The sequence below is a fragment of the Streptomyces sp. Y2F8-2 genome (assembly GCF_014905555.1).
Classification (GTDB): Bacteria; Actinomycetota; Actinomycetes; order Streptomycetales; family Streptomycetaceae; genus Streptomyces; species Streptomyces cynarae.
In genome coordinates, this window is the sequence record NZ_BNGS01000006.1 from 454624 (window position 1) to 561617 (window position 106994).

General features: G+C 70.3%; 107 protein-coding genes, 1 tRNA gene, 1 rRNA gene and 2 pseudogenes (1 of these 111 running past the window's edge). 51 read left to right on the forward strand and 60 right to left on the reverse strand.

Annotated elements, in window-relative coordinates; genetic code table 11:
• Both SY2F82_RS22660 and SY2F82_RS22665 read right to left on the reverse strand, forming a co-directional pair.
• Positions 1–11 carry the 5' portion of a cupin domain-containing protein gene (locus tag SY2F82_RS22660; protein WP_200420981.1) on the reverse strand. 451 nt of this gene lie to the left of the window's left edge, so 11 of the gene's 462 nt are visible here — the first part of the coding sequence; the start codon lies at positions 9–11; its stop codon lies off the left edge, out of view.
• A gap of 65 nt (positions 12–76) precedes the next feature.
• Positions 77–1231, reverse strand: a complete 1155-nt coding sequence (locus SY2F82_RS22665; RefSeq protein WP_200420982.1) for a SchA/CurD-like domain-containing protein — start codon at positions 1229–1231, stop codon at positions 77–79.
• Between the two features lie 224 nt (positions 1232–1455).
• Here SY2F82_RS22665 and SY2F82_RS22670 point away from each other — a divergent pair, with 224 nt between their 5' ends.
• Positions 1456–3111 carry an FAD-dependent monooxygenase gene (locus tag SY2F82_RS22670; RefSeq protein ID WP_200420983.1) on the forward strand — a complete coding sequence of 552 codons (1656 nt, stop codon included), beginning with the start codon at positions 1456–1458 and terminating at the stop codon, positions 3109–3111.
• Positions 3112–3192: 81 nt separating this feature from the next.
• Here the strand turns inward: SY2F82_RS22670 and SY2F82_RS22675 are convergent, their stop codons facing one another.
• Positions 3193–3642 carry a hypothetical protein gene (locus SY2F82_RS22675; protein WP_200420984.1) on the reverse strand — a complete coding sequence of 150 codons (450 nt, stop codon included), beginning with the start codon at positions 3640–3642 and terminating at the stop codon, positions 3193–3195.
• A gap of 53 nt (positions 3643–3695) precedes the next feature.
• Positions 3696–4982 carry a hypothetical protein gene (locus SY2F82_RS22680; protein WP_200420985.1) on the reverse strand — a complete coding sequence of 429 codons (1287 nt, stop codon included), beginning with the start codon at positions 4980–4982 and terminating at the stop codon, positions 3696–3698.
• 478 nt (positions 4983–5460) lie between these two features.
• On the opposite strand from SY2F82_RS22680, the gene SY2F82_RS22685 reads away from it, so the two are divergent.
• Positions 5461–6639, forward strand: a complete 1179-nt coding sequence (locus SY2F82_RS22685) for a PP2C family protein-serine/threonine phosphatase (RefSeq protein ID WP_200421100.1) — start codon at positions 5461–5463, stop codon at positions 6637–6639.
• A 117-nt stretch (positions 6640–6756) separates the two neighbouring features.
• Here SY2F82_RS22685 and SY2F82_RS22690 read toward each other — a convergent pair.
• Positions 6757–6830: transfer RNA gene (locus SY2F82_RS22690), tRNA-Thr, on the reverse strand.
• Between the two features lie 247 nt (positions 6831–7077).
• Between SY2F82_RS22690 and SY2F82_RS22695 the strand changes: the two genes are divergently transcribed.
• From SY2F82_RS22695 to SY2F82_RS22705, 3 genes are all read left to right on the forward strand, one after another.
• Positions 7078–8166 (forward strand): ABC transporter ATP-binding protein, encoded by a 1089-nt coding sequence (locus SY2F82_RS22695; protein WP_200420986.1) that lies wholly within the window; start codon positions 7078–7080, stop codon positions 8164–8166.
• A gap of 206 nt (positions 8167–8372) precedes the next feature.
• Entirely contained in the window at positions 8373–8816 is a 444-nt protein-coding gene (locus SY2F82_RS22700; RefSeq protein ID WP_200420987.1) for a hypothetical protein, read from the forward strand.
• Positions 8817–8859: 43 nt separating this feature from the next.
• Complete coding sequence (locus tag SY2F82_RS22705; RefSeq protein WP_200420988.1) at positions 8860–9591, forward strand: nucleotidyltransferase family protein; 732 nt, start codon at positions 8860–8862, stop codon at positions 9589–9591.
• A 156-nt stretch (positions 9592–9747) separates the two neighbouring features.
• Here SY2F82_RS22705 and SY2F82_RS22710 read toward each other — a convergent pair whose 3' ends face one another.
• The 7 genes from SY2F82_RS22710 to SY2F82_RS22740 all read right to left on the reverse strand — a co-directional run bounded on the left by SY2F82_RS22710 (position 9748) and on the right by SY2F82_RS22740 (position 17016).
• Positions 9748–11436: a DoxX family protein gene (locus SY2F82_RS22710; protein ID WP_200421101.1), complete on the reverse strand. Its 1689-nt coding sequence runs from the start codon at positions 11434–11436 to the stop codon at positions 9748–9750.
• A 146-nt stretch (positions 11437–11582) separates the two neighbouring features.
• On the reverse strand, positions 11583–12521 hold the full coding sequence (gene rlmB / locus SY2F82_RS22715) for a 23S rRNA (guanosine(2251)-2'-O)-methyltransferase RlmB (RefSeq protein WP_200420989.1): 939 nt from the start codon (positions 12519–12521) through the stop codon (positions 11583–11585).
• Between the two features lie 131 nt (positions 12522–12652).
• On the reverse strand, positions 12653–14053 hold the full coding sequence (gene cysS, locus SY2F82_RS22720) for a cysteine--tRNA ligase (RefSeq protein ID WP_200420990.1): 1401 nt from the start codon (positions 14051–14053) through the stop codon (positions 12653–12655).
• Between the two features lie 272 nt (positions 14054–14325).
• Complete coding sequence (locus tag SY2F82_RS22725) at positions 14326–14733, reverse strand: PPOX class F420-dependent oxidoreductase (protein ID WP_200420991.1); 408 nt, start codon at positions 14731–14733, stop codon at positions 14326–14328.
• A 172-nt stretch (positions 14734–14905) separates the two neighbouring features.
• On the reverse strand, positions 14906–15424 hold the full coding sequence (gene ispF / locus SY2F82_RS22730; RefSeq protein WP_200420992.1) for a 2-C-methyl-D-erythritol 2,4-cyclodiphosphate synthase: 519 nt from the start codon (positions 15422–15424) through the stop codon (positions 14906–14908).
• Positions 15414–16175, reverse strand: coding sequence for a 2-C-methyl-D-erythritol 4-phosphate cytidylyltransferase (gene ispD, locus SY2F82_RS22735; protein WP_200420993.1), 762 nt, complete (start codon positions 16173–16175; stop codon positions 15414–15416). The genes ispF and ispD overlap by 11 nt, the downstream gene beginning before the upstream one ends.
• A 358-nt stretch (positions 16176–16533) precedes the next feature.
• Positions 16534–17016, reverse strand: coding sequence for a CarD family transcriptional regulator (locus SY2F82_RS22740; RefSeq protein WP_003953493.1), 483 nt, complete (start codon positions 17014–17016; stop codon positions 16534–16536).
• 679 nt (positions 17017–17695) lie between these two features.
• Here SY2F82_RS22740 and SY2F82_RS22745 point away from each other — a divergent pair.
• Entirely contained in the window at positions 17696–18355 is a 660-nt protein-coding gene (locus SY2F82_RS22745; protein ID WP_200420994.1) for a DUF461 domain-containing protein, read from the forward strand.
• Positions 18356–18606: 251 nt separating this feature from the next.
• Here SY2F82_RS22745 and SY2F82_RS22750 read toward each other — a convergent pair whose 3' ends face one another.
• Both SY2F82_RS22750 and SY2F82_RS22755 read right to left on the reverse strand, forming a co-directional pair.
• A complete protein-coding gene (locus tag SY2F82_RS22750; RefSeq protein ID WP_200420995.1) occupies positions 18607–19287 on the reverse strand; it encodes a response regulator transcription factor in 681 nt (226 codons plus the stop codon).
• Positions 19284–20555 carry a cell wall metabolism sensor histidine kinase WalK gene (locus SY2F82_RS22755; RefSeq protein ID WP_200420996.1) on the reverse strand — a complete coding sequence of 424 codons (1272 nt, stop codon included), beginning with the start codon at positions 20553–20555 and terminating at the stop codon, positions 19284–19286. The genes SY2F82_RS22750 and SY2F82_RS22755 overlap by 4 nt, the downstream gene beginning before the upstream one ends.
• Positions 20556–20814: 259 nt before the next feature.
• Here SY2F82_RS22755 and phoU point away from each other — a divergent pair, with 259 nt between their 5' ends.
• From phoU to SY2F82_RS22775, 4 genes are all read left to right on the forward strand, one after another.
• The gene (phoU, locus tag SY2F82_RS22760) at positions 20815–21504 is read left to right on the forward strand and encodes a phosphate signaling complex protein PhoU (protein ID WP_200420997.1); all 690 of its coding nucleotides are present in this window, start codon (positions 20815–20817) and stop codon (positions 21502–21504) included.
• 484 nt (positions 21505–21988) lie between these two features.
• Positions 21989–22237 (forward strand): SCO4226 family nickel-binding protein, encoded by a 249-nt coding sequence (locus tag SY2F82_RS22765; RefSeq protein WP_200420998.1) that lies wholly within the window; start codon positions 21989–21991, stop codon positions 22235–22237.
• Positions 22238–22420: 183 nt separating this feature from the next.
• A complete protein-coding gene (gene mshA, locus SY2F82_RS22770; protein WP_200420999.1) occupies positions 22421–23761 on the forward strand; it encodes a D-inositol-3-phosphate glycosyltransferase in 1341 nt (446 codons plus the stop codon).
• A gap of 22 nt (positions 23762–23783) precedes the next feature.
• Positions 23784–24284, forward strand: coding sequence for a YbjN domain-containing protein (locus SY2F82_RS22775; RefSeq protein WP_200421000.1), 501 nt, complete (start codon positions 23784–23786; stop codon positions 24282–24284).
• A 198-nt stretch (positions 24285–24482) separates the two neighbouring features.
• Here SY2F82_RS22775 and SY2F82_RS22780 read toward each other — a convergent pair whose 3' ends face one another.
• A complete protein-coding gene (locus tag SY2F82_RS22780; RefSeq protein WP_200421001.1) occupies positions 24483–25739 on the reverse strand; it encodes an MFS transporter in 1257 nt (418 codons plus the stop codon).
• A 196-nt stretch (positions 25740–25935) separates the two neighbouring features.
• Here SY2F82_RS22780 and SY2F82_RS22785 point away from each other — a divergent pair, with 196 nt between their 5' ends.
• Complete coding sequence (locus SY2F82_RS22785; RefSeq protein WP_200421002.1) at positions 25936–26697, forward strand: phosphoglyceromutase; 762 nt, start codon at positions 25936–25938, stop codon at positions 26695–26697.
• Positions 26698–26783: 86 nt separating this feature from the next.
• Here the strand turns inward: SY2F82_RS22785 and SY2F82_RS22790 are convergent, their stop codons facing one another.
• From SY2F82_RS22790 to SY2F82_RS22800, 3 genes are all read right to left on the reverse strand, one after another.
• A complete protein-coding gene (locus tag SY2F82_RS22790; protein WP_200421003.1) occupies positions 26784–26972 on the reverse strand; it encodes a hypothetical protein in 189 nt (62 codons plus the stop codon).
• A gap of 634 nt (positions 26973–27606) precedes the next feature.
• Positions 27607–28770 carry a tyrosine-type recombinase/integrase gene (locus SY2F82_RS22795; RefSeq protein WP_236041734.1) on the reverse strand — a complete coding sequence of 388 codons (1164 nt, stop codon included), beginning with the start codon at positions 28768–28770 and terminating at the stop codon, positions 27607–27609.
• A gap of 39 nt (positions 28771–28809) precedes the next feature.
• Positions 28810–29388, reverse strand: a complete 579-nt coding sequence (locus SY2F82_RS22800; RefSeq protein ID WP_200421004.1) for a hypothetical protein — start codon at positions 29386–29388, stop codon at positions 28810–28812.
• Positions 29389–29533: 145 nt separating this feature from the next.
• Between SY2F82_RS22800 and SY2F82_RS39065 the strand changes: the two are divergent.
• Positions 29534–29680 (forward strand): annotated as a pseudogene (locus SY2F82_RS39065) (DUF6233 domain-containing protein); the annotation flags it as partial.
• A gap of 55 nt (positions 29681–29735) precedes the next feature.
• Positions 29736–29999: a hypothetical protein gene (locus tag SY2F82_RS22805; RefSeq protein WP_200421005.1), complete on the forward strand. Its 264-nt coding sequence runs from the start codon at positions 29736–29738 to the stop codon at positions 29997–29999.
• Positions 30000–30125: 126 nt separating this feature from the next.
• On the opposite strand, the gene SY2F82_RS22810 is transcribed toward SY2F82_RS22805, so the two are convergent.
• Together SY2F82_RS22810 and SY2F82_RS22815 are read right to left on the reverse strand one after the other, a co-directional pair.
• Positions 30126–30350, reverse strand: a complete 225-nt coding sequence (locus tag SY2F82_RS22810) for a hypothetical protein (RefSeq protein ID WP_200421006.1) — start codon at positions 30348–30350, stop codon at positions 30126–30128.
• A 726-nt stretch (positions 30351–31076) separates the two neighbouring features.
• Positions 31077–31274 carry a hypothetical protein gene (locus SY2F82_RS22815; RefSeq protein ID WP_200421007.1) on the reverse strand — a complete coding sequence of 66 codons (198 nt, stop codon included), beginning with the start codon at positions 31272–31274 and terminating at the stop codon, positions 31077–31079.
• A gap of 722 nt (positions 31275–31996) precedes the next feature.
• Here SY2F82_RS22815 and SY2F82_RS22820 point away from each other — a divergent pair.
• Positions 31997–32482 (forward strand): DUF4265 domain-containing protein, encoded by a 486-nt coding sequence (locus tag SY2F82_RS22820; protein ID WP_200421008.1) that lies wholly within the window; start codon positions 31997–31999, stop codon positions 32480–32482.
• 290 nt (positions 32483–32772) lie between these two features.
• Here SY2F82_RS22820 and SY2F82_RS22825 read toward each other — a convergent pair whose 3' ends face one another.
• Positions 32773–33348, reverse strand: a complete 576-nt coding sequence (locus SY2F82_RS22825; RefSeq protein ID WP_200421009.1) for an NADPH-dependent FMN reductase — start codon at positions 33346–33348, stop codon at positions 32773–32775.
• 63 nt (positions 33349–33411) lie between these two features.
• Positions 33412–33867 (reverse strand): nuclear transport factor 2 family protein, encoded by a 456-nt coding sequence (locus SY2F82_RS22830; RefSeq protein ID WP_200421010.1) that lies wholly within the window; start codon positions 33865–33867, stop codon positions 33412–33414.
• 165 nt (positions 33868–34032) lie between these two features.
• On the opposite strand from SY2F82_RS22830, the gene sigJ reads away from it, so the two are divergent.
• From sigJ to SY2F82_RS22845, 3 genes are all read left to right on the forward strand, one after another.
• Positions 34033–34947, forward strand: a complete 915-nt coding sequence (gene sigJ / locus SY2F82_RS22835) for an RNA polymerase sigma factor SigJ (protein WP_200421011.1) — start codon at positions 34033–34035, stop codon at positions 34945–34947.
• Positions 34948–35052: 105 nt separating this feature from the next.
• Positions 35053–35769 carry an ASCH domain-containing protein gene (locus tag SY2F82_RS22840; protein ID WP_200421012.1) on the forward strand — a complete coding sequence of 239 codons (717 nt, stop codon included), beginning with the start codon at positions 35053–35055 and terminating at the stop codon, positions 35767–35769.
• 140 nt (positions 35770–35909) lie between these two features.
• Positions 35910–36116: an SDR family oxidoreductase gene (locus SY2F82_RS22845; protein WP_200421013.1), complete on the forward strand. Its 207-nt coding sequence runs from the start codon at positions 35910–35912 to the stop codon at positions 36114–36116.
• Positions 36117–36324: 208 nt separating this feature from the next.
• Here the strand turns inward: SY2F82_RS22845 and SY2F82_RS22850 are convergent, their stop codons facing one another.
• Positions 36325–37698, reverse strand: a complete 1374-nt coding sequence (locus SY2F82_RS22850) for a S8 family serine peptidase (protein ID WP_200421014.1) — start codon at positions 37696–37698, stop codon at positions 36325–36327.
• Positions 37699–37885: 187 nt separating this feature from the next.
• Between SY2F82_RS22850 and SY2F82_RS22855 the strand changes: the two genes are divergently transcribed.
• From SY2F82_RS22855 to SY2F82_RS22865, 3 genes are all read left to right on the forward strand, one after another.
• Positions 37886–38704 (forward strand): class I SAM-dependent methyltransferase, encoded by an 819-nt coding sequence (locus tag SY2F82_RS22855; RefSeq protein ID WP_200421015.1) that lies wholly within the window; start codon positions 37886–37888, stop codon positions 38702–38704.
• A 229-nt stretch (positions 38705–38933) separates the two neighbouring features.
• Positions 38934–40037, forward strand: a complete 1104-nt coding sequence (locus SY2F82_RS22860; RefSeq protein ID WP_200421016.1) for a C40 family peptidase — start codon at positions 38934–38936, stop codon at positions 40035–40037.
• 298 nt (positions 40038–40335) lie between these two features.
• Positions 40336–41631 (forward strand): PP2C family protein-serine/threonine phosphatase, encoded by a 1296-nt coding sequence (locus SY2F82_RS22865; RefSeq protein ID WP_200421017.1) that lies wholly within the window; start codon positions 40336–40338, stop codon positions 41629–41631.
• A 192-nt stretch (positions 41632–41823) separates the two neighbouring features.
• On the opposite strand, the gene SY2F82_RS22870 is transcribed toward SY2F82_RS22865, so the two are convergent.
• The 3 genes from SY2F82_RS22870 to SY2F82_RS22880 all read right to left on the reverse strand — a co-directional run bounded on the left by SY2F82_RS22870 (position 41824) and on the right by SY2F82_RS22880 (position 43614).
• Positions 41824–42165: a DUF2516 family protein gene (locus tag SY2F82_RS22870; protein WP_200421102.1), complete on the reverse strand. Its 342-nt coding sequence runs from the start codon at positions 42163–42165 to the stop codon at positions 41824–41826.
• Positions 42166–42323: 158 nt separating this feature from the next.
• Positions 42324–42974: a hypothetical protein gene (locus tag SY2F82_RS22875; RefSeq protein WP_200421018.1), complete on the reverse strand. Its 651-nt coding sequence runs from the start codon at positions 42972–42974 to the stop codon at positions 42324–42326.
• A gap of 115 nt (positions 42975–43089) precedes the next feature.
• Positions 43090–43614 carry a helix-turn-helix domain-containing protein gene (locus SY2F82_RS22880; RefSeq protein WP_200421019.1) on the reverse strand — a complete coding sequence of 175 codons (525 nt, stop codon included), beginning with the start codon at positions 43612–43614 and terminating at the stop codon, positions 43090–43092.
• 396 nt (positions 43615–44010) lie between these two features.
• Between SY2F82_RS22880 and SY2F82_RS22885 the strand changes: the two genes are divergently transcribed.
• On the forward strand, positions 44011–44850 hold the full coding sequence (locus SY2F82_RS22885) for a nitroreductase/quinone reductase family protein (protein ID WP_200421020.1): 840 nt from the start codon (positions 44011–44013) through the stop codon (positions 44848–44850).
• A 264-nt stretch (positions 44851–45114) separates the two neighbouring features.
• Here the strand turns inward: SY2F82_RS22885 and SY2F82_RS22890 are convergent, their stop codons facing one another.
• Together SY2F82_RS22890 and SY2F82_RS22895 are read right to left on the reverse strand one after the other, a co-directional pair.
• Positions 45115–47211 (reverse strand): aminoglycoside phosphotransferase family protein, encoded by a 2097-nt coding sequence (locus tag SY2F82_RS22890; RefSeq protein ID WP_200421103.1) that lies wholly within the window; start codon positions 47209–47211, stop codon positions 45115–45117.
• Positions 47212–47517: 306 nt separating this feature from the next.
• Complete coding sequence (locus SY2F82_RS22895; protein WP_200421021.1) at positions 47518–48411, reverse strand: winged helix-turn-helix domain-containing protein; 894 nt, start codon at positions 48409–48411, stop codon at positions 47518–47520.
• A gap of 196 nt (positions 48412–48607) precedes the next feature.
• Here SY2F82_RS22895 and SY2F82_RS22900 point away from each other — a divergent pair, with 196 nt between their 5' ends.
• Positions 48608–48790, forward strand: a complete 183-nt coding sequence (locus tag SY2F82_RS22900; RefSeq protein ID WP_200421022.1) for a hypothetical protein — start codon at positions 48608–48610, stop codon at positions 48788–48790.
• Here SY2F82_RS22900 and SY2F82_RS22905 read toward each other — a convergent pair.
• Together SY2F82_RS22905 and SY2F82_RS22910 are read right to left on the reverse strand one after the other, a co-directional pair.
• Entirely contained in the window at positions 48781–49569 is a 789-nt protein-coding gene (locus SY2F82_RS22905) for an HAD family hydrolase (RefSeq protein ID WP_200421023.1), read from the reverse strand. The two genes, SY2F82_RS22900 and SY2F82_RS22905, sit on opposite strands and share 10 nt — an antisense overlap.
• Positions 49518–50399 carry a winged helix-turn-helix domain-containing protein gene (locus SY2F82_RS22910; protein WP_200421024.1) on the reverse strand — a complete coding sequence of 294 codons (882 nt, stop codon included), beginning with the start codon at positions 50397–50399 and terminating at the stop codon, positions 49518–49520. Before SY2F82_RS22910 ends, SY2F82_RS22905 begins: the two co-directional genes overlap by 52 nt.
• A 226-nt stretch (positions 50400–50625) precedes the next feature.
• Between SY2F82_RS22910 and SY2F82_RS22915 the strand changes: the two genes are divergently transcribed.
• Entirely contained in the window at positions 50626–50814 is a 189-nt protein-coding gene (locus SY2F82_RS22915; protein ID WP_200421025.1) for a hypothetical protein, read from the forward strand.
• Positions 50815–50819: 5 nt separating this feature from the next.
• Here the strand turns inward: SY2F82_RS22915 and SY2F82_RS22920 are convergent, their stop codons facing one another.
• The 4 genes from SY2F82_RS22920 to SY2F82_RS22935 form a co-directional block, all read right to left on the reverse strand.
• Positions 50820–51722, reverse strand: coding sequence for a winged helix-turn-helix domain-containing protein (locus tag SY2F82_RS22920; protein ID WP_236041740.1), 903 nt, complete (start codon positions 51720–51722; stop codon positions 50820–50822).
• Positions 51723–52007: 285 nt separating this feature from the next.
• Entirely contained in the window at positions 52008–53261 is a 1254-nt protein-coding gene (locus tag SY2F82_RS22925; RefSeq protein WP_200421026.1) for a GNAT family N-acetyltransferase, read from the reverse strand.
• Between the two features lie 321 nt (positions 53262–53582).
• Positions 53583–54563 carry an asparaginase gene (locus SY2F82_RS22930; RefSeq protein ID WP_200421027.1) on the reverse strand — a complete coding sequence of 327 codons (981 nt, stop codon included), beginning with the start codon at positions 54561–54563 and terminating at the stop codon, positions 53583–53585.
• Between the two features lie 104 nt (positions 54564–54667).
• On the reverse strand, positions 54668–55288 hold the full coding sequence (locus SY2F82_RS22935) for an AmfC protein (protein ID WP_200421028.1): 621 nt from the start codon (positions 55286–55288) through the stop codon (positions 54668–54670).
• 192 nt (positions 55289–55480) lie between these two features.
• Between SY2F82_RS22935 and dtd the strand changes: the two genes are divergently transcribed.
• A complete protein-coding gene (gene dtd, locus SY2F82_RS22940; protein WP_103844355.1) occupies positions 55481–55906 on the forward strand; it encodes a D-aminoacyl-tRNA deacylase in 426 nt (141 codons plus the stop codon).
• A 151-nt stretch (positions 55907–56057) separates the two neighbouring features.
• On the opposite strand, the gene SY2F82_RS22945 is transcribed toward dtd, so the two are convergent.
• From SY2F82_RS22945 to SY2F82_RS22970, 6 genes are all read right to left on the reverse strand, one after another.
• A complete protein-coding gene (locus tag SY2F82_RS22945) occupies positions 56058–57023 on the reverse strand; it encodes a folate-binding protein YgfZ (protein ID WP_200421029.1) in 966 nt (321 codons plus the stop codon).
• A 10-nt stretch (positions 57024–57033) separates the two neighbouring features.
• Positions 57034–57471 (reverse strand): Fur family transcriptional regulator, encoded by a 438-nt coding sequence (locus tag SY2F82_RS22950; RefSeq protein ID WP_200421030.1) that lies wholly within the window; start codon positions 57469–57471, stop codon positions 57034–57036.
• A 21-nt stretch (positions 57472–57492) separates the two neighbouring features.
• The gene (locus SY2F82_RS22955; RefSeq protein WP_200421031.1) at positions 57493–58143 is read right to left on the reverse strand and encodes a restriction endonuclease subunit S; all 651 of its coding nucleotides are present in this window, start codon (positions 58141–58143) and stop codon (positions 57493–57495) included.
• A complete protein-coding gene (locus tag SY2F82_RS22960) occupies positions 58140–59741 on the reverse strand; it encodes an N-6 DNA methylase (protein ID WP_200421032.1) in 1602 nt (533 codons plus the stop codon). Before SY2F82_RS22960 ends, SY2F82_RS22955 begins: the two co-directional genes overlap by 4 nt.
• On the reverse strand, positions 59734–60393 hold the full coding sequence (locus tag SY2F82_RS22965) for a hypothetical protein (protein ID WP_236041742.1): 660 nt from the start codon (positions 60391–60393) through the stop codon (positions 59734–59736). Before SY2F82_RS22965 ends, SY2F82_RS22960 begins: the two co-directional genes overlap by 8 nt.
• A gap of 321 nt (positions 60394–60714) precedes the next feature.
• Positions 60715–61290, reverse strand: a complete 576-nt coding sequence (locus tag SY2F82_RS22970) for an FABP family protein (RefSeq protein WP_200421034.1) — start codon at positions 61288–61290, stop codon at positions 60715–60717.
• A gap of 237 nt (positions 61291–61527) precedes the next feature.
• Here SY2F82_RS22970 and SY2F82_RS22975 point away from each other — a divergent pair, with 237 nt between their 5' ends.
• Together SY2F82_RS22975 and SY2F82_RS22980 are read left to right on the forward strand one after the other, a co-directional pair.
• Entirely contained in the window at positions 61528–61809 is a 282-nt protein-coding gene (locus SY2F82_RS22975) for a hypothetical protein (protein WP_308437785.1), read from the forward strand.
• A gap of 42 nt (positions 61810–61851) precedes the next feature.
• Positions 61852–62214, forward strand: a complete 363-nt coding sequence (locus SY2F82_RS22980) for a DsrE family protein (RefSeq protein WP_103844335.1) — start codon at positions 61852–61854, stop codon at positions 62212–62214.
• Positions 62215–62309: 95 nt separating this feature from the next.
• Here SY2F82_RS22980 and SY2F82_RS22985 read toward each other — a convergent pair whose 3' ends face one another.
• A complete protein-coding gene (locus SY2F82_RS22985) occupies positions 62310–62786 on the reverse strand; it encodes a MarR family winged helix-turn-helix transcriptional regulator (RefSeq protein ID WP_200421035.1) in 477 nt (158 codons plus the stop codon).
• Positions 62787–62853: 67 nt separating this feature from the next.
• Here SY2F82_RS22985 and SY2F82_RS22990 point away from each other — a divergent pair, with 67 nt between their 5' ends.
• Positions 62854–63777, forward strand: coding sequence for an alpha/beta hydrolase (locus tag SY2F82_RS22990; protein WP_200421036.1), 924 nt, complete (start codon positions 62854–62856; stop codon positions 63775–63777).
• A gap of 86 nt (positions 63778–63863) precedes the next feature.
• Here the strand turns inward: SY2F82_RS22990 and SY2F82_RS22995 are convergent, their stop codons facing one another.
• The 8 genes from SY2F82_RS22995 to SY2F82_RS23025 form a co-directional block, all read right to left on the reverse strand.
• A complete protein-coding gene (locus SY2F82_RS22995) occupies positions 63864–64121 on the reverse strand; it encodes a DUF3099 domain-containing protein (protein WP_103844332.1) in 258 nt (85 codons plus the stop codon).
• 89 nt (positions 64122–64210) lie between these two features.
• Positions 64211–64498 carry a DUF1416 domain-containing protein gene (locus SY2F82_RS23000; protein WP_103844331.1) on the reverse strand — a complete coding sequence of 96 codons (288 nt, stop codon included), beginning with the start codon at positions 64496–64498 and terminating at the stop codon, positions 64211–64213.
• A gap of 31 nt (positions 64499–64529) precedes the next feature.
• Entirely contained in the window at positions 64530–65375 is an 846-nt protein-coding gene (locus tag SY2F82_RS23005) for a sulfurtransferase (RefSeq protein WP_200421037.1), read from the reverse strand.
• A 143-nt stretch (positions 65376–65518) separates the two neighbouring features.
• Complete coding sequence (locus SY2F82_RS39940) at positions 65519–65599, reverse strand: putative leader peptide (protein ID WP_355139345.1); 81 nt, start codon at positions 65597–65599, stop codon at positions 65519–65521.
• Positions 65600–65873: 274 nt separating this feature from the next.
• Entirely contained in the window at positions 65874–66617 is a 744-nt protein-coding gene (locus SY2F82_RS23010; protein ID WP_200421038.1) for a DUF2993 domain-containing protein, read from the reverse strand.
• Between the two features lie 140 nt (positions 66618–66757).
• A complete protein-coding gene (locus SY2F82_RS23015) occupies positions 66758–67840 on the reverse strand; it encodes a hypothetical protein (protein WP_200421039.1) in 1083 nt (360 codons plus the stop codon).
• Positions 67841–67843: 3 nt separating this feature from the next.
• Entirely contained in the window at positions 67844–68098 is a 255-nt protein-coding gene (locus SY2F82_RS23020; RefSeq protein WP_200421040.1) for a MoaD/ThiS family protein, read from the reverse strand.
• A 38-nt stretch (positions 68099–68136) separates the two neighbouring features.
• Complete coding sequence (locus tag SY2F82_RS23025; RefSeq protein ID WP_200421041.1) at positions 68137–68991, reverse strand: alpha/beta hydrolase; 855 nt, start codon at positions 68989–68991, stop codon at positions 68137–68139.
• A gap of 172 nt (positions 68992–69163) precedes the next feature.
• Here SY2F82_RS23025 and SY2F82_RS23030 point away from each other — a divergent pair, with 172 nt between their 5' ends.
• The 7 genes and pseudogenes from SY2F82_RS23030 to SY2F82_RS23060 all read left to right on the forward strand — a co-directional run.
• A complete protein-coding gene (locus tag SY2F82_RS23030) occupies positions 69164–69943 on the forward strand; it encodes a response regulator transcription factor (RefSeq protein WP_200421042.1) in 780 nt (259 codons plus the stop codon).
• 106 nt (positions 69944–70049) lie between these two features.
• A complete protein-coding gene (locus tag SY2F82_RS23035) occupies positions 70050–71072 on the forward strand; it encodes a LacI family DNA-binding transcriptional regulator (RefSeq protein ID WP_200421043.1) in 1023 nt (340 codons plus the stop codon).
• A 155-nt stretch (positions 71073–71227) separates the two neighbouring features.
• A complete protein-coding gene (locus SY2F82_RS23040) occupies positions 71228–72325 on the forward strand; it encodes a S1C family serine protease (RefSeq protein WP_200421044.1) in 1098 nt (365 codons plus the stop codon).
• 37 nt (positions 72326–72362) lie between these two features.
• The gene (locus SY2F82_RS23045; RefSeq protein ID WP_200421045.1) at positions 72363–72638 is read left to right on the forward strand and encodes a hypothetical protein; all 276 of its coding nucleotides are present in this window, start codon (positions 72363–72365) and stop codon (positions 72636–72638) included.
• A 162-nt stretch (positions 72639–72800) separates the two neighbouring features.
• A complete protein-coding gene (locus tag SY2F82_RS23050) occupies positions 72801–73535 on the forward strand; it encodes a response regulator transcription factor (RefSeq protein WP_200421046.1) in 735 nt (244 codons plus the stop codon).
• The gene (locus SY2F82_RS23055; RefSeq protein WP_200421047.1) at positions 73532–74992 is read left to right on the forward strand and encodes a cell wall metabolism sensor histidine kinase WalK; all 1461 of its coding nucleotides are present in this window, start codon (positions 73532–73534) and stop codon (positions 74990–74992) included. Before SY2F82_RS23050 ends, SY2F82_RS23055 begins: the two co-directional genes overlap by 4 nt.
• Positions 74970–75507: pseudogene (locus SY2F82_RS23060) on the forward strand (pectinesterase family protein); the annotation flags it as partial. The gene SY2F82_RS23055 and the pseudogene SY2F82_RS23060, both read left to right, overlap by 23 nt.
• Before the next feature lie 74 nt (positions 75508–75581).
• Here the strand turns inward: SY2F82_RS23060 and SY2F82_RS23065 are convergent.
• On the reverse strand, positions 75582–77372 hold the full coding sequence (locus SY2F82_RS23065; protein ID WP_200421048.1) for a bifunctional UDP-sugar hydrolase/5'-nucleotidase: 1791 nt from the start codon (positions 77370–77372) through the stop codon (positions 75582–75584).
• A gap of 148 nt (positions 77373–77520) precedes the next feature.
• On the opposite strand from SY2F82_RS23065, the gene mshD reads away from it, so the two are divergent.
• From mshD to pstB, 8 genes are all read left to right on the forward strand, one after another.
• On the forward strand, positions 77521–78447 hold the full coding sequence (mshD, locus tag SY2F82_RS23070; protein ID WP_200421049.1) for a mycothiol synthase: 927 nt from the start codon (positions 77521–77523) through the stop codon (positions 78445–78447).
• A gap of 661 nt (positions 78448–79108) precedes the next feature.
• Entirely contained in the window at positions 79109–81514 is a 2406-nt protein-coding gene (locus SY2F82_RS23075) for an RNA degradosome polyphosphate kinase (protein ID WP_200421050.1), read from the forward strand.
• Positions 81495–82598 (forward strand): CHAD domain-containing protein, encoded by a 1104-nt coding sequence (locus tag SY2F82_RS23080; RefSeq protein ID WP_200421051.1) that lies wholly within the window; start codon positions 81495–81497, stop codon positions 82596–82598. The genes SY2F82_RS23075 and SY2F82_RS23080 overlap by 20 nt, the downstream gene beginning before the upstream one ends.
• 68 nt (positions 82599–82666) lie before the next feature.
• Positions 82667–83104 (forward strand): NUDIX hydrolase, encoded by a 438-nt coding sequence (locus tag SY2F82_RS23085; RefSeq protein ID WP_200421052.1) that lies wholly within the window; start codon positions 82667–82669, stop codon positions 83102–83104.
• Between the two features lie 295 nt (positions 83105–83399).
• On the forward strand, positions 83400–84542 hold the full coding sequence (gene pstS / locus SY2F82_RS23090) for a phosphate ABC transporter substrate-binding protein PstS (RefSeq protein WP_200421053.1): 1143 nt from the start codon (positions 83400–83402) through the stop codon (positions 84540–84542).
• 102 nt (positions 84543–84644) lie between these two features.
• Positions 84645–85652, forward strand: coding sequence for a phosphate ABC transporter permease subunit PstC (pstC, locus tag SY2F82_RS23095; protein WP_200421054.1), 1008 nt, complete (start codon positions 84645–84647; stop codon positions 85650–85652).
• Positions 85649–86701, forward strand: a complete 1053-nt coding sequence (pstA, locus tag SY2F82_RS23100) for a phosphate ABC transporter permease PstA (protein WP_200421055.1) — start codon at positions 85649–85651, stop codon at positions 86699–86701. Before pstC ends, pstA begins: the two co-directional genes overlap by 4 nt.
• A gap of 106 nt (positions 86702–86807) precedes the next feature.
• Positions 86808–87584 carry a phosphate ABC transporter ATP-binding protein PstB gene (gene pstB / locus SY2F82_RS23105; protein ID WP_200421056.1) on the forward strand — a complete coding sequence of 259 codons (777 nt, stop codon included), beginning with the start codon at positions 86808–86810 and terminating at the stop codon, positions 87582–87584.
• A gap of 111 nt (positions 87585–87695) precedes the next feature.
• On the opposite strand, the gene SY2F82_RS23110 is transcribed toward pstB, so the two are convergent.
• The 3 genes from SY2F82_RS23110 to SY2F82_RS23120 all read right to left on the reverse strand — a co-directional run bounded on the left by SY2F82_RS23110 (position 87696) and on the right by SY2F82_RS23120 (position 89608).
• Positions 87696–87896, reverse strand: coding sequence for a DUF5988 family protein (locus SY2F82_RS23110; protein ID WP_200421057.1), 201 nt, complete (start codon positions 87894–87896; stop codon positions 87696–87698).
• An 85-nt stretch (positions 87897–87981) separates the two neighbouring features.
• Positions 87982–88980 (reverse strand): inorganic phosphate transporter, encoded by a 999-nt coding sequence (locus SY2F82_RS23115; RefSeq protein WP_200421058.1) that lies wholly within the window; start codon positions 88978–88980, stop codon positions 87982–87984.
• Positions 88981–88987: 7 nt separating this feature from the next.
• The gene (locus SY2F82_RS23120) at positions 88988–89608 is read right to left on the reverse strand and encodes a DUF47 domain-containing protein (RefSeq protein WP_055490603.1); all 621 of its coding nucleotides are present in this window, start codon (positions 89606–89608) and stop codon (positions 88988–88990) included.
• Between the two features lie 223 nt (positions 89609–89831).
• Here SY2F82_RS23120 and SY2F82_RS23125 point away from each other — a divergent pair, with 223 nt between their 5' ends.
• Complete coding sequence (locus SY2F82_RS23125) at positions 89832–90188, forward strand: metal-sensitive transcriptional regulator (RefSeq protein ID WP_200421059.1); 357 nt, start codon at positions 89832–89834, stop codon at positions 90186–90188.
• A gap of 10 nt (positions 90189–90198) precedes the next feature.
• On the opposite strand, the gene SY2F82_RS23130 is transcribed toward SY2F82_RS23125, so the two are convergent.
• Both SY2F82_RS23130 and SY2F82_RS23135 read right to left on the reverse strand, forming a co-directional pair.
• Complete coding sequence (locus tag SY2F82_RS23130; RefSeq protein WP_200421060.1) at positions 90199–90375, reverse strand: hypothetical protein; 177 nt, start codon at positions 90373–90375, stop codon at positions 90199–90201.
• 156 nt (positions 90376–90531) lie between these two features.
• Positions 90532–91374, reverse strand: a complete 843-nt coding sequence (locus SY2F82_RS23135; protein ID WP_200421061.1) for a hypothetical protein — start codon at positions 91372–91374, stop codon at positions 90532–90534.
• Between the two features lie 423 nt (positions 91375–91797).
• Here SY2F82_RS23135 and SY2F82_RS23140 point away from each other — a divergent pair, with 423 nt between their 5' ends.
• Positions 91798–93330: an FAD-binding oxidoreductase gene (locus tag SY2F82_RS23140; protein WP_200421062.1), complete on the forward strand. Its 1533-nt coding sequence runs from the start codon at positions 91798–91800 to the stop codon at positions 93328–93330.
• 22 nt (positions 93331–93352) lie between these two features.
• Here the strand turns inward: SY2F82_RS23140 and SY2F82_RS23145 are convergent, their stop codons facing one another.
• The 3 genes from SY2F82_RS23145 to SY2F82_RS23155 form a co-directional block, all read right to left on the reverse strand.
• Positions 93353–94054, reverse strand: a complete 702-nt coding sequence (locus tag SY2F82_RS23145) for a phosphatase PAP2 family protein (RefSeq protein WP_200421063.1) — start codon at positions 94052–94054, stop codon at positions 93353–93355.
• Between the two features lie 281 nt (positions 94055–94335).
• Positions 94336–95343, reverse strand: a complete 1008-nt coding sequence (locus SY2F82_RS23150) for a bifunctional lytic transglycosylase/C40 family peptidase (protein ID WP_308437783.1) — start codon at positions 95341–95343, stop codon at positions 94336–94338.
• A 377-nt stretch (positions 95344–95720) separates the two neighbouring features.
• Positions 95721–96476, reverse strand: a complete 756-nt coding sequence (locus tag SY2F82_RS23155; RefSeq protein WP_200421064.1) for a serine protease — start codon at positions 96474–96476, stop codon at positions 95721–95723.
• A 462-nt stretch (positions 96477–96938) separates the two neighbouring features.
• Here SY2F82_RS23155 and SY2F82_RS23160 point away from each other — a divergent pair, with 462 nt between their 5' ends.
• The 7 genes from SY2F82_RS23160 (at position 96939) to SY2F82_RS23190 (ending at position 106188) form a co-directional block, all read left to right on the forward strand.
• Positions 96939–98294 (forward strand): S53 family peptidase, encoded by a 1356-nt coding sequence (locus SY2F82_RS23160; protein WP_200421065.1) that lies wholly within the window; start codon positions 96939–96941, stop codon positions 98292–98294.
• 559 nt (positions 98295–98853) lie between these two features.
• Complete coding sequence (locus SY2F82_RS23165; RefSeq protein ID WP_043441655.1) at positions 98854–99162, forward strand: hypothetical protein; 309 nt, start codon at positions 98854–98856, stop codon at positions 99160–99162.
• Positions 99163–99380: 218 nt separating this feature from the next.
• A complete protein-coding gene (locus SY2F82_RS23170) occupies positions 99381–100217 on the forward strand; it encodes a hypothetical protein (protein ID WP_200421106.1) in 837 nt (278 codons plus the stop codon).
• Positions 100207–101535 (forward strand): hypothetical protein, encoded by a 1329-nt coding sequence (locus SY2F82_RS23175; protein WP_200421066.1) that lies wholly within the window; start codon positions 100207–100209, stop codon positions 101533–101535. The genes SY2F82_RS23170 and SY2F82_RS23175 overlap by 11 nt, the downstream gene beginning before the upstream one ends.
• Positions 101532–103091: an SCO6880 family protein gene (locus SY2F82_RS23180; protein WP_200421067.1), complete on the forward strand. Its 1560-nt coding sequence runs from the start codon at positions 101532–101534 to the stop codon at positions 103089–103091. The genes SY2F82_RS23175 and SY2F82_RS23180 overlap by 4 nt, the downstream gene beginning before the upstream one ends.
• 7 nt (positions 103092–103098) lie before the next feature.
• On the forward strand, positions 103099–104523 hold the full coding sequence (locus tag SY2F82_RS23185) for an ATP-binding protein (RefSeq protein WP_200421068.1): 1425 nt from the start codon (positions 103099–103101) through the stop codon (positions 104521–104523).
• Between the two features lie 33 nt (positions 104524–104556).
• Positions 104557–106188, forward strand: a complete 1632-nt coding sequence (locus SY2F82_RS23190) for a type IV secretory system conjugative DNA transfer family protein (RefSeq protein WP_200421069.1) — start codon at positions 104557–104559, stop codon at positions 106186–106188.
• Between the two features lie 20 nt (positions 106189–106208).
• Here the strand turns inward: SY2F82_RS23190 and SY2F82_RS23195 are convergent, their stop codons facing one another.
• Entirely contained in the window at positions 106209–106778 is a 570-nt protein-coding gene (locus tag SY2F82_RS23195) for a GNAT family N-acetyltransferase (protein ID WP_200421070.1), read from the reverse strand.
• Between the two features lie 102 nt (positions 106779–106880).
• A 5S ribosomal RNA gene (gene rrf / locus SY2F82_RS23200) occupies positions 106881–106994 on the reverse strand; the annotation flags it as partial.

A 106994-nucleotide genomic window follows, 5' to 3' on the forward strand; every position in this document is an offset into this window, starting at 1 on the left:
GGTTTGGTCACGTCGTTCCTCCGATGGTGTGCTGCGTCGACAGGGGGGCGGGGCCACCACGGCCCGGTAGTGCCGGTCAGGCCTCGGCCGAACGGCGGTCGGTGATGAGGTCCATACGGGCGAGCGTCACGAAGCGCGCCAGGTCGCCGCCCTCGAGGGCAGCGCCGTCCGCACCGACGGCGGCGCCGTCGAGGAGGGTGGTCAGCTCGGCCGCCTGGGCGGGATCGGCCAGTCCGAAGGTCTGCACCGGGTCGGCGTCGGCACCGCCGCGGACATCGATCAGCCGTACGACGATCTCGTCACGCTGGAAGATCGTGCTGCCGCAGACCGGGCTGCGCGGATCGTCCGCCCGCGCCTCGTCCTGCTCCGCGAGCAGCCGGGCCAGCCGCATCCCGCACCCCGGCCGGGCGGGGTAGTACAGCGCGAGCCGCTTCGCCTCCGGGCACTCCTGATCCGACGTCACATGGTGGACCGCGGGCAGCGCCGCAAGGGTGAAGAAGACCCGCGCGGACTCCGGGTCGTTGAGGTCCCGGTCCTGCTCCAGATAGGGGTTGATGGCCTCCTCCACCGCCCGCACCTCCGGCTGCCGGGAGACGTGCCGCAGCGCCGCGAGCAGGTCGCCGCGCACCTCGATGGTCCGCACCACCCGGTTGCCGTGCATGAACAGCGAGGTCCGGCACAGCCGGGTGGTGTCGTTCACCCGCGGCTCGGGCGAGGCGTAGTCCGCGAGGATCTTCGCCACGGTCTGCTCGCTGCCCGGCTTGACCGTGAAGGTGAGCGCATGCCGGAGCCGTCCGTCACCGATCCGCGGGGACGCCTGCAGCCGCCGGTTCGCGGACCTGGCGGACGGTTCGCCACCGGTCTCCCGGACGATGTGGAAACGCAGCGACCGGGTGTCCCGGACACAGCTGTGCAGCGGCTGCACCATCCGCACGTGCTCCTCGCTGTTCACCCAGGCGAGGAACGGCGGGGCACTCTCCCACTCGCTGGTGATGAGCCACTGCGAGGGATTCTCGATCGACTGGCAGAGCTGGTCGCTGACGTGCCCGGGAACGGACGCGACCTGGTTGCACAGCTGCTCGTACGCCTCCAGGAACTGCTGCTGGGCTCCGTCGTAGACGTCCACCAACAGGACGACCCGGAGCGGGGAGCCGTCGAACACCGACTGCGATACCCGTTTCGACACCTGTCGCGTCACCGGTTCTGAAACACGTTCAGACATTGTGGTCATGCTGCGCTCTTCTCCTTCGGCGGGGCAGAAGCCGACATCGGCCGCGGGTGACACGACGTCAGCGTTCCTCGATCGTGTTCCGGCCGCCGGTGGTGCGCGACTCGTATGAACCACGTGGGTGATCACGCGGGTGATTGGCCGCGCCGACGCACGCGAAGCCGACCCGGAGAGGGCATGGAAACCACAACGCGCCCCAACCCCGCACCCCTGCCCTGGAGGCACCGATGCAGCAAGAAGCCGACCACCGGGTTCCGGTCCTCATCGTCGGCGGCTCCCTGGTGGGCCTGTCCATGTCCCTGTTCCTGGGCCGTCACGGCGTGCGGCACACCCTCGTCGAGCGGCACGCGGCCACCTCGATCCACCCGCGCGGACGCGGCAACAACGTGCGGACGATGGAACTCTTCCGGGTGGCCGGCATCGAACCGGACATCAAGACCGCGGCCTCGCTCCTCGCCGACAACCACGGCATCCTGCAGACCCCGGCACTCGTCGGCGACGCCGGCGAATGGCTGTTCCGGCAGATCGACCCGGGCGGCGGACTCGCCCGGTTCAGCCCCACCACCTGGTGCCTGTGCAGCCAGAACGACCTGGAACCCGTCCTGCTCGACAGCGCCCGGGAACTCGGCGGCGACCTGAGGTACTCCCACGAGATGGAGTCCTTCGAACAGGACCCCGAAGGAGTGACGGCCGTCATCCGCGACCGGGGCACCGACGAGCGGTACACCGTCCGCGCCGACTACCTCGTCGCGGCGGACGGCCCGCGCAGCCCCGTGCGGCGCCGGCTCGGCATCGGACAGACCGGACCCGGCGACCTCTTCGCCAACGTCAGCGTCACCTTCCGCTCCAAGCTCCTCGCCGACGTGGTCGGTGACCGCCGCTTCATCTGCTGCTACCTCACCGACCCCGAGGCCGACGGCGCCCTGCTGCCCGTCGACAACAAGGAACACTGGGTCTTCCACGCGCCCTGGCACCCCGAACGCGGCGAAACCCTCGAGGAGTTCACCGAGGACCGGCTCCAGCGGCACATCCGCCGCGCCGTCGGCGTGCCCGACCTCGACGTGGAGGTCACCGGCAAGGCGTCCTGGCGCGCCGCCGAGCGCGTCGCCGACCGGTACGCGGCCGGCCGCGTCTTCCTCGCCGGGGACTCCGCCCACGAGATGTCCCCGACCGGGGCGTTCGGCTCCAACACCGGCATCCAGGACGCCCACAACCTGGCCTGGAAACTCGCCGCCGTCCTCGGCGGCTGGGCCGGACCCGGCCTGCTGGACACCTACGACACCGAGCGCCGGCCGGTGGCCCTCGCCACCAGCGCCCGCGCCTCGGCCCGTTCGGTGGAGCACAGCCACCCGGGCTTCTCCCCCGCGCCCGGAATGCGCGGCGACGGCCCGAGGAGCGGCATCCTCAACGTCGTCCTCGGCTACCGCTACCCCGAGGGCGCCGTCGCCGGGGCCGACCCCGCACAACCGGTCGTGCCCGACGCCGTACGCCTCACCGGGGAGCCGGGCAGCCGCGCCCCCCACCTCTGGCTGCGCCGCTCCAGCGCCCGGCTGTCCACGCTCGACCTGTACGAACGCGCCATGGTCCTGCTCAGCGACGCCCGCTCCACGGCAGGGTGGCACGACGCGGCCCGGCGCATCGCGGTGACGGACGGCGTACGCCTCGAGACGTACCGCATCGGCACGGGACCGGACGCCGACCTGACGTACGACGAGGGGGAGGGAACCGGGCCAGGCGACTGGGCACGGGCGTACGGCACGACGACGGACGGAGCGGTCCTGGTACGACCGGACGGGTTCGTGGCCTGGCGGGCACCCGGAGCCGTACCGGACCCGGTGGGCGCGCTGCGGGAGGTGCTGGGAGCGGTGCTCAGGCCGGCCTGAGCCCGCTCACCCGACGGGGGTGTGCCGGGTGGTTCCGGACGGCTTCCGGCTTCCCGGCGTCCGGAACCACCGGCGGAACAGCTAGCGCCAGATCGTCTGGATCGAGTCGAACTGGACCCAGGTGATCGGATTGCCGCTGTTGGCGCCGTAGATGGTCACGGAGCCCGCGGTGTTCACCTCGAAGCGGCAGGCGTTGATGCCCTGGCTGTTGTTCCGGGGGGTCGTGGCGCGGACGTACCAGGTGGGCAGCCCGATGGACGCCGGGAGAGTGGCGATCTTGGTGTCGGCGGTGAGGCTGCAGGTGATCGCGCCGCGGGCCTGGAGGAAGGCGGTGCCGAGGATGGTGACGATGCGGACCTGCGGGGTCGCGCCGGTCTGCGCGGTGATGCCGGGCTCCAGCACCAGATCGGTCCACGCGGTGGCGTCGACGGCGGCGGCCGCCGCGGGGGTGGCGGTGGCGACGCTGCCGACGGCGACGGCGGCGGGCAGGCCGAGAGCGGCACCGAGGATGCTACGGCGGTTGTAGGACATGGTCGTTGGTCTCCTTGACGAGGCCGGGTGCGGAATGGCTGAGGGTGGCGACTTCAGCGCCAGACGGCGCTGAAGTTGTCGAGCTGCGCCCAGGTGATGGCGTTGGTGGAGGTCCCGCCGAACAGGCGCAGCTGGCGGTCGGTGCCGGCCTCGGCCCGGGCGACGCAGTAGCCGCCGCTGTTGTTGCGCGGGACGTTGCAACGGGTCTCCATGCTCGGGGAGAGCGTGTCGGGCAGTGTGCCGATGACCGCGTCGGCGTTGAACGTGCCCTTGATCCCGCCGCTGAGCTGGAGCGTCGTGACGCCGCTGACGCTGATGAGCCGTCCCTTGGGGGCGTTCTGGTCGACGCTGACACCGGAGGCGAGGGGAATCGTCTGCCAGTCGGTGAGCACCTTGACGCCGTCGACCTCGGCTGCCCCGGACAGCGACACGATGGTGCAGGTGCGCGGCCCGGGGTCCTCGCAGGCGAAACCGAAGTGAAGGTAGGGCACATCGCCCACCACTTCCACGGTCATGCCCTCCGGCTCGCGCCATTCGAGGTCCGGCGCGGCGGTGATGAACTGCCGGTCCAGGACGTTCCCGGTGGCCCACTCGACAGCGGTGATGTAGGTGTTGCCCGGCGGAGGGTTGTGCGGAGTGCCGGGCGGGTTGACGGTGCTGTCGTAGTGCTCGCCGTCGAGCAGGTACAGAACGCCGCTGTGGGACGCGTACCCCTGGAAGACGCCCAGACCGGTGGGCTGGGCCAGGCGCTGGAGCGGCGTGAAGACGCCCGCCGCCGCCTGGGCCAGGTCGTACCGCTCGAAGTACATCGTGCCGCCGGTGCTGAACCGGACGATGAGCTCATTGGCGCTGCGGTCGATGGTGGGGGTGACGCCGCGGGCGCCCGTCACGGGCGTGTACGGCGTGGTGTGCAGGGAGGACCCGTAGTCCAGGACCGTCCCGCTCCGGAACTCGAAGTTGGTGATGGCGGTGCCGAAGCCCTCGTTGCTGCTGTTGGGCACGGATGCCGTCTCGGTCCACAGGCGGATGACGCCGCTGCGGTTCTCGACGCCGAGGTTGACGCCGTGGCCGAATCCCCGCAGATACATGTAACCGACGATCGCGCCCGACCGGTTGAGGCGCGTCACGCACATGTCTCCATGGGCGACCCGGTCGGCGCCGGAGACCGGTCCGGACTCCCCGCTGAGGGTCAGACCGCCCTCCATCACCTGGAGCACGAAGATGTCGCCGGACACCGGGTCGATGCCGAACGACTGCATCACGGTGCTGTTCTTGAGCGGGCGCCGGTGGAGCAGCTTGCCCACCGGTCCCGCGATGTCTATCTGTCCTGCAACGGTCACGGACGCCGCTCCTTCTCGCACGTTCCTGTGCTGTCATGTTCAGGGCCGCGCAAGTGTCGCATGATCATCGCGTTGAGCACGGAACCCCTCGGTCCGCTCCCGCTCACGCACCGCACACACAAACGGCCCCGGACAAGGAGGCCGAGGCCGACCGAGCACCTCCCCGGCAAGAAACCCCAGGTCAGCGCGGCGTGCAGAGCCCCCTGTCGGATTCGAACCGACGACCTTCGCTTTACCAGTTCGTTCTCTGGATGGGGCGTCCTCGCGGAACGGGCCCTCGCGGCTGCCCGGTACTCCAGCGCAAGCCGTCGTTGTCCACCCTGGTTCGGCACCGTTGATGTCAGCCGGTGATGTCAGCCGGACGCCCTATGCGCTGATGGGCAGCGCTCTCGCCCGCTCCCGCGCTTTGCCGCGTGTCTTCCCCTCTCCGTTCCGTCCGACCGGGGCGCCGCACAGGCGAAAGGTGCACATTGGACATATGCATCTTGGCCAGCGGTTCGCCGTCACATGGCAGCGGTGGCACGCCACCCGGGCATTGGTGCTGCTCCCCATCGGGTTGATCGTCACGATCACAGTCGTGGACATCCAGACCCCAGAAACCGTCCACCTCGGTCCGCTGCTGGTCGTAGCCCCTGCCATCACTGTGGCGATGGGTGGGGTCTGGCTGACCGGGCTGATCGGCATACTGGCGGTGGTGGCTCAGGTGGTCATCGCCGTTTTCCACGGAGGACTGACCACGCCCAACCACATCTCCCAGATCATCGGGCTCGCAATCCTCTCGATGTTGGCCGTGATCGTCTGCCTGGTGCGTGACCGGCGCAGGGCTGAGCTCGCACAGGTACGGTCCGTTTCCGAGGCCGCGCAGCGGGCGCTGCTACGCCCGCTGCCCCGCCGGCTGGGCACCTTGCACCTCTCGTGCACGTACCTGGCCGCCGCGAAAGAAGCCCGTATCGGCGGTGACCTGTACGCCGTGGCCCGCACCGGCAACCTCACTCGCGCGCTCATCGGCGACGTCAGGGGGAAGGGACTGAACGCAGTGGGTGAGGCGGCTGCGCTGATGGGCGCATTCCAGGAGGCCGCTCACCAGCACGCCACACTGCCGGCGCTCGCCAACGCCCTGGACCGCAGTGCGTGCCGCTACTCCGCCCAGTTCCTCGGGGCGGACGACGAGGCTGAGGAGCACTTCATCACCGCGCTGCTGCTGGAGATCCCCGACCATGGCTCTGTGGCGCGCTTGACGTACTGCGGGCACCCGCCGCCCCTGCTGATCAGCCGGGGGCAGGTGACGAGTGTCCCGTTCTCCGCAGCGCCGCCCCTGGGCCTGTGCGGGCTGACGCAGGACATTCGCATTTCTCACACGTTCCCGTTCGAGGCCGGTGACACGCTCCTGCTGTACACCGACGGTCTCTCGGAGGCCCGCGACAGCAGCGGCGTTTTTTACCCCCTGGAAGAGCGACTCGCCCAGTGGGCCAAGTGCCATCCCGACACGCTCCTTGAGTGCCTCCAGCACGACCTCCTGGCCCACACCGGCGGGGCCCTCCGCGACGATGCCGCCATGCTCGCCGTACGACGAACGGCAACAACGCACGCCGGACACCTCGGCGGCGCGCTGGTAGGCAGCGATGGCCGCCCGATGGCTGACCTGAACCGCCGCTAGCAGTCTGGCCGGCTCCCATCCCGTCCGCCGTCGACCCACACGTCTCTGATGTCACCCGTGGATGTCGAACGCCCCGGACCGATCATCGGCCGGGGCGTTCGTGCTGTTCAGCGAGAGAGCCCCCTGTCGGATTCGAACCGACGACCTTCGCTTTACAAGAGCGGCGCTCTGACCAGCTGAGCTAAGGAGGCATGCGCAGGGTGAGGCAAGTATGCCCATGCGCGCTCGTGCAGTGTACCCAGATCCCGGCCGAGCCCTGTCGAAAATTTCCGCGAAGTTCACATGCCCCGAGGTACTGACAGCCGGGCGAACGCCGGGTACCGTCTCGGTCCAGTTCACTCTTGTGGACTACACCACAACGGAACCCCCGTAGTGGCAACCACCTTCCTACTCGGATCGTCCGGCACGTTCCTGCCGGTAGAAGGGGGCCCATTCACCATGGCCACTGTCTCGTTCGACAAGGCGACCCGGATCTACCCGGGCACCGAGAAGCCCGCCGTAGACGCGCTCGACATCCACATCGAGGACGGGGAGTTCCTCGTTCTGGTCGGCCCGTCCGGCTGCGGCAAGTCCACCTCGCTCCGCATGCTGGCGGGGCTCGAGGACGTCAACGCCGGCGCCATCCGGATCGGCGACCGTGACGTCACGCACCTGCCGCCCAAGGACCGGGACATCGCCATGGTGTTCCAGAACTACGCGCTCTACCCGCACATGACGGTCGCCGACAACATGGGCTTCGCGCTCAAGATCGCCGGTGTGAACAAGGCGGAGATCCGCAAGAAGGTCGAGGAGGCCGCGAAGATCCTCGACCTCACCGAGTACCTGGACCGCAAGCCGAAGGCGCTCTCCGGTGGTCAGCGCCAGCGTGTCGCCATGGGCCGCGCCATCGTGCGTGAGCCGCAGGTCTTCCTCATGGACGAGCCGCTGTCCAACCTCGACGCCAAGCTCCGCGTGTCGACCCGTACGCAGATCGCGTCGCTCCAGCGCCGCCTCGGCATCACCACCGTCTACGTCACCCACGACCAGGTCGAGGCCATGACGATGGGCGACCGCGTGGCCGTGCTGAAGGACGGTCTGCTCCAGCAGATCGACACCCCGCGCAACATGTACGACAAGCCCGCGAACCTCTTCGTCGCCGGCTTCATCGGCTCCCCGGCGATGAACCTTGTCGAGGTCCCGATCGCCGACGGCGGTGTGAAGTTCGGCAACAGCGTGGTGCCGGTCCAGCGCGACGCGCTCTCCGCCACCACCGACAAGACGGTCACCGTCGGTGTCCGTCCCGAGCACTTCGACGTGGCCGGCCCGGACTCCGACCAGGGTCTCGCGGTCACCGTGAACGTCGTCGAGGAGCTGGGCGCCGACGCGTACGTCTACGGCACCGCGAAGGTCGGCGACGAGTCCAAGGACCTGGTCGTGCGTGTCAGCGGCCGTGACGTGCCGGAGAAGGGCAGCCAGCTGCACGTCGTGCCGCGCTCGGGCGAGACCCACGTCTTCTCGACCTCCACGGGCGAGCGTCTCTCCGACTGACCCGACGACCTCGGCTTATTCACCCAGGTTGACGAAGAGGGCCCCGCAGCAGGCTGCGGGGCCCTCTTCGCTGTCGCCAAATACCCCGGCATACGGGGCATTTCGATGGGCCACGTCAACCCGTTACCCAGAAATCAGCACTTTCCCATCACCCGAACCGGTGACTAAATGTCGCCAAATCACTACGGGGCGCTACCCTCACTCGCGTGAAGCACACCACTACTCCACAGGGACGGCGCGGCCGGGGCCCCGCCCGCCGGATCGGCCGCACTCTCGCCCTCGTTCTGCCCGTCGTCCTGGTGCTGTCCGGGACGCTGGCGGTGACCCGCGTCAACTGGTCGGGCGGCTCCAACTCGGTGCTCGCCGCCTCCTCCGAAGACGTCTCCACACGGGCGTCCTCCCGGGCCCCGCAGGACGTGCTGCGCGACGAGCTCCTGCTGGAACTGCAGGAGAAGAACCCGGGTACCGCCCTCACCCACCTCCAGGAGGCCGTCAACGGCCGCCCGTCGCTGGCGAAGCACTGCGCGTCCATCGCCAGGGCGCTGGGCCGTGCCGCGGTCCGCGTGTACGGGCCGTCGCGGGCCCAGGCCTACGCCCGGCCGGTCTGCGACACGTCCTTCGCCTCGGGCGTGGCGGGCGGCCGCGGCTGAGGGCCCGGCCGGGGCGGGGCGCGAGGCGACGTACAGTTCGGTCATGACCGATCCGAACGCCGCCTCGCGCCCCGTTCAAGCCGTTGTCCTGGCCGGGGGCCAGGGCTCCCGGCTGCGTCCGTACACCGATGACCGGCCCAAGCCGATGGTGGAGATCCCGGGCACCGGGACTCCGATCATCGGCCACCAGCTCGCCTGGCTCGCCGAGGAGGGCGTCACGGACGTCGTGGTCTCCTGCGGCCACCTCGCCGAGGTCCTGCAGAACTGGCTGGCCTCCGCCGACCTGCCGCTGCGCGTCACGACGGTGGTGGAGTCGGAGCCCCTCGGCCGCGGCGGCGGCCTGCGGTACGCCGCGGAGCACCTGCCGCACCCCGACAAGCCGTGGTATGCGGCGAACGGTGACATCTGGACCCGGTTCTCGCTGCGCGACATGGCGGACTTCCACACCGAGCGCGACGCGGTCGCCACACTGGCGCTGGCGCGGCCGCGCATCCCGTGGGGCGCGGTGCAGACGGACGGCTTCGGCCACGTCACGGACTTCATCGAGTCCCCGCCGTCGACGTTCGAGATCAACGCGGGCGTCTACGTCTTCTCCGCCGAGTTCGCCAAGATGCTCCCGGAGCGGGGCGACCACGAGCGTACGACGTTCCCCCGCCTGGCCCGCGAACACCGCCTGGCGGGCTTCCCGATCCCGCAGGGCGCGTACTGGCGGGCGATCGACACGGCGAAGGACCTCACGGAAGCGGCAAAGGAGCTGGCAGCCCAGGGCCGCTGACGCTGCGGCAGGGATCCACACCTCCTCCCGCACACGCCTGCTCCCACACACGCCTCCTCCCACACGCCTGCTCCCACACGCCTGCTCCCACACGCCTGCTCCCACACGAAGGGGCCCGCACACCATGTGCGGGCCCCTTCGTGCGGGAACGTCGGGCTACCCCAGCAGACCGCCCACCAGGTGGTCGGAGCCGCCGGAACTGCTGCCGCCGCCTCCCCCTGTGCCGCCCGTCGAGCCGCCGGTCGGGCCTGCTGAGCCCGTGCCGCCCGACGAGGAGGGGCCCGCGCTGGTGCCGGGGGCGCGCCCGGACGGGGACGAGTGGCGGTGCGGGGCCTGACCCACGCTGCCCTGGGTCTGGCTCGGCTGGCCGCCCGTGACCGAGCCGGTCGCGCCCGCCGTGGCCGGCGTCCTGGCCGTGCTCGACGGCGACGAGGTCGTGCCCTGGGTCGTCGGCGGTTGCGAGGCCGAGGGGCTCGCCTTGTGCTGCCGTGCGCCCGGCGTCCCGGGCAGCGGTGAACCCGGCAGTTCGTTGCGCGGCGCCTCTCCGGGCCCGGGCACGACCACACGGTCCGCGTCCCGCACCGCCCCGCCGAGCAGCGAGCCGACCAGCAGCGTCACCCCGGTCACCAGCCCCGTCACCACGGCGCCCCGGCGCAGCACGTACTGCCGCAGCTCCCAGATGTCCGCCCGCGGCCCGAGCCGGCGCCACGCGCTCCCCGCCAGACGGCCGTCCACGGAGTACACCGGCGCCCCCGCGATGACCAGGGGCGACCAGGCGGCGAGGTAGATGATGTCGGGCGCGTCGTATCCGGGGGTGGTCCGCCAGCTCACCGTCACGATCAGAGCCGCCGACAGCAGCGCCCCGGCCGCCGCCGCGACCCGCTGCCACAGCCCGAGGACGGTCAGCACGCCCACGATCACCTGGAGGAAGGCGATGACCAGGCCGGTGCCGACGGGGTGGTGGAGCGCGAACTGCCGCAGCGGCTCGGCGACTTGCCAGGGGTGCAGAGTGTTCAGCCAGGTGACCATGGACCCCCGTTTGCCGCCGTCGAAGTAGAGGGGGTCGCAGAGCTTGCCCATGCCGGCGTAGGCGGAGATGGAGCCGAGGAAGATGCGCAACGGCAGCAGCACCACGCCGAGGTTCATCCGGCGCCCGGGGTAGTAGGCGTGCCGTACGTGGTCGCCGCCGTGGCGCCTGCTCCGCGGCCCGTTCGCGAGCTCCTCGGTGCGCGCCGCGTCCGCGAACTCGCCGTCCCGGTAGGACGGTTCGTCGTAGGCGTGCCTGTGCCCGTCGTACGCGACGTCGTCGTACGCGCTCCCCACGCTCCGCATCGGCGGCAGCAGCCGGGTCTCCCCGGCCAGCGGACCGCGCTGGGCACCGACGACCGGCGTCTGAAGCGTCTGTGCGGTCAGGTGGTCGTCGTAGCCGCCGGTGCCCGCCAGGCCGTCCAGTCCGACGCGCGGGATGACCTGGGTCGCGCCCGGGTCGCCGCCCGCCTCCTCGCCGTGCGCCACGCTCGACGTCCGTACGGCCTGGAGCAGCCGGTGTGCGCCGGTGTCGTCGGGCGCCGACTTACCGCTCCAGACGACGGGCCGACGGCGGCCGGCCTGCCCCGCCGTGCCGGCGACGGGCATGCGCGCGACGTCCTGCGCGCCGCCGACCTGCCGGGCGACCCGCGGGTACTGGGCGCGGCGCGCCGACGCACCCAACTGCACGCGGAAACTCGCATGATTGACGATGACCTGCGCCGGGTCGCTCGGCACCTTCACCATGCTCAGCGCGGGAGCGTCGTCGAACCCGGACGACCGGTCCCCCGTGGGTGTGCGGCGTGTTCTGGTCTCCACACTCATCTAACCGAGTGACGTGTGGTTAGGACACTGCTTTGACTCCGCGGATCTGTCCGGACCCCGTCAAGCTTGCCCTGTACGACCGAATTCCCCCGTACGAGCGAGGATGCGAACGTCTGTCCGCACCCTCCGGCCCGTTGGTGTCACGCACGTCGGCGGGCCGCCTCGTACAGCACGATCCCGGCCGCCACACCGGCGTTGAGCGACTCGGCGCCGCCCGGCATCGGGATCCGCACCCGGAGGTCGCACGTCTCGCCGACCAGCCGCGACAGTCCCTTGCCCTCGCTGCCGACGACCACGACGACCGGCCCCTCCAGCGCGTCCAGCTCACCGAGTTCGACGTCCCCGTCGGCGGCGAGCCCGACGACCGTGATACCGGCCTTCTTGTACGCCTCCAGGGCGCGCGTCAGGTTGGTGGCGCGGGCGACGGGCGTACGGGCGGCCGTACCGGCGGAGGTCTTCCACGCACCGGCGGTCATCCCGGCCGCGCGCCGCTCGGGCACGACCACCCCGTGCCCGCCGAAGGCGGAGACGGAACGGACCACGGCGCCGAGGTTCCGCGGGTCGGTGACACCGTCGAGGGCGACGATCAGCGGGTCCTCGCCCTCGTCGTAGGCGGCGTCGGTGAGGTCCTCCGGGTGCGCGTACTCGTACGGCGGGACCTGGAGGACGAGACCCTGGTGGTTGAGCCCGTTCGTCATCCGGTCCAGCTCGGGGCGGGGCGCCTCCATGAGGTTGATGCCGCCGCGCTCGGCCGCGAGCTGCAGCGCCTCGCGCACGCGCTCGTCGTTGTCGATGAACTGCTGGACGTAGAGCGTGGAGGCGGGCACGCCCTCGCGCAGCGCCTCGACGACCGGGTTGCGCCCGACGACCAGCTCGGAGGAGGACTTCCCGCCCGTACGACGCTGCGGGCGCCCCTGCGTGCGGCGCACCTTCGCCTGTGCGGCGCGCTGCTTGGCGTGTCCCTTGCGCATCTCGGCGGGCGGAGTCGGGCCCTTGCCCTCCAGGCCCCGGCGTCGCTTGCCGCCGCTGCCGACCTGCGCGCCCTTCTTGCCGGACATGCGGCGGTTGTTCGCGGCCATGACCTACCTGTCTCTTGAAGCGTTCGTATCTGTTGAAGCGTTCGTACGTACGTCCAGTACGTCTCTACGTCTATGCAGTGTGCCGCCCGGAGGGCCGGGCGGCACAATCGATCATCGGATCGGCGGTGGGATCAGCGCGGGCCGAGCGTCCAGCGCGGGCCCTGCGGACTGTCCTCGATGACGAGCCCGGACTGGTTGAGCTGGTCGCGGATGGCGTCCGCGGTGGCCCAGTCCTTGCGGGCGCGGGCCGCCTCGCGCTGCTGGAGCACCAGGCCCACGAGGCTGTCGACCACACCGTGCAGGTCCTCGCCGCGGTCGCCCTCGCCGGCCCACGGCGCGTCGAGCGGGTCGAGGCCGAGGACGCCGAGCATGGCGCGCACCTCGGCGAGCCGGGCCACGGCGGCCTCCTTGTCGTCGGCCGCGAGCGCGCTGTTGCCCTGCCGGACGGTGGTGTGCACGACGGCCAGCGCCTGCGGCACGCCCAGGTCGTCGTCCATGGCCTCGGCGAAGGCGGGCGGCACCTCGGCGGCGGGCTCGACGACACCTCCGGCCTTCTCGACGACGCGCTGCACGAAGCCCTCGATGCGCGCGAACGCCGACTCGGCCTCGCGCAGGGACTCCTCGCTGTACTCGATCATCGAGCGGTAGTGCGGCGTGCCCAGGTAGTACCGGAGCACGATGGGCCGCCACTGCTTGACCATCTCGGAGACGAGCACCGAGTTCCCGAGGGACTTCGACATCTTCTCGCCGCTCATGGTGACCCAGGCGTTGTGCACCCAGTACCGGGCGAACTCGTCGCCGAAGGCCTTGGCCTGGGCGATCTCGTTCTCGTGGTGCGGGAAGATGAGGTCGAGGCCGCCGCCGTGGATGTCGAAGGCGGAGCCCAGGTACTTGTGCGCCATGGCGGAGCACTCCAGGTGCCACCCCGGGCGGCCCCGCCCCCACGGCGTCTCCCAGGTGGGCTCGCCGGGCTTGGCGGCCTTCCACATGGCGAAGTCGCGCGGGTCCCGCTTGCCGGTCTCCCCGACGCCGGAGGGCTGCTGGAGGTTCTCCAGCTCCTGGTTGGACAGCTGGAGGTACTCCGGGAAGGACCGCACGTCGAAGTAGACGTTGCCGTCCGCCTCGTAGGCGTGCCCGCGCTCGATGAGCCCGCGCATCATCTCGACCATCTCGGTGATGTGGCCGGTGGCGCGCGGCTCGTACGTCGGCGGGAGGCAGCCGAGCACGGTGTACCCCTCGTTGAAGGCGCGCTCGTTCTCGTACCCGATGGCCCACCAGGGGCGGCCCTGGTCCGCGGACTTCGCGATGATCTTGTCGTCGATGTCGGTGACGTTCCGGACGAAGGTCACCTGGTACCCGCGGTACTCGAACCACCGGCGCATGATGTCGAAGTTGAGGCCCGAGCGGATGTGCCCGATGTGCGGTGCGGCCTGCACGGTGGCGCCACACAGGTAGATCGAGACACAACCCGGCTTGAGCGGGGTGAAGTCACGGATCTGCCGGGCGCTGGTGTCGTACAGGCGAATAGTCACGAGTCCAGAGTAGTGGGCCGGGGCCGGTGTCCGGCGCCCAGCCCGCCAAGACCGTCACCCGATCATGAGCCGGGTGCGGCAGGCGTCCCCGCCTCAGAGCCGCCCCGCCACCTTCCGCGGCACCACCCGCACCACCACCCGATCCGCGTCCTGCGCCGACGCCGGGTTGCCCCACCCGACAGCGGGCTCCGCCCGCGGGCTGCGTATTTCCTGCCACCAAGACGACAGGACACCCGCCCGCACGCGGACCCGCACCCGCGGACGACTCCGCCTCAGAGCCGCCCCGCCACCTTCCGCGGCACCACCCGCACCACCACCCGATCCGCGTCCTGCGCCGACGCCGGGTTGAACTCTGCGTATTTCTTTCCCGTGTACTTCAGCGACAGTTCGTCGATCAGTTCGCGGGCGCCCTCGGTGCTCATCTCCGCGGTGCCGCGGATCTCCGCGTACTCGTACGGCGCGTCGGGGTTCAGGACCACCACGCTCACCCGGGGGTCGCGGTCCAGGTTCAGCTTCTTGCGGCGGTCGACGGTCGTGGAGAAGAGGATGTCGTCGCCGTCCCGCTTGACCCACACGGGGGACAGTTGCGGGCTGCCGTCGGGCTGGAGCGTGCCGACGACGATGAAGACGGGGCTGTCGAGCAGGCTCTTGAGGCGGTCGGACAGTACGGCGGTCGGCATGGGTGCCTCCGGGACCTGGGTCGTGTGTCGCTGGTCACTCTGCCGGTACCCTCGCACGCTCTCAGCACGCCCGCACCACGAGCGCCGTCGGCATCCCGTGCGCCACGAGCGCCGCCCTCAGCACGGGCGCACCAAGAGAGCCGCCCTCAGCAAAGGAGCGGCAAGAGCGCCGTCAGACCCGCACCACGAGCGCCGTCGCCACCGCCATCAGGCCCTCGTCCCGGCCGGGGAAGCCGAGGCCGTCCGTCGTGGCGCCGGAGACCGAGACCGGTGCGCCCGCCGCCTCCGAGAGGATCTTCTGCGCCTCGTCGCGGCGTTTGCCGATCTTCGGGCGCGGCCCCACGACCTGGACCGCGATGTTCCCGATCCGGAACCCCGCCTCGCGCACGATCCGTGCCGCCTCCGCGAGCAGCGTCACCCCCGACGCCCCGGACCACTCGGGCCGCCCGGTGCCGAAGTGCTGCCCCAGGTCGCCGAGGCCGGCGGCGGAGAAGAGCGCGTTGCACGCGGCGTGCGCGACCACGTCCGCGTCGGAGTGGCCCGCGAGGCCGGGTCCCTCGCCGTCCCACTTCAGGCCCGCGCACCACAGCTCCCGCCCCTCCTCGAAGGCGTGGATGTCGGTGCCGATGCCCACCTGGGGCAGCAGCGGCCCACCCGGCGGCAGCCGGACATCGGACGCCTCAGAACCCATCGGTGAGCCTCCTGCGGGTCAGGACCGCCTCCGCGAGCACCAGGTCCAGCGGCCGCGTGACCTTGAAGGCCTCCTCGTGGCCGGGGACCACGACGACCGGCAGCCCGAGCTGCTCCACCATGCTCGCGTCGTCCGTGACGTTGTCCGTGACCGTCTCGTGGGCCTGGATCAGCGTCGCGCGGTCGAAGCCCTGCGGAGTCTGCACCGCGCGCAGCCGGGCGCGGTCGGGGGTGGCGACGACCGGTTCGGGCTCGCCGGGCGCGGCGGCCGGCCGGACCTCCTTCACCGTGTCGGCGAGCGGCAGCGCCGGGACGACGGCCGGCGCGCCCTCCCGTACCGCCTCGATCACCGCGTCCACCGTGTCCACCGGCACCAGGGGGCGGGCCGCGTCGTGGACCAGGACGATCCCGTACTCGGGCGGCAGGGCGTCGAGGCCGAGCCGCACGGACTCCTGGCGCGTCTCGCCGCCGGGGACGACCAGGAAGTCCGTCCTCTCCGGCAGCGCGTGCGCGTCGAGCAGCGACTTGACCTCGGCGGTCCCGTCGGGCGGGGCCACGACGATGACGAGGGAGACCGCGCGGGACGCCGCCATCGCGCGCACGGCGTGGATGAGCATGGGAACGCCACCGAGCGCGCGGAGCGCCTTGGGGGCACCCGGGCCGAGGCGTACGCCGCGGCCGGCGGCCGGGATCACCGCGGCGGTGCGGACGGCGGGCGGCTCGGTGGTCGAAGGGCGCGAAACGTCAGACATCGGTTCCTGTCAGGTTTGTGTGCTCGGCCGGTATGGGTATGGCCACACCGTGCCGGGCGCGACGCCTTGACCGGACCCTTCCGTGACTTCTGGTCGAGCCGACTGCCCGGGCCCGGCACGCCAAGTATCGGGGGTTTCCCCGTCAGCACAGGGATCGGGCAGGGCTTTCGCGTTCCGGCTGTTGCACCTGAGGTTCAGGCCGCGGCGTCATGGGTACGTCGGGCAGTGACGGGTACGAACATGCCGCAGCGCCCGGCGACATCTACTGTGTCATCGGGCACCGCGGCATCGCGTGTGTGCTGTGCGCCGGTCGGTCCACCGCGCTCCTGGCCGGGGAGCGAGCGGGCCGGTACGGGCGTCAGGACGCGAGGACCTCGTCGAGGAGAGCCTCGGCCTTGTCCTCGTTCGTGTTCTCCGCGAGGGCGAGCTCGCTCACCAGGATCTGCCGGGCCTTGGCGAGCATGCGCTTCTCACCGGCGGAGAGTCCGCGCTCGCGCTCACGGCGCCACAGGTCACGCACGACTTCCGCGACCTTGATGACGTCGCCGGAGGCGAGCTTCTCCAGGTTTGCCTTGTAACGACGAGACCAGTTCGTGGGCTCCTCGGCGTACGGCGCGCGCAGCACCTCGAAGACCCGGTCCAGCCCGTCCTGACCGACCACATCACGCACGCCGACGAACTCCGCATTGTCCGCTGGCACACGCACCGTCAGGTCGCCCTGGGCGACCTTCAGCACCAAGTAGGTCTTGTCCACGCCTTTGATCTGGCGAGTTTCGATGGCCTCGATCAGCGCGGCCCCGTGATGGGGATAGACCACGGTGTCGCCAACCTTGAACGTCATGTGACAGGTACCCCTTCCGTGGCTATCCAGGGTAACACGGAAACGGCGTCATCTGAATGGCGTTTTCGCAGGTCAGGGCATATCTCGGGGCTTGACAACCGCGACCGGAACGTGCTTCGAGGGGTGGCCGGAAGAGGGTATTCGCAGGTCGGAGCGGCTGCACGGGCGGGGTGAAACCCGGGTGTTACTCGCGCCGCAGGGCTCCGAGCGTGCCCGAAACATCCGCTTTTGTCCACCCTCAAGTGATCGACTTCCGCTACTCCGTTCGGTGCGCGGAGGCGGGTACGAGCCGAATCCGGAATTGATCAAGGGGTCCGGCGAGGCGCGGTTGGTCGCGTCGCTGATCGATTTTCGTCACCTGTCTCGCAACCGGCCTCGCATTCCTTACCGGAAATCCCCGGGGCGGGTGAGGAGACGCTTATGTGAATGCTGAGTCATGAGTGGTCAAAGTGGCAGATGGGACTGCTGGGAAGCAAGAGGAGCCCCGCACCGCCTCCGTGGCAGCGGTGGGGCGCGCTGCCGCCGGGGCGGGACCCGCGAGGCGAAGTGCCGGGCTTGGGGAGGGTCGGGTGCGGTGGCCCGGGGGCGGCTCGGTAACCTAAGGCCGCTGACAGATACTTAGGGCGGCTTTATCAGGGGGTCGCCCTGCTTCGCCCACGTACAAGGAGTTGCCGCCGCCGTGAGCAGCAGCCTTCGACGCGGCGCCCTCGCCGCCGCCGCCATCGCGTTCTCGATCGCCTCGCTCGCCGCCTGCGGCGCCGGCAACGACAGCCAGACGCTCCAGGTCAAGCCGGACAACGCGGCGACCAGCGTCGGAAACATCAAGATCCAGAACGCGCTCGTCATCACCCAGCCCGACCCGAAGTCCACCGGGCCCGCCGTGATCTCCGCGACGATCTTCAACGCAGGCCGCACGGACCAGACGCTGGACTCCATCACGGTCGAGGGCACCGGCAAGACCGCAGAGCTCAGCCCCGCCTCGGGCAAGGGCAGGCTGACCATCCCGGCCGGCGGCTCCCTCGTGATCGGCGGCAAGGGCAACGCCTCCGCGGTGCTGCCGAGCAGCCGGGAGGCCGTGCAGGACGGCAACGCGCAGAAGATCACGTTCAGCTTCAGCGAGGCCGGGGACGTGAGCCTGCGGGCGTTCGTGGTCCCCGCCGAGAGCTACTTCACCAAGTGGGGCCCGAGCAACATCCCGTCGCCGTCGGCCACCGCCTCCGCGTCCCCGGCCAGCTCGAAGCCGGGCTCCCCCAAGCCGTCGACGTCGGTGCAGGGTTCCCCGGCCGCCGGCGCCGAGGGGTCCCCGTCGGCGACCGCGTCGAAGTCCCCGAGCCACTGAGGCACGTCGGACCTCTACGACGAAGGGCGGCAACCCCAGCGGGGTGCCGCCCTTCGTCGTAGAGGTCCGCGGGGGCGGGCACGGTCGCCGACACTGCGGCACGCACCCACACGCGCGAAGGGCGGGCACTCCACCAGGAGTCCCGCCCTTCGTCGTGCGATGCGTGCGCCGACGCGCCGCCGCGGCCGTCATGGCTCACGGCTCACGGCTCACGGCTCACGGCTCACGGCTTACGGCTTACGGCTTACGGCTTACGGCTCGAACTTGTAGCCGAGGCCGCGGACTGTCACCAGGTACCGCGGGGCACCCGGGTCCGGCTCGATCTTGGCCCGCAGGCGCTTGACGTGGACGTCGAGGGTCTTGGTGTCACCCACGTAGTCCGCACCCCAGACCCGGTCGATGAGCTGCATACGGGTCAGCACGCGGCCCGCGTTGCGCAGCAGCATCTCCAGCAGGTCGAACTCCTTCAGCGGCAGGTCGACCTTCGCCCCGGAGACCGTGACCACGTGACGGTCGACGTCCATCCGCACCGGACCGGCCTCCAGCGCCGCCGGCGTGACCTCCTCCGGCTCGCCGCGGCGGCGCAGCACGGCCCGGATACGGGCGACCAGCTCCCGCGAGGAGAACGGCTTGGTGACGTAGTCGTCGGCCCCTATCTCCAGCCCGACGACCTTGTCGATCTCGCTGTCCTTGGCGGTCACCATGATGACGGGGACGTTGGAGCGGCCGCGCAGTTGGCGGCACACCTCAGTGCCGGGCAGACCCGGCAGCATCAGGTCGAGGAGGACGAGGTCGGCGCCGTTGCGCTCGAACTCGTCGAGTCCGTCGGGCCCGGTGGTCGCGACGGCGACCTCGAAGCCCTCCTTGCGGAGCATGTACGACAGGGCGTCGGAGAAGGACTCCTCGTCCTCGACGACGAGCACTCGGGTCACGGAAGGACCTCCGGGGCGGGAAGCGGTTCGTACGGGGTTGAGACGGTGGGGGTCGTCCCGTCGGGCCGGCCGTCCTCTTCATCGAGGTCGGACGGATGGTCGGTCGCACGGTCGCGGGCCGCACCCGCCTCCGGCAGCCGCAGGGTGAAGGTGGAGCCCTGACCCTCGGAACTCCACACCGTGACCTCCCCGCCGTGCGAGGCGGCCACATGCTTGACGATCGCGAGACCGAGGCCCGTGCCGCCCGTGGCACGGGAGCGGGCCGGGTCGACGCGGTAGAAGCGCTCGAAGATGCGCTCCTTGTCCTTGTCGGAGATGCCGATGCCCTGGTCGGTGACCGCGATCTCGATCAGGTCGCCGCCGTGCGCGGACACCCGGCGGGCGGCGATGCCGACGCGGGTGCGGGCGGGCGAGTAGTTGACGGCGTTCTCCACGAGGTTGCCGAGGGCGGCGGCGAGCTGTCCGCGGTTGCCCCACACGCGCAGATCGGCGGTGCCGCCGGCGGCCATGGTGATCTGCTTGGTGGTGGCCGCGTGCCGGCAGCGGTCGACGGCCTCGGCGACCAGTTCGTCGACGCGTACGGGCTCGGCGTCCTCCAGCGGGTCGTCGTTCTGCACCCGGGAGAGGTCGATGAGTTCCTGCACGAGGCTGGTCAGGCGGGTGGCCTCGACCTGCATCCGGCCCGCGAAGCGCTGCACGGCCTCGGGGTCGTCGGAGGCGTCCATCACGGCCTCGGAGAGCAGCGACAGGGCACCCACCGGTGTCTTCAGTTCATGGCTGACGTTCGCCACGAAGTCGCGGCGCACCGCCTCTATCCGGCGGGCCTCGGTGAGGTCCTCGACGAGCAGCAGGACCAGCCTGGAGCCGAGCGGCGCCACGCGCGCGGAGACGGCGAGCGCCTCCCCGCGTCCGGTGCCGCGCCGCGGCAGGTCCAGCTCGACCTGGCGTATCTCGCCGTCGCGCCGGGTGTCACGTGCCATGTGGAGCATCGGCTCGACGGCGAGCCTGCCGCCGCGGACCAGCCCGAGCGCATAGGCTGCGGAGCTGGCCTTGACAACGGCGTCGGCCTCGTCGAGGACGACGGCCGAGGAGCGCAGGACGGACAGCACCGTGTCCACGCCCGGCGGCAGCACGGGGTCGGTGTGCAGGGAAGTGCGGGTGGGGCGCTTCTGGTCGCGCTCGCTCCAGCGGAACGCCAGCATGGCGATGACGCCGGTGAGCACTCCGGCGATCGCTGCCGCTGCGGCGACCGCCGCGTTCACGTCCATGCGTCCAGATTAGGCAGCTCCTCGTACCTACCCACAGCCATCGGAGTGCGACCTCGAACACTCGTCGCCCAGAGTTCACCTGGGAGCCAGTATTGGTTCATTCGGGATGGCGGAAACAGTCGCGTACGGGCCGGAACGTGGGAGCGTGGGTGCGTAGGGCGCCGTGTCCGCCGTGTTCTCGTCATGGCGACGACGGGCCCCGGCCCCCGACCCCCCGGCCCCCCGGCCCCCGGAGCAGACGTAAGAGAGGGACACCCAGATGCGGGACGCGTACCACGAGGAACTTGACTCGATCGGTGACAGCCTGGTCGAGATGGCCCGGCTGGTCGGGTCGGCGATCGGGCGTGCCACGACGGCCATCCTCGACGCCGACCTGAAGCTGGCGGAGGCCGTGATCGAGGCCGACCAGAAGGTCGACGACCTCCAGCACGACCTGGAGGCGCGCGCGATAGCCCTCCTGGCCCGCCAGCAGCCGGTGGCGACGGATCTGCGCATCGTGGTGACGTCGCTCAGGATGAGCGCGGACCTCGAGCGCTCGGGCGACCTCGCCCAGCACGTCGCGAAGCTGGCCCGGCTGCGCTTCCCCGAGCGCGCCGTGCCGCACGACCTGCACGCCACCATTCTGGAGATGGGCCAGCTGGCCCAGCGTCTGATGGCCAAGGCGGCCGAGGTGATCGTCACCAAGGACGTCGACCTGGCGCTGCAGCTCGAGCAGGACGACGACGAGATGGACCTGCTGCACCGCGCCCTCTTCCAGCACCTGATCGACGAGCGCTGGAAGCACGGCATCGAGACCGCCGTGGACGTGACCCTGCTGGGCCGCTACTACGAGCGCTACGCCGACCACGCGGTCGCGGTGGCCAAGCGGGTGGTGTACCTGGTGACCGGCGAGCACGCGGACGCCCTCCAGCCCGATGTCCAGCCGGTGACGGGCGTCGAGGGCGCGTGACGGGGAGCCCGCAAGGGGCCTGAAGAAGGCCGGCCGGGCGTGTACGAGCCCCCGTGCGCCGTTGATGCGCCCGCCCCAGCGGGCATGCAATGGGCGGAGGCATCAGTCTCGACATCCTTCGAGGAGCGACTCATGGCCGAGACCCCGAGCACGTCAGACCCCACGCAGGAGCGCGAGACACAGCAGCCCGCCGAGATCGCAAGCCTGCCGCTGGTCGGCGCCTGCGGCTGCGGCTCCGGCTGCGGATGCGGATGCCAGTCGGGCGCGCCCTGCCAGTGCGGCTGACGGCACATCGCGCACGACAGCTCGAAAGCTCGACAACGGAACACGGACCTACGACGACGAGGGGCCTCGGCGCACTGCCGGGGCCCCTCGTATGCGTGGGGAAGCCCACGAGCGCAGCATGAAGGAGAAGGAAGGAAAGGAAGGAAAGGAAGGGAAGGGAAGGGAAGACGGGGGCGGACCAGGAACGAGGTACCCAGCCATGGCCCAGTTCATGGACATCCACCACGGTATGAAGGGCATCACGGCGGATCAGCTGATCGAGGCACACCAGGCCGACCTCGCCATCGAGAAGGAAGAGGGCGTGCACTTCCAGCACGCATGGGCGGACCCAGGGTCCGGAACGGTCTACTGCCTGTCCGAGGCCCCTTCGGCCGAGGCGGTCCAGCGCATCCACGAACGCGCAGGCCACAAGGCGGACGAGATCCACCCGGTCCCCCTGTCGGCCTGACGCCGACGCCGGACGGGCACCGGTGGTGGTGACCCCCACGCCTCGAACGGTTGACCGACACATGGCAATGATTGAGTAAAACGGCCTCCGCGGGAAATGGTGCGCACTCGCGCGGCGTTCGACTCCTTGGAGGGTGTTCCGCGCCGTCCGCACAGGCACGCCCGCAGCAAGGAGGAACGCCACGTGAGCCAGTACGTCACCAGGCTCGGGCGTCGCTCCCCGGCGACCACCTCGCGGCTGCGGCTGCCGCACCGCAGGCCCCGCCGTGTGGCCATGCTCTCCGTGCACACCTCACCGCTGCACCAACCCGGTACGGGTGACGCCGGCGGCATGAACGTCTACATCGTGGAGCTGGCCCAGCGGCTCGCCGACCTGGGCATCGAGGTCGAGGTCTTCACCCGGGCCACCACGGCCGCTCTGCCGCCGGCCGTCCAGCTGGCCCCGGGCGTGCTCGTCCGGCACGTCGACGCCGGACCGTACGAGGGGCTGGCCAAGGAGGACCTCCCGGCCCAGCTGTGCGCCTTCACGCACGGTGTGATGCAGGCGTGGGCCGGTCACCGTCCCGGCTACTACGACCTCGTGCACTCCCACTACTGGCTCTCCGGCCACGTCGGCTGGCTGGCCGCCCAGCGCTGGGGCGTCCCCCTGGTGCACGCCATGCACACCATGGCCAAGGTCAAGAACGCCAACCTCGCCGAGGGCGACACCCCCGAGCCCGCCGCCCGGGTCATCGGCGAGATGCAGATCGTGGCCGCCGCCGACCGGCTCATCGCCAACACCTCCGAAGAGGCCGACGAACTCGTACACCACTACGCCGCCGACCCCGGCAAGGTGGCCGTCGTCCACCCCGGGGTGAACCTGGAGCGCTTCCGGCCCGCCGACGGCCGGGCCGCCGCCAGGGCCCGGCTCGGCCTGCCGCAGGACGCGCTGATCCCGCTCTTCGCCGGACGCATACAGCCCCTCAAGGCGCCCGACGTGCTGCTGCGCGCCGTCGCCGTCCTCCTCGACGAGCGCCCCGAGCTGCGCTCCCGCATCGTCGTGCCCGTCGTGGGAGGCCCCAGCGGCAGCGGGCTCGCCAAGCCGGAGGGGTTGCAGAAGCTCGCCGCCCGGCTGGGCATATCGGACGTCGTCCGCTTCCGGCCGCCGGTGCGGCAGGACGAGCTCGCCGACTGGTTCCGCGCGGCGTCCGTCCTGGTGATGCCGTCGTACAGCGAGTCCTTCGGGCTCGTCGCGATCGAGGCACAAGCCGTCGGCACGCCGGTCCTGGCGGCCGCGGTCGGGGGGCTGCCCGTCGCCGTGCGGGACGGGCACACCGGGTTCCTGGTCGAGGGCCACGACCCCGCCGCGTACGCGCGCGTGCTGCGTGATTTCGCCGACGACGCGCAGCTGTGCGCCCGCATGGGCGAGGCCGCGGCCCGGCACGCCCGGTCGTTCGGCTGGGACGCGGCGGCCTCCGCGACCGCCGGGGTGTACACGGAGGCCATGCAGGCCCACCGCCGCCAGGCGCGCGCCCACCGCGGCTGACACCTCGCGTACGCTGCCTGGCATGTCCGATGAGCAGCGGGCCGCACAGGTCATCGAAGGGGTCCTGAAGGACGCCGAACTGGAGTGGGAGAGCCCGCAGTCGGGCTCGTTCGTCGTGAAACTCCCCGGGACGCGCAAGCTGTCGACGACCGTCTCACTGATCGTCGGCCGGCACTCGCTGTCCCTCAACGCCTTCGTGATCCGCCACCCCGACGAGAACGAGCCGGCGGTGCACCGCTGGCTGTTGGAGCGCAACCTCAAGCTCTACGGGGTGAGTTACGCCGTCGACCCGCTCGGCGACATCTACCTCACCGGCCGGCTGCCGCTGGCCGCGGTCACCCCGGACGAGGTGGACCGACTGCTCGGCTCGGTCCTGGAGGCGGCTGACGGCAGTTTCAACACCCTTCTGGAGCTGGGTTTCGCGTCCGCGATCCGCAAGGAGTACGCCTGGCGGGTGTCCCGCGGGGAGTCCACCCGCAACCTGGAGGCGTTCAGTCATCTGACCCAGCGACCCGAGAACTGACCTCCGGGCCCCGTACTTCATCGCCGCACGACCCCTTCCACACCGTGCGGCCCAGCGGCATCTCACGGCCGGCGCGCGCTCCGGCCTGGAGCTGTGCGGCACAACGGACGCCGTACGGCCGCGGAACCTGTACGGGGCGCAGCGGGGGCGGGGCGGCGGGGCCGTGACCGGGGCGGGCCGCCGTGGGACCGGCCCGCCTCAGGCCGCGCCGACCTCCGCCGCCCCCGCTGTCTCCTTCTCCGTCCCCCGCGCCGGCTCCTCCCCCGGGAGGCGGCGCATCAGCGCTGCGTAGCCGACCCCGGCCGTCGTACCGACCACCGCGCACAGGCCCCACAGCCATTCCGCGCCGAGCCGGTCGATGACGAAGCCGGACAGCAGCGGCGCGATGAGCGAGGCCACCGACCAGGACAGGGTGTACATGCCCTGGTAGCGGCCGCGCCCGTGCACCGGGGAGAGGCGTACCACGAGACCGGTCTGAGTGGGCGCGTTGACGATCTCCGCCAGTGTCCACACGCACACCGTCAGTGCGAAGACACCGACCGAGCCCGCGAAGGCGGTCAGCCCGAAGCCGTACCCCGCGAGCACGGAGGAGACCACCAGCAGCCGGCGCGGATCGCGGTGCTCGATGAAGCGGGTCACCGGGATCTGCAGCGCGACGATCAGCACTCCGTTGACGGCGATCGCCATGCCGTAGTCCGCGGGCGAGAACCCGGCCCGGCCCATGGCGACCGGCAGACCGACGGACCCCTGCTGGAAGACGAGCGCGACGAGGAAGGACAGCCCCACGACGCTCATGAAACGGCCGTCCCGCACGACGGTCCCGAGGCCGACGTCGCCCGCGGCGTCCTTGGCGGTGGGAGCGGGCCGCGACTCGGGCAGCTTCGCGAAGACGACGACCGCGCAGACCAACGTCATCCCCGCCTCGATCAGGAATCCGGCGAGATAGCTGAACTCGGCGATGAAACCCGCCGCCATGGAGGACACCGCGAAGCCGAGGTTGATCGCCCAGTAGTTGAGGGAGAAGGCGCGCACCCGGTCCTCGGGGCGCACGATGTCGGCCATCATCGCCTGCACGGCGGGCCGGGAGGCGTTGCTCGCCATGCCGACGAAGAAGGCGACGGCGGCGATGGAGACGGGGTCCCGCACGAACCCGAGCAGCGCCACGAACCCGGCGGTCGCCGTCTGCGCGATCAGCAGGGTGGGCCGGCGCCCCAGCCGGTCGGCCATCACGCCCCCGCCGAGCGAGGAGACGACACCGCCGAGCCCGTGCAGCGAGGCGACGAGCCCGGCGTACGAGGCGGAGTAACCGCGGTCCAGGGTCAGGTACAGCGCCATGAAGGTGGCGACGAAGGCGCCCAGCCGGTTGACGAGCGTGCTCGTCCACAGCCACCAGAACTCGCGGGGAAGCCCCGACACGGTCTCGCGGGCGGCACGTCTGACGGCGGCGATCGACATGAGGGTCCCCCACGGGCGTAGGCGCATGTAAGCGGCTCGAACGTTGATCACAACTTACAAACGCGGGGCACGGAGGGGCTACTCAATTAACAGATGCCGTCAACTGTCGTACGGCGCGGGAACCGTCCGCCGACCGGCTGTCCGCCTGCCGGGCGGGCCGTACGAGGGGGTGAATGCGTGGATTACGCTCTGAGGCATGGCCGACGCACCGTACAAGCTGATCCTCCTCCGCCACGGCGAGAGCGAGTGGAACGCGAAGAACCTGTTCACCGGCTGGGTGGACGTCAACCTGAACGAGAAGGGCGAGAAGGAGGCGGTCCGCGGCGGTGAGCTGCTCAAGGACGCCGGCCTGCTGCCCGACGTGGTCCACACGTCCCTCCAGAAGCGCGCGATCCGCACCGCGCAGCTGGCACTGGAGGCCGCCGACCGCCACTGGATCCCGGTCCACCGCTCCTGGCGCCTGAACGAGCGCCACTACGGCGCCCTCCAGGGCAAGGACAAGGCCCAGACGCTGCAGGAGTTCGGCGAGGAGCAGTTCATGCTCTGGCGCCGCTCCTACGACGTGCCGCCGCCCCCGATCGAGGACGACTCGGAGTTCTCCCAGGCCGACGACGCGCGCTACGCGACGATCCCGCCGGAGCTGCGCCCGAGGACGGAGTGCCTCAAGGACGTCGTCTTCCGCATGCTCCCGTACTGGTACGACGGCATCGTCCCCGACCTCCTGGCCGGCCGCACGGTCCTGATCGCGGCCCACGGCAACAGCCTGCGCGCCCTGGTCAAGCACCTGGACGGCATCTCGGACGCCGACATCGCCGGCCTGAACATCCCGACGGGCATCCCGCTCTCCTACGAACTGGACGCCGACTTCAAGCCGATCACCCCCGGCGGCACGTACCTCGACCCGGACGCGGCCGCGGCGGCGATCGAGGCGGTCAAGAACCAGGGCAAGAAGAAGTAAGCCAGACCGAAGAAGCCCCCTACCTGCAGTTTTGCTGGCAGGAGGGGGCTCTTCTCTGTGCTGGGGCCGTGTCCGGGCCGTCGGGCTCAGATGCGGCGGATGCTCACGCGGACCGCGACGAGGAGCGCCGCCAGGGCGACGACGGATTCGTCAGCGCCGGCCCGGACACCCAGCCAACCGCCGCCGAGACCGATGAGCGGGGACGGCAGAGGGCGGAAGGTGAGGTCGATGCGGAGGCCTCGGCGTGGCACCATGGCCTTCTCCATGTGGGTCATGTGTTGTCCGTTCTGTAGGCGATAACCGATCCCATGGAAAGGAGAGGCCGCCCCCGTACGGGCGGCCTCTCCGGTATATCGGTGGCAGGACCTTACTTGCCGTGTGGGGGTAATAACAAACCCGCAGCTAAAGCGGTTGCCCTCCGCCCCTAACTTGCATGTTGGCTTCTCTGGGCGGCCTCGCTGACGGTTGACGACCCCGGTAGGGCCTTGCCTTATTTGCCTGCAGGGAACCGTTGGACCATCGAACCAGAAATCCGTCAAACCAGAAATCCATTGTCCCATTGATCCATTGAACCGGTCCTCGGCCGGGCGGCCGGGCAGGCGGGCAGCCGGGCGGGCAGCCGGGCGGGCAGCCGGGCGGGCAGGCGGCCAGCTTGGTTTTGCGGAGACTCTGAATCCGAGGGAGCTTTCACGGATGACATTTACACTTTCAGCCGCCCATGGTTTCGCTGGAGACTCTGAATCCGAGGGAGCTTTCACGGATGACATTTACACTTTCAGCCGCCCATGGTTTCGCTGGAGACTCTGAATCCGAGGTAGTCTTCACGGATGACATTTACACTTTCAGCCGCCCATGGTTTCGCTGGAGACTCTGAATCCGAGGTAGTCTTCACGGATGACATTTACATTTTCAGCCGCCCATAGTTTCAACGGATGAGCGGCTCGCAGCGAGGGAGAAGGCTGAGGCCACAGCGTTACGGGTACGCTCCCGGCTTGACGGCATGAGGTGCGCATACACACGGAGCGTCAGGCCCGGGTCCGCGTGGCCGAGGTACTCGGCGACGGCCTTGATGTTCTCCCCAGCGTCCAGGAGCACCGAGGCGTAGAAGTGGCGGAGGGCGTGCATGCCGTTCTCGCGGGACTCGGCGTACGACTTGCCCGGCTTCCGGTGGGGGATCACCCCGGCCGAGGCCAGTGCCCGCTTCCACACCTCCTCGTTGAGGGACGTCCGCCAGACGTGACCACCGCGCGGGCCGGTGAAGATCAGTCGCTTGGTCACCGGAGGTCCGTCTGCGACCTTCCACGGCAACGTGATTTCGACCGGCGGGAAACGCTTCATGTGGGCCCGGAGTGCATCGGCGACTGGACCGGGCAGCGGCACGTCCCGGAGCTTGCCGCCCTTCGGTGGGGCGAAGACGGGCTTGCTGCGGCTCAGCTTGAGCTGCTGGACCACATGGAGGGTGTCCGACTCGAAGTCGATCGCGTCGACGGCCACGCCCAGGATCTCGCCTTGCCGAAGACCGCAGCCGCCGCCCAGGTCGACCATGGCTCGGTAGCGCTCGGGCATGCCGGCCCGGACGGCGAAGACGCGTTCCGCAGTCCAGGGCACGACGCGCTTGTTGTCCACAGTCGGTGGACGGACCGAGCGAGCGGCGCACGGGTTCCGGGCAAGGTGCCCGTCGTCCACGGCCGCGCTCAAGGCGGCACGCACGTTGGAGTAGATCGTCCGGGCATACGAGCCACGGACGCCGTTCTCTTGGAGCTGCCGCACCCAGTCACGGATGTGAGCGGGCTGGAAGGAGCCGAGGGGGCGCGAACCCAGGTACGGGTAGGCGTGCAGCCGAAGCTGCGACTCCATCGAGGCTTGAGTGTTCGGGTCCGGCGCGTGAGTCACCCACTTCTCGGCGTACTGCTGGAAGGTGATCCGGGCCGCGCGCGGGTCGAGGTACTGCCCCCGCGCCATGTCCGCCTCGGTCTGCGAGAGCCACTGTTCGGCAAGCCGCTTCTGCCGGTCGGGGAAGCTCTTGGACTTCTCAGTGCCGTCCGGGCCCACGTAGCCGGCGCGGTAGCGCATGCCCGTGCCGTAGCGCTCGGTCTTGACCTTGCGAGGGCGTCAGTAGTTCGCGTTCGAGAGCAGCTCGCCGTCCTTGTCGTAGACCGTCACGAGCCCGTTCTTGGACTCGTAGCACGACGTGAACGCGCTCGCGATCAGCTTGCCGTCGCCCTGGTGCGGACCTATGATGCCGCCGCTGTAGTCGGTGTAGACCTCGGCCGCGTCGAGGATGTCGTTCCGCTTGTCCGTGCCGGTCACCTTGGTGACGTGCTGCACGGCCTTCTTCTCGGTGGGCGTACCGGACTTGGCGACGCAGGCCTTGAACTGCTCAGCCTGCGTCTTCGTCTCCTCCGCGGGCGCCGGCTTGGCGCCGTCGGACTTCTTCGGCGCGCTGCTGGCGGCGACGGCCTTGTCCTTGTTGCTGGTGTCGGCGGAGTTGTCGGATCCGCCACCGGCGACCGCGGCCACGATGCCGATCAGGACGAACAGGGCGACGACGCCGAGACATCCGAGGCCGATGATCTTTCCGGCGTTGGACTTCTTCGGCGGCTGCGGCTGGAACGGCGGCGGCCCGTACCCCGGCTGCTGCTGGCCGCCCCAACCGGGCTGCTGAGGCTGCGGGTACTGCTGCTCGCTCATGTGTCCCCCCAGGGATGTAGATGCACGTTACAGGGATCGTGACTTGTGAATGAGCTGTGCGGTTGCGGAGAATCTGTGAACTTCACCTGATCGTGATAATCGCCCTGGAGCGCGACCGAGGCGGGCATGGGACGGGCCCCGCCTACCCCACCGCGGCGGCTGCACCATGTGGCGCGGCGAGATGGGCTACGTCTCCCGCGAGGACGCGCTCCTGGCGCTGCAAGACGACACCGTGACCATCGAGATGTGCGGCATCTGCAAGCCAGAGACCGGGCTGCGACCGGAGGGATAACAGGCGGCCATCGATCCCGCTACGTTGTCGCCCTCATCACGCCTTGGGGGGCGACATGAAGTTCGTGTGGGGATTCCTGACCCTGCTCTTCGGTGCACTTTCGTTCGGATTTGCCGTCAGCGCCATTCAGCCGTTGCACGACGCCAGCACGTCCGGCGCTCACAACAGCTACAGCGTCACCAGCGGCATCGGTGACGGCGCCTTGCGGCTCCTCGTCATCGTGCTGCTCGCGCTCGCCATGAGGGCCTGCTATCGGCGAGCCTCGCGCGGCAGCCAGCCGCGCACGCCGGGCCCCGAGCGGCGGCCCTGGGAACGCTGATAGCGCGAACGCCCGCCCCAGGTGGTGGGGCGGGCGCTGCGGTCTCCGGGGGCATCTCACCCGGATGCGGCATTGGTCCCGAGGGGCGCGGCATTGGGCCAGCCATTCCGCGGTCGGCCCGCACGTTCAGGATGCCACGTCAGGCTTGTCCAGGCTGGGCCCTCGGTCGGCCGGCGGTGCTTGGACTTCGACGCTGAGTTTTTGGATCTTCCCGCCGAAAGAGACGCGCGCTTCGACTTCCTCACGGCCCGTGGCGCCTGTGCGGCGGGCGTCCTGGACGAACGCCTCCAACTCGTCCAGGGTCATGACCTGCTTCTTCGGCGCGGAGTGTTCGACCTTCTTCAGTGCCATGCGCGAGTTCCCCTCCTCTGGTGGGTGGTCAGGATGCCACGACATCAGGACTGCGGGTGGGGGGGGTGTGGTGTGCCGGCCGGACACGGTCCTCGGGCGAGCACGACGCCCCGTTGCCCGTGCTGGCGGATTTCCGTGCCCGGTGTCGTGAGAGCGCGGCACCGGGCACGGAAAGGCTGCTTAGTGGTGGTGCCACCAGTAGAGCGCGAGCGCTGCGACCCCGCTGAGACTTGCCTTCACACCCGTGCGCATGAGCTCGTCTCCAGCGGCGCTCAACAGTCGCCGGAAGTGGTTCCGCGCCCCGCGTTCCGCGAGGTGGGTGCGTATCCGGTCGCATGTGTGGGCAGTGCGGGCGATCTTGGGTGTAGGCCGCTGACGGTGGCAGCGCCTACACTTCTTGGTGCTGGAGATGTCGACCCCCTTTGGTTGACGTTTCTGACGGTGTTGGCGGCCTCCTGCGTAGGACCAGGGGGCCGCCGCTGTTTCCGGAGGAGGCCCTGTGGCCGCGTCGACCATTCTTACGCACCCCACTGACAGCAGGTGACTCTCAGGGTCAAGCCCAACGGCACCTCGTGCTCTTGCTGTTGGCGGGCCATCACACAGACGCCCGGGTCAGCTTCGGGCAGGTGTCGGCCGCCAAGTCCGGTCCTCGCACATGGTGTTGATGTAGCCCTCGGCATACGCGACGCGAGATCCCTGCACGTCAAGCCTGTTCGCAGGCGTGTTTCACGTGGAACAGTGAACTTCGCGAAGGGCGGGTCGCTCCGCTCGTAGTCGCACTTCACCGTCAGTCTTGCCGTACCCGTTCTGCTGATTCGGCGTCGGCGCGAACTTCCCTAAGATGTCGATGACCTTATAGTCGGCCTCCGCCGCGTTCTCGATCTGCGTGCCCAGCTTGCCGAACACGTCGATCTCGAGCAGCACCTTCTGCTCCTCGGAGAGGAACTCCTTCTCCTCGTTGAAGAACTTGGAGTGCCGGATCCCCGCGGCGATGGTCCCAGCACGCGGACCTGCTTCAGGAACGGCAGTCCTCGGATGAGCGCGACGACGCCCCGTCTCCTCCGTCGTCGTGAAGGACGTCCGTCACCGGGTCCCCTGGTGACTGGGGCATGTCAGGCCACCCAGCGCGGGCTGCCGAGCCCGAGCCACGGGTGCCAGATCGTGCGAGGAAACGACGGGGAACAGCGGTTACTGATCTGCCGAACGAACACGCGTCGGCACCGCTTCAGTGCAGGTACCTCGCATCTGTGGTCGGCACTCACTACCGTGTCAGACTTGTGCCAGATACTGCGGGGAATCACGGGGAATACCGGGACACGAATTCCGCGGTCATCGGGCGCCGACACGGCTCCGCCGCAGGTCAGCATAGCGATCGGCCCCGGATCACCTCAGCTTCCCAAGCTGAGGGCTTGGGCACCGTGATTACGGTCCGGCCGGCGCGGCTTGCTCTGGTCGACGGCACCTGCAGCGTGGCGGAGGCGGTTGGGGGTGCAGCGAGGCATACGCGCGCGTGATCGGTCGGCGTCCTCGCCGTCGTGGCTGGCTGTCGTCGGCTGAGCACAGACGAACCCGTATCCAGCTCTGAGCAGACGTCACCAGTCACCCCCGCTTCGGCTGGCGCGGCAGGACTGTGCATCCTGGGCACCATGACGAACCCCGAAGGCCCGTACGTGAAGGTGCACTTCCGGCTTGAGGTCGAGGACGACTGGCCCCCGGCGTCGGTTGAGAGCCTCTGGGCCGTCGACCAGGGCGACGGCACCGTGCGGCTCGACAACATCCCCTGGTTCGTCCGAGGTATTGCCTGCGGCGACATCGTGGCCACCGAGCCAGATGAGGAAGGCGTGCGATGGGCCGGCGAGGTGGTCCGGCGTTCGGAGAACTGCACTATCCGCCTCATCGTGTTCCGTGACGGCGGCTCGGGAGCTGCACGGCAGAGCGTGATCAACGCTTTTGAAAGACTCGGCGTCGACGGCGAGGGCATAGAGCGGTTCGGCATGGTTGCCCTGGACGTCCCGCCCACCGCCGATCTCGCCAAGGTGCAAGGGCTGCTAAAGCACGGCGTAGCTAAGGAGTGGTGGGACATGGAAGAGGGGTGCATCACCGCGCAGTGGCGGGCCGCCTCCGCCGTTTGACGCCGTCCATGTGCCCCATGGCTGGGCCATCTCTGGGCCGTCCGAGGCCGCTCGACAGCGGCCAATGACGACCAGCGGCGACCACCAGGCGCACGAGCCCCCCCCCGGCCCCTGACCAGCAAAAGCCCAGCTCACCAAGATCCCCGGCAAGACCCAGGGCAAGAAGAAGTAACCCTGCCTGATCAAGGCCCCTGCCTGCGGATCAGCCGCTGGTAGGGGCCTTGGTGCTGGGCCGGGGCCGTGTGCCGGGCGCGGACCCCACGGGTCGTACCGCAGATCCTGGGCGTTGGTCAGGCGGCGGCCCGGGAAGCGGCGCGCAGCGGCGCGAGCGCGGTGCTCCAGGCGACGACCTGGTCCAGCAGTGTGTCCAGTGCGGCGGCGCTGTGGTCGGCCGGCTTGAGGGTGGTGTAGTTCTCGAACTCGGTCATCAGTGACAGCATGACCTGCCGGCCCACGCAGGCCATGTCCAGCGCGCCGCAGACCAGCCGTAGTTGTTCGGCCGCCCGGGCGCCGCCGACGACGCCGTACGAGACGAACCCGACCGCCTTGTTGTTCCATTCCGCAAAGAGGTAGTCGAGGGCGTTCTTGAGCACCCCGGAGGTGGAGCTGTTGTACTCGGGTGTGACCAGGACGAACCCGTCGAACGAGGCGATGCTGGCCGCCCACGCCTGCGTGTGCGCGTGCTGGTAGTGGCCGTGCATGGCCCCCAGCGGCTCGTCCAGGTGGGGCAGCGGGTGGTCACGCAGGTCGATCAGCTCGAACTCGGCGTCGGTGCGGCGCGATGCGGTGTCATGGACCCACGTGGCGACTTGTTCGCCGTTGCGGCTCGGGCGGGTGCTGCCGAGGATGATCCCGATCCTGATCACGTCCGATTCTCCTGTTCTGTCTGTGGTGCAGCTGGTGCGATCGTTTGTGGTGCGGCGCATCTGTCAGCGGGCGTCCGCACCGCGCGGGGGCACGGAGCCCGTCAGGGGGCTCTCGTCGAGGTACCGGATCTCGTAGACGCGTTCGGTGAACTTCCAGCCGTCCGGGGTGCGCTGGTAGCGGTCGTGGTAGATGGCGTAGTTCACCCCGGACCGGCCGTCGCGGCCGCGTCCGACTTCCGACATGTACGCACGGCCGGACGCGGTGTCGCCGTCGAGCCGGATCAGGCCCGGATGGGTGTTCTGCACCAGGAAGTCCACGAACTCCGGTACCCGTCGGCCCCAGGCGCGGATCTGCTCCTGGCCGGTCATCTCGGCGGGGATGTCGGGCATCCGCCACACACCGTCCGGTGTGAACAGCGATGCGACACGGTCGTAGTCGCGCATCATCACCGCGTCGGTGAACTCACCGCGCAACGCCTCGATCTCGACCCGGTCCGCGATCGCCTGAAAGTCGCTCATCGTTTCCTCCCTGTCACAGCCACGGGGGGGCTGCTGTGCCGGTGTCAGCAGTACGACGGCGCAGCTCCCCCAGATGTCAGGCGGGACGCCGACCTCACATTCCGGTGCGCTGTCCCGTCGATCCGGTGAGTGCGCATCCGATCGACGCAGGGCAAGGGGAGGACCGTGACCACCGGAGACGATCAGAACCTGGACGCGATCACGAGCGAGCGGCGTCAGCTGATCAATCTCGCCTACCGGCTGCTGGGCTCCCTGGCCGAGGCCGAGGACGCCGTCCAGGAGACGTACGCCCGCTGGTACGCCATGTCCCGCCGGCAGCAGGACGCCATCAAGTCCCCCGGCGCCTGGCTGACGAAGGTCGCGAGCCGTATCTGCCTGGACCTGCTCGGCTCGGCACGGGCCCGGCGTGAGCGCTACGTGGGTGAATGGATCCCCGAGCCGCTGCCCGGACCCACCCCATGGACCACCGGGTCGGCCGGCAGCGGGGCCGACCCGGCCGACAGGGTGACGCTCGACGAGTCGGTCAGCATGGCCTTTCTCGTCGTGCTCGAATCGATGACCCCGGCCGAACGCGTCGCGTTCATCCTGCACGACGTCTTCCGCTACTCCTTCGCCGAAGTCGCCGAGATCGTCGGCCGCACACCCGCCGCCTGCCGTCAGCTGGCCTCCTCCGCCCGCCGCCGCATCCGCGCCTCCCAGACGCCCGCGACCTCGGCGGCCCACCAGGCCGGCATCGTCAGGGACTTCAAACAGGCATGGCAGGCCAAGGACATCAGTGCCCTCATCGGCCTCCTCGACCCCGACGCCACAGTGATCGCCGACGGCGGCGGCCTCACCAGAGCCTCACGCCACCCCATCGAAGGCGGCGAGCGGATCGCGCACTACCTGACCGACCTCTTCACGAGGGCACCCGACACGGTGACCGTCGTGGAACGCACGGTCAACGGCCGGCCCGGCCTGGTCGCCCAGCAGGACGGCCGCACCGTGGCGGTGTACGCGTTCGACATCGCCGGCGATCGGATCACCCACATCTGGGCGGTGCTCAACCCCGAAAAGCTCCGCCCCTGGACGACGGGCTGACCCGGGTCGTCGAGCGCGACATGCTCGGCTGTCTTCGTCGCTTCGGAGACCGGTCGTAAGGTGCTGTGCGTGAACGGGACCCCGCACTTGCCGACGCAAGAAGACATGGAACTGATCGAGTTGGCCCAGCGCATCGTGGAGGCCAACGGCGACGGGGAGGTGCACACGGTCGGCGCCGCTGTCCGGGATGCCCGGGGACGCATGTTCGGTGGCATCAACCTCTACCACTTCACCGGCGGGCCCTGTGCGGAGCTCGTGGCACTCGGGCATGCCCGTGCGGCGGGGGCGCGTGACCTGACGACGATCGTTGCGGTCGGCGACCGGGGCCGCGGTGTGCTCGCGCCGTGCGGTCGTGACCGACAAGTCCTCCTCGACCACCATCCAGGTATCCGCGTCCTGGTTCCGACGCCCGATGGAGTCCGCAGCATCTCCATAGCCGACCTCCTGCCGCACAGCTATGTGTGGGCGGAGCAGGCCATACCCTCCGAACCGGGCTGTCCTGAGACGGCCAGGCAGTCCCTGCACTTCCATCGGGACTATCTCGACGCCGTCCGCACGGGACGGAAGACGACGACCGTACGCCGGGACCCGGTTGCCACGGGACCGGTCGACATGGTCTTCGAGCTGGATGAGGAGGTGGTCCTGGAGGGTGTCGTCACGCAGATCACGTCGAAGAAGGTCGGCGAGCTGACCGAGCAGGACGCCATCGCCGACGGTTTCCGCGATCTCGCAGAACTCCACGACAGACTGCGGTACCACTACCCCGACATCCGTTCCGCCGATGACATCGCCATCGTCCACTTCCGCCTGGCCGACGCCTGACGGGTACGTGTGGGACTGCGCGGTGAGCTGTGTGATCGCGGAACGCCGCGCGTGTCGGGATTTCGAACAGCTGGTATTCAGCGATGGTCTGGAACGCCATGCGCCGATAGACCGGAACGCCCAAACTGCTGGCCTGGAGCGTGCCTACCCAAGCTGCTGGCCTGGAGCGTGCCTATCCGCGCTCCGCGTTCACGCCCGGCCCGCAGGGCGGCTGCGGTGAGGCGGAGAAGGTCGTCGCGAGCCTGGTCCACTTCCTCGTGTCCCCGGCCGGCAGCTACATCACCGGCCAGGTCATCGGCGTCGACGGCGGCTGGGGAAGCACCGCCCGCTCGATCTTCGCGAGCTGAGCCGACGGCGTCAGGCGCCTGCCCACCCAGCTGAATCCGGCCTCCGCGCACACTGATTCCCCAGCCGGGGGCGTAAGTTGTGCCAGGACCGCGGCCTCAACGTCCTCCCGAGCCACGCCCGGCCTGCGGCAGCGGACGGCCCGAGTACGCGACTCGGGCCGTCCCGGGGACTCGCAGCCGGCGAACCCCCTGCAGCAGCACGGAGGCGTCAGCCGCGGCGGCTCGCCCGGGCGAGGGCCTGCACGAAGCGGAGGGCGTCCACCGTACCCACGCCGGTGGCCATGTCGTAGCCGTTGACGGCCTTGTAGCCGGTGACGCCCTCATAGCTGTTGTCCGTGCCGTCGTTGACGTCGACGATGCCGGAGTTCTTCTGCTTGAGGAGGCTGTACAGCGCCCCGTTGATGTTGCCCACCCGGTGGCCGGCCGCCTGGTCGGCGAGGGCGATGATGCCCGAGAAGAGCGGGCTGGCCTCGCTGGTGCCGCCGGAGACGTCCCAGCCGGTGGCGGTCGGGTCGAAGCTGGAGTAGACCCAGGCGCCCCCGTTGACCGCGGCCGCCATCGACACGTCCGGGGTGCCTCGGCGGGCGCCGACGACGTTCTTCACGCCGTTCTGGAAGGCCGGGCGGGGGAAGACGTGCGACTGGCCGCCGCCGCCCGCGCCGTAGTCGTTGTAGACGCTGTCCGGCTTGACGCGCTGCCCCCTGTCGTTCAGGTGGAGCTGGGTGCCGCCGATGGAGGTGACCAGCGGGTCCGAGGACGGCCAGGAGTTGACGGGCTTCTTGTAGTAGGTCTTGCCGTCCGCCATGAGGTCCGTGGCGCCGCCGTCACCGGAGGAGGCGAGGACCGTCACGTGCTTGCGGTTCGCGTCCTGGAAGGCGTAGCGCAGGTTCTTGATGCTGGAGAAGTCGCCCTTGTCGAAGCCGGGGAACGTGTTCTCGGTGGCGCCGAAGCTCTGGCTGATGACGTCGCCGACCCCGTGGTCGATCAGGTACTTCTCGGCGTTCATCATCTCCGGGAGACCCGTGGTGCCTTCGGTCTCGGAGACCGCCGTCTCCACCAGGACGATCTTGGCGTCGGGCGCCACGGCGTGGGCCATCTCGACGTCCAGCGAGGTCTCGCCGGCCCAGCCGGTCATGTCGGAGTTCTTCGGGTCGAAGGGAGGCACCTTGCCCCACTTGACGACCTTGATCTTGGTGCTGGGCAGACCGAACTGCTTGCTGTAGACGTCGAGGTCGTGCTGGACCGTCGGGGAGCCGAACGAGTCGACGATGACGATGGTGCGCCCCTTGCCCGTGATGCCCTTCTTGTACAACGGGTTGAGGTTGTACGCGGTGCGGTACTGGAGCGGGTTGTAGCAGGCGATGTGCCACTTGGCCTGGCACTGCTCGCTGGTCAGCGGGCTGGCCACACCATGGACGAGCGTGTGCCCGACGACGGCCGGAACCGCCTTGGTGTGCGGTACGGCGGCGGGCGCGGCCGTGGTGACGCCGGCCAGCGGAGCGGTCGCCAGCGCGGCGACGGCGAGGGCGGCGGTGGCGGCCGTGGAAGCCGCGACACCCCGCCCGGTACGGGCTATGTGCATGAATCCCCCTGAGTGGTCCGGAGTCGCAGGAAGTGGTCTCCGGACATCCCATCCATTGAGTCATGCACAGGACAAGATCGTTGAACTGTAGATGCCGAATCCTTTACCGGCCCGGGGGACAGTCCCGGCGGCAGAGTTGTCCACAGGCCGGTCCGGCGGTCCGTCCCGCCCCCTTACTCTCGTAGGCATGTCAACCCGCGTCGCGTCCCGCCCCGTGGGTACGGTGACGCGCGGGACCACCAATCCGAATCGGCTGCGCCGGATGGATCGCTGGATCACAGCGGTCCATGGGGCCGAGCTTCGTCGTACGGCGGAACCCGTGGCCGTCGACCTCGGGTACGGGGCCGCGCCCTGGACCGCGGTCGAGTTGCTGCGACGGCTGCGTGCCGCCGCGCCCCGCACCCGGGTCGTGGGGGTGGAGATCGAGCCCGCCCGGGTCGAGGCCGCGCAGCCGTACGCCCGTGAGGGGCTGGTCTTCCGGCACGGCGGGTTCGAGGTGCCCGTGCCGGGGCGGCCCTCGCTCATCCGGGCGGCGAACGTCCTGCGGCAGTACGAGGAGGGCGAGGTCGCCGCCGTCTGGGAACGGCTGTGCGCCCGGCTCGCCCCCGCCGACCCGGCGTCCGGCTCCCGCGGCGGGCTGCTCGTCGAGGGCACGTGCGACGAGATCGGCCGCCGTCATGTGTGGGTCGCCCTGGGCCCCGAGGGTCCACGCACCGTGACGTTCGCCACCCGGCTCGGTTCCCTGGACCGCCCGTCCGACCTGGCCGAACGGCTGCCGAAGGCGCTCATCCACCGCAACGTCCCCGGCGAGCCCGTGCACGCCTTCCTGCGCGACTTCGACCGCGCCTGGGCTGCCGCCGCACCCTACGCCGCGTACGGCGCGCGCCAGCGCTGGATACGCAGCGTCCGCCGGCTGACGGCGGACTGGCCGGTCACCGACGGCCCGGCGCGCTGGCGCCAGGGGGAAGTCACCGTGGACTGGGGAGCCTTGGCACCCCGCAGATGACCCCTGCCCGACCTGCGAGGAACGATCTTCCTGAGTCCTTCGTCACACTCGCGGGAAGATCGCCGTACGCGGGCCGGCGACAGGGGAGGGAGATCGTCGTACGAGGTGCGGCAGGTGGGGGAGTTTTCTGCGCGGACAAGTCCCGCCTCTGTGCCTTTGCGTCCGAGCGTGGCACGATCCCCAGACGTCTCGTAAGTTACTGACGGTAAATCAGCTTTGGGGGAAAGGTATGGGATCCGGGAAGCGGACCCTGGTCATGGCGGCCATCGCCCTGGTCTGCACGGTCACCGTGCTGGGTACAGCGGGCGCGGCATACGCGAGCCCGGAGCAGCCGGACCCGAGACCGACCCCGTCCGACGGCTCGGCCACGGCGTCGGCGTCGGCGTCGGCGTCGGACGAGGTTCTCGAATCGGTCCGCAGAAAACTGGACGCGCTGTACCACGACGCGGCGGTCGCCACCGACGCCTACAACGCGGCCGAGGAGAAGGCCGAGAAGCAGTCGGCGCAGATCGTCCGGCTGGCCCGGGAGATCGTCAAGGGCCAGGAGAGGCTGGCCGAGCTGAAGGACCGTGCGGGCGCCGCGGCCCGCGCCCAGTACCGCGGCGGCGGTCTGCCGCCCGAGATGCGGCTCTGGCTGAGCCGCGACCCCCAGGAGTTCCTGGACGACGCGGGCACGGTCCGCCAGGGCGAACACGCGGCCACGGGACTGATCGCCGAGTTGACGCGTACGCAGGAGGACTTGAAGCAGTACGCCGGCGACGCCGCCGACGAGTGGAAGAGGCTCGACGCCAACCGCAAGGCCAAGGCCGAGGCCAAGAAGGAGATCGAAAAGCAGATCGCCGCCGCCGAGGAGCTGCAGTCCCGACTGAAGGAGCAGGAGCGGGAACGACTGCAGAAGCTGGAGGAGCAGGCCGCCCACCAGGCACAGACCGCCTGGCTGGACTCCGGGATACTGAAGGAGATTGTCGGCAAAGCGTCCGAAGAGGGGCAAAAGGCCGTACGGTTCGCGACCGATCAGATCGGCAAACCCTATGTATGGGGGGCAGAAGGTCCGAAATCGTACGACTGCTCGGGGCTGACGTCCCAGGCCTGGGCCGCGGCCGGCGCGCCCATCCCTCGCACCTCGCAGGAGCAGTGGAAGCAGCTCAAGCACGTGAACATCAAGGACATGCGCCCCGGAGACCTGATCATCTACTTCTCCGACGCCAGCCATGTGGCGATGTACATCGGCGATGGCGCGATCGTCCACGCCCCGCGCCCCGGGCGGACGGTGACGATCGCCGGGGCCGGATCCATGCCGATCCTGGGGGTGGTGCGTCCGGACGCCGGCTGAACCGGACGCCGACCGGAGAGAGGGCCGTGTCGTGACGTGTCGTGACGTGACCCGTCCCACGTGACGCGGCCCACCCTCTCTCCGGTCGAAACCTGCACGAGACGTGACTTTCGTCATCCTCACCGGGATGGTTCGGTGTCCAACTGCGGTAGGGGATGCGGCATATGACGGTGGCCGGTTGCGCCACCCCGCCCCCTCTGGCATTCCATTGCGGCCTCGGCTACCGCTATGGTCCCCGTCGGTGGGTCGAGTCCCTCGTCCCGCCGTGCCCTCGGGGGGAGGGAAGGAACCCAAGACGATGCCCGTACCCGTGCCGCGGCCCCGAGCGATCCCGGCCGTGGAGGGTGGTCAGGCTCAAGCCGCGTCCCTGCCCGGCGCTCAGACCGCACAGGGGCCGTCCGCCCGTGCCAAGGCCCAGAACGACACGCTCACCCTGCTCGTGATCGAGGACGATCCGGCCGGTTCTCCGATCGTGCCCGAGATGCTCGACTCGGCAGGCCGCCCCATACGGCTGCGCACCGCCCGCAACCTCACCGAGGCCGAGCGGCTGCTCACCGACGACGTCCACTGCATCCTGCTGGACCTCGCCCTGCCCGCGCCCGGCCGGGCCGCCGAGGAGGACGACGAGCTGGCCGTGCTGCGGCATGTGCTTCAGCTCGCGCCCCGCCATGCCGTGCTCGCGCTCACCGCCTCCGGTGACGCGGAGCGGGGTGCCGAGGCCGTGCGCGTGGGCGCCCAGGACTACCTGTTCCGCGAGGAACTGGACGGGCGGCTGCTGAGCCGTGCAATCCGGTACGCGGTCGAACGCAAGCGGTCCGACACGGCCGAGCGGCGGCTGACCGAGTCCAAGCTGCGCGCGCAGGAGAACGCCCGCCTGGAGCGCGGCCTGCTGCCCACGCCGCTGCTCGACGGGTCCTCGCTGCGGTTCGCCGCCCGCTACCGGCCCGGCCGTTCGCGTGCCCTGCTCGGGGGTGACTTCTACGACACGGTGCGCACGCCGGACGGCACGGTGCACGCGATGATCGGTGACGTCTGCGGGCACGGCCCGGACGAGGCTGCGCTCGGCGTGGAGCTGCGCATCGCCTGGCGTGCGCTGACGCTGGCGGGGCTGTGCGGGGACGAGCTGCTGTCCACGCTGCAGCAGGTCCTGGAGCACGAGCGGGACAACGACGAGATCTTCGCCACGCTGTGCACGGTCGACATCGCGCCGGACGGCCGCCGCGCCGGGCTGTGCCTGGCCGGCCACCCGGCCCCGTTGATCGCGCGCCCCGACCGGCCTGCCGAGCTGCTGCCGTACGACAACAACGGCCCCGCGCTCGGCCTGCTGCCGGGCGCGCGCTGGCCGCGGATGCAGGTGGAGCTGGGACCGGTCTGGAGCCTGATGCTCTACACCGACGGGCTGATCGAGGGCCGGGTCGGGCAGGGCGGGGAGCGCCTGGGGCAGGACGGCATGGTGGAACTGGTCCGCCGTCGGCTGGGCGAGGGCCTGACGGGCGAGGAACTGTTGCGCGCGACGGTCAACGAGGTCCGCGACCTCAACGGGGGGGAGCTGGCGGACGACGTGGCGGTGGTCCTGCTCGACCGGGCGCCGTAAGCCACGGCGGCAGATCGGACCATGGCGGACCGCCGCCTACGCCGCACGCCCCGCACCGAACGCCCGCCGCAGCACAGCCCGGACGGAACCGTCACCGCCCGCGCCCGGCACGGACCGCCGCGGCACAGCCCACGCACGGACCGCCCGCCTCCACCGCAGCCGCAGGGCGGGGCCGCCCAGGCCACTCGCCCTCTAACGCCCGCCGTTGTACGGCCCGTACGGACCGTCGCTGCTGCTCCCCCGGCGGCGACGGCCCCAGCCGCCGCCCGAGACCTGCTTGAGGGCGGGGCGGACGTCCACGAAGAACACGATCGTGGCGACCAGGCCGGCGAGCTGCAGGAAGAGCATCGGCACGAACAGGTTCACCGCGACCGCGATGCCGAGGATGATCAGCCAGAAGCCCTTGTTCTGCTTGTCGGCGGCGCGGTACGCGTCCTCCCGGTACAGCACGGCCATGGCCAGCGCCACCACGGCGAGCACCAGCATGGCGGTGAAGAGCAGCCACATCAGGCCGCCGAATGCCGTCATCAGCACAATGCCCACCACCCGAGTCGAGTCGTCTCCACGGCCAACCGTACCCGCCTGCGGCCACCGCGTACCCGTACAACGGGCCGGGCACCTCCGAAGTGCCCGGCCCGTCGTCCGTCATCGTCCGTCATCCGTCGCGTGGCCCCCGCCGGGGCCACGCGTCCTCACTTGGCCGGAGGCGTGGTCTTCTTCGCCGCCGGCTTGCGGGCCGCCGGGGCCGTCTTCTTCGCCACCGGCTTGTCCTCCGAGAACTCGGCCTTGGGGGCCTCGGCCGGCTTCGGCTCGGCCTTGACCTCGACCGGCTCGGGCTTGCCCTCGACGGCGACGGCCAGGTCCTCGATGCCCTCGGCGGCCTCGCCGCGCCAGGTCTTCACGGCCTGCTCGCCGTGCTCGGCGACCTTCTCGTAGGTCTCCCGGGCCTTGACCGCGTACTCGGCGGCGACACCCACACCCCGCAGCGCGAGGTCCTGGGCGGTCTCGCCGAGCTTCTTCAGGTCGGCGTCCAGGCTGCTGCCGAACTTCTTGAGGTCCGAGTCGAGGCTGCCGAAGAACTCGCCCACCTTGGCCTGGATGGTCGACTGCGTCTCCTTGACGCGGGCGCCGGCCTCCTTGGCGCGGGCCGCGGCCTTCTCCTGGACCGCCTTCGGGTCGGTGTTGCGGACGGCCTCGATGCGGGCCGGGGCCTCGGCGCGCAGCTGCTCGACCAGCGCGGGCACCTTCTTGGCCTGCTTCAGGGCCAGGTCGGCGGTGCCGGCGGCGAAATAGAGCGGGGTGGGGTCGCTGAGGGTCTTGCGCAGGTCGTCGGTGATGGCCATGGGATGGTCCTCCCGTTTCGGCTTTGTTGAGGGTTTTGGGCGGTCCGCGGGACGTCGAGCCGTCGTCCCGGTGGTCCGGTCGCTGTCCGTGGTCCCGGTGGTCCCGGTGTCCGGGTCAGCCGGCTGCCTGCCGCGGACCGGCATCGCTGCCGTCGGCCGTGCGGGGGCCGGCCTCGGCGGTGTCCTGGGCGTCGTCCATGCCGTGCGCCTCCTGAGACTGCTGAGCCTGTCGAGTCCGAACCTCATGAACCGCCTGGCCGTCCTCGTCCGCCACGGCCGCCCGGGCGATCTCGAAGCCGTTCTCCTTGCGGAAGGACTCGTAGATCTGCAGCAGCACCTGCTTCTGCCGCTCGGTCAGTGTGGGATCGGCGAGGATGACGGCGCGCGTCTCCACCTCGTCCCGGTCCCGCTCGGCGTCGAGGATGCCGGCTCGCACGTACAGCGTCTCGGCGGAGATCCGCAGCGCCTTGGCGACCTGCTGGAGCACCTCCGCGCTCGGCTTGCGCAGCCCGCGCTCGATCTGGCTCAGATACGGATTGGACACGCCGGCGGCGTCGGCGAGCTGCCTGAGCGACAGCTGCGCGTTGCGCCGCTGCTCACGCAGGTACTCACCGAGGTTGCCGACGTTCAGCGATGCCATGCCTCTACCTTGCCCCATGAGCGCTAACAATTGCAAGCACCCGCTTGCAAAAGTGCGCCGGGTCACGGGAAGGGGGTCGCCATCGCCGGCACCGCCGTCAAGGGCTGCGCACCACCGCCGTCCATCCCACACCCGCCGCGCCCGGGACCGTGGGAGGCGCCGGTGCGCGGACGGGTGACGTCATAAGACGGGTGACGTCATAAACCGTTGGCGCCGGGTCGCGTACCCCGATAACGTGCGGCCCATGACTGCCGGGTCGGCCTTGGGCCGTTCACGAGTGGGGCACCCGGCCTCCGAGTGAGGCGGGGGCGGGCGAGAGGCCCGCCGCTCTCCTTCTGTTCCGACGCGTATCGCCATCCCACCACGCCGAACAGAAGAAGGCAGCGACAGCAGAGCATGCCCAACCCTTTCAACCAGCAGATCATCGACGAGTTCCGGGCCCACCGCGGCCGCGTGGGCGGCCCCTTCGAGGGCGCCCGGTTACTGCTCCTCACCACCACCGGCGCCCGCACCGGCACCCCGCACACCACCCCCCTCGGCTACTACCCCGACGGCGGCGAGCGCGTCCTCGTGATCGCCTCGGCCGGGGGCGCGCCGCGGCACCCCGACTGGTTCCACAACCTCGTGGCGCATCCCCAGGTCACCGTTGAGACGGGCGTGTTCACCTACGAGGCGACCGCGGTCGTCCTGGACCGCGCCGCGCGCGACGAGGCCTTCGCCCGCGCCGTCGAGTCGGACCCCGGCTGGGCCGAGTACCAGGCGAAGACGGACCGCGTCATCCCGGTCGTCGCCCTCCGGGAGAATCCGAGGCCGGGGCCGCCGCGCATCGAGGCGTCCTCTCCGGGTGAGGCCATCAGGGCGGTCCATGACGTCTTCCGTCGCGAGCTGGCCCTGATCAGGAAGGAGTTCGCGGCCTCGGGAGGCGGCCCCGCCCTGGGCGCCCAGCTGCGGATCAACTGCCTGACCCTCTGCAAGGGCCTGGACAACCACCACGCCGGCGAGGACATCGCCCTGTTCCCCTCCCTCGAAGGCCGCCACCCCGAGCTGGCGCCGGCCTTCGACCGGCTGCGCCGCGAACACGAGCGGATCGCCGTCCTCCTGAACGACCTGCGCCGGGTCGTGTCGGCGCCCGACGCGGACCGGGCCGGTGCCCTGCCCGAGGTGGAACGCCTCACCGACGAGCTGGAGGCGCATCTGACGTACGAGGAGGCACAGTTGGCAGCCGCACTGCGCTGATCAGGCGCGGCTGAGCCGCCCCTCCGTACACCCGGAGACACCCTGGTGGGTCACAGCGGTCACATGAGCAGCCAGGCTCACCAGGGAACGGGCGTGTGTGCACCACATACAGGCGGGACACCGCCCGGGTAGCGACCACAAACAGGCGGTACAGGCCATGGAGCTGCGCCTCTGCGATCGTGGCGGGCTCGACGGCAACCACGTGGTCCTGCCCCAGGCGACATCCCTCGCCCCCTTCCCCGTGCAGAAGCGCCCGACGTCAGGTCAGACGTCCACCCGGAGCCCGGCCGTCCGCCCGCGTCCGTGGTCCCCGTTCGGGAGTGCACGGGCAAGATGGGGGTTCGCCGTCAGTTTGGCGGGAAGCCCGAGCGCGGCCGTGGCTTCGAACAGGGTCATCGCGTACGTGTCCACCGCCCGGCGGACGTTGGGGGCATCCAGGCCGTCGCCGGTCACGAGACGGTCGAGATCGACGTACGCCGAGCGGACGACCTCCATCCACCGGTAGACCCGCCAGTCGTCCTGCCAGCCCTTGGTGCAGTCCTCCGGCAGCCGCTCGGACCAGCGTGCGAACAGCCGCTCACGGATCTCGGGACGCGTGGGCGTGAGGTGCATGTGGCGTACCAGGTCGTACAGGGCGTCCCCGACCATCGCCATCTCCCAGTCGATGAGCGTCAGCCCGCCGGTCGGCCGGCGCACCAGGTTCCACGGGTTGAGATCGCCGTGCAGGAGCACGGGCCGGCGCGGGACCAGGGTGTGGCGGTCGAGGATCTCGCCCAGCCGGTGACTGCCGGGCAGTCCCAGTTCCCGGGCCAGATCGGCCGTCTCCTTGGGCAGTTCGCTCACCAGGCGGACCAGTTCGTCGCACAGGCCCTTGTAGAAGTCCTGCCGGAACACGGCGCGACCGAAGTCGGTGCAGTCGACGCAGGTCAGCGCGTTCAGCTGGTCCACCAGGTCGTCCGCCTCGTACGGCCGGAGCCCGTCCACGGGGTGGTCCGGCGGACGGATGTCATCCGGTCCCTCGTAAGAGTGAATGGTGAACGGCTCGTTCAGCCCGCTGGTGCCCAGGGCCAGCACCTTGGGAGCCCGTACACCGGCCTTCGACCGCTCGATCGCCATCAGAACGGCGTGCTCGTTGAGGAACCTGCGCTCCCGGGGGTTCCCCGCGCCGACCTTCCGGCGGACCATGACGGGACAGGGCACTCCCGGTACCCGAACCGCCGTGTTGAGGTGTGCCGCCCCCTTGAACACCCGGTCCGCCGAAGCGGCACCCTCCTCGAACAGCGCCTTGCTCACCGCCGCCGCCGGGAACCCCGGGAGCAGAGGCACCCGCTCGTCCCGCTGCCAGACGATCTCCATGGCGGACCGCTCACGGGCCTTGCCCCCGTGGGACTCGCGCCAGCGGAAGAGGATGCGCTCGATCTCGCTCTCGTCCGGCACATGGCCCAGCCGCAACGGTTCTTCGGCCGCCAGCAGCGCCCGGTGCACCGCCTGCGTCGCGGCATCGAGGTCACGCTGGTCGAAGGAGTCGCCGAGCGATGTGGCCGCGCGCATCACGTCGGGATAGACGGACTGGGCCCGTTCGAAGGCGACGTAGTGCTTCAGATCCCGGTCGAGGCCGTTGACGGCCTTGGGGCGCCGTCTGCGCATGGCCTGGTGCCACGCCTCCACCACCTCGGGCCACTGGTAGACGGGGTACTGCATCCGCACGAGGTGGGTGGCGAGGTCGTGCAGCGGGTCACCGAATCCGGCCAGTTCCCAGTCGACACAGATCAGGGGCGGCTTGCCGCGGTAGGACACGATCACGTTGTCCCGGTGCATATCCGTGTGGAGGAGGCTGAAGGGGCGGCGGACAAGGGCCGGGACCCGCTCCGCGAAGCGCACCATCGCGTCCTCGGGGATGCCCAGCATCGCGAACAGCCCACCGAACTCGGCCCAGTTCGGACGCCTGATCTGCTCCTCCGCCGCGAACGCCAGCGCCCGCAGAAAGGCACCGCTGTCCCGGCTCGAACGGGGCCAGGACACCGGGAGCGGGGGGAGGTGCTGCCTGGCCACCTGCGTCATGTCCGCCAGGAGACCCGCGAGGTCGGCGATCAGCACCGAGTCCACCGGCTGTCCCTTGGGGCAGATGCTGGACAGCGGCACCCCTTCCACATAACTCAGGACGGTGACGTCGCCGCACTTGGCCAGACAGCGGGGGACGTACGGGAGGACACCGCTGATCGTGTTGAGGATCTCCGCCTCGTCGTGCCATGTCCTGATGACCACGGACAGCGCCGAGGGGATCCGCTGCCGCACCGTGACACGTTCGCCGTCCTCACCGGCCACCAGCCGGGAGTCCCGCTCGGTGAGCGGCCGCACCATGTAGTTGACGTTGTGATGCCCCCGTTCGAAGGAGCCCAGCGCCCTGGCGTAGCGCAGGAACCTCTCGAAGTCGTCGTCCGCCGCAGGCGCCAGAGCGCGGTTGCTAGGCAATGACGGACCGCCCAACGGTGACTCCTGAATGGCTGTGCGGCGCGTGCGATGGTCATGCGCCGCGAACAAGGTGGGCACACGGTAGGGCATCTCGACGCAGCGGAACGTTTGACTCCAGCATTCGGTACGCATTTGAGCGCACGCGGCACTCAGAAGCAGCACGCCGTCGGAGATACCACGGATGCCGGCTCCGTGTCAGGCGGCCTCGGCGAGCAGGTCCCACACGGAGTTGAACCACGACTGCATGCTGTCGACGAAGGTGGAGCCGGGCGAGTTCGGGTCGCCGTCCCTGATGTGGTGCGTGAGGGTGGCACCGAGCCCGATCACGTCGAGCGCCTCGATCTCCCGGCCGCTGTCCAGGACGATGGGACGCTCGTCCACCACATAGGGGCCGAACAACGCCTCGGACTCGTTGAAGAGGTAGACCTTGAAGGCCGGCGGCAGTGCCACGTGGCGGACCTGCAGGTCGAAGGACTCGACGAGCTTGGACGCCTGGAGGCTCGCCAGCACCCGCGGCAGCGAGGCCATGGCGTCCCGGGCGATCCCTAGGTGGCGCTCCCTCACCGTCCCGGCCTCGCCGGGGTTCATGGCCCTGGGATACGGAAGCTCCAGATCCTCCGACGGCAGCAGAAGCCGTACGCTCACGCGGGGCGGCGTGGGGCGGGACTCGGCCCTGCGCACTCGGACCCATTCGGCCTGGAGCATCTGCAGATGCATCCCGAGCGATTCCGCGGTCAGGGTGTAGACGTCGAGCGCGACCTCCTGCAGCTCGAACGCCTGCTCGATGAACGACCCCACGGTCACGGCACCGCGCCGATGCACGCTCCGGGGCGTCGAGGATTCGATGCGCTGACTCCGGATCACCCGCGACCCGCTGCCGCGCCGGGACTCGATCCAGCCTTCGCTGGTGAGCTCCCTGATCACCCGCTGCACGGTGTCGCGGGACACGCCGAACTCCTCGGCCAGGGCCCGTTGAGGAGGCAGCGTGCCGTTCACCGGATACGTCCCGTCGGCTATGCGGACGCGCAGGGCTGCCGCGACACGGTCGAACTCCGTGCCGCCACCGTCGCCGACCCGTTCTGCGTCCACACACCGACCGTACCTTCTCTGCCCGACAGGCAAACATCTTCCAGTCAGCCAGCAGTCCAACTGCCCTGCTGGTTAAGGGATCAAGCAGGCAGGGAACTTCCAATTCAGAGCAACCAGTCCAATTGGACTGGAAGTTGGTCGGTTCACGGAAGCCCCATGGGGGCTTCACCGGAAGCGGAAGGGCCGGGTGGGGGAAATGATCCAGTCGGAGGCGCTCGCCACCGCCGCCGAGTTCGTCCTGTCGATGCTGGCCCAGTCGGAGTACGGACTACTGGGAGCCGTCCTCGTGTCGCTCGTCTTCATGGGTGTCCGAGCGGGCCGGCCGCACCTCGCACTGGGAGCCGCGGTGGTGTTCGCCGTCCTTATGGCTCAGGCCTGACCGCGCAGGATCGACAGCAGCGGTTCGAGCGAGCTGACGACGATGTCGGCGCCCACGCTCCTCAGGCGCTTCTCCTTGTCCTCGTTGGGCGCGTAGCCGAGGAACGCGACCCCGGCGTCCTGAGCGGCGAGGAAGTCCGAAGGGGCGTCGCCGATCATCAGCGACAGGGAGCGGTCCGCCCCCATCGCGTTCAGGGCCTGGTTCAGGCAGTGCGGGTGGGGTTTGAGCAGATCGAGGTCGGCCGTGCGGCCGAAGACGTAAGGGGCGAAGCAGGAGACCAGTCCTCGGGTCGCCAGGTAGCCGGCCGCCACGCGCGCGGAGTTGTTGGTCGCTATGGCGAGCTGGCCCCCCACGGTGGTCCATGTGCGGATCAGCGGGTCGGCGTACGGGGTCGGCATGGCCGACGCGACCGCCTTCAGCTCCTGCTGGGTGAGCCTCTCCTCCAGTTCGGTCACCAGATCGCTCTGCGGGTGCCGCCGGTGGATGGCTTCCAGGACGTAGTGCGGATCCGGGTGGACTCGTTCCTCCTCGGTCAGCAGACCCCGCAGCCCCCGGCTCTCGAGCCACTCCACGAGTTGGCCTGCCACATGCTCGGCGGCGTGCCCGGCGAAGAGCCGGCAGATCGGGCCGTCGAAGTCGAAGAGCACAAAGCGCGCACTGGTGATCAGTTCGCGCAGTTTTCCTGTCTCTGCCGTCACCGCATCAGTCTGCTTCGCATCAGAAGTCACTAGGAGAGTGTCAGGTCCGTGGTGATGGTTTCCCAGAGGGCGTCGAACCACTTCTGGGACTCTTCCACAAAGGCGTCGTCCCGTCGCCCCGCCCGGCGTTCGAAGGAGAAGAGGAGGGAGGCGGCGCCGAGCGTGTCGTACATCTCGAGGGTCTGGCTGTTCACCTCCTCCTCGCGCCTGGTGAGCATGTAGTACGCCATCAGGGCCTCGGCACCGTTGAGGAGGTAGAGCTTCACCGGCGGGGTGAAGGGCAGGGCCCGGAACGTCACACGGACGTCGATGCCGTGCGACGAGCGCAGGGCCTGGAGGTTGTGGCGCAGCACATGGCCCTGGGCGTTGCGCTGTTCGAGCCAGCGCTGGTGGACCGGGTCCTCGTTGTCACCGGGGCTGTCGACGGAGATCGGGAACGCCAGGTTGATCTTCCGGGAGGGCAGCAGGATCCGCACGTCGATCGACTGCGGACGGATGCGGCCCTCGTGGATCAGCCGGAGCGGTTCGCCCAGCGCCAGCATCAGGGTCTCTGCGGTCAGGCAGGCCGCGTCGATCCGCACGTTGGGCGCGGCGAACGCCTCCGCGAGCCTCGGCGCCAGCGCCACCATCGTCGGCTGCGGTTCGTCGCTGACCGGCGGGGGCTCGGCGATTCGGGGCGGGCTGCCCCGGCTGACGCTGCTGAGCAGGCCGTCGTCCTGGAGGACGCGCAGCGCCTGGCGGACCGTGCCCCGCTCCACGCCGAACTCCTCAGCCAGTTCGGCCTGGGTCGGCAGACGCTCGCCCGGCTTCAGCTCGCCGGCGCGGATCCGGGTCCGCAACGTGTCGGCGATCTCCTGGGGCGAGGACCTTCTGCTGCCGTTCACTGCGACGTTCTCCTGGGTCACGACCAAACGCTACAACCCCCGTCCATCTACCGGGAGTTGTTTGAATGTTGTTTATAGATGCCGACCAACTGGGGATAACTTCAGTGTAGTTGGTTGCCAACTTGGAAGAGTTGGCGGAGGGTGTCCCTCCTCTCGCACATTATCCGCAGGTAGTCCCCAGATGCAGACGGCTCAATCCCCTCTGTCCCGCCACCCGGTCCCCCGAGGGCCGCCCCTGGAAAGAGGTCCCACCATGCCCGCCCTCGCCTTCCTCTCCGCCCTCTTCGTCGTCGGATTCGACCAGTTCGTCCAGTGGAAGTACGGGACGATGGGCATCATCGGACTGATGCTGCTCACGGTCGGGATCAAGGCCAACAGCCCCGCCTGCAGCTCCATAGGGGCCGTCGTCCTCGCCCTGCTGGTCGCCCAGCCGGCGCTCTGACCAGGTCAGAGGCCGAGATCCAGCTCCGAGCTGATCGTCTCCCACAGGGCGTTGAACCACAGGTGCGACTGCTCCACGAACGTCGTGTCCCGCAGCCCGGCCCCCTGCGCGAACGGGAACAGCATCGACCGGGTCCCCTCCGCGTCGTACAGCTGCAGGTGCTCCTGGTCGATCTCCGCCTCGCGCCGGGTCAGCGTGTAGTACGCGAAGAGCGCCTCGGCACCGTTGATCAGGTACAGCTTGACCGGCGGTGTGAACGGCAGGGCGCGGAAGGAGACGCGCGCGTCGATGCCGTGGGTGCTGCGCAGCGCCAGCAGGTTGTGCCTGAGGACCTGGCCCTGGGCGTTGCGCTGGGCCAGCCAACGGCGGTGCAGGCGGTCGCCGTCCGTGCCCTCCACCGGTGTGGGGAACGCCAGGTCGATACGGCCGCTGGGCAGCAGTACGCGTACGTCGACCTTGGCCGGTTCTATGCGCCCCGCGTGAATCTCGCGCAACGGCTCGCTCATCGCGAGCGTCAGCGACACCGCCGTCAGGCACAGGGCGTCGATCTCCACGTGCGGCGCCGTGAAGGCGGCGGATATCCGCGGGGCCAGCGCCACCATGGTGGGCTGTGGCGGGGCCTGGGGCCCGGTCTGCGCCCTCCCCGCGTGGTGCGCCACGGTCGCCGGGCTGCCCTTGGAGACGTTGGTGAGCAGTTGCTCGGACTGCAGGATGCGCAGCGCCTGGCGCACGGCTCCCCGCTCCACGCCGAACTCGTCCGCCAGCTTGGCCTGCGTGGGCATGCGCTGGCCCGGTCGCAGCACCCCCGACCTGATCCGGCTGCGCAGCTCGTCGGCCACCTCGTGGTGCGATCTCTGTGGCCGTTGTGACTTCTTCCGCCCGCTCGCGGCAGCGTGTTCCGGCTCCACGATTGAACCGTACAACTTCACGCCATCTTCCGGCAGTTCAGAAGAAGGTGGTTATGAGACGACTCCAAGTGGAGATAAGTCAGGTGGAGTTGGTCGCCAACTCCGGGAAAGTTGAACGAGCTTGAGTGCTCCTGACCAACATGGTCGTACGAGTGACCGGGCTCCCTTCCGGAGGGGAGCCGGGAGCCCGGCGTGCACCACAACCACAACTGAATCGCTACGGATGAACAAGCACAGCAGCCACCACCCGCACGGAAGGAGCACCACCCGAGAGCCCGTAGAGGCTCAGAAGATGTCCGGGCACCACGGTCGCCTGGACGTACGCAGCAGGGCGTCGGCGACGGAGGCGGCGCCCTTTTGCTGTTCCCGTACCCGACCGAGCGCCGCGAGCCGCACCGCGGACTCGTCCCCCAGCCACAGGGTCGCCAACTCGCCCACCGGGAGGGTCAGTTGGGGCTCCTGGTCGGTGGGCCGGCACTCGGCGCCGTCGGGCCCCGCCTGGAGCCGGTAACGGCCGCCGGCGAGCCCGGCCTCGTCGACCACCTCCAGGACGAGCGTGCCGGACGTCGCGTAGGTGCGTGCCTCCAGGGCGCGTACGACGTCCAGGACCCGTACCCACAGCGTGTCCGCGTACGTGGTGAGGCGGGCCGCACGCGGGTCGGGGAGGAAGTGGGGCAGCAGGTCGTCCGGGGCGCGGTTGCCGGACTTCACGGTGGTGACCCAGTCGAGCGAGCACAGGTAGTGCCACAGGGCGCGTTCGGCGCTGGGGCTGGTCGTGATCAGACCCTTCACGGTCGCGGTCTGCAGCGGCCGCTTGCCGTCGCCCCAGTGGTCGTCGCTCACATAGGTGGCGAGACCGTCGATCTCCCCGGAGGCGGAGCGGTGGACGGCGTAGAAGGGTTCCGTCCAGTCGTCGTCGAAGCGCAGGGCGCCCGTGTTGAGCTGCCACCAGCGGTCGCCGCGGGAGACCGCGCCGGGCATGGCGCGACGGAAGCGCTCGTGCAGCTCGGGGCCGAGTTTGCGGACGTCGTCCGCGTCCACGAGGTCTATGCGACCGTCGTCGAGGACCGGGCGGTGGCGCTCGAGGCCGGTGCGGGGGACGTCGATGGTCCACTCGGCGGTGTGGGCGGCCGGGCCGAAGCCGTAACGGCCGTAGATGGGGTATTCGGCGGCGGTGAGGGTGGCGACGACGTCGCCGCGCTCCTTCGCCGCGGCGAGGTCGAGGGCCATCATGCGCGTCAGAAGGCCGCGGCGGCGGTGGGTGGCGGTGACGGAGACGTTGGTGATGGCGTCGGCGGGGACCAGTGCGCCGCCGACGGCTGTCAGCTCCTGCGGGAAGGAGCGGAAGGTGGCGACACAGCGGGCGTCGTCGAAGGCCGCGAGGGTGCGGGCGGGGGTGATGTTGCCGCCGCGGACGGCGAGCTCCTGGTCGGAGACGTAGGGGGAGTGGAGGAACCCGGTGTGCAGGGCACGGATCCAGTCGGGGATCTCGGAGTCGGTGATGGGGCGTACGTCGAGGTCCTGAGGATGGCGGCTCATGGGGTCACGGTAGGAGGGCGGGGCTGGGGGTGTCGCGTGGATTTACGACAGCCCGCCGCCGGACCCCGCTCGTCTCCCCCGGACCCGGCTCGTCGCCCCCGGACCCGGCTCGTCGCCCCGAATCCCGCACATCGCCCCGGACCACGCTCGTCACCCCCGGAGCAGGCTTGTCCCCCCGGGTCCCGCTCATCGTCCCGGGTCCCGCTCATCGCCCCCGGGACCAGGCTCGTCGCCCCGGACCACGCACATCGCCCCGGACCACGCTCATCGCCCGGACCGCGCTCCCCGCCCTCTCGTCCCCGCAGAGCACGAAGCACTCTGCTAGAAGACCGCTCGTATCTCCCCCACCTCACGGCCTCCGCCCAGCAGCGGTGCCCTGCCGATCCGCTGGAGCACCGGGGCCTCCACCCCCATCAGGGTCAGTGCCCTGGACAGGACGGGGCCCAGGGTCCGGGTCGCGCCGTCGTCGATCTTGAAGGCCAGGGCGCGGCCGTCCGGGAGGGCGACCGCCTGGACCGCCTCCGCGCCCATCTTCGACAGGGCGCCCGGTATCTCGCGCATCAGCCAGGTGTCGGGGCGGCGCGTGCCCGCCACGTACTCCGGGTGTGCCCGCATCGCGTCCGCCACGTGGCGTTCCGCCGTGCCCGGGGCCGCCAGGACGAAGGAACGGTAGGCGCGGGCCAGGCCGGTGAGGCTGATCGCCATCAGCGGTGCCCCGCAGCCGTCCGTGCCCACCGCCGCCACCGGCTCCCCGGCGGCCTCCTCCACCACGGAGTGGATCAGCTGCTGAAGAGGGTGCTCGGGGGCGAGGTACGTCTCCAGCGGCCAGTCCCGCAGCGCGCACGCCGCCAGCATCGCCGTGTGCTTGCCGGAGCAGTTCATGGTGACCCGCTCGCGGACGGCGCCCGAGGCCAGGTAGGCCTCCGCCTCCTGCGGGTCCAGCGGCAGGTCCGGCGGGCACTGCAGGCGCTCGGGGGCCAGCCCGTGCTCCGCCAGCATCTTCCGCACCAGGTCCAGGTGGAACGTCTCGCCCGAGTGGCTCGCCGCCGCGAGCGCGAGCCGCTCCCCCGTCAGGTCCAGGCCGGCGCGCAGCACACCGGCCGCCTGCATCGGCTTGTTCGACGAACGCGGGAAGACGGGTGCTGTCACGTCGCCGAGCGCGAACTCCACGGAACCGTCCTCGGCGAGCACCACCAGACTCCCCCGGTGCCGTCCCTCGACGAACCCGGACCGCACCACCTCGGCGAGCACCGGGGGCGCGGAGGACACGGCGGACATGGCGGGCTGGGCGGAAGTCGACATGGGTGGGGCTGCCCTTCGGGACGGGACCTGGCCGGCACGGCCCGGGACGGGTTCCCTCCCGGGCGGCGGGCACGCCAGGGCCCCGGGATACCGGGGCCCTGGCGTCACGTGAGCAGGTCGTCTACTTGCGCTTCTCCTTCACGGTACCTGCGGGCGATCTCGGCACTGCAGTCGTCCGCCGTGCGCTGCACGTCCTGCCGCCGCCGGGAGACCTGCTGCTCGTAGCGCACGAGCCGCCCCATCCCCGCGCCCAACTCCTCGTCCGTACGCGCCTGGAGGTCCGACAGCTCCACCTCGGCGAGCATCTCGGCCGCCAGCCGCCGGTACTCCTCGCCGTGCGGTGTGCCGAGCGTCACATGCCGGGCCGAGGACCGCTGGCGGGCGGGGGCGTCCCTGAGGATCTCCGGAAGCCGTTCCATGACCCCGTCGGGCGCCGCGCCGCCCCCGCGGCGGGCCAGCTCCGCACGCAGGATGTCGATGCGGCCCTGCAACAGCCGCCGTACGTAACTGAGGTCCGCCTCGTCCCGCTGGGCGTCCCGGCGCAGCGCGCGCAGCTCCGGCAGTCCCAGGCCGGACAGGCTGTGCTCCTGCGGGTGCGCCCTGCTCGGAGAGCCCTGGGGGGGATCCGAGGGCAGCGGGGGGCTGTCCGTGCGCTGCACGGGCGCCCGGCACTCCGCCATGGTTGCCGTACGGGCGGGCTGCTGCCCGGTACTCGGTGTGCTCATGTACCTACCGTCCCCTCGACCGGCGCGGCACCCCCCACGGATGCGCCGCTAACACACGCATCGTGCCACTGCAAGTAGCCGTAATGTGGCCAAGTGACCATGGACAGCCCGGATGGCGGTGTTGAGGGTCAAGGCGGAACGACCAGTTGGCCCTGTCCCGGCGCCGCCGAGCCGCACGGCATCATGGTCCTCATGCGTGCGGTGGTGCAGAGGGTCGACGGCGCGAGCGTCGTCGTGGACGGTGAGACGGTCGGCGAGATCAGCGGCGAGGGGCTGTGCGTGCTCGTCGGGGTGACGCACGACGACACCAAGGAGAAGGCGGCCCAGCTCGCCCGCAAGCTGTGGTCGATCCGCATGCTGCACGACGAGAGGTCCTGCTCCGACATCGACGCGCCGCTGCTGGTGATCAGCCAGTTCACGCTGTACGGCGACGCCCGCAAGGGGCGCCGCCCGACCTGGAACGCGGCCGCCCCCGGCGATGTCGCCGAGCCGCTGGTCGACGAGGTGGTCGCGCAGCTGCGGGCGCTGGGGGCGACGGTGGCGACGGGGCGGTTCGGAGCGGCGATGCGGGTGTCGTTGACGAACGACGGCCCGTTCACGGTGCTGCTCGAGATCTAGGGCGCCGGGGGTGCGGGTCCGAGGGAGGCAGCGCAGCCCACGGCGCCACGAAGTCGACGGCACTGCGGCTCCCCAAGGGGCGCGGGGCTGTATCGATGTGCGGCTCCGCCGCCTGGGCGCGACCAGCCACGACCGACCCGCGGTCGCGGGACTACGGCTCGACCACGACCTCCTGCGCGGCCGCCGTCTCTCCGGCCAGGAGCCTCGCGTCCACGGGCACGTTCCGTTTGACCAGGGCCAGGGCGACCGGGCCGAGTTCGTGGTGGCGTACCGACGTCGTCACGAAGCCGATCTTGCGGCCGTCGGGGCCGTCGTCCGCGAGGCGGAGTTCCGTGCCGTGCGGGGGCAGGTGGACCTCGCTGCCGTCGAGGTGGAGGAAGACCAGGCGGCGCGGCGGCTTGCCCAGGTTCTGGACGCGGGCGACCGTCTCCTGGCCGCGGTAGCAGCCCTTCTGGAGGTGGACGGCGGTGCCGATCCAGCCCAGCTCGTGCGGGATGGTGCGGTGGTCGGTCTCGAAGCCCAGGCGCGGGCGGTGCTGCTCCACGCGCAGCGCCTCGTAGGCGAGGATGCCGGCCGCGGGGCCGTTCCTCTCCGCGTACGACTCCAGGTCCGCGCGCGGCAGGAACAGGTCACGGCCGTACGGCGTCTCGCGGACCAGCACTCCCTCGGGCGCCTCGGCGATCGAACCGGCCGGCAGGTGCACCACCGCGAAGTCGTCCGTCCGGTCGGCGACTTCGACGCGGTAGAAGAACTTCATCGACTCCAGGTACGCGATCAGCGCGCCCTGGGTGCCGGGTTCGACATGCGCCCAGACCGTCTCGCCGTCGTCGACCAGGTACAGGGCGTACTCGATGTGACCGTGCGCCGAGAGGATCAGCGCCTCGGTGGCCCGGTGCGGGGGCAGTTCGCTGACGTGCTGGGTGAGCAGCAGGTGCAGCCAGCTCAGCCGGTCCTCGCCGCTGACGGTGACGACACCGCGATGCGAGAGGTCCACGAATCCGGAGCCGTCGGCAAGGGCGCGCTGCTCGCGGAACAGGTCGCCGTAGTGGGCGGCGACGCCTTCGTCCACGCCCTCGGCGGGGACGGCGCCGGGCAGGGACAGCAGGGGACTCTTCATGGTCTCAAGCCTACGACGGGGTAGTTGAACTCTTGAGCGAGCAGTCCCTGCACCGGCCGAAGATCGCGAAGTGCTTCATGTCAGTGTCGAAGCCGAACGTCTCGCGCAGCTTGGCGGTGAACTCGGCCGCCACCGCGACATCCGCCTCGATCACGTTCTGACAGTCCCGGCAGACCAGGTGGATGTGGTGGTGCCGGTCCGCGAGGTGGTACGTCGGCGCGCCGTGCCCGAGGTGGGCGTGGCTGACCAGCCCGAGTTCCTCCAGGAGCTCCAGGGTCCGGTACACGGTGGAAATGTTGACCCCCGACGCCGTCTTCCTCACCTCGCTGAGGATGTCGTCGGGGGTCGCGTGCTCCAGTGTGTCCACGGCTTCGAGCACGAGTTGCCGCTGCGGGGTCAGCCGGTAGCCGCGCTGCCGCAGATCGCTCTTCCAGTCGGTGCTCACCACGACGTCCAGTCTAGGGCTCCGTCACGGCCCCGGGTCGGCTCCGAACGACAGCGCCCCCGTCATCAGCAGGTCGGCGAGCAGGCCGCGGTACTCGCTTGTCGCCCGGGCGATCTCCGTATGGACGCGGACCTTCTCGTCCAGTGCGGCGAGGGTCTCGCCGATGGCCTTCCGTTCGGCGCGCGGAGGGAGCAGCACCGGGAGATCGCCCAGGTCACGCAGACTGATCGAGGGGATCGTCGCCCCGGCCGAGCGCCTTTCCATCCACCTCTGGGCGGCGCCCGCGCTCAGGTACCCGGTGAGGTACGCCGCCAAGGACAGGTCAGGGGTGCCGAGCCGCAGGCGGACCATCTGTGTGTACAGCCACTGCTCCTGCTCCCCGGTCACCAGGGCACATCGGCCGACCGTACCGGTCCGGGTGATGAGCACGTCTCCCTCGGCGAGCCGGTATCGCTCCAGGGTGCGTGCCCTGGCCGGGGCCAGGCCGACACGCTCGGCCTGCGCGATCCGCCGGTGGACCAGGTCCCTGGGCAGGACGAGCGGTACACCGTCGTCCGTCCCCGTACGGTCGTCCGGGCGGATGTGCGGTCCCACTTGCAACGAACACAGCTCCCTGAGGGCGAGGCGCTGCCACCCCGCGGGCAGAGGGGTCGGGCCCTGGCTCAGGCCGGTCACAGTCCGTACCTCCTCAGCCGTTCTTCGAGGGCGCTGTCGGCGGCCCGCGCCTGTACGCCCAGCCTGCCGAGCTCCTCCGACAGCTGTGCCAGTCGGCGCCTCGCCGCGGCCGGGTCGACGGCTGCGGCGTCCATCCGCGCGTCACCATGCACGAGCACAGGCGGGTCCACACGGTAGTCGAGCGCCGCGATCTCCTCAGGGTCCACCACCCTGCTGATCCCCGGTGTACCGGCGTGGTCCCGCCCCGCCTCCCTGGCCTGACGCCACGATGCGTATGCGTGCACCAGTCGGTCGACGTCGCCGTCCGACAACGAACGGCGGTTGCGCCCTGCCATGCGACCGAGCCCGGACCCGTCCACGAAGAGGACTTCCTCCGACCGTCCCCGAGGAGAGCGCAGGAACCAGACGTGCGTCTGGATGCGGGTCAGTTCGAAGAGCTGGGAGGGCAGGGCCATCACGCACTCCACGACGCCGTCCTCGACCATACGGGCCCTCGCCCGCCCTACGGCGCCGCTGCGGAATGAGGCTCCGGCGGGCATGAGAACGGCGGCCCGGCCGCCAGGGGCGAGACGCGAGACGACGTACTGCAGCCAGTCGAAGTCCCCGTCGCGCGTCACGCCGTACCACCAGTACTCCGGAGGAGAGACAGCATTGTCGACACGAATGGCGAACGGCGGATTCGTGATCACCGCGTCGAACGATCCGGGTGGATCGGAAGGGCCCTGGGAAGGGGCCCGGGAACCCAGCCGGATATGGGGCCTGGCGACACCTCGGAGCCTGAGGTTCATACGCGCGAGCCGCAACGCCGCCTCCCCCGTCCCCCTGCCGCTCACCTCATCCGGGGCCGTGCCTCCTCTCTCGACGACTGCGTCGAGGTATCCGGCCAGCAGCTCCCCGCTTCGGCAGAAGGGGTCGTGCAACCGCTTCGCCGTGGGGCCGCCGCCGGTCAGGGCACGGGCCATGACCCGGCTCACCGAAGGGGGTGTGAAGAACTCGTCGGCCGCTGTCGCGTCAGTGTCCCGGAGGAGCGCGAGAAGGCGGTCGAAGGCCTGCCGGCTCTCGTCACGGGACGCGGGCGGACTGTGGTCCAGGAACCGGACGACGTCGGAGAGCAGCGTCAGTCCATAGCCGTCCGCCATGTCCAGATCCATCAGGGCAAGCCCCGGATGCTCGACGTACTGCGCCCACCGCTCCCTCTCCTCGCTCTGGACGAACACGAGGGACAGCAGCAGGTTCACGTAGTCGGACATGCGTAGCCGGCCGCGCAACCGGTCCGCGTCCCGCCACGCCAGTTGCTCGACCGCCGGGAGCAGGCTGCCGGACGGTCCGCCGCGCAGGGCCGAGCGGAAGCGGTCGCCGTAGGTCGTTCCTGCGGGCTCGCCCGGCTGGAGCGCGTTGGACGGGATGGTGCGGCCGGACAGCCACTCCAGGACCTCACCGGCACGGAACGCATCGGGCTCCGTGCCCCCCTCGTCCTGAGTGACGGGCGCCGGAAAGTCCGGGTGCCGTCGCTCCCAGTTGGTGACGGCGGGACGCCGCACCCCCGCCATCCGGGCGATGTCGGAGCGCGAGACGAGAACATCGCCGACGTCAGTCAAGGGCGCCCTCCCTCCCTTCGAGTACGGACCGGAACCGGTCCATCGCCCAGACCTCCTTGGCCAGGTCCGGACCGAGCGCACCCAGGACCCGGTAGATCCTGGCATGGTCGGATTCGAGGTCCCCGTCGTGGATGGGCTCATGGTGCATGACGCGGTTGCGCAGGCGGACCAGGGACCACAGGTCCTCGTACAGGGCGTCGCGACGGCCGGAGTGGTACGGGAACGCCTTGTGCAGGGTGGGCACCCAGAAGACCCGGTCGTAGCGCGACACGAGCAGGGCGGCCCAGAAACCGAAACTGAGCTCCGTGACGACGTCGTCAGCGGTGACCGGCCGCTTCGGCCGCCGCTGCTCCTTGGCCCGCTGCTCCTCGTTCCGCTCGGACTTGGCACGCGCCTTGCCGACGAGCCCCCTGCCTCCGTCGTTGAGCGGCGCCGTGCTCCACCAGTCAGGCCGGCCGTACGCGGCGACCAAACAGTCGTGCAGGGCGTTGCGGACCGCCAGTTCGACGCAGTGCAACGGCACGTACAGAGCGGCCGACGCCTCGAGGTTCCACTGGTAGAGCCGCATCGCGGCTTGGGCGTCGCCGCCGGAAGCCCGCAGATAAGGCCTCAGCCGCGGCATGGAGAAGGACCGCGTCATCCATTCGGGCATCCCGTCCACCACCGTTCCCCCCTTCTTCCAGGCATACGGATGCCCGGGACGTTTGCTCCTCACGGAAATGGACTGACTGTGCTACAGTCGATGACGAACGTTCTGGGCCGCCTCTGCTTTGCATGCCACCCAGAGCACGGCTTATCGGGAACCCCGGCCGCATTCCAGTTGCGGCCGGGGTTCCGTGCGTTCGTCTCTACGATAGCGGCTAGTACCGCCGGAACTCAAGTGCATTGCAGTGCAGTTGATTCTGTTAACCCCCTCGGGGGTGTGAAACAGGGCCTCGCAGACGCCTGCGAGGCCCTGTCCTTGCTGCTTGCTCTACTTGAAGAACGCGATGCCGTCGTCCGGGAGGTCGTCCGGGAGGGCCTTCGCCCATCGCTCGACGTCCTCCGGGGTGACGACCTTCTTCAGGTGGGCCGACATGTACGGACGCAGCTCGACCTCCGGGGTCTGCTTCTCGCCGACCCACATCAGGTCGCTGTTGACGTAGCCGTACAGGCGCTTGCCACCGGTGTACGGGCCCGAGGCCGCCGTACGGGCCACCGCGTCCGTCGCCAGGTCGATCTGCGGCTTCTGGTGCGCCAGCTCGCCGTACCAGACCTCGACGACACCGTCGTTGCGGACCATGGTCACCTCGACCTTGCGGTCCGCGTCGATCCACCAGTAGCCGGACTCCGATTCCAGCGGCCTGACCTTGTTCCCGTCGCCGTCCAGCACCCAGGTGTGCGAGTGGTACTCCAGGAAGTCCCGGCCGTCGTGGGTGAAGGAGACCTCCTGCCCGAAGTTGCACTTCTCGGAGCCGGGGAAGTCGTGCACACCCGCGCCGGTCCAGTTCCCGAGCAGGAAGGCGAGCGGGACGAGGTCCTTGTGGAGGTCGGACGGGATCTCGATCATGAGCAGCTTTTCGTCGTGGATGGCGTGGGGGTCAGCGCTGGCCCTCGAAGAGCTTCTTCACGGTCAGCCCGGCGAAGGCGAGCACGCCGACGCAGACCAGGACCAGCAGGGTTTCGAAGAAGATCTCCACGGGGTGCTCCTCGGATGAGCGCGGTACACGTACACAGGGCCATGTCCCACTGTAGTCGGGTGGGTCCCGGCCCTCTTTGTCAGGTCCGCTTGACCTCGCCGTACGCCATGCTGCGCCCGGTCGGCGGCGGCCGGGAGTGGCAGGCCGACCCCGATGCCCTTCGCCCCGCCACCCAGCGGGAGCGGATCGGCGCCGGGGTGCGGGCCGCGAACGAGCGTGCCCGGGCCGCCGACGACACCAGCCGCCCGCCACTGCCCGTCCGGGGATGTGCGACGTGCGAGGAGCCGGCCGCGCGGCGGGAGGTCGCGCGGGCGGAGTACGACGGCAGCACCGAGACGGACGCCAACGTCCTGCTGCGCCGCCACCACAACCAGGAGCACCGCGCCTGACCGGGCCCACCGCCTTCACCCCGGCAGGACTAGGCTGCGGGCATGGCCAAGAAGCTCGTGATCAAGGTGACGGCGGGGGCCGACGCGCCCGAGCGCTGCTCTCAGGCGTTCACGGTGGCGGCGGTCGCCGTCGCCAGCGGCGTGGACGTCTCGCTCTGGCTGACCGGTGAGTCGTCGTGGTTCGCGCTGCCGGGCCGGGCCGCCGAGTTCGAGCTGCCGCACGCCGCGCCGCTACCCGACCTGATCGAGTCGATCATGGCGGCCGGCCGGATCACCCTGTGCACCCAGTGTGCGGCCCGCCGCGAGATCACGGAGAAGGACGTCATCGAGGGCGTACGGATCGCGGGCGCGCAGGTCTTCGTCCAGGAGTCGCTCGCGGACGACACGCAGGCGCTCGTCTACTAGGGCGCGCATCGAGTCGCGAGCAATCCGCGGGACTCACCCTCGTACGAACCCTGATCACCCGACCGACGGGCAGTCGCACTGGATGCGCATGCCGGTCAGCCCGTGGGCAGGCCGATCTGGTCGCGTTCGAGCACGGAGCGGAGCTCCGAGAGGATCTGCGCGGCGGCGGGTCCTGAGGGGCTGCCGAGGGTGTCCGCGGTCAGCTCGGCCAGCGTTTCGGTGAAGGTCGCCTCCGCCGCCTCGACGAGTTGCAGGCCGTCATCGGTCAGGTCCAGCAGCGATGAGCGGCGATCCGATGGATTGGTTCGCCGTATGACCCATGCCTGCTTCTCCAGGCGGTCGATGCCCTTGCTGGTCGCACCGATCCCGATGGCGAACTCGGCGGCGATGTCCGCCACCCGGGAGCCGGGGTGGTCGCGCAGGAAGCGCAGGAACTCGTACTGCGAGGTGACGATCCCGTGCCGCTGGCGCAGACGGTCGTTCAGCGCGTTGTAGAGGCGCGTCTCGCAGCGGACCAGATCGGAGAAGAAGCCCGGGAGGTCGACCCGGCCACCGCTTGACTTGGATGCCATGGCATATATTCTAGCTTAGATGCCTAGGCATATACTTCCTTGGCATTTACTTGACGAGGGGGCGGCAATGAGCAGACAACAGCGCGCGGAGATCGACGCGATGGTCCGACGGCCTCAGCCGGAGGGCCCTCGGTCGGTGGAGGAGCTTCGCGCCGGGTTCAGGGCGATGATGGGGGAAATGATCGTCCCGGCCGGGATCCGCACCCGGACCGCGACGCTCGGCGATCGGCCTGCGGTGCTCGTCGAGCCGGCCGGCACTCCGAAAGCAGGGACGATCCTCTACTTTCACGGCGGCTCCTACGTGGTCGGTTCACCGGAGACGGCGATGTCGCTGACGGGGAACCTGGTGACCAGAACAGGGTTCAGGGCATTCTCGTTGGATTACCGGCTCGCCCCTGAGCATCCGTTCCCGGCCGCGATCGAGGACGGGCTGAGCGCCTACCGCGCACTTCTCGGCAGCGGCGAAGACCCTTCGGCGATCGCGTTCGCCGGGGACTCCGCCGGTGGCGGCCTCACCGTCACCACCTGCCTCGCCGCCCGAGACGCGGGCCTGCCCATGCCCGCCGCAATCGTGGCGTTCTCCCCCGGACTCGACATGACCCGGACAGGCGAGAGCATGGACACCAAGGCGGGCATCGACCCGTTCTTCACGCGTGAGGGCATGGAGCACACCGGGACCATGTACCTTGCGGGGCAGGACCCGCACCAGCCCATGCTGAGCCCCGCCACCCTCGCCGACCTGACCGGCTTCCCCCCGATACTTCTGCAGGCGGGCACCAACGAAATGCTCCTGGACGACTCCACACGCATGGCCACGCGCGCGAGGGAGGCCGGAGTGGACGTCATCCTGGACATCACCGCTGACGTTCCCCATGTCTTCCAGGCGTTCGCCGGCGTTCTGGACGAAGCCGACGAGGCGCTGGAGCGCGCCGCTCTCTTTCTCAGTCAGCACATCCGCACCAGGGGCACGGCACACACGTCGGCAGGCTGAAAGCCGACGGCCGGTCTCACACGGACCACGGTCGGGGACGCCGGACCACCGGGTGGTGAACCGGGGGCCTCGCCGCCGTCGCAGGGCTATCGCCGCTTCTTGCCGTCCAGCTCGTCCCACCACTCGTCGGACTGCGGATCCCCGGACGGGTCGTCCCACCAGCGGTCCTCGGGGCCCCGGCGGTTCGCGACCATCGCGGCCAGGGGCGGGATCACCATCGCGACCACGCACATGCCCACCGCCGCCGGAACCGACCAGATGCGCACGACTCCCCAGGCCAGGACGAACAGCGCCAGGCAGGTGCCCATCATGGCGAAGTACACGTGGCGTCGTCGTGCGTACATACCTTCACTATGCCCCGCGGACATGCGGAAGGACCGCACCCGAGGTGTCCAACCCGTGGGTGCGGCCCTTCAGCCATGCGCGGTGCTGCTCAGACCGCGATCGCGACCTCCGCGAGGCCGCCCTTCTGGGCGACGACGGTACGGTCCGCGGTGCCGCCCGGCACCAGGGCGCGTACGGTCCAGGTGCCCTCGGCCGCATAGAAGCGGAACTGTCCGGTCGCCGAGGTGGGGACCTCGGCGGTGAACTCGCCGGTCGAGTCCAGGAGGCGCACGTACCCGGTCACGGGCTCGCCGTTGCGGGTCACCTGGCCCTGGATGGTGGTCTCACCGGGCTTGATCGTCGAGGCGTCGGGGCCGCCGGCCTTCGCTCCACACATGTGCTTCTCCGTCTTTTCTGAGAGGTCGGTCTTACTTACCGGCGCCGAGCTCGATCGGCACGCCCACCAGGGAGCCGTACTCCGTCCAGGAACCGTCGTAGTTCTTGACGTTCTCCTGGCCGAGCAGCTCGTGCAGCACGAACCAGGTGTGCGCAGAGCGCTCACCGATGCGGCAGTAGGCGATGGTGTCCTTGGCCAGGTCCACGCCCTCGGACTGGTACAGCTCCTTCAGCTCCTCGTCGGACTTGAAGGTGCCGTCGTCGTTGGCCGACTTCGACCAAGGGATGTTCTTGGCGCTCGGGACGTGGCCGGGACGCTGCGACTGCTCCTGCGGCAGGTGCGCCGGGGCGAGCAGCTTGCCGGAGAACTCGTCGGGCGAGCGGACGTCGACCAGGTTCTTGGTGCCGATCGCGTCGACGACCTCGTCGCGGAAGGCGCGGATCGAGGCGTCCTGCGGCTTGGCCTTGTACTCGGTCTTCGCGCGCTCGGGCACCTCGGTGCCGTCGACCAGCTCGCGGGCGTCCAGCTCCCACTTCTTGCGGCCGCCGTCGAGGAGACGGACGTCCTCGTGGCCGTAGAGCTTGAAGTACCAGTAGGCGTAGGCCGCGAACCAGTTGTTGTTGCCGCCGTAGAGGACGACCGTGTCGTCGTTGGCGATGCCCTTCTCCGACAGGAGCGCCTCGAACTGCTCCTGGTTGACGAAGTCGCGGCGGACCGGGTCCTGGAGGTCCTGCTTCCAGTCGATGCGGACAGCGTTCTTGATGTGGTTCTTCTCGTACGCCGTGGTGTCCTCGTCGACCTCGACGACGACGACCTTGGGGTCGTCCAGGTGCTGCTCGACCCAGTCGGCGTCTACCAGGACGTCGCTGCGGCTCATGCTTCTTCTCCTCCGGGGCAGTTGCGGCGGGGCGTTGCGAGTCAGAAGGGGTGCGGGTACGCGGTGTCGCGGTGGCGTACGCGGCGCACGAGTGGCCCTGTGTCAGGAGCCGGGGCCGGGATACGGGAGTGGAACCCTCCCGCTCAGGAAGTGCGACAGAGCATGGCGGCGACGCGGCACAGGTCTACTGCCCGCCGCTTCGTGAGATCCGCCTGTCGCTGCATGGGGTCGATCGTAGGGACCGGGCACGGGGCGTGTCACCGGCGTGTCGAATGGTGAGATGCGATCGTCCGCCATGTGGGATCGGATGCGCTGCCGGGCGGTCGCCGCACGGCTCCCGGGCGTACGCGTCCCGCACCTCATCTACGTTACGGACGTGGGCGTCTCGCCCATCGGACAATCGGTCCGAGCGCCCGGTCCGGGCCCGGCCTGCGCCCGCCTTCGGGGCCTGCCGTCGCTGCCGTCATCGGTTCCCGGTCGTCGCGGTCGCCGATCGTCCTACCCGGCGAGCCGGACGTCCGAACCCTTCACCGTGATTTCCACGCCGTCCTTCGCGGCCTGGACCTTGTCGAGCTTGATGCCGCCGGGGAGCTGGTCGATGCGCTGCTGGAAGTCGGTGATGGTCCGGATCCGGGAGCCGGCGACCTCCATGCCGGCGAGCTCGGGCAGGTTGTCGGCGTGCACCCTGACGGTGTTGCCCTGGGCGGTGACCGAGCTGAGCACGTAGACCGGGTTCGGCAGCTTGATGCCGAGAGCGGGCGCCTCGACCTTGACGGCGACCTTGATCTTCCCGTTCCCGCCGTCGGACAGGCCGATCACCCGTGCGGTGACATCGGGGGCGACATCCGTGGGCTGTGACTTGGCGGTCTTCAGCAGCTCGTCGTAGGTGATGAGCGCGGTCCCGGTGGCATCGGCCGCGGTGGCCGAGCTGAAGCTGCCGGAGAACGTCACGCCCTTCATCGACGCGTTCAGGTCGTCGATACGGATCTTCGCGGAGCCGTTGCCCGTGGTCGCGTCGTAGTCCTTGATGCCGACCTCGACGTCGTCCAGCTCGCCGGAGAGGACCTGGGTGAGGAAGGGGAAGCCCTTGATGGACACGTCCGGGGTGGTGGCCAGGTTCTCGGTGGTCTTGAGCTTGTCGGCCGCCTCGTTCTGCGCGAAGTGAACCGCGACGCGGTCCGCGATCACGAAGAGGCCGCCCAGGATCACCACGAGGATCAGCAGTATTCGCAGTGCGCGCATGCTCGGTTGTCCCCCACGTCGGCGGTCGTCACAGCGGTCCCGACGACCCGCAGGCCGTCCTGCGTGACAGTACCCGCCGGGGGAAGGGGAAACGGGGAATTGTCGATCACCTGTGACACGGCGGGGCGGAGCCGGCTTGCTCAGCCCAGCGCCCGGCCCAGTACGTAGATCACCGGAGCCGCCGCCGTCAGCGGCAGCGCGACGCCCGCCGTGAAGTGGACGAAGCGGGAAGGGTAGTCGTAGCTCGCCACCCGGTGGCCGATCAGCGCACCGACGCCCGCGCCCAGTCCGAGGAACGCGCCCGACGCACCCGAGGTGCCGAAACCCGTCGCGCCGCCCATCGCGATGCCCGCGCCCGACGCCGCCAGCAGGGCCACCACCACCGACGCCGCCGTCGGCAACGGCAGCGCGCGGGCCAGGACCGCCACGGCGACCGCGATCGCGCCCACCGTGACCGCGTCGGGTACGGCAGCCAGGTGCCCGGCCGCGACGATCGACAGCGCTGCCGAGGCGACGGTCGCCATCAGGCCGTACATCCGCGTGTCCGGGTCGGCGTGCGACCTGAGCTGGAGGACCAGGGACAGCAGGACCCAGACGCCGAGCGTGCCCAGGATCGCCGCCGGCGCCTGCTCCCGGCCCGCCACCAGCAGCGCCACGTCCGCGGTGACCGCGCCCAGGAACGCCAGCGCGATGCCCTGCCGGGCCGGCCACATGCCGTTCAGCCGGAACCATCCGGCCGCCGTCACGGCCTGAAGGATCACGAGCGGGACGACGAGCGCGTACGTCCCCACGGCCGCGGCCCCGGCGAGCAGCGCCCCCAGCACCGCGGTGAGTGCGGCGGGCTGCAACCCGGGCTCGATGATCGGCGAACGGCCCTCGAGCCGGGCCCGCTGGTTGGCGGGCAGGGTGGCCGGGTCGACGGCGGGGGGCCCGGGCTCGGGGGTGGCGGTCGTCGTCGCGGTGACGGCGACGCCGGGCGCCGCGTAACCGTGCGGCTCGTACGCCTGCGCGTGCGCCTCCGGCGGCAACGGCTGCGCGGCCCCGTACGGCTGCTGCTGCCATTGCTGATGCTGCTGCGGGTGGGCCGCGCCGTTCGGGTCGTACCAACCCTGTTGCGGGTACCCCTCGTGGGGCTGTCGGGCCTGCGGGGCCTGGTGGGCGTCATAGCCCCCGTAGCCGGGGGCCGCGTGTCCCTCGTAGCCCTCGTACGGCTGGTTGCTCATCGCTCATCCTCCTGCGAACGGCGGGAGCACCTCGACCGTGCCGCCCTCGGCCAGCCGTACCGTCTCGTGCTCACGGGTCCCGACGGGGTCACCGTCGACCAGGAAGGAGCAGCGCTTCAGGACGCGGACGAGTTCGCCGGGGTGCCTCTCGCGCGCCGCGTCGAGCGCCTCCGCGAGCGTCGTCGCGTCGTACGGCTCCTCGGCGACCCCCGCGGCCGCCTTCGCGGCGGCCCAGTAGCGCACCGTGCCCTTTGCCATCTGCTTCCTCGACTCGGTCGTGGTGAACACCGCTCAGGCTAGCCCGCCTGCGCGGCCACCCACGCGCCGATGCGGGCCAGCAGGGCGTCGTCGCTGGCGTTCTCGGCGTGGCCCATGCCGGGCTCCAGCCACAGTTCGGCGTGGTCGGGGGCCGCCTCGGCCAGCATGCGGGGGTGGTCGAGGGGGAAGTAGCCGTCCTGGTCGCCGTGCACGATCAGCAGCGGGGTCGGCGCGATCAGGGGGACGGATTCGACCGGCGAGGCCGGTACCGGGTCCCAGTCGCGGTGGTGGATGCGGGTGCGCAGGCCGTAGCGGCCCAGCAGGCGGCCCTCGGGGCGGGTCACCAGCCAGTGCAGCCGTCGCATGGGGGCCGTGCCCCGGTAGTACCAGCGGGCGGGCGCACTCACGGACACCACCGCGTCCGTGTCCGCGCCCTCCTCGTGCGCCGCCGCGTGCCGCAGCACCACCGAGCCGCCCATCGAGAAGCCGACGGTGGCCACGCGCGTGTGTCCCAGCTCCCGCGCCCACCGCACGGCGGCCGCCAGATCCTGCACCTCGCGGTCGCCGACCGTGGACCGGCCGCCGGACGCCCCGTGGCCCCGGAAGGAGAACGTCACCACCGCGCCGTACTGCCGGAGGACGCCCGCCACCCGGCGCACATGGGGCCGCTCCAGATCCCCCGTGAAGCCGTGGGCCACGACGATCGCAAGATCGTCCAGGAGGCGGGAAGGTGGACGCCCGGTGTCGTATACAACGGATCCCGGATCGTATGCGGCGTCGATCGTCACCCCGTCGAGCGTGCTCAGAAACGTCCGCACAGGCCCCCGCCGAACCGTCTCGGAGTGCGGACGAACCATGGATCGTGCCGTTCCACCTGCCGTACCAGAGCTCATGTGGGCTATTCTGCTGGGCAGAGGACTCGGGCAACGTAGCCCCCGGGTCCTTTTGTGCTTTCGGAAGCGTTGTATACGACGCGGGAAACCGCAGGTGTACGGGCCCCCGGGATGCGCAGAGCAGTGCCGCCCCGCCAAACGTCCTCGCAGGGACCGAGGAGGAACCAGACGTATGAGTTCTCTGCTGCTCCTGACCAACGCCCTTCAGCCGTCGACGGAGGTGCTTCCCGCTCTCGGCCTGCTCCTGCACAACGTGCGAGTGGCTCCGGCGGAAGGCCCCGCTCTCGTCGACACCCCGGGTGCCGACGTCATCCTCGTCGACGGACGACGGGACCTGCCGCAGGTGCGCAGCCTGTGCCAGCTCCTGCGCTCCACCGGGCCCGGCTGTCCGCTCCTCCTGGTCGTCACCGAGGGCGGTCTCGCGGCCGTCACCGCCGACTGGGGCATCGACGACGTACTCCTCGACACCGCCGGCCCCGCCGAGGTGGAGGCCCGCCTCCGCCTGGCCATGGGCCGTCAGCAGATCGTCAACGACGACTCCCCGATGGAGATCCGCAACGGCGACCTGTCCGTGGACGAGGCGACCTACTCCGCCAAGCTCAAGGGCCGCGTCCTGGACCTCACCTTCAAGGAGTTCGAGCTCCTGAAGTACCTCGCGCAGCACCCCGGCCGGGTCTTCACCCGCGCCCAGCTGCTGCAGGAGGTCTGGGGCTACGACTACTTCGGCGGCACGCGCACGGTCGACGTCCACGTACGACGGCTGCGCGCCAAGCTGGGGCCCGAGCACGAGTCGCTGATCGGCACCGTCCGCAACGTGGGCTACCGCTTCGTCACCCCGGAGAAGGTGGAGCGCGCCGCCGACGAGGCGAAGGCCAAAGCGGCCCGGCCGAAGGCGGACGACGCGGACGAGTCGGCGCCGGTGTCCGGGGCCGAGGTCACGGCCGAGGCATAGGCGGACGTCACCGCGGAGGAGACGCAGATCACGGACCAGGTCACAGGTGGGGCATAGAACACCGAAAGCCCTGCCCAGAGGCGGTCCATCCGCGTAGACTCCGCGCGTGGCCAAGGTGACTCGGGACGATGTGGCGCGGCTGGCGGGGACATCCACCGCCGTCGTCAGCTACGTCATCAACAACGGACCCCGGCCGGTCGCCCCGGCCACGCGCGAGCGCGTCCTCGCCGCGATCAAGGAACTGGGATACCGGCCCGACCGGGTCGCCCAGGCCATGGCGTCGCGGCGCACGGACCTCATAGGCATGATCGTGCCGGACGCGCGCCAGCCCTTCTTCGGCGAGATGACGCACGCGGTCGAGCAGGCCGCCGCCGAGCGCGGAAAGATGGTGCTCGTCGGCAACACCGACTACGTGGCCGAGCGCGAGGTCCACTATCTGCGGGCCTTTCTCGGCATGCGCGTCTCCGGGCTGATCCTGGTCAGCCACGCGCTCAACGACCACGCCGCCGCGGAGATCGACGCCTGGGACGCCCGGGTCGTCCTGCTGCACGAGCGGCCCGAGGCGATCGACGACGTCGCCGTCGTCACGGACGACCTGGGCGGCGCCCAGCTCGCCGTGCGACACCTCCTCGAACACGGGTGCGAATACGTCGCCTGTATGGGCGGTACGGCCGAGACGCCTGCGGTCGGCGACCCCGTCTCCGACCACGTCGAGGGCTGGCGGCGCGCGATGCAGGAGGCCGGCATCCCGACGGAGGGCCGCCTGTTCGAGGCGCCGTACAACCGGTACGACGCGTACAACGTCGCCCTGGAGCTGCTGTCCGGGCCGCACCGCCCCCCGGCGATCTTCTGCTCCACCGACGACCAGGCGATCGGCGTGCTCCGGGCGGCCCGCGAACTGCGGATCGACGTGCCCGGGGAGCTGGCGGTGGCCGGGTTCGACGACGTGAAGGAGGCGGCGCTGACGGACCCGCCGCTCACCACGGTCGCCTCGGACCGTTCGGGCATGGCCCGCGCGGCCGTCGATCTGGTGCTCGACGACGGGCTTCGGGTGGCGGGGTCGCGGCGGGAGCGGTTGAAGCTGTTCCCCTCCCGGTTGGTCGTGCGCCGCTCCTGCGGGTGCGAGTAGGTCCCCTCGCGGTCACGGTGAAACCCCTCGGAGCCGTGGGGAACGGGTCGTCATCACGGCACCCGAGGCGGCTTTATATCGGGCATACACGGTTCTGTCGGGCTTCTCAGCGGGGACTCAGGTAGCTCTCATGATCAGGGGACACTCTCTTTTTCATGACCGAGAGCTTCCGCCGCAGCGGCGAGTACGAGTACCCCCAGGGTCACGGACCCCAGTCCGCGTACCCCGAGCAGCAGCAGCACACCTCCCCCGTGAACCCGGAGTGGCCGCCCCCTCCGGCGTACGAGCCGGCGCAGCCGGCGGTCGCGGCCGGCGGCGGTCATGACGGACACGGCGGCGACGGCACGGCCGTCCCGACCGCCGTCCCGGCCCGGCCCGGGCCGAAGCGGCGCACCAAGGGCCCGCTCGCGGTCCTCGCGGCCGTGGCGATCGTCGCCGCGGCGATAGGCGGCGGCACGGCCTACGGGATCCAGGAGCTGACCGGCAAGGACACAGCCGTCTCCTCCAGCTCGACCAGCACCAACGTGGTGCCGTCCAGCGCGAAGGGCACGGTCGCCGGAGTGGTCGCCGCGGTCAACCCGAGCATCGTGGAGATCAACGCCGCCTCGAACGCCGGTGAGTCGACCGGTTCCGGCGTGATCATCACCAGCGACGACCAGATCGTCACCAACAACCACGTCATCTCCGGTGCCTCGTCGATCAAGGTGACGACGAGCGACGGCAAGTCGTACACCGCGCAGGTCGTGGGCACCGACAGCAAGAAGGACCTGGCGCTGCTCAAGCTGGAGGGCGCCTCCGGGCTGAAGGCCGCCACGCTCGGCAACTCCGACGGCCTCCAGGTCGGCGACCAGGTCGTCGCCATCGGCTCCCCCGAGGGCCTGAGCGACACGGTCACCAGCGGCATCATCTCCGCACTCAACCGTGACGTCACCGTGCCGACCGACGAGAACCAGCAGCAGGGCGGCAGCGGCCGGTGGCCGTTCGCGTTCGGCGGCCGGCAGTTCAACGGCCACACGGGCTCGTCCACGACGACGTACAAGGCGATCCAGACGGACGCCTCCCTCAACCCCGGCAACTCCGGTGGCGCCCTCATCGACATGAACGGCAACGTCATCGGCATCAACTCGGCGATGTACTCGGCCAGTTCGGACTCGACCTCGTCGAGCGCCGGCAGCGTCGGCCTGGGCTTCGCCATCCCGATCAACACCGTGAAGTCCGACCTGGCGACGCTGCGCTCCGGCTCCCAGAGCTGAGCGGGCGCCCCGCCGGGCAAGTGGTAAGGAGTACGACATGATCACGATGGCTGTGCACGAGGTCACCGGTGCCACCGAGCCCGGCGGAGTCCTGCTGGCCCTGGCCGTGGCGAACGAGCTCCACGCCCCGATGCGGCGCCGGGTGCGGACCCGGCCTCAACCCCGGCCCCGGACCCGGCCGCGGGTCGCACGCGCCCCCGAGGTGGCGGTCCCGCAGGTGGCGGTCCCGCAGCTGATGGGGCTGCGGATGACGGCTGCGCGGCCGCACCGCCGCAAGGTTCCGCTGAGCCGGCTGACCGCGGTGATGGGCTGATCCCGCTGCGGGTCGGCGCCGGGCCGCGCAACCTCCCCTCCGGCAACCGCACCCCGGGCACAGGACGACTCCGGCCCGCCCCGCCCTTTCCGTCCCCGACCCGAATCGTGCGAGGCTGAATCCGTATCGCCCGTCCGTCGCACCTTGAGGAACTCCACATCCATGAGCCCCGCCGAAGGCGACCGTGACCCCCAGCGCATCCTGATCGTCGACGACGAGCCGGCCGTGCGTGAAGCACTCCAGCGCAGCCTCGCCTTCGAGGGCTATGCCACCGAGGTGGCCGTGGACGGTGCGGACGCGCTGGAGAAGGCGACCGCGTACAAACCGGACCTGCTGGTCCTCGACATCCAGATGCCGCGCATGGACGGCCTCACCGCCGCCCGCCGGATCCGGGGCGCGGGCGACACCACTCCCATCCTGATGCTGACGGCCCGGGACACGGTCGGCGACCGTGTCACCGGCCTGGACGCCGGGGCCGACGACTACCTGGTCAAGCCGTTCGAGCTGGACGAGCTGTTCGCCCGTATCCGCGCCCTGCTGCGCCGCAGCCACTACGCGGCGGCCGTGGCGGGCGCGGCGGAGGAGAACGACGTCCTCACCTTCGCCGACCTGCGCATGGACCTCGCCACCCGCGAGGTCACGCGCGGCGGGCGCCCGGTGGAGCTGACCCGTACCGAGTTCACGCTCCTGGAGATGTTCATGGCGCACCCGCGCCAGGTGCTGACCCGCGAGCAGATCCTGAAGGCGGTCTGGGGCTTCGACTTCGAGCCGTCGTCGAACTCGCTCGACGTGTACGTCATGTACCTGCGCCGCAAGACGGAGGCGGGCGGCGAGCCGCGCCTGGTGCACACCGTGCGTGGCGTGGGCTACGTCCTGCGGCAGGGCGGCGCCGAGTGATCAAACGGTTCCGATCCCTCCCGCTGCGCTCACGGCTGGCCCTGCTGGTGGCGGCCGCGGTGGCGTTCGGGGTGGCGGCGGTGTCGGTCACCTGCTGGTTCATCGTGCAGGGCAAGCTGTACCAACAGGTCGACAACCAGCTGACGTCCGCCAGCGGCCCGGTCAAGATGGTGGGCCTGACGAACATCCTGAGCAACTGCACCACCTCGCCCACCCCCCAGGACGACCGCGGTCCGCAGCCCGACACCTACTACATGCAGGTGATCAAGACGGACGGCACGTCCTGCGTCTACCCGCAGTCCGCGGGCCTCCTCCACGTCACCCGCACCGACCTCGAGATCGCCAGGAACCCGACCCTGGACAAGAGGATCATCCACAACAGCACCGACAGCAGGGGCAACGCGGTACGGGTGATCGCGGCACCGCTGGTGAGCGAGGGCCCGGGCGGCGTGCAGCTGTTCTCCGACAGCGCCCTGCTCGTGGCGGTCCCCCTCAGGGACACCCAGAAGACCCTCAGCGACCTGGCCCTGGTCCTCCTCCTGGTGTCCGGCATCGGTGTCGTGGGGGCCGGGGCCGCCGGTCTCGCCGTGGCCCGGGCCGGCCTGCGCCCCGTCGACAAGCTCACCGAGGCCGTGGAGCACATCGCCCGTACCGAGGACCTCACCACCCGCATCCCGGTGGACGAGGAGAGCGAGGACGAGATCGCCCGCCTGTCCCGTTCCTTCAACTCGATGACGTCGGCCCTGGCCAGCTCCCGGGAGCTGCAGCAGCAGCTGATCGCGGACGCGGGTCACGAGCTGCGCACCCCTCTCACGTCGCTGCGCACCAACATCGAACTCCTCACCCGCAGTGAGGAGACGGGCCGCCCGCTGCCCCCGGAGGACCGCAAGGCGCTGCTGGCCTCGGTGAAGGCGCAGATGACGGAGTTGGCCTCGCTCATCGGTGACCTCCAGGAACTGTCGCGCCCCACGAGCGGCCAGCACGCCGGCAAGGTGCAGGTGGTGGCGTGGCAGGACGTCGTGGAGTCGGCGCTGCGCCGCGCCCGGCTGCGCGGCCCGGAGCTGACGATCACGGCGGACCTCCAGCCGTGGTACGTCCGCGCGGAACCGTCCGCGCTGGAGCGGGCGGTGGTCAACGTCCTGGACAACGCGGTGAAGTTCAGCCCGGAGAGCGGCTCGATCGAGGTCCAGCTCGCCGGTGGCGTCCTGACCGTGCGCGACCACGGCCCGGGGATCGCGGCCGACGAGCTCCCGCACGTCTTCGACCGCTTCTGGCGCTCCCCGAGCGCCCGCGCCCTGCCCGGCTCGGGCCTCGGCCTGTCGATCGTGGCCCGCACGGTGGAACAGGCGGGCGGCGAGGTGTCCCTGACCCCTGCGGCGGGCGGCGGCACGGTGGCGACGGTACGGCTGCCGGGTGCGCCCACCCCGCCGCCGGAGGAACAACCGGCCGTCGCTTAGCAGCGCCCCTGCCACTCGTCCGCGATACACGCTCGACAAGGCCGCCGACGTGCCCTCGCTCGTCAAGTCCGGGGCGGGACCGCGCAGTTCGATCGGGACGACGATCAACGCCGCCGCGGCCACCACCCTCACCGTCGCCAAGGACGGCAGCGGCCAGTTCTCCAGCGTCCAGAAGGCCGTCGACGCCGTGCCCGCGGGCAACGCCTCCCGGGTCGTCATCCAGGTCAAACCGGGCACGTGGACACCCTCAGCTTCGCCCTCGGCCGCCCCTGGCACGCCGGCGGCGACGCGACCCTCGACCCGCAGGCGACGGTCCGCAACACCACACTCGGCGCGGCGATCAAGACCGCCCCGTGGACCGACATGAGCGGCTTCTCCTGGAAGGATGACCGCTTCGCCGAGTACGAGAACAAGGGCCCGGGCGCGGGCACCGCAGACTCCGACCGCCCCCAACTGACCGACGCCCAGGCGGCGAACCAGCGGACTGGCTCGGCGGCTGGACCCCGTCGGCCTGACCCATCGCGCGGGAAAAACGGCCGAGGCGGGGCTCCGGACAGTGGTCCGGGGCCCCGCCTCGTGCGGTCGAGGGTTACTTGAGCACCGTGATGCGGTCCGCCGCGGGCACCGGATACGGCGACGTGGCCGACGAGTTCGCTGTCAGGTACGTCTCGAGGGCCGCCAGGTCGTCCCCGCCCACGAGCACGTTCGTGCCCTTGCCCAGCTCTGCGAAGCCGTCGCCGCCGCCCGCGAGGAAGGAGTTCATCGCGACGCGGTAGGTGGCGGCGGGGTCGATCGCCGCGCCGTTCAGCCGGACGGAGTCCACGACCACGCGCGCGGCGCCGGCCTTGGTCAGGTCCAGCGTGTAGGTGAGCCCCTTCGACACCTGGAGGATCTTCGGTGACGCCTCGTTCGCGCCGCTGACCTGCTGCTGCAGCGCGGTGATCAGCTGCGCCCCGGTCAGGTTCACCAGGTTGACGGTGTTGGCGAACGGCTGCACCGTGTACGCCTCCCCGTACGTCACCACGCCGTCGCCCTCACCTCCGCTCGCCGCGTAGGTGAGCGGGGCGCGGATGCCGCCGGGGTTCATCAGCGCGAGGTCCGCCTCGGTGTCGAGGGACCGGGCGTGGGCGAGCTGCGCGTCCGCGATCAGGTCGCCGAGCGGGGACTCGGTGCCGGTGTTGCCGATCTCGCCCGCGATGTAGCCGATGGGCCGGGAGGCGACGGGCGCGGAGCGGGTCTTCCACTTGGTGATCAGGTCGGTCATGTCGGGCGCCTTGGCGACGGTCCGGGTGACCACGTGGTTCGCGGAGGTGACGGCCGTACGGACGATGTCGCCGGTCGCGCGGTCGTACGTCAGCGTCGTGTCCGTGTACAGCCGGCCGAACGAGGCCGCCGACGTCACCATGCGGGGCCGACCCGCCGGGTCGTCGATCGTGCACACGTACGCCTGGTGGGTGTGACCGGTGACCAGCGCGTCCACGGCCGGGGTGACGTGCTCGGCGATGTCGACGATCGGGCCGGAGATGCCGTCGCCCGCGCCCGGGCTGTCGCAGTCGTAGTTGTACGCGCTCGACGCGGGCACCCCGCCCTCGTGGATCAGGGCGACGATCGACTGCACGCCCTGCCGCTGGAGCACCTTGGCGTACTTGTTGATCGTCTCGACCTCGTCGCCGAACTTCAGGCCCTTCACACCCTCCGCGGAGACGATGTTCGGGGTGCCCTCGAGGGTGACGCCGATGAAGCCGACCTTGACGCCGTTCTTCTTCCACACCCAGTAGGGCTTGAGGATCGGCTTGCCGGTCTTCTCGTCCGTCACGTTCGCGGCGAGGTATGGGAAGTTCGCGCCCTGGAACGTCTCGCCGTCGTCGTAGCAGCCGTCCGTCGGGTGGCAGCCGCCGTTCTGCAGCCGGGCCAGTTCCCGCGCACCCTCGTCGAACTCGTGGTTGCCGACACCGGTGACGTCCAGGTCGAGCTTGTTGAGCGCGTCGATGGTGGGCTCGTCGTGGAAGAGGCCGGAGATCAGCGGCGAGGCGCCGACCATGTCGCCGGCGGCGGCGGTGATGGAGTACGGGTGGCCGGTGCGGGCCTGGCGCAGGTGCGTGGCGAGGTACTCGACGCCGCCCGCGTCGATGGTCTTGGTGGTGCCGTCCTCCTGGCGCTCGGTGACCCGTCCGGAGGAGCCGGCCGGCGGCTCCAGGTTGCCGTGCAGGTCGTTGAACGACAGCAGCTGTACGTCCTGGTAGCGGCCGGGGTGTTGCGGACCGGGCCTGCTGCCGTGGGCGCCGGCCGGGAGCGCGGCGAGAAGGGTGCCGGCCGTGGCCAGACCCGCGGCGGCGGCGAGGATGCGGTGAAGACGTCTGTGCCGGACGTTCGGCGGCATGTGCCCCCCTGTGGTGTGTAAAGAACGCGCCAAGACGGTGATTCGCGCAGCTTAGGGTCAACGCGCGTAGCGCAAAAGGGGGTTCGGGGTTACGAGCGGGTTGCCTTTTACCTCCCCTTTCCTTCCTCCGCGCCGTACCCTCGTACCCATGACCAGCGACGACACCGCCCGCCCGGCCCCGACCCGCTCCCTGGAGACCGTCACCGCGCTCTCGCCCGAACAGGCCGACGCCGTGCTGGCACTCCTCGCCTACGCCGCCCGGGTCGACGGGCAGCAGGCCGTGTCCGAACAGGGGCGGCTGCAGTTGCGCGGCGGCGAGCGGGACGGCGTCTCCCATCTTCTGCTGACGGTCGACGGCACGCTCGTCGGATACGCCCAGCTGGAGGACACCGACCCGGTGGAGGCGCCGGCCGCCGAGCTGGTCGTGCACCCGGCGCACCGCGGCCACGGGCACGGTCGGGCGCTGGGCTCCGCGCTCCTCGCGGCCTCCGGCAAGCGGCTGCGGGTGTGGGCACACGGCGGCCACTCCGCGGCACGGCACCTCGCACAGGTGCTGGGCCTGACCCTGTTCCGCGAACTGCGCCAGCTGCGCCGCTCCTTGACGGACTTCGACCCGCCGGAGCCGACGTTGCCGGAGGGCGTCACGGTGCGCACGTTCGTGCCCGGGCAGGACGACGCGGCCTGGCTCGCCGTCAACGCGGAGGCGTTCGCCCACCACCCCGAACAGGGCTCCCTCACCCAGCGGGACCTCGACGACCGCAAGGCGGAGCCGTGGTTCGACCCCGAGGGCTTCTTCCTGGCGGAACGGGAGGGCGAACTGGTCGGCTTCCACTGGACCAAGATCCACGCGCAGGAGCGGCTCGGCGAGGTGTACGTCCTGGGCGTCCGCCCCGGCACCCAGGGCACCGGCCTGGGCCGCGCCCTCACCACGATCGGCCTGCGCCACCTGGCGGCCCGGGGGCTGCCGGCGGCGATGCTGTACGTCGACGCGGACAACAAGGCGGCACTGTCGGTGTACGAGCGGCTGGGCTTCACGACGTACGAGACGGACCTGATGTACCGCACGGAAACCTGAGCCGCCGGCCTCCGGCCGGGGGCAGGGGGGTTTTCGCCCCCGCCGCCTCTGCCCTTCCCGTCCCTGGGGGCTGCGCCCCCAGACCCCCGCTGTCGGCCTACGGCCTCGTCCTCAAACGCCGGACGGGCTGGGTAATGGGGACCCGGCGCTGACATGTCGCCCCTCCGGCTGAAATTCAGCCCCTCCGGCGTTTGAGGAGCGGGGGTCCGGGGGCCGGCCCCCGGATGGGGTCTGGGGCGAAGCCCCAGCGGGGTGCGGGGGCGGAGCCCCGCGAGGGGTGCAGGGGACGCAGTCCCCGCCCGGTACCTGAGGCGAAGCCCCAGCGGGGTGCGGGGGCGGAGCCCCGCGAGGGGTGCAGGGGACGCAGTCCCCGCCCGGTACCTGAGGCGAAGCCCCAGCGGGGTGCGGGGGACGCAGTCCCCGCCCGGGACCTGAGGCTAAGCCCCGCGAAGGGTGCAGGGGACGCAGTCCCCGCCCGGGTCTGGGGCGAAGCCCCAAGCGGGGTCCCGGGGCGGAGCCCCTGTCGGGGTTGAAGGGGGCGGAGCCCCTGGAGGGTGGGACGGGTGGGGCGGCGGGGGCGATGTTCCCGGGCCGCACCCCGCTATCCCGCACGTCATGTCGCCGTAACCATTGATTCAGACGGGCTTGCGACGCTCGGTCAATGAACGCCGCCGTGCCAGAGCCCTTGCCGCCCCCGGAGAACGGGGCCGGTGCGGACCGTGCGCGCTCGCTGCCGCCCGGCCTTTCCGACGCGCCCGTCACCCGTTCGGCGCGGAAGAATGGGTTTATGAGCCAGCAGAACGCCCAGGCGCCGGTCCACCCGTCCCCCGCCACCCCCCGCGAGGGCGAGCCCTCGGGTCGCGCGAACGTGCAGAATCAGCAGCCCTCCGTGGGTTCCATCGCCGCGCACCGCCCGCACACCGTGGCCGCGGCGGTCTCCGGACTCGATCCCGACCTCGACGCCGACCTCGACGCCTACGAGGAGGCCGAGGGCGCCCAGCTGCCCCAGGGCCGCTTCCTGGACCGCGAGCGCAGCTGGCTCCAGTTCAACGAGCGTGTCCTGGAGCTCGCCGAGGACCCGAACACGCCGCTCCTCGAGCGCGCGAAGTTCCTCGCGATCTTCGCCAGCAACCTGGACGAGTTCTTCATGGTCCGGGTCGCGGGACTGAAACGCCGTATCGCCACCGGAGTCGCCACCCGGTCCGCGTCGGGCCTCCAGCCCCGCGAGGTGCTGGAGATGATCTGGGCCCGCTCCCGCGAGCTGATGGCCCGGCACGCCGCCACCTTCCAGGAGGACGTCGCCCCGGCCCTCGCGGAGGAGGGCATCCACATCGTCCGCTGGAGCGAGCTGACGGACAAGGAGCAGGCGCGGCTGTTCACCCTGTTCCGGCACCAGATCTTCCCGGTGCTGACCCCGCTCGCCGTGGACCCCGCGCACCCCTTCCCGTACATCTCGGGCCTGTCCCTGAACCTCGCGGTCGTCGTGCGCAACCCGGTCTCCGGCCACCGCCACTTCGCCCGCGTCAAGGTGCCGCCGCTGCTCTCCCGCTTCCTGGAGGCGTCCCCGCAGCGCTACGTCCCCATCGAGGACGTCATCGCCGCGCATCTGGAGGAGCTGTTCCCGGGCATGGAGGTGCTGGAGCACCACACCTTCCGGATAACCCGGAACGAGGACCTCGAGGTCGAGGAGGACGACGCCGAGAACCTGCTCCAGGCCCTGGAGAAGGAGCTCATGCGGCGCCGCTTCGGCCCGCCGGTGCGTCTGGAGGTCGAGGAGTCCATCGACCGCTACGTCCTCGACCTGCTGGTGCGCGAGCTGAAGATCTCCGAGGCCGAGGTCTACCCGCTGGCCGGCCCCCTGGACCTCACCGGCCTCTTCGGCATCGCCAACCTCGACCGGCCCGAGCTGAAGTACCCGAAGTTCGTCGCCGGCACCCACCGCGACCTCGCCGAGGTCGAGTCGGCGTCCGCGCCGGACATCTTCGCCGCGCTGCGCGAGCGGGACGTCCTGCTGCACCACCCGTACGACAGCTTCTCCACGTCCGTGCAGGCGTTCCTGGAGCAGGCCGCCGCCGACCCGGACGTCCTCGCGATCAAGCAGACGCTGTACCGCACCTCGGAGACCTCTCCGATCGTCGACGCGCTGATCGACGCCGCCGAGTCCGGCAAGCAGGTCCTCGTGCTGGTCGAGATCAAGGCCCGCTTCGACGAGCAGGCCAACATCAAGTGGGCCCGCAAGCTGGAGGAGGCGGGCTGCCACGTCGTCTACGGTCTCGTCGGGCTGAAGACCCACTGCAAGCTGTCGCTCGTGGTGCGGCAGGAAGGCGAAACGCTCCGCCGCTACAGCCACGTCGGTACGGGCAACTACCACCCGAAGACCGCACGTCTGTACGAGGACCTGGGGCTGCTGACCGCCGACCCGCAGGTCGGCGCGGACCTGTCCGACCTGTTCAACCGGCTGTCGGGCTACTCCCGCCGGGAGATCTACCGCCGCCTGCTGGTCGCGCCCAAGTCCCTGCGCGACGGCCTGGTCTCACGGGTCAACAAGGAGATCCAGCACCACCGGGCCGGCCGGCCCGCGTCCGTCCGCATCAAGGTCAACTCGATGGTGGACGAGGCGGTCATCGACTCCCTCTACCGGGCCTCGCAGGCGGGCGTCCCCGTCGACGTGTGGGTGCGCGGCATCTGCGCGCTGCGCCCGGGCGTGAGCGGACTGTCGGAGAACATCCGCGTACGGTCCATCCTCGGCCGCTTCCTGGAGCACTCCCGCGTCTTCGCCTTCGGCAACGGCGGCGAGCCGGAGGTGTGGATCGGCAGCGCCGACATGATGCACCGCAACCTCGACCGACGTATCGAAGCACTCGTCAGGGTCACCGACCCGGCGCACAGGGCGGCCCTCAACCGGCTCCTGGAGACCGGTATGTCCGACACCACCTCGTCCTGGCACCTGGGCCCGGACGGCGAGTGGATCCGGCACGCCTTCGACGCCGACGGCCAGCCCCTGCCGAACATCCAGGAGATGCTCATAGACGCCCGGAGGCGCCGGCGTGGCACAGCAACACCTTGATCCCCCCACCGACCCCACGGCCGGCTTCGTGTCCGGGGACGCCCTCGCGGAGTACCTGCGGGCCCAGGCCACGGAGTTCCTCCGCTCGCTGCGCCGGCACCGGGAGGCCGGTGACGGGGGTCCCCCCGCTCGGGCGAAATCGACAGCGGGGGAGGGAGCCGGTGCGGAGGACTCCGGCGATGCCGTGCTCGCCCTGCGCCGCTCGGCCCGCCGGATCAGCGGCACGTTGCACACGTTCCGCGCCCTGCTCGACGCCGAGTGGTCGGAGGCGATGCGGCCGGAGCTGGCCTGGGTGTCGGGCACGCTGGCCCGCGAGCACGCGTACGCGGCCCGGCTCGACCGCCTGCTGCTCGCCCTGCACCGGTTGTCGGGCTCCTCGGCCTTCCCCGCGCAGACGACCGGCGCGGCGGAGGGCGCCGGTCCGCGCGGCCGGGCCGGCGTTCCGGAGCGCGGGAACCTGACCGTGGGCGCCGCGAAGGCGGGCGCGCTGCTGGAGCGCCAGCTCACCCTGGCCCGCACCCGCGCCCACTCGGCGGCCCTGCAGGCCCTCGGTTCCAGCCGCTTCCACGCGGTGGCGGACAGCGTCGCCGTCCTCGCCAGCGAGGTCCCGCTCACCCCGGCGGCGGCGACCGCCGACCTGCGCCCGTCGGCCGCGGCGGCCGAGGAGCGGCTGACCGACGCGGTGGCCGCACTGCCGCTGGTCACCGCGGGCCACCCGTACAACGCGGAGGCCCTCATCCACGGCCTGTCCCCGGAGCCGGCCCCGCACCCGCAGGACGGCCCCTGGCACCAGGTCCGGCTGCTGCTGCGGCTGCACCGCTACGCGTTGGAGGTGCTGTACGGGCGGTACGGCGAGAACGCGGCGGTCGACCTGCGGCTGCTGGCCGCCGGGCAGGCCCTGGACCGGCACCGGGACGCCTCGGAGGCGGCGGCCGCGGCGGCAGCGGCGGCCCGCACCCCGCGCATCGCCCCGGCGACGGCGTACGCCCTGGGCGTGCTGCACGCCGACCAGCGCCACGAGGTGGAGGCGGCCCGCTTCGCCTTCCAGCAGTCCTGGCAGAAGCAGGCGGTGGGGACTCCGTAGACGCCGCAGGGACGGCAGGGCTCACGGGGGCGCGCACCGTATGCGTGAGAGAGGAGCCGGAGCACCCGATGACCGAGGAGACCATCCGTGCGGCGGGCTGTGTCCTGTGGCGCCGCTCGCCCGTCGACGGCGCGCTGGAGATCTGTCTGGTCCACCGGCCGAAGTACGACGACTGGTCCCACCCCAAGGGCAAGCTGAAGCGCGGCGAGGACCCGCTCACGGGGGCGCTGCGGGAGGTGGCGGAGGAGACGGGGTACACCGCCGTGCCCGGCGCGCCCCTGCCCACCGCGCACTATCAGGTGGGCGGCCGCCCCAAGCAGGTCCACTACTGGGCGGCCGAGGCGACGGGCGGCTCCTTCGCCCCCAACCGCGAGGTCGACCGCGTCCTGTGGCTCCCCCCGGTCGCGGCCCGCCACCGTCTGACCCAGCCGCGGGACAAGGAACTCGTCGACACCCTGCTCCGGGTGCTGGAACAGCCGACCGCCCGGGCACCCGTCGCGGAATGACACGCGCGGGCACGTGGGCGCCCGACATGAGCGGATCCCGACCGTTGCCCAGAGTGACGACGGTCGCGAGGAGAATCCGGGATCACCCCGTGTCCTCAACGTAAGCGTTCCGTGACCTAACCACACCGTCCGCAGGGGTTCACCCCTCGTTCACTTTCGGCCATAGGCGCCTTCACCTGATCTGCCTAATTTCGGCCTTACCAGGTGGCGGGCACGCCTCGCATGCGCGCCCACATCACCCACCCCTCGCACGCCGCCGAATCAGGACGGCGGCTCCTGGAAGGAACTCCCGAAAGTGAAGCTTCAGCGCATGAACCGGCGGGCCCTCACCCTCGGTGCTCTCGCCGTCTCCGGCGCCCTGGCCCTCACGGCGTGCGGCTCCGACGACACCGGCTCCAAGAGCAGCAGCGGGGGCAGCAGCGCCTCCGCGGGCGCGTCGAACGCCGGCTCCATCAAGTGCGACAACGCCAAGGGCCAGCTGCTCGCCGACGGCTCCTCCGCGCAGAAGAACGCGATCGACGCCTGGACGGCCGCGTTCAGCCAGGCCTGCCAGGGTGTGCAGATCAACTACAAGGGCAGCGGCTCCGGTGCCGGTGTCACCGCGTTCACCCAGGGCCAGCTCGCCTTCGCCGGTTCCGACTCCGCGCTGAAGCCCGCAGACGTCGAGGCCTCCAAGAAGATCTGCACCGGTGGCGGCCAGGGCATCGACCTGCCGATGGTCGGCGGCCCGATCGCCGTCGGTTACAACCTGCCGGGCGTGGACAACCTGGTCCTGGACGCCACCACACTGGCCAAGATCTTCAACAGCGACATCAAGACCTGGGACGACCCGGCGATCAAGAAGCTGAACCCGAACGCCAAGCTGCCGTCCACCAAGATCTCGGCCTTCCACCGTTCGGACGAGTCCGGCACCACGGACAACTTCACCAAGTACCTGAAGGCCGCGGCCCCCGCCGTCTGGGGCAAGTACTCCGGCGGCAAGGCCTGGCAGGCCCCGGGCGGCCAGTCCGCTCCGCAGTCCGCGGGTGTGGCCCAGCAGGTGAAGCAGACCGCCGGCGCCATCGGCTACTTCGAGCTGTCCTACGCCAAGGACATGACCACGGCCGCCATCGACACGGGCGCCTCCTCCCCGGTCAAGCCCTCCACCGACGCCGCCAGCAAGGCCATCGCGGACGCCAAGGTCGTCGGCACCGGCAAGGACCTGGCGCTGAAGCTCAACTACAACACCAAGGCCGACGGCGCCTACCCGATGGTCCTGGTCACCTACGAGATCGTCTGCGACAAGGGCAACAAGGCGGACACCCTGCCCGCCACCAAGGCCTTCCTGCGCTACATCGCCAGCACGGACGGCCAGTCGATCCTGACCCAGAACAGCTACGCGCCGATCCCCGACGCGATCATCTCCAAGGTCCGCACCACCATCGAGGGCCTGAGCTGACCTGAGTGTGCGGCCCGGTCCCCGCGGGGCCGGGCCGCACCGTCCGGTGCACCGCCGCCTGGAGCCGAGCCACGAGCGCGGCTCCGCAGACCGGAGAACCCGATGGACATATCAACAAAAAACACACAAGCCCCTCCTCCCGCCCCGCAGCCGTCCGCGGCCGAACAGAAGCGTGCGGCCCGCGGCGCCACCCGGCCCGGAGACCGGATCTTCCTCGGTCTGTCCCGTGGGTCGGGCATCCTGCTGCTGGTGATCATGGCCGCGATCGCGGTCTTCCTCGCCTACCGGGCCTACCTGGCCATCAGCAAGGACCACGGCAACTTCCTGACCACCTTCGAGTGGAACACCGGAGCGATTCCGCCGGTCTTCGGCATCGCCGTCCTGGCGTTCGGCACGGTGGTCTCCTCGATCATCGCCATGGTCATCGCGGTCCCGATCGCGGTCGCCATCGCGCTCTTCCTCACGCACTACGCCCCGCGCCGGCTCTCCGGCCCCATCGCGTACGTGATCGACCTGCTCGCCGCCGTGCCGTCCATCGTCTACGGCCTGTGGGGCGCCCTGATCCTCGTACCGCACCTGACCGGCCTCTTCAGCTGGCTGAACGACTACTTCGGCTGGACCGGCATCCTGTCCTGGGACGGCGGCCCGCCGCGCTCGCTGCTCACCGTGGGCATCCTGCTCGCGATCATGATCCTGCCGATCGTCACCAACGTGAGCCGTGAGGTCTTCCGCCAGGTCCCGCGCATGCACGAGGAGGCCGCTCTCGCCCTCGGCGCCACGCGCTGGGAGGTCATCCGCATGGCGGTGCTGCCCTTCGGCCGCTCCGGTGTCATCTCCGCCTCGATGCTCGGCCTCGGCCGCGCGCTCGGCGAGACGATGGCCGTCGCCACCGTGCTCTCCCCGGACTTCCTCATCCACGGCAGCCTGCTCAACCCGGGCGGCGGCACCTTCGCCCAGAACATCGCCAGCAAGTTCAACGAGGCGACGGAGTACGGCCGTGACGCGCTGATCGCCTCCGGTCTGATCCTGTTCGTCATCACCCTGCTGGTCAACGGCGCGGCTCGCATGATCATCGCTCGCCGCAAGGAGTACTCGGGGGCCAACGCATGAGCACCGCAGCCGTCGCCGACAAGCGCCCCAGCACCCTTCGCGGCGCCCGCCTGCCCAAGTGGTCCCCGTGGGCCATCGCCGCCGGTTCGATCGCCGTCGCGTGCGGCATCGGCGCCGCCGCCGGTCTGACGAGCCACGTCCAGTGGGGCCTGATCGCCGCGATCCTCTTCCTCCTCGGCACCTACGCCATCGCCGCGCGCGTCGAGGGCCGCCGTCAGGCCAAGGACCGCATCGCGACCTCCCTGGTGTGGGTGGCCTTCCTGCTCGCCGTGATTCCGCTGGTCTCCCTGGTGTGGACGACGGTCTCGCGCGGTGTGAAGGTCCTCGACGTCTTCTTCCTGACCCACTCGATGGGCGTCGTCCCCGACTCCCAGCCCGGCGGTGGCATCTACCACGCCATCCTCGGCAGCCTCGAGCAGGTCGGCCTCGCCACCGTCATCGGCGCGCCGATCGGCGTGCTCACCGCCATCTACCTGGTGGAGTACGGGCGCGGCAGGCTCGCCCAGGCCGTCACCTTCTTCGTCGACGTGATGACCGGTATCCCGTCGATCGTCGCGGGTCTGTTCATCCTCAGCCTGATGCTGATCTTCAAGATGGAGCCCTTCGGCTTCGCCGGTTCGCTGGCCCTGGCCATCCTGATGATGCCGGTCGTGGTCCGCTCCACGGAGGAGATGCTCAAGCTCGTCCCGAACGAGCTGCGCGAGGCGTCCCTCGCGCTCGGCGTCCCCAAGTGGCGCACCATCCTGAAGGTGGTCCTGCCCACCTCCATCGGCGGCATCACCACGGGCATCATGCTGTCGATCGCCCGTATCGCCGGTGAGACCGCGCCGGTCCTGCTGCTGGTGTTCGGCAACCGCTTCATCAACGCCAACCCCTTCGAGGGTGCCCAGCAGTCGCTGCCGCTGTACATCTACCAGCAGTACGCGAACAGCGCCGGCGCCAACGCGGCGTACGACCGGGCGTGGGCGGCGTCGCTGACGCTGATCGCCTTCGTGATGATCCTCAACCTGCTGGCCCGCGGCATCGCCCGCTGGAAGGCCCCGCGCTGACAATGTGCGGCTCCGCCGCGTGGCCGGTCGCTGAGGCGACCATTTCCGGCTCCGCCGGGCGGGGCGATACAGCGACCGATCAAGACTTTCTGGAAGTGAAGTAGTCATGGCCAAGCGAATCGACGTAAGCGGGCTCACCGCCTACTACGGCTCCCACAAGGCGATCGAGGACATCTCGATGTCGATCGAGCCGCGGTCGGTGACGGCGTTCATCGGCCCCTCCGGCTGCGGCAAGTCGACGTTCCTGCGCACCCTCAACCGTATGCACGAGGTGACGCCGGGCGGGCGCGTCGAGGGCAAGGTGCTGCTCGACGACGAGGACCTGTACGGCTCCGGGATCGACCCGGTCTCCGTCCGCCGTGAGGTGGGCATGGTCTTCCAGCGCCCCAACCCCTTCCCCACGATGTCGATCTTCGACAACGTGGCGGCCGGTCTGCGGCTGAACGGCAACTACAAGAAGAGCGAGCTGGCGGACATCGTCGAGAAATCGCTCAAGGGTGCCAACCTCTGGAACGAGGTGAAGGACCGCCTGAACAAGCCGGGCTCCGGCCTGTCCGGTGGTCAGCAGCAGCGTCTGTGCATCGCGCGGGCGATCGCGGTGGAGCCGAAGGTGCTCCTGATGGACGAGCCCTGCTCCGCCCTCGACCCGATCTCCACCCTCGCCATCGAGGACCTGATCGGCGAGCTGAAGGAGCGCTTCACGATCGTCATCGTGACGCACAACATGCAGCAGGCGGCCCGTGTCTCGGACCGTACGGCGTTCTTCAACCTGGCGGCCGTGGGCCAGCCGGGCAAGCTGATCGAGATCGACGACACCGAGCGGATCTTCTCCAACCCGTCGGTCCAGGCGACCGAGGACTACATCTCGGGTCGCTTCGGCTGATCCGGCGGTCCGTCCGAAGACCCCTCGCGGTGCTGCATGGCGGTGCCACCGCGAGGTCGAAGAGGGCCCGCCCCTGGCTCCCGGGGGCGGGCCCGCTCGTGTCCCGGGCCGCTACTCGGCCACTTCCGTACGCTCCCACCACCGGTAGACGGTGACGTTCTGCGCCTCGACATCCTGATGACGCGTGGTGACCTTGTAGTGCTCGTACCCACCACGGTGCGGAATCTTGAGCTCCTGGCCGGGAGGAACAACCGGCACGACCTTCCCGGCCAGTTCCTCGGGTCCACCTTCGAGAAGTGCCTTGCTACCCATACCTCCAGTTTTGCCACCCTGCCGACACCCGCATCTCGAAGCCACGGGGCGGCACGGCGACACCGGAGTCCGCGCGTCCGCGTCCCTACAGGAACGCCAGGTCGATCAGCCCGAACGCCGTGGCCGCGACCAGCGCCGCCGCCGGCATCGTGATGAACCAGCCCAGGACGATGTTCTTCGCCACGCCCCAGCGCACCGCGTTCACCCGCCTGGTCGCGCCCACGCCCATGATCGCCGAGGTGATCACATGCGTCGTGGAGATCGGCGCCTTGAACAGGAACGCCGTCGCGAACATGATCGACGCCCCCGTGGTCTCCGCCGCGAACCCCTGCGGCGGGTCCAGTTCGATGATCTTGCGCCCCAGCGTGCGCATGATGCGCCAGCCGCCCGCGTACGTGCCCAGGGACAGCATCGCCGCGGAGACGAGCTTCACCCACACCGGGATCGGGTCCCCGTAGTTCTCGACGTCCGCGATGACCAGGGCCATCACCACGACGCCCATCGTCTTCTGCGCGTCCTGCAGACCGTGGCCGAGCGCCATGCCCGCGGCCGACACCGTCTGCGCTATCCGGAAACCGCGCTTCGCCTTGTGCGGGTTGGACCGGCGGAAGATCCACATGATGGCCGTCATCACCAGGTAGCCGACGATCAGACCCACCACCGGCGACAGGAACATGGGGGTGATGATCTTGTCCACGACCCCGGACCAGTGCACCGCCGTACCGCCCGCGAGGGCGGCGCCCACCAGTCCGCCGAACAGCGCGTGCGACGAGGACGACGGCAGGCCGTAGTACCAGGTGATCAGGTTCCAGACGATGGCGCCGAGCAGTGCCGCGAAGAGGATCCCCATCCCCTTGCCGCCCTGGGGTGTCTGGATCAGTCCCTCGCTGACCGTCTTCGCCACGCCGCTGCCGAGGAAGGCGCCGGCGAGGTTCATCACCGCCGCCATCGCCAGCGCCGCCCGCGGGGTCAGCGCCCGCGTCGACACAGATGTCGCGATGGCGTTCGCGGAGTCGTGGAAGCCGTTGGTGTACGCGAAGAGGAGTGCGACCAGGATGGTCAGGATGAGTGCGAAGGTGTCCATGGACGCCTCAGGACTCCTTGACCGCGATGGTCTCCACCGTGTTGGCCACGTGCTCGAAAGCGTCCGCGGCCTCCTCCAGCACGTCCACGATCTGCTTGAGTTTCAGGACTTCTATCGCGTCGTACTTGCCGTTGAACAGGTGGGCCAGCAACTTGCGGTGGATCTGGTCCGCCTGGTTCTCCAGCCGGTTGACCTCGATCCAGTACTCCGTGAGGTTCTCCATCGTGCGGAGGTTCGGCATCGCCTCCGCCGTCAGCTCCGCAGCCCGCGCCAGCACCTCGATCTGCTGCTCGACGCCCTTCGGCAGTTCCTCGACGTTGTAGAGGACGACCAGGTCGACGGCCTCCTCCATGAAGTCCATGATGTCGTCGAGGGACGAGGCGAGGGAGTAGATGTCCTCACGGTCGAACGGCGTGATGAACGAGGAGTTCAGCTGGTGGAAGATCGCGTGCGTGGCGTCGTCACCGGCGTGTTCCGCGGCCCGCATACGCTCTGCGATCTCGGCCCGGGCGGAGGCGTCCGCCCCGAGCAGTTCCATCAGGAGTTTCGAGCCGGTGACGATGTTGTCCGCGGATGCGGCGAACATGTCGTAGAAGCTCGTCTCCCTGGGGGTCAGACGAAAGCGCACGTGGGGTCCTCGGGGTGCTTCGGTTTCGGTCAGGCTGATGCTAAGGGCATCTTCCGGCCACGGCTAAGGGGCCGTCCTCCAGTGTCACCCATCGGACAGTGTGGTCCTCACGGGGGCACCGCGGAGGTGGCCGGGCAGTGACCAAGGGCCGTATACCCAGCAAAGTTCGTTATCATATACCCGTGGGGGGTATATCTCCGCAGCGGAGCACGAGGAGGACGCGATGACGACGACCGAGGCCGGCGCGACAGCGCCCTCGGGGGGCACGGACGCCGTGGTGAGCGACCACGACCGCGGCATCCACGGCTACCACAAGCAGAAGGACGAGCACCTCAAGCGCCTGCGCCGCATCGAGGGCCAGATCCGCGGCCTGCAGCGCATGGTCGACGAGGACGTGTACTGCATCGACATACTCACGCAGGTCTCGGCCTCCACCAAGGCCCTGCAGTCCTTCGCGCTCCAGCTGCTGGAGGAGCATCTGCGCCACTGTGTCGCGGACGCCGCACTCAAGGGCGGCGCGGAGATCGACGCGAAGGTGGAGGAGGCGACGAAGGCGATCGGCCGCCTGCTGCGGACCTGACGACGGCGGTTCACTCGCCGGAGGCGTCCCGTTCCTCGGCCACCCTCAGCACCTCGTCGATGCTTTCCAGACTCAGCCGGTCCTCGTGCGCGGCCGAGGCCGCGATGATCAGGTCACCGCACAGTTCGATCTCGGCGAGGGCCACGTGGTCCTGTACTGCCGTACCGCCGACCGGAGCCACGTGCATCACCTCTTTCTGCCGTCACCGACTTCCTGGGGCCGGCTTCCTAGCGTAGGGAGCGGCCCCTGGGCGGCGCATGGCACGGACGGACCATTTCCGGCCCCCTCAACCGCGCCACTTCCGGCCGCTCGCCCGCACCACGACCGGCCCCGCGCCCGCACCTCACTGCTCGGCGATCTTCCCGGCGAAGATGTCCCCGGATGCCGGCAGCCGTACGTCGGCCGGGGCCCCGAAGTCGTACAGCACCGTCGTCGAGGCCACCGCCACCGGCGTCTTCTGCCGCCCGCCCACGAAGCTGAACCGGTGGCGGACCTCACGGATGCGCCCCTCGTCGTCGAGGTAGGCGTCGAACGGGACCTCGGCCGTGGCGAACCCTTTCGCCGCCGCCTGGAGCGCCTTCCTGTTCCCGGCGGACGCGTCGCGCGCCGCGAGCCCGATGTCGGCGACCCCGCGGTAGTGCCGCACCTCGGTCCCGCCGATCCGGGTCCTGCCGACGTACGTCGCCTTCCGCACCCCGCGCAGCAGCTCCGCGGCCGTGTACGGGTCGGTGGCGCCGCCGGTGACCAGGTTGCCGTCGGAGAGCGTGGTCGTGTCGACCCGCACCCACTTGTCGGCGGGCACCCCCGCGCCCCGGTTCTTCATGAAGAGGGCGCCCGGCGCGAGCAGTTCGGTGATGGGGCGGTGCTCGTCGGCGCCCGCGGGGTCCTGAGGGAGCGTCACCGTCAGCCGCCCGAGCCGGCCCCGGTAGTCGTAGACCCCCTCGCCGCGGATGGTGACCCGGGTGCCGCCGGTCGCCATCTCCATCGACGTACGCGTCTTGGAACTGCCCGCGCGCACCAGGGCGGCGGCCGCCTGGTGCAGCGCCTGGACGGCGCCCGGACCGGAGCGCGCGTCCTCGGCGGCGGCCCCGTCGCCCGCACAGCCGGTGAGCGAGGGCGTGCAGACCAGGAGCCCCACCGTCGCGACGACCGCCGCACCCACCCGACCGCGCTGCCGCACCACCATCGCCTGCCTACCCCCAGCCGGTCCGTCCCGGTGCCCTCCTGTCGTTCCGGTTAACGACGGGTAGGAGGACCCGTCACGCGCGCCTTCGGCAATTCACTTGCCCTGGGTAACCTTGTGGGAGTGGAGCAGCAGGACATCGCCACCGGCCCCGAGGAGCACCGCACGACAACGGTCGAACAGGGCCGTTTCTGTGTGGCCCGGTGCAGTTGCGGCTGGCGGGGGCCGGCCCGCAGAGCCCGCAGCCTGGCAAGGTCGGACGCGGAGGGGCACGGGGCCGGATAGAGGGCGTGTCCGAACTCCGGTTACGCCTTCGGACAGACGCGTCCGCACCGCCCTCGCCCTGTAGCGATTCTGTGGCACTTCTTTGCGCAACCCTCCGCGACGAGCCCCCGTCTCGTTCTGCGGAACCCAAGGGAGGCGCACATGCAACGGCGTACGTTCATCGGCGGGGCCACCGCCGCGCTCGCGGCGACGGTCACCACGACCGCGTGCAGCGGCGGTGCTTCGGCCGGCATCGGCACATCCCTGCGGACGGACAGTGCCGGCGCGCAGGGCCCCGCCAACTGGACGGCCCTGGCCAGGGATCTGGACGGCACCCTGGTGCGCCCCGGCGACCGCGCCTGGCCCACCGCCCGGCAGCTGTACAACACCCGCTTCGACGGACTGAAGCCGGCGGCCGTGGCGTACGTGGCGCACACCGACGACATCCGCACCGCACTGGAGTACGCGCGCGTGCACCGCGTCAAGGTCGCCATACGCAACGGCGGGCACTCCTACGCCGGCTGGTCCTCGGGCGACGGACGGCTGATCATCGACGTGGGCAAACTCAACTCGATACGGGCGAGCGGCAGCGAGGCGGTCATCGGCGCGGGTTCCAAGCTGATCGACGTCTACCGCGCCCTCACGGCGAAGGGCGTGACGATACCCGCCGGTTCGTGCCCCACGGTCGGCGTCTCCGGCCTCACCCTCGGCGGCGGACACGGAGTGGTCTCCCGGGCGTACGGACTGACCTGCGACAGCCTCACCCAGGCGACCCTGGTCACGGCGGACGGCAAGCAGGTCGTCGCGAACGCCACCGAGAACAAGGACCTGTTCTGGGCCCTGCGCGGCGCGGGCAACGGCAACTTCGGCGTCGTCACCGAGCTCCGCTTCAGGACCCACCCGGCGCCGCAGGCCGTCTCGGCGTACCTGACCTGGCCGTGGTCCAAGGCCGCCGCCGTGCTCAAGGCCTGGCAGGAGTGGGGCCCCGGCCAGCCCGACGAGATCTGGTCCTCCTGCCACCTCGAGAACGGCGGCACCCCCACCGTCTCCGTCGCGGCCTTCTCGCTCGGCACCTACGGCGAACTCCAGAACGCAGTCGACCGCCTGGCCGCCAAGGTCGGCGCCCCGGCACGGGGCGTCTCGCTCCGGCGGCACTCCTACCGGGGCGCGATGGAGGCGTACGCGGGCTGCTCCTCCTTCCCCACAGCCGCCCAGTGCCACCTGCCGGGCTCGACACCGGGTCGCAGCCCGCAGGGCGCCCTCGGCCGGGAGACGTACGCGGCCCGCTCCGACTTCTTCGACCGTTCGATCCCGGCGGACGGCATACAGACGCTCCTGCGGCAGATCGCACAGGTGCGGGGCGGCGCGGGCAGCGTCGCGTTCATCGCGCTCGGCGGCGCGGTCAACCGGGTGGCGCCGACGGCGACGGCGTTCGTGCACCGCCGGTCGCGGATGCTGGCGCAGTACATCGCGAGCTGGCGGGCCGGCACCTCCGGCGCAACCGCGCAGTCCTGGCTGAATTCCGCGCACACGTCGATGCGCGGCTATGCGTCCGGCGCGGCGTACCAGAACTACACGGACCCGACCCTGTCGAACTGGCGGAAGGCGTACTACGGGGACGCGGCCACGCGCCTCGCCCAGCTGAAGCACCGGTACGACCCGGACGGCTTCTTCACGTTCCCTCAGTCGCTGTGACCGCGCCCGGACATGTGGGACCCTACGCCGCCAGGTCCCTGTCCTGAGGGCAGGACGGCTCGCGCCGCGCCCCGGAGATCGTGGTCTCCGCGGCGCGCCCCCCGCGGGCCCGGATCAGCCGGCCGGCACGCGGTGAGCGTTCGACGGCCTTCATGACCGGGGTGAGCATCGCCGTGGCGAGCGGGGAGAGCAGCAGGGCGACGGCCGTGCCGAGGGCGAAGCCGCCGATGACGTCCGTCGGGTAGTGCACCCCCATGTAGACCCGGCAGAAACCCTCGAGGAGCGCCAGGCCGAGACCGAGCAGCCCGAACTTCCGGTTCGCCACGAAGAGTCCGACGGCCATGGCCATGGTGAGCGTGGCGTGGTCGCTGACGAAGGAGTAGTCGGTCTTCCCGGTGACGAGGACGTCCAGCCCCTGGTGGTCGACGAACGGCCGGGGGCGCTCCACGAAGCCCCGGATCGGCACGTTCACCAGCACGGCGATACCGGCGGCCAGGGGCGCCCAGACGATCGCCGCCACGGAGGACGCCGCGTCCTCGCCGCCCCTGCGCCGCACACTCGTCCAGCACCACAGGGCGAGCAGCACCATGGCGAGCAGCAGACCCCACTCGCCGACGAACCCCATGACCCGGTCGAACCAGTGCGGCGCTTCCTTGGCCAGGCCATTGATGTCGTAGAGCAGATCGACGTCGGGGTTCGACCCTGACTCGGCCAGTCCAGCCATCGTGCGCGGCCCCTTCGTCGTCCGTCCCGTCCGCGGACACGCCGTGCGCGCGCCGCTGCACCACCCCCGTGGTCGTAGATCCGCTCCACGCCGAGCCGGCTGCCGTACGTCAACGCCCTACGGGAGAAGGAACGCACAGTCCTGTTCCCCACGTTCCACATTCCACCGAATGATCACGCAGACGTTATCGAAGAGAGACACGTCTTCGCAGCTCAAGGGGGTGAGCGTGAGGGAAGGTTCCAGCCAGCCCGCAGCCGCCCATGCGCCGTTCACATCCCGATTCACACCGCCGTGGGCAGCGCTTTCGCGCCATCCGCGGTGACACGCGTCGCCCCGAAGTAGTCGGAGTTGTCGATCGGGTCGAAACGGATCACGGCACCGGTTCTGGGCGCATCGATCATGTAGCCGCCGCCGACGTAGATCCCGACGTGGTGGATGGCGCGGGAATTGGTCGGGTCGTGCGAGAAGAACACCAGATCGCCGGGGAGCAGCTCGTTGCGACTGGGGTGCGGTCCGGCGTTGTACTGGTCGTTGGCGACGCGCGGCAGCGTGATGCCGACGCTCGCGTACGCGGCCTTGGTCAGGCCGGAGCAGTCGAAGCGTCCGCCCTCCTCCGGAGTGCCGTCCCCGCCCCACAGATAGGGGGTGCCGAGCTTCTGCTGCGCGTAGTTGATCGCGCCGGCCGCCTGCCTGGAGGGGTCGAGCCGCTGGACGGGCGCGGCGAAGCTCTTCGCCAGGGTGGTGATGGTCCTGACGTAGTTCTGGGTCTCCTTGTACGGCGGCACGCCTCCGTACCGGATGACCGCGTACGCCCCCGCGTTGTACGCGGCGAGCATGTTCTCCGTCGGGTTGCCGGGCTCGTCCTTGACGTAGGAGGCGAGCTTGCAGTCGTAGGAGGCGGCCGACGGGATCGCGTCGCGCGGATCCCACACGTCGGCCTTGCCGTCGCCGTTGCCGTCGATGCCGTGGATGGCCCAGGTGCCGGGGATGAACTGCGCTATGCCCTCGGCCTTCGCGGGGCTCTTGGCGTTCGGGTTGAAGCCGCTCTCCTGGTAGAGCTGGGCGGCCAGCAGCGCGGGGTTGATGGCGCTGCACAGGTTGCCCCACTTCTGCACGATGGCGGAGTACGCGGCGGGGACGGCGTTCTTGGCGAGGGCGACGGATCCCCCGCCGATGCCGTTCGCCAGGTTCCCGGCGACCGTGTAGACCCCGACGACGAGCAGCATCACGAAGCTCAGCGCGGCACCGACGGCTACGGTCGCCCAGATCCACGCCTTACGCACCGTCAACCGCCCCTCGCTGCCCGGGAGTACGCCGAGGGTCAGTGTAGGGGCGGGAGCTGTCCGACGACCCTGAAAAGCCCTGGCCGGACGACGTGGACCGCAGAGGATCGGCCACCGGGCAAGGGGCCGGGGCTTTGACCGCCGGACGCGGCGGCGCCCCTGCCTGTCGGACGCGGCGGTGGTGCTACCCGCCGAGCGCGGTGGTGGTGTTACGCGCTGGATGCGGTGGTGGTGCTACCCGCCGGGTGGCGGCAGTAGTCCTACGCGCAGGGCGCGGCGGTGGCCTCCCTGCCGGGCGCGGCGCTGGTGCTGCGCGCTGGACGCGGCCGTGGTGCCACCCGCCGGAGCGGCGGTGGCGCTACCCGCCGGACGCGGCGATCGTCCTACCCGCCCGACGCGGCCCGGTAGAGGTCCGCGGCCTCACGGCCGAGCGCGACGCTGTAGGACACGTCCGGGGTGGAACCGCCCTGTTCGTGCCCGCCGAGGATGCCCACGACCTCGCCGTAGCCGTTCACCCAGGGGCTGCCGCTCGTGCCGCTGGTGAAGCTCGGGCAGTCGATGCGCTGCTGGGTGCGGCTGTGGACGGTCGGCCTGTTGGTGCAGGTGATCGGGGACTCCTGGGAGTCGGGGTAGCCGGTGACGGTGACGGCGGTGGCGCCGGTCTCGTGCCCGGTGACGAACTTGTTGCCCCCCACGATGCTCTCGACCTCGACGCCGCCGATGGACTCCACGGTGGCGAACGCCACGTCGCTGTCCTCGTCCTGCCCGCCGCTCCAGCGGTCACCGACGAAGGTCCTGGTCACCTTCCACACACCGTAGGGCGCCTTGCCGTCCCGGTAGCCCGGGGCGAACCAGAGGGTGCCGCTGCCCGCGCAGTGCGCGGCGGTCACGATCAGGTTGCCCTGCCTGCTGTGCACGACGGAGGCGGTGCAGAAGTGACCCCCCTCCAGCCCTCCGGACTCGCCGAACAGCGCGCCGATGCGGGAGCTGGCCGAAGTGGCCGGCGCCTGCACGGTCACGCCCAAGGGTCCGGGACCGCCGGCGGCCGCCGCCACGGATGAGGACGTGACAGCCAGCAGCACGACGGTGCCGAAGAACGCGTGCCGGCGGTTGCCAGGGAGGCGTCTGATGCGCTTCATCACCTCTTACTGTGGCCCAGAAAGGTGAGAAAAACTCTTTGAGCACCCTGAAATTCCTCTATGAGGTTTCATTCCCGCAGCTCAGCAGGGGCATTCGGCCCACAGGGACACACAGGGACATCCTCCCTCAGGATCGCTGCGCGCATGTTCGATGAACCCTAGTTCGAAACAAGCCGCTCGCCCCGCCCTGCAGGCGGATGCGCGTAGACCGTCCCGCACAACACCCTCAGCGCCCTCCCTGTGAACCTCGTCAAGCCGACGCCACGCCCCTGCCATCCCCCTGCCATCGACCAGTAAGGCGGGCACCTCGGTTCGGCGGGAGTCAGGAATTCCGGCGCCTCTTGTTTGTCGCGTACTCAACAAGTCAGGGTCGACCCGGGCCGCCGCCTCGTCGCCGGGGACACCGAACCGGCGACGCACCCGCACGCACTTCCCTGTCAATCCGACTCAGGAGAACGCACGTTGCGTACGACACCCCCCAACAGACCGGCCCGGCCCGGCAGGTGGCGCCGCGTGGGCTCGGCCGCCGTCGCCACCGCCGCCCTCGTGTTCGCCGGCCTCGGCACCGCGGCCCACGCGGACGCGGCCGCCTCGGCGACAACCTCGTCCGCGAAATCCTCCTCCGCCGCCTCCGCCTCGTCCAAGGTGACCTGGACCCGCTCCTGCGCCCTGCCCAAGAAGAAGGGCGAGATGGCCTGCAACGCCCTGCGCGTCACCGGCGGCATCACGGCCTTCCAGCGGCAGCAGGCCAAGGAGGACGGCATCACGCCCCAGGCCGTCTCCCCGAAGGCCGCCTCCGACTCCCCCACCGGCTACGGCCCCGGCGACCTCCAGTCGGCCTACGGCCTGACCGACGCCGCCGCCGGCAACGGCTCCGGCGAGACCATCGCGATCGTCGACGCGTACGACGACCCGAACGCCGAGTCCGACCTCGCCCAGTACCGCTCCTACTACGGCCTCCCGGACTGCACCTCCGACAACGGCTGCTTCACCAAGGTCGGCCAGACCGGCTCCACCACCTCCCTCCCCTCCGCCGACAGCGGCTGGGCCGGTGAGATATCCCTCGACCTCGACATGGCCTCCGCCGTCTGCCCGAACTGCAACATCCTGCTCGTCGAGGCCAAGTCCGCCTCGATGAGCAACCTGGGCACCGCCGTCAACGAGGCCGTCAAGCTCGGCGCCAAGTTCGTCTCCAACAGCTACGGAGGCTCCGAGTCCTCCTCCGACTCGACGTACGACTCCTCGTACTTCAAGCACCCGGGCGTCGCGATCACCGTGAGCGCGGGCGACGAGGGGTACGGCGCCGAGTACCCGGCCGCCTCCAAGTACGTCACCGCTGTCGGCGGCACCCGGCTCTCCACCGCCTCCAACAGCCGCGGCTGGAGCGAGAGCGTGTGGAACACGAGCAGCACCGAGGGCACCGGCTCGGGCTGCTCCGCGTACGACGCCAAGCCGTCCTGGCAGACCGACTCCGGCTGCTCCAAGCGCATGGTCGCCGACGTCTCGGCCGTCGCCGACCCCGCCACCGGCGTCTCGGTCTACGACACCTACGGCGACGGCACCGGCTGGGTGACCTACGGCGGCACCAGCGCCTCGGCGCCCATCATCGCCGGGGTCTACGCCCTGGCCGGCACCCCGGGCAGCACCGACTACCCGGCCGCTTACCCGTACGCCGCGGCCGGCACGTCCGCCCTCAACGACGTGACCAGCGGCAGCAACGGCTCCTGCGCCACCAGCTACTTCTGCACGGCCCGGTCCGGCTACGACGGCCCGACCGGCTGGGGCACCCCGGAGGGGATCGACGCCTTCACCCGCTGATCCCCTTCCCCCGCACATGACGGACGCCGTCAGCGAGTAAGTGGGGACTTACCGACGGCACCCTCCGGGAGACGGGCCGCGGCAACCGGCCGCGGCCCGTCGCCGTGCGTGCTCCCCGTACATCCCGTGCTTCGGTGCACATCCGTGCGATCTGACATGCCACCACCCGACGCGTGCGCGCCCCCCGTTCAGGGATAGCCTTCCGCTCGTACGGGTGACGCCCGTACGCCACGGGCCGGCCGGTCGGCTGCCGCCAGGGGGCCAACCGGGTCTCAGGGCGCAGAAGAAGTTAACGACGGAACCACACACCAGGTTCCGCTGCGACTTGATTGCCCGGCGTGACCTGCCGTGATACACACAGTGACCATACGCCCCTTCACCCACCGGTCCACGCCCCTCGCGAGGGTCCCACGCGGGCCGGACGCAAGGGACACGTACGAAACCCGCCAATCAATGACGCCAAGTCGACATACGACAGCGGCATTGTCGGCGAGAATGACCCTGACCCCTGCGACGGTGGCAGGGGGTACGGAACAACCCAACAGGGGCGGTGACTTACATGCATCTCGCGGCCGCAAAAGGCGACATCAACACGATCATCGGCGGTATCGCCCCAGACTGGGGACCGTTCGGCAGCCTGGGCAACGAGGCTCGCGTGATGGTCGAGGTGGTGATGGCCGTCGCCATCCTGCTCTGCCTGGCGATCGCGATCTGGGGCGCGGCCAAACAGCGCATCGGCGCGACGGCCCTGCGCGACACGTTCAGCGCCGAGCAGGGCAAGGGCCTCATCATCGCGGGTCTGACCGGGGTCTTCATCATCGGCTCCCTGGGCACGCTGTTCACGATCGTGTACGGCATGGCCGTCTAGGCCCGGCCCGGACCGCCGGGCCCACCTGGCGCACCGTCAGTCCCCTGCCGGGTGCGCCCGGTAGCCCCTCCGACCCATTCGTCCGTCGTCGCGCCCACCGGCTGAGGTTGCGTTTCCCTGATGTCGAGTCACCACACCGCGTCCGCGCGGCAACCAGCACGGCTACCGTCGTACTACGCGGTTCGAAGCGGCCAACAGCTGAAGGGGGCGTGCGCGACGTGAGTCTCGGTGACGGTGCCCCCGGCGGGGGCGACACGGAGTACGGCGGAGTCGGGCAGACCCGCACCCGGCTGCCGGGCGGCCGGAGCGGTGACGTGTACGGGGGCGCCCGGCGGGGCCGGTCCTCGTCCCGGAGCCTGGTCACAGTGGTCGGCGTGGTCGTCCTCCTGATCGCAGCGATCGCCTTCGCGAACCGCGGGGACGGGGGTTCGACATCGGCGGACGGCAACGAGACCAAAGCGGGCTCGGCCCCTACGGCGGCTTCGGGGGCACGACCGGTGCGGTCGAGGACCGGGGGGATTCCTTCGGGCTTCGCGCATGATCAGCAGGGGGCGGAGTCGGCTGCGGCCAACTATGCGGTGGCGCTGGGCTCGGCCGACATGTTCAACAAGACCGGACGGGACGCCATCCTCAGAGCAGTCATCGCCCCGTCGAAGGTGACCGACTTCCAGGGCAGGCTGGACAAGGCGTACACCGCCGCGTTCAACAAGACGATCGGGCTCAACGAGGACGGCTCCGCACCTCAGGGCTATACGTTCGTCTCGCGCACGACCCCGATCGGCACGAAGCTCACGGCGTTCTCGACCGAGAAGGCGACCGTCGACGTGTGGTGCAGCGGCCTACTCGGTCTCGCGGGTCAGAACTCCACGAATCCGGTCACCAGCAGTTGGTTCACCCTCACCCTGCAGCTCGAGTGGAACGGCGGCGACTGGAAGATCCTGACCGACTCCCAGAAGGACGGTCCCGTGCCCGTCCCGGGGGATGAGCGGGCATCCACCGCCAACGACATGGCCAAAGCCGTAGAGGAGTACGGAGGGTTCACATATGCCCGCTAATCACCGCGTACTCAAGCTGACGGCCACGGTCGCCGCAGCCCAGACGGCAGCGTTGATGCTCGCCACGCGTGCCTTCGCCGCGCCCTCGCCCTCGCCCTCGCCCTCGCCCAGTAACAACGCCTGCGACCTCATCCGCGGCTCCGCCAGGGAACTCTGCGAGAAGGAGAACTCCGGCGGCTCCGGTGGCGGTCGCTCCCTCGTGCCCGACGACAACCCCCTCGACCCCCTCTCCTCCCTCGCTCAGGGCTGCGCCAAAGCCGCCTCCTGGACCATCGACAAGCTCAGTGAGGCCGTGAAGGAGACCGCGAGCGTCGACTTCACGAATCAGAAGTTCCTCCAGCAGTACGCCATCGTCTTCGCCGCCTCCGCCATCCTCACCCTCGTCCTGTGGCTGCTGGCCGTGGCCAAGCGGGCCGTGCGCGGTGTTCCCCTCGGCACCGCCATCAGCGAAGCCGTCGGCTTCCTCTGGCTCACGGTGCTGGCCTCCGCCTTCACCCCGCTGATCCTGTACACCGTCGTCTCGGCGACCGACGCCGTCAGTGACGTCCTGGCCAAGGCCACCGGCGACCAGACGACCACGTTTTTCGGCACCTTCTCCGGCGCGCTCAGCAAGGGCACCGACATCGGCGGCGGCCCGATCATGCTGATCATCGTCTCGCTGGTGTCGATCCTCGCCGCCGGCGTCCTCTACCTCGAGCTGTTCCTGCGGGCCGTCCTCCTCTACGTCGGCGCCCTGCTCGGCGTCGTCGTCTACTCAGGGCTCGTCGACAAGAACCTCTGGGGCCACGTCCGCCGCTGGGCGGGCATCATGATCGCGGTCATCCTGGTCAAGCCGGTCATCGTCATCGTGCTCGGCCTCGCCGGCGCCCTCGCCGGCGAGAGCGGCCCGGACTCGCTCGCCGCCGTGGTCTCCGGCCTCGCCATCATCCTGCTCGCCATCTTCTCGAGCGCCATGATCTACCGGTTCGTGCCCGGCTTCGGCGACGAGATCGTCAACTCCCGCAACAACCGCATCATGCAGGGCGCCGAGCGCAAGGCCGCCGCCGTCATCAGCTCCCCGGCGACCCTCGTCGCCCAGGGCATCAAGACCCACAGCACCCGCGCCGACAGCAACGGCGGCGCGGCCGCGGGTGCCACCCAGCCGCCCCGCCCCGCCAACCCGGCCTCCGGCGGTGTGGCGGCGCACAGCACCCGTACCCCGGGCGGCGGCGGATCCGTCCCCTCCGCGCCCCCGCCACGGACCAGCCCGGCCCAGTCACCGCACGCCGGCAGCACCCGCAACAGCAGTACCAACCGCACAGGAGGTGAAGGGCGTTGACGACCCAGTCCCACTTGTCCCATCCGGTCACGCCCCGCCGTACATATCTGATCGGCCGCGCCCGGCCGAACGCGATCATCGGCCGCAACCGCGAGACCGGTGAGATCGCGCTGATCATCGCGGGCGCGTTCCTCGGCATGATGTGCGGGCTCCTCGTCCCCGTCCTGTCCCTGCGCATCGTGCTGCTGATGGGCTTCCCGCTGCTCGCGCTGGCCGCCGTGTACGTGCCGTACAAGCACCGCACGTTCTACAAGTGGTTCGAGATCAACCGCAGCTACAAGCGCACCCTGCGCCAGGGCGCGACGTACCGGTCCGCGGCCATGGAGGCCGGCACCGGGCTCGACGGGCGCGAGGTCGAGATCGGGCCGCCCCCGGGCATCGGCCGCATCTCCTGGCTCGCCGCCCCCTTCGGACCCGACGAGATCGCCGTCCTCCTGCACGCCGACCGCAGGACGGTCACCGCCGCGATCGAGATCGAGGGCCCCGGCGTCGGCCTGCGCGACAGCGAGGACCAGGAGGCCCTCGTCGACCGCTTCGGCACCCTGCTGAAGCACGTCGCGAACGGCGACGGCTTCGTCACCCGCCTCCAGATGCTGGCCCGCACCCTGCCCGCCGACCCGGACGCGCACGCCAAGGACGTCTCCCAGCGCGGCGACGAACGCTCGCCGACATGGCTGCGGCAGTCCTACGACCAACTGCTGTCCATGGTGTCCACCAGCAGCGAGCAGCACCGCGCCTACCTCGTCGCCTGCATGCACTACACCCGTGAGCTGGCCGCCGAGGCACAGGCCATGGCGCGCGCCGCCAGGCCGCAGGGCGGCAAGAAGGTCGACCGGGACGCCGGGCTCGCGGTGGTGATGGCCCGCGAGCTGACCGACATCTGCTCCCGGCTCCAGGAGGCCGACATCCGTGTCCGGCAGCCGCTGGGGCAGGGACGGCTCGCCTCCCTCATCCACTCCATGTACGACCCGGACCACCCCATCGACCACATCCAGGCGATGACCAAGCGCAACGCCTGGCCCGCCGAGCTCGACGCCACGGAGCCCACCTACCTCCAGGCCAAGACCCGCGAGTCCTCCACCCGCGCGCCCTGGTGCCATGCCACCGCCTGGGTCAAGGAGTGGCCGATGACCCCGGTCGGCGTGAACTTCCTCGCGCCCCTCCTCGTCCACACCCCGGACGTCATCCGCACCGTCGCCGTCACGATGGACCTCGAACCCACCGAGATCGCCATCGAGCGCATGCTCACCGAGAAGACCAACGACGAGGCGGAGGCGAGCCGCGCCGCCAAGATGAACCGCACCGTCGACCCCCGCGACATCGCCGCCCACTCCCGCCTCGACCAGCGCGGCGAGGACCTCGCGAGCGGCGCCGCGGGCGTCAACCTGGTCGGGTACATCACCGTCTCATCCCGTTCCCCGGAAGCCCTGGCCCGCGACAAGCGGACCATCCGTGCCTCGGCAGGCAAGTCGTATCTGAAGCTGGAGTGGTGCGACCGCGAGCACCACCGGGCCTTCGTGAACACGCTCCCCTTCGCCACCGGCATTCGGAGGTAAGGCCCTGATGCGGGATCCGCTGTCCGTCCTGACCGACGCCTTCACGTCCTTCCTCTTCGGCAAGGTCGAGACGACCCGGCTGCCCGTCCGCACCTCCACGGGCCAGGCCCAGGCCGTCTACCTGCCGACGGCCGCACCCGGCCTCGGCGACTCCGGCGTCATCATCGGCCGCGAGGTCTACTCCGGGAAGGGATACATCTACGACCCCTTCCAGCTGTACGGCCAGCAGCTCCCGGCTCCGCACTGGCTCGTCCTCGGCGAGTCCGGCAACGGCAAGTCGGCGCTGGAGAAGACGTACGTCCTGCGCCAGCTCAGGTTCCGCGACCGGCAGGTCGTGGTCCTGGACGCGCAGGGCGAGGACGGCGTCGGCGAGTGGAACCTCATCGCCGAGGAGCTGGGGATAACACCCATCCGGCTCGACCCGATGGCCGCCCTGGACCACGGCATCCGGCTCAACCCGCTCGACCCCGCGATCACCACGACCGGGCAGCTGGCCCTGCTCCGCACGATCATCGAGGTCGCCATGGGCCACGGCCTCGACGAACGGTCCGGCTTCGCCCTGAAGGTCGCGCACGCGTACGTCAACGAGACGATCGTCGAACGCCAGCCCGTGCTCAGCGACATCGTCGAGCAGCTACGGCACCCCGAGCCGGAGTCGGCGGAGGCGATGAACGTCGCCCTGGACGACGTACGGGCCTGGGGCCTGGACGTGGCCCTCGTCCTGGACCGCCTGGTCGACGGCGACCTCCGCGGCATGTTCGACGGCCCCACCACGGTCGGCATCGACCTCGACGCGCCGCTGATCGTGTTCGACCTGTCCCACATCGACCGCAACTCCATCGCCATGCCGATCCTGATGGCGATCGTCGGTGTGTGGCTGGAGCACACCTGGATCCGCCCCGACCGGAAGAAGCGCATCTTCCTGGTCGAGGAGGCCTGGCACATCATCAACAGCCCGTTCGTCGCCCAGCTGTTCCAGCGGCTGCTGAAGTTCGGCCGCCGCCTCGGTCTGTCCTTCGTGGCCGTGGTCCACCACCTGAGCGACGTGGTGGACGGAGCGGCTGCCAAGGAGGCGGCGGCGATCCTGAAAATGGCGTCGACCAGGACCATCTACGCCCAGAAGGCCGACGAGGCACGGGCGACGGGCCGCGTCCTGGGCCTGCCGCGCTGGGCGGTGGAGATCATCCCGACGCTCACCCCCGGTATCGCGGTGTGGGACGTCAACGGCAACGTACAGGTCGTCAAACACCTCGTCACGGAGATGGAACGGCCGCTGGTCTTCACCGACCGCGCGATGACGGAGTCGTCGAGCGACCGCCTGCCGGACGACGCGCTGCGCGCCGCGGAACTCGAGGCGGAGGAACGCGCGGCGGCGTTCGTCGAACAACGACTGAGCGATCTGGACGGCTCGTCCGAGACCACGGTGGCGTAGGCACATGGACGACATGGGGTTCTTGGAGTCCCGATGAGACCAGGCACGGAGCGGCAGGAGCGGCGGCAGGACGGCCAGGGCGGTGTCCCCGACGGGCTGTTGGTGGGCCTGCTCGCCTTCCTGCTCGGCGTGACGCTGATGGTGTGGTCGGCCACGGGCCTCGCGGGCTGGTTCACCCGGGGTGCGTGGCCGCACGGCGTACGGATCAGCAGCACCCCGGTGGCGATGCGCCACCTGATCACCGAACCCCACGACATCACGGGCGCGTGGCCGGACACACCACCGGGCCAGCTCTCCGGATACGGGCTGTTCTGGGGCCTGTTCATAGGGGAACTGATGGTGCTGTTCGTGCTGACGGTCTTCGCGATCGGCACGGTGGCACGGTGGAAGGCCGTACGGGTCCGGAGGAAGGCGGAAGCGGCGGCCGGCGGGCCGCACGGATACGTGACCGTAGGACCGCAGGGGGACATCGCCGTGGGACCGCGGGGAGAGACGGCCTGGAGACCGCAGGGGGCGATGCCCGATCCGGCGGCCGGTTCGCTCACCGCCGCTGCCCCGGACTCGGCCCTCTACCCCGCCGCGGCCCCGGCCGCCGCACCCCTCTCCGAGCACCTCGGTACGCGACCGCCGACGTCGGCCACCGGCCCGGCTCCCTCCACGGCAGGTGTCGAACAGGCCCTGCCCGTAACCCCCGTACTCACGGGCCCCGGCACCCCTGTTCCCGTCTCTGACAGCCGGAGGGCGCCCTCCGTCGTCCTCGGCGGCCCCGACGTCCGTCATCCCGCCGCCGCCCAGGCCGTGCGCGACGCGGAGGGGCCGGCGCTCGTCATCACCTCCAGCCCCGCCCTGTGGTCCGAGACCAAGGACGCCCGCGCCAAACTGGGACCCGTCCTCCTCTACGACCCCTCCCACCTGTGCGACACCCCGGCACGGCTGCACTGGTCGCCGTCCGCCGGCTGCGAGGACAAGGCGACCGCCGCTGCACGCGCTGTGGCGCTGCTCGCCCCCGTCCGCCCCACGGCCCGCATCGACCAGGCGGTGGCCGACGTGGCCGAAACGCTCCTGCGGAGCTATCTGCACGCCGCCGCCATAGAGGGCCGCACCATCCGGCACATCCACCGCTGGGCCCAGGGCACACAGGTGCAGGAGGCCGTACGCGCCCTGCGGACGAACCCCAAGGCGTCGTCCGGCGCGGCAGGCGAACTGGAGGCCGCGCTCACCTCGCACCCCGAACGCAGGGACATGGCACAGGAACTGACTGCCCGCGCACTGTCCTCGCTCTTCACGGTCAATATCCGCGAGGCATGCACACCCAACCGAAATGACAGCCTCGCCTTGGATTCCTTCGTCAACGAAGGGGGAACACTTTATGTGGTCGGTGAATCCATCGAGGACCCTCGCCAGCAGCCCGGCGCCATGCCGCTGTTGACGGCCCTCGCCTCCAGCGTGGTCGAGCGCGGCCGCCGCATGGCCGAACGGTCATCCTCCGGTCGCCTCGACCCACCACTCGCCCTGGTCCTGGACGACGTGGCAGCGGTGGCACCCCTGCCCCAGCTCCCGGATCTCCTGACGACGGGAGCGGACCAGGGCCTGCCGACCCTGGCCCTCCTACGCTCCAGGGAACAGGCCCGCAGCCGCTGGCCGCAGTACGAACTGCCCGTGTAGCCGTCCCCGGCCGACCCCGCCTACGGCCGCTCGATCGCCATCTCCAGTTCCTGCTCCTCGCCACCGACCGCGGACACCGGCACGGTGACCCCGGTCGGCGCAAACCCCGCCTTCCGATAGAACGCCTGAGCGCGACTGTTGTCCTCGTGCACGATCAGCCGCACACGCTCAACGCCTCGGCTCCAGGCCCACTCCAGGGCCTCGTCGAACAGCACCTCGGTCAGCCCGCACCCCCGGTGCTCGGGCCGTACGTACACGCCGACGACATGCCCCTGCGGCCGGTCGACCGGAAACCCCGCCCAGTCCTCGGTGCCGGCCTCCTCCAGCAGCACGGTGACGGTGCCGACCCACTCGCCGTCCGGTCCCTGCGCGACGATCTGGCGGACGCCGGACGCCCCCTCGGCAGCGCCGGCCGCTCGCTCCTGCCAGAAGGAATCGGGCTTGGCCAAGGCATCGTCGTACGTTTCCAGAAAGGCGAGGTGCGCCACCGGGTCCTGAAGCGCGAGGAGCCGCAGTGCCTTCACAGCAGGCCACTCCTCGGCACGTATTCCACGAACGACGTATGTCTCAGCGATCTCGGGACTGCTCATGGAGGCAACCGTACGTCACCCGTCGCCGACCCTGCCGCGGGACGCGAAAAAGCCCCAACTCACCAGGACATACCCGGGAGTTGGGGCTCTTTCTCAAGAATTGTTCGGCGGTGTCCTACTCTCCCACAGGGTCCCCCCTGCAGTACCATCGGCGCTGTAAGGCTTAGCTTCCGGGTTCGGAATGTAACCGGGCGTTTCCCTCACGCTATGACCACC

Coding starts and splice junctions, on each gene's coding strand:
- SY2F82_RS22665 (WP_200420982.1), bottom strand. CDS start 1,231: ATGACCACAATGTCTGAACGTGTTTCAGAACCGGTGACGCGACAGGTG.
- SY2F82_RS22670 (WP_200420983.1), top strand. CDS start 1,456: ATGCAGCAAGAAGCCGACCACCGGGTTCCGGTCCTCATCGTCGGCGGC.
- SY2F82_RS22675 (WP_200420984.1), bottom strand. CDS start 3,642: ATGTCCTACAACCGCCGTAGCATCCTCGGTGCCGCTCTCGGCCTGCCC.
- SY2F82_RS22685 (WP_200421100.1), top strand. CDS start 5,461: ATGCATCTTGGCCAGCGGTTCGCCGTCACATGGCAGCGGTGGCACGCC.
- SY2F82_RS22695 (WP_200420986.1), top strand. CDS start 7,078: ATGGCCACTGTCTCGTTCGACAAGGCGACCCGGATCTACCCGGGCACC.
- SY2F82_RS22705 (WP_200420988.1), top strand. CDS start 8,860: ATGACCGATCCGAACGCCGCCTCGCGCCCCGTTCAAGCCGTTGTCCTG.
- rlmB (WP_200420989.1), bottom strand. CDS start 12,521: ATGGCCGCGAACAACCGCCGCATGTCCGGCAAGAAGGGCGCGCAGGTC.
- SY2F82_RS22725 (WP_200420991.1), bottom strand. CDS start 14,733: ATGCCGACCGCCGTACTGTCCGACCGCCTCAAGAGCCTGCTCGACAGC.
- ispF (WP_200420992.1), bottom strand. CDS start 15,424: ATGGGTTCTGAGGCGTCCGATGTCCGGCTGCCGCCGGGTGGGCCGCTG.
- ispD (WP_200420993.1), bottom strand. CDS start 16,175: ATGTCTGACGTTTCGCGCCCTTCGACCACCGAGCCGCCCGCCGTCCGC.
- SY2F82_RS22740 (WP_003953493.1), bottom strand. CDS start 17,016: ATGACGTTCAAGGTTGGCGACACCGTGGTCTATCCCCATCACGGGGCC.
- SY2F82_RS22755 (WP_200420996.1), bottom strand. CDS start 20,555: ATGGACGTGAACGCGGCGGTCGCCGCAGCGGCAGCGATCGCCGGAGTG.
- phoU (WP_200420997.1), top strand. CDS start 20,815: ATGCGGGACGCGTACCACGAGGAACTTGACTCGATCGGTGACAGCCTG.
- SY2F82_RS22765 (WP_200420998.1), top strand. CDS start 21,989: ATGGCCCAGTTCATGGACATCCACCACGGTATGAAGGGCATCACGGCG.
- SY2F82_RS22775 (WP_200421000.1), top strand. CDS start 23,784: ATGTCCGATGAGCAGCGGGCCGCACAGGTCATCGAAGGGGTCCTGAAG.
- SY2F82_RS22780 (WP_200421001.1), bottom strand. CDS start 25,739: ATGTCGATCGCCGCCGTCAGACGTGCCGCCCGCGAGACCGTGTCGGGG.
- SY2F82_RS22785 (WP_200421002.1), top strand. CDS start 25,936: ATGGCCGACGCACCGTACAAGCTGATCCTCCTCCGCCACGGCGAGAGC.
- SY2F82_RS22790 (WP_200421003.1), bottom strand. CDS start 26,972: ATGACCCACATGGAGAAGGCCATGGTGCCACGCCGAGGCCTCCGCATC.
- SY2F82_RS22795 (WP_236041734.1), bottom strand. CDS start 28,770: ATGCGCTACCGCGCCGGCTACGTGGGCCCGGACGGCACTGAGAAGTCC.
- SY2F82_RS22800 (WP_200421004.1), bottom strand. CDS start 29,388: ATGAGCGAGCAGCAGTACCCGCAGCCTCAGCAGCCCGGTTGGGGCGGC.
- SY2F82_RS22805 (WP_200421005.1), top strand. CDS start 29,736: ATGAAGTTCGTGTGGGGATTCCTGACCCTGCTCTTCGGTGCACTTTCG.
- SY2F82_RS22810 (WP_200421006.1), bottom strand. CDS start 30,350: ATGGCACTGAAGAAGGTCGAACACTCCGCGCCGAAGAAGCAGGTCATG.
- SY2F82_RS22820 (WP_200421008.1), top strand. CDS start 31,997: ATGACGAACCCCGAAGGCCCGTACGTGAAGGTGCACTTCCGGCTTGAG.
- SY2F82_RS22830 (WP_200421010.1), bottom strand. CDS start 33,867: ATGAGCGACTTTCAGGCGATCGCGGACCGGGTCGAGATCGAGGCGTTG.
- SY2F82_RS22840 (WP_200421012.1), top strand. CDS start 35,053: ATGGAACTGATCGAGTTGGCCCAGCGCATCGTGGAGGCCAACGGCGAC.
- SY2F82_RS22850 (WP_200421014.1), bottom strand. CDS start 37,698: ATGCACATAGCCCGTACCGGGCGGGGTGTCGCGGCTTCCACGGCCGCC.
- SY2F82_RS22855 (WP_200421015.1), top strand. CDS start 37,886: ATGTCAACCCGCGTCGCGTCCCGCCCCGTGGGTACGGTGACGCGCGGG.
- SY2F82_RS22860 (WP_200421016.1), top strand. CDS start 38,934: ATGGGATCCGGGAAGCGGACCCTGGTCATGGCGGCCATCGCCCTGGTC.
- SY2F82_RS22865 (WP_200421017.1), top strand. CDS start 40,336: ATGCCCGTACCCGTGCCGCGGCCCCGAGCGATCCCGGCCGTGGAGGGT.
- SY2F82_RS22875 (WP_200421018.1), bottom strand. CDS start 42,974: ATGGCCATCACCGACGACCTGCGCAAGACCCTCAGCGACCCCACCCCG.
- SY2F82_RS22880 (WP_200421019.1), bottom strand. CDS start 43,614: ATGGCATCGCTGAACGTCGGCAACCTCGGTGAGTACCTGCGTGAGCAG.
- SY2F82_RS22885 (WP_200421020.1), top strand. CDS start 44,011: ATGCCCAACCCTTTCAACCAGCAGATCATCGACGAGTTCCGGGCCCAC.
- SY2F82_RS22890 (WP_200421103.1), bottom strand. CDS start 47,211: ATGGTGCGGCCGCTCACCGAGCGGGACTCCCGGCTGGTGGCCGGTGAG.
- SY2F82_RS22900 (WP_200421022.1), top strand. CDS start 48,608: ATGATCCAGTCGGAGGCGCTCGCCACCGCCGCCGAGTTCGTCCTGTCG.
- SY2F82_RS22915 (WP_200421025.1), top strand. CDS start 50,626: ATGCCCGCCCTCGCCTTCCTCTCCGCCCTCTTCGTCGTCGGATTCGAC.
- SY2F82_RS22925 (WP_200421026.1), bottom strand. CDS start 53,261: ATGAGCCGCCATCCTCAGGACCTCGACGTACGCCCCATCACCGACTCC.
- SY2F82_RS22930 (WP_200421027.1), bottom strand. CDS start 54,563: ATGTCGACTTCCGCCCAGCCCGCCATGTCCGCCGTGTCCTCCGCGCCC.
- SY2F82_RS22935 (WP_200421028.1), bottom strand. CDS start 55,288: ATGAGCACACCGAGTACCGGGCAGCAGCCCGCCCGTACGGCAACCATG.
- dtd (WP_103844355.1), top strand. CDS start 55,481: ATGCGTGCGGTGGTGCAGAGGGTCGACGGCGCGAGCGTCGTCGTGGAC.
- SY2F82_RS22945 (WP_200421029.1), bottom strand. CDS start 57,023: ATGAAGAGTCCCCTGCTGTCCCTGCCCGGCGCCGTCCCCGCCGAGGGC.
- SY2F82_RS22965 (WP_236041742.1), bottom strand. CDS start 60,393: ATGCCCGAATGGATGACGCGGTCCTTCTCCATGCCGCGGCTGAGGCCT.
- SY2F82_RS22970 (WP_200421034.1), bottom strand. CDS start 61,290: ATGATCGAGATCCCGTCCGACCTCCACAAGGACCTCGTCCCGCTCGCC.
- SY2F82_RS22975 (WP_308437785.1), top strand. CDS start 61,528: ATGCTGCGCCCGGTCGGCGGCGGCCGGGAGTGGCAGGCCGACCCCGAT.
- SY2F82_RS22980 (WP_103844335.1), top strand. CDS start 61,852: ATGGCCAAGAAGCTCGTGATCAAGGTGACGGCGGGGGCCGACGCGCCC.
- SY2F82_RS22985 (WP_200421035.1), bottom strand. CDS start 62,786: ATGGCATCCAAGTCAAGCGGTGGCCGGGTCGACCTCCCGGGCTTCTTC.
- SY2F82_RS22990 (WP_200421036.1), top strand. CDS start 62,854: ATGAGCAGACAACAGCGCGCGGAGATCGACGCGATGGTCCGACGGCCT.
- SY2F82_RS22995 (WP_103844332.1), bottom strand. CDS start 64,121: ATGTACGCACGACGACGCCACGTGTACTTCGCCATGATGGGCACCTGC.
- SY2F82_RS23000 (WP_103844331.1), bottom strand. CDS start 64,498: ATGTGTGGAGCGAAGGCCGGCGGCCCCGACGCCTCGACGATCAAGCCC.
- SY2F82_RS23005 (WP_200421037.1), bottom strand. CDS start 65,375: ATGAGCCGCAGCGACGTCCTGGTAGACGCCGACTGGGTCGAGCAGCAC.
- SY2F82_RS39940 (WP_355139345.1), bottom strand. CDS start 65,599: ATGCAGCGACAGGCGGATCTCACGAAGCGGCGGGCAGTAGACCTGTGC.
- SY2F82_RS23010 (WP_200421038.1), bottom strand. CDS start 66,617: ATGCGCGCACTGCGAATACTGCTGATCCTCGTGGTGATCCTGGGCGGC.
- SY2F82_RS23015 (WP_200421039.1), bottom strand. CDS start 67,840: ATGAGCAACCAGCCGTACGAGGGCTACGAGGGACACGCGGCCCCCGGC.
- SY2F82_RS23020 (WP_200421040.1), bottom strand. CDS start 68,098: ATGGCAAAGGGCACGGTGCGCTACTGGGCCGCCGCGAAGGCGGCCGCG.
- SY2F82_RS23025 (WP_200421041.1), bottom strand. CDS start 68,991: ATGAGCTCTGGTACGGCAGGTGGAACGGCACGATCCATGGTTCGTCCG.
- SY2F82_RS23030 (WP_200421042.1), top strand. CDS start 69,164: ATGAGTTCTCTGCTGCTCCTGACCAACGCCCTTCAGCCGTCGACGGAG.
- SY2F82_RS23040 (WP_200421044.1), top strand. CDS start 71,228: ATGACCGAGAGCTTCCGCCGCAGCGGCGAGTACGAGTACCCCCAGGGT.
- SY2F82_RS23045 (WP_200421045.1), top strand. CDS start 72,363: ATGATCACGATGGCTGTGCACGAGGTCACCGGTGCCACCGAGCCCGGC.
- SY2F82_RS23050 (WP_200421046.1), top strand. CDS start 72,801: ATGAGCCCCGCCGAAGGCGACCGTGACCCCCAGCGCATCCTGATCGTC.
- SY2F82_RS23065 (WP_200421048.1), bottom strand. CDS start 77,372: ATGCCGCCGAACGTCCGGCACAGACGTCTTCACCGCATCCTCGCCGCC.
- mshD (WP_200421049.1), top strand. CDS start 77,521: ATGACCAGCGACGACACCGCCCGCCCGGCCCCGACCCGCTCCCTGGAG.
- SY2F82_RS23075 (WP_200421050.1), top strand. CDS start 79,109: ATGAACGCCGCCGTGCCAGAGCCCTTGCCGCCCCCGGAGAACGGGGCC.
- SY2F82_RS23085 (WP_200421052.1), top strand. CDS start 82,667: ATGACCGAGGAGACCATCCGTGCGGCGGGCTGTGTCCTGTGGCGCCGC.
- pstC (WP_200421054.1), top strand. CDS start 84,645: ATGGACATATCAACAAAAAACACACAAGCCCCTCCTCCCGCCCCGCAG.
- pstA (WP_200421055.1), top strand. CDS start 85,649: ATGAGCACCGCAGCCGTCGCCGACAAGCGCCCCAGCACCCTTCGCGGC.
- pstB (WP_200421056.1), top strand. CDS start 86,808: ATGGCCAAGCGAATCGACGTAAGCGGGCTCACCGCCTACTACGGCTCC.
- SY2F82_RS23110 (WP_200421057.1), bottom strand. CDS start 87,896: ATGGGTAGCAAGGCACTTCTCGAAGGTGGACCCGAGGAACTGGCCGGG.
- SY2F82_RS23115 (WP_200421058.1), bottom strand. CDS start 88,980: ATGGACACCTTCGCACTCATCCTGACCATCCTGGTCGCACTCCTCTTC.
- SY2F82_RS23125 (WP_200421059.1), top strand. CDS start 89,832: ATGACGACGACCGAGGCCGGCGCGACAGCGCCCTCGGGGGGCACGGAC.
- SY2F82_RS23130 (WP_200421060.1), bottom strand. CDS start 90,375: ATGCACGTGGCTCCGGTCGGCGGTACGGCAGTACAGGACCACGTGGCC.
- SY2F82_RS23135 (WP_200421061.1), bottom strand. CDS start 91,374: ATGGTGGTGCGGCAGCGCGGTCGGGTGGGTGCGGCGGTCGTCGCGACG.
- SY2F82_RS23140 (WP_200421062.1), top strand. CDS start 91,798: ATGCAACGGCGTACGTTCATCGGCGGGGCCACCGCCGCGCTCGCGGCG.
- SY2F82_RS23145 (WP_200421063.1), bottom strand. CDS start 94,054: ATGGCTGGACTGGCCGAGTCAGGGTCGAACCCCGACGTCGATCTGCTC.
- SY2F82_RS23155 (WP_200421064.1), bottom strand. CDS start 96,476: ATGAAGCGCATCAGACGCCTCCCTGGCAACCGCCGGCACGCGTTCTTC.
- SY2F82_RS23165 (WP_043441655.1), top strand. CDS start 98,854: ATGCATCTCGCGGCCGCAAAAGGCGACATCAACACGATCATCGGCGGT.
- SY2F82_RS23175 (WP_200421066.1), top strand. CDS start 100,207: ATGCCCGCTAATCACCGCGTACTCAAGCTGACGGCCACGGTCGCCGCA.
- SY2F82_RS23185 (WP_200421068.1), top strand. CDS start 103,099: ATGCGGGATCCGCTGTCCGTCCTGACCGACGCCTTCACGTCCTTCCTC.
- SY2F82_RS23190 (WP_200421069.1), top strand. CDS start 104,557: ATGAGACCAGGCACGGAGCGGCAGGAGCGGCGGCAGGACGGCCAGGGC.
- SY2F82_RS23195 (WP_200421070.1), bottom strand. CDS start 106,778: ATGAGCAGTCCCGAGATCGCTGAGACATACGTCGTTCGTGGAATACGT.